Origin of the sequence: Chitinophaga sp. ARDCPP14 (genome assembly GCF_051362515.1) — a bacterium.
Taxonomy (GTDB): Bacteria; Bacteroidota; Bacteroidia; order Chitinophagales; family Chitinophagaceae; genus Chitinophaga.
Genome location: NZ_JBKIXB010000012.1, coordinates 115344 through 230686 on the forward strand (window position 1 = coordinate 115344; position 115343 = coordinate 230686).

A 115343-nucleotide genomic window follows, 5' to 3' on the forward strand; every position below is an offset into this window, starting at 1 on the left:
CCTGCAACGTGAGATTATCATGCAGTAGCCCGATATCAAAGCCCAGGTTGGTTTTGCGGGAGGTTTCCCATTGTACATCCACGGCATATTCACCGATTTCCTTACCGGTAAATTTCTGGTTGATGTTCTTTCCAAAATAATAATCGCTGGTATTAGCTACGGTTGCCAGGTAGGCAAATCTTCTGCCGTCGATGTTGCTATTGCCTACGATACCATGCGAAAAGCGGATCTTAAAAAGTGATACTGTATTTTTAATACCGGAGAAGAAATTCTCTTCAGATACTACCCAGCCCAGGCCTGCGGAAGGAAAAAGGCCATAACGCTGATCGGGGTAAAAGTTTTCCGATCCGTTATAACCAAAATTTACTTCTGCAAAATACCGGTTGCGGAAACCGTAGGTGAAACGCCCTGCCAATCCCTGGAACCGGTAAGGCAATGATGTTTCCAGGTCGGCCGCATAGGTATTGGCTTTGTCGCTGCGGTTGTAGAGCAACATGCCGGATACATCGTGCTTACCAAAACTCCTGTTATAGTTGAGTCCAAATTCAGAATAGAAGGTGCGTTCGCCCTGGTTACTTTTTGTATACTGGAGAAACTCTGTACCAATGGCCACCTGGTCAAACATCAGGTTACCATCGGCATCGCGGCCCGTGGCCAGCCAGGTGTCCGGTATTTTCGTATAGCGGTTGCTGGTATAGTTATAGGCATCAAATGAAAACATACCCGTTACAGATAATCCTTTGGTGAGGAAGGGCAGCTCCTGCGTGAGGCGCAGATTGGAGTATACCTGGCTTCTCCACTGGTTGGCATAACCACCCTGGGTAAGGCTTGCCCAGGGATTCGACAAACCGCCGGAACGCACGTCTGCCACTTTACCATCCGGGTAACGGGTTGGAATCTGCACCGGCGTCATAAAATATGCATCCGTAAAAATATCGGATACGCCGGTAGTGGGCAGGTTTACATTACTCAGGTAACCTTGTATGCCTAGCTTAACAGTAGTAGTGGCGGAAGGCTTCAGGGTGATATTGGAAGTAACGTTATACCGTTTCAGAAAAATAGAGGAATTGTATTTGGTGAGTTCATCTGTTTTATACATTCCCAGCTCATCGTAGTAACCAAGTCCGATATAGTATACCGCTTTTTCTGAACCGCCGCTGATATTGGCGTTCGCATTTCGTACTTTCCCATTGTTGCGGAAAAGTTCTTTAAACCAGTCCACATTAGGATACAGGTAAGGATCACTGCCATCGGCGGTTTTCCGGATAGCCTCGTCAGAATACACCGGCGCGCTGCCACGGGTGGTCAGCGCTTCGTTTGATAATTTCATATAGGTAGGGCCGTCTGCAAACGAAGGCAATTTGGTAAACTGGGTGATGCCTTCTGTATAACGCAGGTTATAGGCGGGCTTACCGGGCTTACCTCCTTTGGTGGTGATCAATATAACGCCGTTGGCGCCGCGCACGCCGTATACTGCGGTAGCGGAAGCATCTTTGAGTACAGAAAAACTTTCAATGTCTTCAGGGTCTACATTGGAAATACTCCTGGGCACACCGTCCACCAATGTGAGCGGTGCGCTGAAGCCCTGCGTAAAAGTGGAAATGCCGCGGATGTAAATATTGGCATCGTTGTAACCTAATTCCCCGCTGCGTTGTACGGATACCATTCCTGCTACGCGGCCTCCGAGCGACTGTGTAAGGTTGGATACCGGCTGTTTCAGTTCCTTGGGGGTGATAGTAGCCTGCGCACCTACCAGGCTGATTTTTTTCTGCTCACCAAAACCCACTACCACTACTTCTTCCAGCGCGGAAGACGCTTCCTCCAACACTACGTCTATTTTATTTTTCCGCTGTACCGGAATTTCCTGTTTACGGAATCCCATCAAACTAAAAACCAGCACTGCGTTATCATCTACCGATAAAATAAATTTTCCGTTGCCGTCGGTACCGGTGCCCAGGCGGGTGCCTTTGATGGCAACGGTTACGCCTACCATCGGCTGACCCGTAGAATCCACCACTACGCCGGTGACTTCCCTTTTGCCTCCGGCAGCAATATTAACAACAGGAGGTACTTCTTTTGTAGCTACTGAAATATTCTGACCGGAAGTTCTGAACTGCAAACCGGTACGGCCTTCCAGGTCCTGTAACAGTTTGGCAACCGCCATATTTTTATAGTTCACGGTTAACTTCTTTCCAAAAGCTTCCAGTGACTTATCGTACAGGAAACGGAAAGTGGTTTGTTTTTCAATGGCGCGAAAGAGGGTGGTCACCGTGGCATCTTTCAGCTGGATGGTGACTGTTTTTGTTTGGGGGTCCTGTTCCTGTGCGTGCAGCGGCGCCATATAAACGGCTGCCGCCAGGAATGAGCACAGAGCGACCCTCGCGGCCTTTTTCAGGCCGCGTGAAGCGGATAATAAAATTAGGATCATACGTTAGGTTTTGTTAGCGTAGTATGTATTAAAACAGGATTAAGCGGTTTATTTTTTATCTATACGGATTATATTTCCCTGGCGATGATATTGCAGATGATAAATAAAACAGATGGATTCCAGCACAGAGTCCAGCGAAGTGTTTGCCTGTTGCCCGGACAATACATGCCGCCCCATTTCCGGTGTGCCCAGCACAATACTAACACTGTACCATCTTTCCAGCACGGTAGTAACTTCCTTCAATGTAAGATTGTCCATCGTGATAATACCCTCCTGCCAGGAGTTCATTTTATGCGGCTCTTCCCTGAACCTCGTAAATCCGTTGCTGGCGCTGTCGTAACTTACTTTGCTGCCTTGTTCCAATATGGCTTGTTGTCCTTCAGCAGCCATTACTTTTACTTTCCCCGTGGCAACGCCCACCACCAGCTTTTCGCCGGGGTAATGCTTCACATTAAAAGAGGTTCCCAATACCTGCGTTTGTACCTGCCCGGTGCGTACTATAAAAGGAGCCAGCCGGTCGGGATGTATCTCAAAAAAAGCTTCGCCGTTCAGCATTACCTCCCTGGATGTGCCGGCATATGCTTCGCTGTAACGGATCACCGACCGGGCGTTTAATATTACCGTAGAACTATCGGGAAGCATTATACGTTTTATTTCTCCGTCGCCTGCAGCAATGGTGGTATATGACGGCTGATGACGGGGCCATAGTAATATCAGGCCCAGCAACACCAGCAGCATGGCGGCATAGGGCAACCAGCGGCGGAATTGACCGCCCCGGATATTTCTTTGCAGCGCCGTGTTCACTACTTTATTTTTCAATCCGGCAGACAGTGGTTGCGGCTCGTTTTGAAACCATTCTTCAGGCGGCATCAGATCGCCGGGGTTGTTTTCTTCGAGCAACTGTAAAAGCAACCGGAGCTCCTCCCGGCTGGCAGTATTATGTTGTACTTTTTCTATCAGCTCCTGTAACAGGCCGGCATCAGGTTTCATCATATACAGTTCACTTCTACCTATATATACACTAAAAAAAAGGAGGCTACTTAGTGGAAGAAAAAAATTATTTCAGGAAGAATAATATCAGCAGCAAAATATAGGAATCTTTCAGCTCAGCTTTTATTACTTTCAGACTGCTGTGGATGTGCGCTTCTACAGTACGTATGGAGATACCCAGTTTATCGGCAATTTCGCGGTGCGATAATCCTTCTTCCCTGCTCATACGGAACACAGCCCGCTGCTTGTCGCCCAGCGAGTCCAGCACGCCCTGGTATTGCTTGTACAGCTCATTATAATCCAGCCGGTGTAAAATACTGTCGGCCGGCTGCAACAAAGCATGCTCCGGATCTGTGGTCATTAGCCGGCGGCTGACTTTATTGCGGATAAAATTCAGGATATGATTTCTTGCGATCGTGAATAGTAATACCTGTATATCAGCAGTCTCATCCAGCTTTGCGCGGAAATGCCAGAGTTTGAGGAAAATGTCCAGCAGTAATTCTTCTGCATCTTCCTCAATACCCACCTTTTTCCTGCAATAGCCTAAAACGCGCGGGCCCAGCAGATCCAGTAAAGAACGCAGTGCTTCTTCGTCGCCTTCACGGAAACGGCGCAACAGGAAAGGTGAAATAAGAATAGTTGTATTGTCCATGCAGGAGACAAAATTAATAAGCCATTGTTAACGTAAGGTTATGATATGATTAACAGCGTGCAGTCTATAATTTTCATTGTTCGTCTGGTGGAATTTTACGTCCATCAATATTAATAAAAATAATCTTGTGGAGAAAGAAATTCCGGTGATCTCTTTTATTAAAATATACCGCTCAGTGGCCGGTTGCTAATTACTACTCCGGGGATTGTTCGGGGTCAACGGTAATCTTTGCAGTATGCCTGCTAAAAACAAAAGGGAAACCAGTAAGCTGGTTTCCCTTTTGCGTTGTTTAGATATTTCCTTTCTTCAGTTCCTTAACGGCATGATCACATGCCCGCGCAGTAAGCGCCATATAAGTAATGGAAGGATTCACACAGGAGGAAGACGTCATACAGGCGCCATCTGTTACATATACATTTTTAGCGGCGTGTACCTGGTTAAAACCATTCAGTACAGATGTTTTGGGATCTTTACCCATGCGGGCGGTTCCCATTTCATGAATGCAATGTCCCGGAGGAGGCGCACCGTCGTAGCCATGCACATTTTTCAATCCTGCTGCTTCCAGCATTTCTATTGCACTGGCCTGCATATCCTTGCGCATGGCCATCTCATTGCCTTTAAATTCGCAGTCGATATCAAGTGTAGGCAATCCGTATTTGTCTTTCTTATTTTTATTCAGCACTACTTTATTTTCAAAATAAGGCAGGTGCTCACCCCAGGAACCTATGCCCATGCTCCATTTGCCAGGTTCACCCTGGGCTTCTTTCAACTGAACGCCGATACCCTCCATGCTGGTGCCACGGCCCCTTCCTGCGCCGCCCTGGTAGCCAAAGCCACGCACATAGTCTTTTTGCATGGTGTTGGCGTTGGTGTTACGGAAACGGGGAATATAAATGCCGTTGGGTCTGCGGCCACTGCTGTAATACTGGTCTTCAAAACCTTCATAATCGCCGCCGGCGCCTACGCCATAATGATGATCCATGAGGTTATGCCCCAGTTGTCCGCTGTCGTTGCCAAATCCATCCGGGAACCGGTCTGACACCGAATTGAGCATGATCCAGCTGGTACCTAATGTGGAACCGTTCAGGAAAATGATATCAGCATAGTATTCTACCGTTTTCAGGGTATGGGAATCCATCACTCTTACACCGGTAGCTTTACTTTTATCTTTATCATATAATACTTCCAGTACAATGGAATCCGGGCGCAGGGTCATATTACCTGTTTTGGCGGCAGCAGGCAGGGTAACGCCGTTGCTGCTGAAGTAACCGGTAAACGGACATCCGCGGGCGCACAGGTTACGGTACTGGCACGGACCACGGTCCTTTAATCCTTTTGTGAGATGCGCCACGCGGCCTATGGTCAGGATACGGTCGTTATACTTTTCTTTGACGCGTGCCGCAACATGCTTCTCCAGGCAGTTCATTTCCATTGGCGGCAGGAAAACGCCGTCGGGCAGCTGTGGCAGGCCTTCCGCCTGGCCGCTTACGCCGATATATTCTTCCACATATTTGTACCAGGGGGCAATATCTTTGTAGCGGATTGGCCAGTCAACACCATGACCATCTTTCGCGTTGGCTTCAAAGTCCAGGTCGCTCCAGCGGTACACCTGCCGGCCCCACATGAGGGATCGGCCGCCTACCTGGTATCCACGCAGCCAGTTGAAGGGCTTTATTTCGTTATAGGGATTCTCTATATCATTTACCCAAAACTGCTGCGTGCCTTCATCAAAAGCATAGCAACGGCTCTGGATGGGATGCTTCTCCCGCATTTCATTGGAGGTATTGAGATGATGAGCAAATTCCCAGGGCGCTTTCATTGCGGTAGTGTAGTCCTTGATGTGCTCTACATTGCGGCCTCTTTCCAATACCAGCGTTTTCAGTCCTTTTTCACTGAGTTCTTTGGCAGCCCATCCGCCGCTGATACCGGAGCCCACTACGATGGCATCATACGTATTTTCCTTCTCTGCCTTTATATTCAGGTTCATATCGTTGTGTTTAAAGCCGCAAGCGGCCAGGAATGAGCTTCTGAAAAGCTATCCCTGACCGCTACGCACCTATTGTATTTTTAAATATTGCCTTTCTTCAGTTCTTTCACGGCATAATCTACTGCGCGGGCAGTTAACGCCATATAGGTGAGAGAAGGATTTACACAGGAGGCGGAGGTCATAGCCGCACCATCTGTTACAAAAACGTTCTTCACCGCATGCATCTGGTTAAAGCCGTTGAGCACAGATGTTTTAGGATCGCGGCCCATACGTGCGGTACCCATTTCGTGAATGGCCATACCCGGATAAGATCCGTTGTCGTATGTTTTCACGTTTTTAATACCTGCTGCTTCCAGCATTTCTGCGGCATCATTCATCATGTCTACGCGCATTTTCTTTTCGTTCTCCTTGAACTCTGCATCGAATTTCAGTACAGGCTGGCCCCATGCATCTTTCACGGAGGTATCCAGGGTTACCTGGTTGGCTTCATAAGGCAAACATTCACCGAAACCACCTAAGCCAATGCTCCACTGACCGGGTTCGGTGATCATTTCCTTGAAGTCTTTACCCACGCCCATTTCGGCAATACCGCGGCTCCATCCTGAGCGGCTGGCGCCACCCTGGTAACCAAATCCGCGGATATAATCACGTTTATCGTCGCCGATGTTGCGGTAACGGGGAACATAAATCCCGTTGGCACGGCGGCCGAAATAGTATTTATCTTCATATCCTTCTGCAGTACCGGAAGCGCCTGTACGGAAATGGTGATCCATCAGGTATTTGCCCAGTACGCCACTGTCGTTACCCAGCCCGTTCGGGAAGCGGGAAGACATGGAGTTCATCATCACAAAGGTAGAACCGAGGGTAGAACCATTGATGAAGATGACCTTCGCATAGTATTCCACCATTTCTTTGGTGTGCTTATCTATCACTTTTACACCTGTTGCCTTGCCTTGCTTTTCATCATAGATGATGGAATTTACAATGGAATCAGGACGAAGTGTGAGGTTACCGGTAGCTCTTGCTGCCGGCAGCGTGGAGGATTGTGTGCTGAAGTAAGCGCCAAACGGGCATCCGCGGCTGCAGAGGTTACGATACTGGCATTTCTCACGACCAGGAAGCGGTTGGGTGATGTTGGCTACGCGACCCATCGTAATGTTACGGCCTTTGAATTTTCCTTCTACGCTGGCCTTCAGATCTTTTTCCACGCAGTTCATTTCCATGGCGGGCATAAACTGGCCATCAGGCAGTTGTGGGAGACCTTCGCGGGTACCGCTGATACCGGCAAATTTCTCTACGTAATCGTACCAGGGGGCAATGTCTTTATAACGGATAGGCCAGTCCACCGCAATGCCATCTTTCAGGTTGGCTTCAAAATCAATATCGCTCAGGCGGTACGACTGACGGCCCCACATAATGGATTTGCCACCCACGATATCCGGGCGGTACCAGTCGAAACGTTTTACTTCATTATATGGACTTTCGGAATCGTTGATCCAGTATTTTTCGTTGTGTTCACTGTAGGGGTAGTCGCGGCTCAGTTTAGGATGTGTTTCGCGCTGATCTACCGTGATACGGCCGCGGTGTTTAAATTCCCACGGATCTTTGGTGGCCGTTTCATAGTCTTTCACATGTTCCAGTGGTTTACCACGATCCAGCATGAGTACTTTCAGGCCTTTTTCTGTCAGTTCTTTGGCTGCCCATCCACCACTCACACCTGAGCCAATTACGATGGCATCATACGTATTTTCAGCCTGTGCTTTTATATTCAGGTTCATTTAATTCAGATTTAAAAAGTAAAGAGAAGATTACACTGCCCAGGCTTTTTCTCCTTTGGTGTAAGGAGTACAACCTTCGTACTTGCCCGGAACGGGAACATAGCGCAACGCTTTGGTGGCACCCGGTTCGGAGGTGAAATAACCCAGCAGGGTTAATTCTTTCAGGTACTGGAAATAATGGGTAGGATCCCCTTCTTTTTTATCTTTACGCTTGTTGTAGTCTACGCGCTCTTTTTCAATCCCTGTGAGGAGCTCGGTGCGCTGTTCCGGTGTAATGTCCATGAAGCCTTTTTTGAATTGCTTCTCACTTGCCTCATTGATTTTTGACAACCCATCGAGGAATGCCTGCTGATCTTCTTTCTTGTAACAATCGTTCATCATTACAATGATAAAGTCTTCTACTTTGGCATCTTTTGCTCCAGGAGTGCTGGTTCTGGGTATGATAGTTTCCGCTATCTCCGCCAGCAAAGCTTTGGTTTCCGGCTTATGAAGATCGTAGTTCTTAGGACCAGAACCTGTGCAGCTTTCTAAAGCTGATAACGTGGAAGCGGAAATGGCAGTACCCAACAAAATCGCCACATTCCTTATTGCGTCTCTTCTGTGCATAAATAGTAAGTTGATTTGACCTTCGAACAAGTTGGAAAAAATTCTTCTAAAAACCAAATAAACAGGGGTGAAATATGCATGAGCGGCTAAAAATAGGAAGAAGTAAAAAAGAAGATGGGTAGATGTAAGTCTGTAATGCGACTTCCATCTACCCATCGGCCTGTACAGTGTGGCAACTGTTACAGGATATATTTTCCTTTGTCGTCTACCAGTACAACCGGCAGGCGGTGGTGTTTTTCGAAATAATCATAAGCCGACCGGAGTTCTGCCCAGAATTGTTTGGAAGAGCTGTCGGTCATGGTAAAAGTGCCCAGGTAGTTCATGGAACCGGGGTTGCCAAACTTCACGGGGAATACATGCACCGGTATGAAATCCTGTCCTGCGTTCTTTGCATTTACCGCTAAAATGTATACCTCATCAATGAATTCATCGGTTAAGGGAATACAACCTACGGTGATGCAGTTGCCGTGGATATAGATTTCACCACCGGGGTTCTTCGGATCGCTCAGGATGCGGTCGGAGAAATTCGGGTAGTTGATACCCAGCGACAGGTGATAGTTGCTGTTCGGGTTAAAATCGTTGATATAATAGAATCCTTCCGGCACCTGGCGGTCCCCTTCCTTACGCTTGGGTCCCATTTTACCGGAAAGTGTACACACCCGGTAAGATTTGAACAAACGGAAAGTGTCCTGGGGGTTATTTTTCACCCAGATCTCCATTTCGCTGTCCAGTTTGAAGGAACGGACAAACATATATCTTGCAGGGTAGGCAAGGCCCTTCTTTTCGAATTCTTTTTTCAGCAACTCCTCTTTTTCACGGTATGCCTCCCCTACTTTGGGAAACATTTTCTGGTTGTCGAGGAAAGATTGCTGGGCAAAAATTTTACCTGCACCCAACAAAATCAGGACGATTACAACAAGTCGCTTCATAATATTATTCAACAAAATTTTAATATTTATACCAGGTTTATATAAGCAAGATAAAACAATAACAGGGCAAAAATAAAATATATCACCATACTCACTTTCCTGTTGGCTATCTTTAAAATATAGTGTTTGTGCCCCTGATAGATCAATATCGCCGTAAAGGCCTGGAAAATCCCACCTAACAAAAACAATACACCGAACAGCGTTTGCATCCTCATAAAAAACGGAACTCTTATTTTAATATTGTAAAGTTACACGTTTATTGCTTTACTGTAGCTTTATCCATTCCAGTTTTATGGTAGTCTCGTCCATGCCGGAGCTGAAAGTGGCGCGCACGGGGTACTTCCCGTTATAGGCGTAGGTATAGGTGTTGGTGATCACCCTGGAAGTGTTGGGACTGCTAATGTTTTCGGTGAGCACGTTGTGGGCCGAGAGGCTTCCGCCACCGCCATCCAGCAGGATACCCAGCTCTGGTTGCAGCTGCTGCGGGTTCCGCATGCGGTCGTAGGTGTAGCTAACAGAAGAGGTATACACAAACTTGCTGTATCCCGGCTGTTTGCCATAGGTATCCATCCGTTCCACGTCTCCTTCCTGGTTCCACGTATACTCCAGGTATCCGCTGTTTTCCCACGCTGCTTTGGCGCCATTATGGCCAAACTGGTAGCGCCGGGCTATTTTGCCACTGGCATCATACGCCAGGGAATCATAGGAATACACGGCGTTGTCGCGGTAATAACTGATCCTGGACACCTTGTCGCTGCTGTACTCAAACGACAGGTAAGGATCGCCGGTAACGGCTTTTTCATCGGCAGCCGACAGGCACTTCACCAGGCGGCCATTTTCATATACCGGCAGCTGGACATCGCTGTAGGTAGCATTTTCCGATTTCCGCAGCTGTATAATCCGGCGAATGGATTTGTCGGGGTTATATTCCACCGTTGTTTGTCCTGCGGGCGATACCACTTTGTGCAGGTAAGTTTGCTGATCGCCGCCATTACGGAAGCTGATATGGTTGCCTTCGCTACGGAAAGCAGTAAGGATGGTGAACGATGTCACCAAAGCGGCATAGATAGCCCCGCGGGCTATGGAAGTTGTGTGCATAGGTTACAAATATTAAATATAAATATACTGTATAAAAATAACTAAAGTGTGGCTAATGTGGGAAAAGACGCAATATATACGCGCATTTTGACAAGTTGGTTTAAAATAACAAGTTATTTACATATCGTTAACATTCGCATGCGTAGGTTGTCTTACTCAGGATTACGCTGATTTTACTGATTACCTGGATTTTACTTTTGGGATTTTTTAAAGGATTCGGGGAGATGTTAGCGGAGGTTGTCTTTCTCAGGATTACGCTGATTTTACTGATTACCTGGATTTTACTTTTGGGATTTTTTAAAGGATTCCGGGAGATATAAGCGTAGCTTGTCTTTCTGCCTGATTGCGATTTTACTTTTTTCTTTGGGAGATGGGTATTTAAAAAAGCTGACGTGAAGATGGAATAGTCCACGCCTTACATCTGCTTTGTACATGCTTTGCACATGCTTTGCACTTGCTTTATATGTGCTTTTGATTTGCTGTTAATGTGGAGGTGACGTGGACTTGATCGGTAACGTATTGTGCATCAATGCGCCAGAGCGGGTTTTAAGATATTCTTTAGACAGGTTCCTCAGAAAAAGAACCTGGATATCAACGCTTTAGGCATATTATAAAGATAAACATAATCAGGCAAAAAACAACGTTTGCATTTTTTTTAGCTTTAAAAGATCAGGGAAGATAAAAGCGCATCTTCCGCTTTTATCTTCCCTGATCTTTAAATCTAAAAAACTCAAAAAAATAAAATCAACTTACGCTTATATCTCCCCAAATCTTTTAAAATCAAAAAGTGATCAAATCAGCGTAATCAGTGTAATAAGTTTAATCCTGAGGAAGACAACCTCCGCTAACATCTCCCCAAATCTTTTAAAATCAAAAAGTGATCAAATCAGCGTAATCAGTGTAATAAGTTTAATCCTGAGGAAGACAACCTACGCGTTTAATCCTGAGTAAGACAACCTACGCGGCGCATTATAAATTGCCGCGCAGTGCCTGTTCTCTTTCTATAGATTCAAACAAAGCCTTGAAGTTGCCTTTACCGAAAGATTGCGCACCCTTGCGCTGGATGATCTCAAAGAAGACGGTTGGCCGGTCCTGGATAGGCTTGGTGAAGATCTGCAACAGGTAGCCTTCATCATCGCGGTCTACCAGGATGCCCAGCTTTTGTAACGGCGCAATGTCCTCATCAATCTTACCGACCCTGTCCAGCAGGGTTTCATAGTAAACCGGTGGCACCGTCAGGAATTCCACGCCCCTGTTTTGCAGCTCAGTCACCGTGTTCACGATGTCGTTGGTGGCAATGGCCACGTGCTGAACACCGGGTCCGCCATAGAAATCGAGGTATTCTTCAATTTGTGATTTCTTCTTTCCTTCGGCGGGTTCGTTGATGGGGAATTTCACACGGCCGTTACCGTTACTCATTACCTTGCTCATCAAGGCAGAATATTCGGTGGAAATATCGCTGTCGTCGAAAGAGATCAGGTTCCTGAAACCCATCACGCGCTCGTAAAATCCAACCCAGGTATTCATCTCATTCCAGCCCACATTACCCACGCAATGATCTACATATAACAGGCCGGTATCTGTTGGATTGTAATTCGTTTTCCATTCCTTGTAACCCGGCATAAACAATCCTTTATAGTTTTTACGTTCTATAAAAAGATGCACGGTGTCGCCGTAGGTATGGATACCACTCCGCACTACTGTGCCAAATTCATCTTTCTCTGTAACCGGCTCCAGGTAAGGCGTGGCGCCCCGTTTAACGGTTTCTTCGTAAGCCGACCGGGCGTCGTCTACCCACAGGGCCAGTACTTTCACACCATCGCCATGTTTGGCAACGTGACGGGCAATTTCGGTATCGGGCAACAGGGAGGTGGTGAGTACAAAGCGCAGTTTGTTTTGCACTAGCACATAGGAAACCCTGTCTTTTACACCGGTTTCAGGACCGGCATAAGCTACCGACTGAAAGCCGAATGCAGTTTTGTAATAATGTGCCGCCTGCTTGGCGTTGCCTACATAAAACTCTACGTAGTCGGTACCATTGAGTGGTAAAAAGTCCTGCTGACCGGTTAAGTTGTCCGCATTCACTAATGCTGTTTCCATAACATTCAATTGTTTTGGTTTTATAAGTTGGTTGGTTTTTGTGAATCATTTATTCTGCCCAGCTCATGACGTAGCTGCCATCTTCAATACCCAATGCTGCTTCGGTGATCTGCAAAGGGTGAAAGGTATCTACCATCACTGCCAGCTCTTTTGTTTCTTTTGCGCCGATACTTTTTTCCACGGCTCCGGGGTGAGGCCCATGCGGGATGCCCGCAGGATGTAAAGTGATCATCCCCCGCACCACATGCTTACGGCTCATAAAATCGCCGTCTACATAATATAATACCTCATCACTGTCGATGTTACTATGATTATACGGCGCAGGGATTGACTGCGGGTGATAATCAAATAACCGCGGACAAAAGGAACATACTACAAAGTTGTTCCCTTCAAAGGTCTGATGCACTGGTGGCGGCTGGTGTACCCGCCCGGTGATTGGTTCAAAGTCGTGGATGGAAAAGGCAAACGGGTATTCACATCCATCCCAGCCAATTACGTCGAAGGGATGATGTTTATAATGAATGGGATAGATCACCCCTTTCTTTTTTATACGAATGAGGAAATCGCCTTCCTCATCAATGGTTTCCAGGTGCTGCGGCTGCCGGATATCCCGCTCGCAGTAAGGGGAATGCTCCAGTAATTGTCCGTATTTGCTCAGGTATCTTTTTGGATAACGGATAGGACTAAACGATTCCACTATAAACAGGCGGTTATCTTCCGTATTAAAAGTGATCTGGTAAATAGTACCGCGGGGAACCACCAGGTAATCGCCATAGCCAAATTCCAGTTGGCCGTATTGTGTTTTCAATACACCGCTTCCTTCATGCACGAAGATCATTTCATCCGCATCCGCATTCTTGTAAAAATATCCTTCCATGCTTTTGCGGGGCGATGCCAGTACAATATGAAGATCACTGTTTACCAATACTGCTTTGCGGCTTTCCAAGAAGTCGTCTTCCGGCTTAATATTAAACCCCATGAAGCTCCGGTGCTTCAGCATCTTTTCTTCCGCCACCTTTGGCGCAACGGAATAGGGTTCATCTACTTTTACAATCTCCGTAGGGGGGTGACAGTGATACAACAGGCTGGAGTGGGAAGAGAATCCTTCTGTAGAAAACAACTGCTCCGAATACAGCTGGCCGTCCGGTTTGCGGAACTGGGTATGGCGCTTATGCGGTATTTGTCCTAGTTTATAATAATGTGGCATGACAAGTGGTTTGAAAAAATTGTTCTGGTGTACAATTAAAGGATTGAATGGGTGTATGATTCATTGTACTGGTGTACGATCCATATTTATATGATACAGTGCAACCTGCTGATGGCAGCAAAAAATTAAGATACACATGCGCAGGAATAGCAACTGAATACTATTACAAAGTTACGGTATATAAATACGAACGATGGCCGGTAGCGGCCGTTGGGAAAGGTTATGCCAAAGTCGAATCCATGGCAAGCGTGGCCATGAGAAAGTAGTAGTTAAGCTGACTATTGCTTGTATATTTCAGTGAAATGGACAAGTGGCAATTGTTTAGGCAACTAAGGTAAGGAAAAACTGTGATTCCAAAATGATTTTTGTCACGGGCAATTATCAGTCACACAATTGTCACAAAACAACCATTTTGCCCAATGTCAGGAATTATGAAATCGCAACTATCTTATTTATATTTTGAATATAATTCTAAAAAATAACCATAATAAGTATCAAAAATCAACAAACGACCCTAAATTTAAAACATTTCTAAAAATCACCACTGCACTTTTATTTACCAGTGTAATTGTAGACTTTTGTTACACAATCGTCATATTCCAATAGTGATACCGTTCTACACATACCAGTTCTCTTCGGTTTCTGCCTCCAGGCGGATAGCGGACACTATGGCGACAACGACCACCATTATTACAACCCCACTGCGGGGTTAGTTTTCACATATTATCCAACGACCACAAGGGTGGTACATAACCGGGAGGCCCCGGACTTATCTACGTATAAATTTTCCATATGCAAGTATTAAAATTTGGCGGCACTTCAGTGGGAAGCGCCAAAGCAATAGAACAGGTTTGCAACATCCTCAAACAATATAAACCGGCCGGTAAATATGCCATCGTCGTATCTGCACTCGGCGGGGTAACGGATAAGCTTATACGCTGCGGACAACTCGCGGAGCAAGGCAATGAAGACTATAAAAGTATATTACAGGAAATTGAAGCCAGGCATCTCAATACCATCCGTGAATTATTCCCTATCACCGCACAAAGCGGGCAAATCAGCCAGCTGAAGAAAAAACTCAACACCCTCGAAAACCTCTGCGACGGCATCTTCCAGGTTGCAGAACTCAGTCCGCGTACCCTGGATAAAATCATGAGCTACGGCGAACTGATGTCCTGTGTTATCGTCGCTGAAAAGCTAAAACAGCAGGGATTCTCCGCTACCTGCAAAGACAGCCGCGAACTCATTGTAACAGATAATCACTTCGGCCACGCCACCGTTAACTTTGTTGCCACCAATCACCATATTACGCAGTTCTTTGCACAGTCGCCCGCCGATTATGTAGTACTGCCAGGCTTTGTAGCCGCTACCCCCGATGGCGAAACCACCACCCTCGGACGCGGCGGCTCCGACTACACCGCCGCCATCGTGGCGGCCGCCGTTAACGCCACCGTACTTGATATCTGGACAGATGTGAGCGGCATGATGACCGCCGACCCGCGCATGGTGTCACAGGCTATTCCCATCTCACACATTTCTTATGTGGAAGCAATGGAGCTGTCGCATTTTGGCGCCAAAGTCATTTATCCCCCTACTATCCAGCCGGTGATGAGTAAACGCATACCCATCTGGATCAAAAATACTTTTGCCCCCGAAGATCATGGCACCCTCATACAGGACAGCGCCGACCGCAGCTTCCCGGTAACAGGCATCTCCGGCATTCCCAACATCGCCCTGCTTACCCTCGAAGGAAGCGGCATGGTGGGCATCCCCGGCTTCTCCAAACGGTTGTTTGAATCCCTCTTACGGGAACGTATCAACGTAATTCTTATTACCCAAAGCTCATCTGAACACTCTATCACCGTTGGCATTCATGAAACAGACATGCTGAAAGCCAAAACTGCGGTGGACAGTGAGTTTGCACAGGAGATAAGCGAAAAACGCATTGAACCCCTCCTGGTGGAAAAAGACCTCTGCATTGTGGCCGTAGTGGGAGATAAAATGAAAAACCATCACGGCACCAGCGGTAAGCTCTTTGGCACCCTGGGCAGGAACGGGGTGAACGTAAGGGCCATCGCACAGGGATCTACCGAGAAAAATATCTCCGCGGTGATCAACAAAGCCGATATCAAAAAAGCGCTGAACGTTATGCACGAAACCTTTTTTGAAACACCCCTCAAACAGGTGAACCTCTTTATCGCCGGCGCAGGAAATGTGGGCAGCAAACTGCTGGAACAACTGGAACAACAGCAATATTACCTCCAGCACGAGCTGGGTTTGCAGATCCGGGTAACCGGTCTGGCCAACAGCCGCCACACCCTCATCAGCGAAACCGGCATCACCTTACGTGAGTGGCGCGAACAACTGGAGCAGGCCAAACATATCAGCACCGCCGATTTCGTGCAGCAGATAAAAAACCTGAACCTCCGCAACAGCGTATTCGTGGATAATACTGCCAGCAGCGACATTGCAGCTGTATACCACGAGTTCCTGCAACACGGTATCTCCGTAGTTACCTGCAATAAAATTGCCTGCTCATCAGACTATGCTTATTATAAACAACTGAAAGACCTCGCCCGTAAATACAACGCCTCCTTCCTGTTTGAAACCAACGTGGGAGCAGGACTACCGGTCATCAATACACTAAATGACCTGATCCGCAGCGGCGACAAAGTACACAGCATCGAAGCCGTGCTGTCCGGCAGCCTCAACTTCGTATTCAACCATTTCTTAAATGGCACCAGTTTCCGTGAAGTAGTAAAAGCCGCGCAGGACGAAGGCTACACCGAACCAGATCCGCGCATCGATCTCAGTGGTAAGGACGTTATGAGAAAGATCCTCATCCTGGCCCGTGAAAGCGGCGCCGCCATTGAAATGGATGAAATCACCAACTACTCATTCCTGCCCGCCGAATGCCTCGACGCCCCTTCCGTACCCGCCTTCTACGAAGAGCTGGATGTACACGCCGCTCACTTCCAGGGACTGCGCGAAGCCGCAGCGGCTGAAGGTAAACGCCTGAAGTTCGTGGCCCGCTATGAAGATGGGAAAGCCTCCGTGGGCCTGCAAAGCGTAGCCCCCGATCATCCGTTCTTTAAACTGGAGGGGAAGGACAATATTGTGCTGTACACTACCAGCAGGTATAAAGACCAGCCACTGATCGTAAAGGGCGCAGGTGCAGGAGCAGATGTTACCGCCTCCGGCATCTTTGCTGACATCATCCGGAGCGCCAGATTGTAAACTTTCCATGAAATGAGTTGCAATCCTGACAATCAATTATTAAATTAAACTAACTTAAAGGTGATATGGACAGTATAAAAGTATTTGCGCCGGGAACAGTGGCCAATGTAGCTTGTGGGTTTGACGTGATCGGCCTGGCGCTGGACGCGCCGGGAGATGAAATGATCCTTCGCAGGAGCAGTGAACCAGGCATCCGCATTACTGCCATCCATGGCGCAGACCTGCCCCTGGAAACATCACGTAATGTGGCCGGCGTAGCCGTTCAGGCATTATTACAGAAATACGACCAGCCGGATATCGGCATTGAAATAGAGATCTTTAAAAAGATCCACCCCGGCAGCGGCATCGGCTCCAGCGCCGCCAGCAGCGCCGGCGCGGTAGTAGGCGTTAATCATTTACTCGGGGAACCCTTCACCAAAAAACAACTGGTAAGGTTTGCCATGGAAGGAGAACGGCTGGCCTGCGGATCAGCGCATGCGGATAACGTAGCCCCGGCCATCCTCGGCGGCTTCACCCTGGTAAGAAGTTACCGTCCATTGGATATTACCACCCTCCATACACCGGAGCATCTGTGGGTGACCGTTATACATCCTCAGATAGAAGTGAAAACGTCTGACGCCCGCGAAATACTGAAACAAAAAGTGCTCATGACAGATGCCATCCGGCAATGGGGCAACGTAGGCGCATTGGTGGCGGGGCTTTACCAAAACGATTATGAACTGATCAGCCGGTCGCTGGAAGATGTGATCGTGGAACCGATCCGTTCCATCCTCATCCCGGCCTTCCACGAGCTGAAACTGAAATGTAAGGAAGCCGGCGCCCTCGGCGGCGGTATCTCCGGCTCCGGCCCCTCTGTATTCATGCTCAGCAAAGGAGAAGAAAATGCCCGCAAAGTAGCGGCTACGATGGATAGCGTTTACGCACCACTTGGCGTGGATTATAAAATCTACGTTTCCCAGATTAACACCGCCGGTGTAAAAGTGATTGACTAACTAATTAACAACGTTTTATTCATGCAGTATTTCAGCTTACAGAACAAGCAGCACCAGGTAAATTTCGAAACAGCAGTAGTACAGGGATTGGCGCCAGACAGGGGACTCTATTTTCCGGAACAGATACCAGCACTGGATAAAGACTTCATCAATAACCTGCATAATTATACGGACCACGAGATCGGACTACAAGTTATCCGCCCGTTTGTTGGCAATGAAATACCCGAAGAGGCTTTAAAAAAGATAGTAACCGATACACTACATTTTCCTTTCCCGGTGCAGAAAGTGACCGGTCATACCTACGCCCTGGAACTGTTCCACGGCCCTACCCTTGCATTTAAAGATGTGGGCGCCCGCTTTATGGCCGGCTGCCTCGGCTACTTCCGCCGCAACAGTACCACCCCTGTAACCGTGCTGGTAGCCACTTCCGGCGATACCGGCGGCGCCGTGGCCAGTGGTTTCTATAATGTACCGGGCGTGGAAGTAGTGATCCTCTACCCTTCCAAAAAGGTGAGTGTATTGCAGGAAAAACAGCTCACCACCCTTGGCAATAATATTCATGCGCTGGAAATAGAAGGTACTTTCGACGACTGCCAGCAGCTGGTAAAAACTGCTTTCCTGGACCAGGAACTGCAGGCACGCCGGCCGCTTACCAGCGCCAACTCCATCAACGTAGCCCGCTGGCTGCCCCAGATGTTCTATTATTTCCTGGCATACAAACAAATGAAGGCAGCACATCCCAGGCTCGTGTTCTCCGTACCCAGCGGCAATTTCGGCAATATCTGCGCAGGCATGATGGCCGCTGCCATGGGATTGCCGGTATCACATTTTGTAGCCGCCACGAATATCAATGACACTGTGCCCCGCTTTATGGACAGTGGTAAATATGAACCAGGCAAAGCATCGCCTACCATGTCTAACGCTATGGATGTGGCAGATCCCAGCAACTTTGTACGTATCCTGGAACTATTCGGCAACAGCCTCCCTTCCCTTGCTGAAAAACTCACCGCCTACAGCTTTAATGATAAAGATACCGCCCGCACCATGGAACAGGTATGGAAAGAAAACCATTATATGCTGGACCCTCATGGGGCAGTAGGCTTTATGGGACTGCAACGTTACCTGGAACATTCCCCGGAGCTGACAGGCGTTTTCCTGGAAACAGCCCACCCGGTGAAATTTGAAGACACCGCTCCTAAATCTATCCGGGAGGAGATATATACCCCCGCGAAGGTGATGTCTTTATATGGTAAAGAAAAACAAGCTACCCTGCTGGCTGCCGATTATCCTGCTTTCAAAAACTGGTTAATGCAATAATGATTCTGTAGTTTTGGCGCCAGTATGAAGTATTTACCTATCCTCCTGTTATTAATGGGTGCGCAGGCATGTAATAATGCCGGCACCCGGCAGCTAAATACAGCCAGCCGCCCGGACTCCGTGCTGTACAGCGATATCATCCGGCCGGTAACGGATTCTATTTCACAGTTTCCTGACCATCCCGATTTGTATTATCGCCGTGCACTGCTGTTGTTTAATACCAACCCTGCACTGGCGCAGGCCGATTTTGAAAAAGCCGCCTCCCTGATGCCGGAAAATACCGACTACTGGGCAGGGGCAGGCGAAGCCGCCCTGATCGTGAATGATTATAAAAAGGCAGCCGCAAATTTTCAGCAGGCGCTGGCTACCGCTCCCGGCTATACGTACCTGGAATACCGCCTGGCCACTGCACTGATAGAAAATAAACAATATGCCCAGGCAGACAGTATCGCTAACGTGCTCGCACAAACGACAGATGCCCGCGATAAAGCATTCTACCTGAAAGCCCGCATGGCAGAAGATAAACTGGACACCACCTCGGCTATCCGTCACCTTACCTCCGCCATTCATGCCGCCGGGAAACAGCCTGAATTTGAGGCCGTCATGGAACTGGGCGACCTGCTCCGCAGCCGCAAAGCCACTGCCGCTCTTAACTATTACCAGCAGGCATGGCAACTGGATACTACCAACGCATATCCTTTATTTGAAGCCGCTCAATTCCAGGAAGAACTGGGCGACCTTCCCGCCGCGCTCGGCGCGTACCGGAAATGCATTGTAACAGATCCCGGCTTTGAACCAGCCTACCTGGCACTGGGGAAAATTTACAGCAATAAAAAGGACTGGAAAACGGCGTACACCTATTACAACCTGGCCGCCAAATCAGCGCCAACAGACGCATGGGCCTATTACTACAGGGCTATGGCACAGGAACAACTGGGCAACAAAGCACTGGCTATAGAAGACTATACCAAAGCTACTTCCTTTAAAAAAGATTTCAGCGAAGCAAAGGAAGCCCTGAGAAGATTGAACCCGTAATTACTTAAATTTACATCATTCAAAAATAGAGCACTTGGAAAAACATCCTGTTTTAGTGGCGCCATCTTTACTGGCAGCAAATTTCCTGGAGCTGGGAAAAGAAGTGGATATGGTGAACCGCAGCGAAGCCGACTGGTTCCATCTCGATGTAATGGACGGTCGGTTTGTACCTAATATCAGCTATGGCTTGCCCGTGATTGCACAGATCAAAAAGAAAGCGCAGAAACCCTGTGATGTTCACCTGATGATCGAAGAACCGGAGAAATACGCAGCCGACTTCAAAAAAGCCGGCGCCGACATACTCACCGTACACTTCGAAGCCTGTATCCACCTGCACCGGAATATCCAGCAGATCAAAGGACTGGGCATGAAAGCTGGCGTGGCACTGAATCCGCACACACCGGTAGGGTTGCTCGAAAATGTGATCCGGGATATTGATGTAGTGCTGATCATGAGCGTGAATCCAGGCTTCGGCGGACAAACATTCATTGAACAAACTTACCAGAAAATAAGACAACTGAGACAACTGATCACCGACAATCACGCACATGCGCTCATTGAAGTAGATGGCGGTATAGGCACAGATAACGCCGGACAACTCATCCAGGCGGGCGCAAATGTATTAGTGGCAGGCAGTGCCATCTTCTCCTCTGCCGATCCTGAAAAAACCATTCACACGCTCAAGACAAGTGTGAAATAATTTCCTTTGATAGTGGCTTGGTGAGATATCCTGTTACAAAATTGTAAGCATTCACACGCTCCCTGTCCTTTTCATCAATGGAGGAAGTCAGTACAAAGATCCTGATTTGCTTCGGCAACTCCGCCTGGAAAACGGCATATTCTTCCAGGAACTCCCAGCCATCCATCACAGGCATATTGAGATCCAGCAGTATAAGATCCGGCAAGGCCTGTGCTTCTCCTGCATTTTCCCGGAGAAGGTCCAATACATCCTGTGCGTCGGAAAATACACGGATATTACTGCTGATAGCCTGACGTTCGATCATGATTTTGGCAATCTGCTGGTGAATCGGGTCATCATCTACAATAAAAATCGTATTGATTAAACTCATAAAGGGGGTTTATTCTGATCTAAAAGTAATAATAAATTTGGTTCCCTCTCCGGGATGACTTTCTGCTCTTATATTACCACCCATCGCTTCTACCTGCGTTTTCGTGATAAATAAGCCAATTCCTTTCGCATCTTTATTTTTATGAAAGGTTTTGCGGAAGCCAAAAAGCTTGTTGCCAAACCGCTCCATATCTATACCCACGCCGTTGTCTTCCACGCTCAGAATGATGTTATCATTTTCTTTCCAGCTCCGCAGATGCAGTGCAGGCGTACGTTCTGAAGAACGGTAGCGGATAGCGTTGGTAATAAAATTCAGCAGGATACTGTCGAGGTACACCCGGGGATATTCAATCACCGGCTCCTCCTCAAAATCGTAGGTGATCTGGATATTGCTGGTTTCTATATCTACCAGCAATATATCTTTTACCTTCTGTAATCTTTCGGCAAACGACAGTTTTTCTTTTTCCACATTCACATCTTTCCGGATCTGCACTACCTCCACCAGGTCGTTCAGTGTTTCATCAATCTTCTTTATCACCTCGTGTACCATACCCAGGTAAAGATCCTTTTCCTGCTGGGCGGCAGCTTCATTGTGCATTTGCATCAGCGCCTTCAGGTTGGCAATAGGCGCCCGGAGGTTATGGGAAGTGATGTGGGCAAAATCTTCCAGCTGCTTGTTCTGGTTCAGCAGGTTCTTGTTCAGGTTAGATAACTGCTCGTTGGCCTTCCGCAGCTCTTTCTGCAATTTCCGGCTGTCGGTGATATCGCGCATAAACACGGAGATCCCGCCGTCCTGCATCGGGGTAAGCAGGAAATCGTACCATTTGTCTGCCCCCGGGAAGTAGATGCCGAACGACTGTGATGCCTGCTGCTGGATGCATTCCTGCAGCCGTGCATAAAACACGGTGCCGCTTAAGCGCGGAAATTCCTTGAAGATATTGCTGCCCATGGCCACCGGGTGACCAATCATTTTCTCGGCCTTCCGGTTCAGAAAGTTGAGGTTCCCTGATTTCTCCATAGCGGCATATCCCATATCGATGGTATCAAAGAAAAGACGCATCAGCTCTGTGTTCCGGGTGAGTGCGTCCCTGATTTCCAGTTGTTCGGTGATATCCTGCACTACCCCGTACATGCGTACCAGCCGGCTGTTTACATAACCGGGTTGTCCAATAGACCGGACCCTTTTTACCTGTTGTTTGGAAGAAATGATGGTGAGCTGGGCATCGAACGGCCTGCCTGTTTCCATACATTGCTCCATCAGCGCTTCGAGGCTTTCACGGGCCTCTGGTGTGTAATAGCCCAATGCTTTTTCAAGATCGACGGGGGTATCTACGGGGCAGTCGTGGATGTGATACGACTGGTCCGTCCACCGCACCTGGCCGCTGTCTACATCCAGTTCCCATCCGCCTATCTTACCGATGGTACCTGTTTGCTGCAGGAATTCCTGGTTCTTCTTAATCTCCAGCTCCTGCAGTTTTTTGTCGGTGATATCATTTACCAGCGCTACCACAATCATTTCCTTGTCCACCGGTTCAATCACCGGGAACACGGTCAGGTCGAGGTATACTTCCCGGCCTACGGTCGTCCATCGCTTGTCCTGGGAGAAGTCGATCCGCTTTTCCACGCGGAGTGATTTATTCTGTTCCAGCGCCTGTACAAACAGTTTGTCCAGTTCAAACATGGTGGCCAGTTCATCGTTCATCACGTTGAAAGGCTGGCGGCTCATGGGATGCGGCGAATTAAAGAAGAAGCGTTGTGTTTGATTGATCCGGCGGATAAAGCCAAAATTATCAAACTGGATATAACCGATGGGCAGGTTTTCGATGATGTTGTCGAGGAGTCGTTCGCTTTTCTGGAGGCTGAGTTCCGATAATTTTTTCTCGGTGATATCATCCAGTATCAGGAAGATATTATCCATATTCCTTTGCTGGTCTGTGAGGGGGAATATGGTCGCTTCGAAATATACGGGATAAAGCCTGGTGATGTTTTCGTGGTGTTTCTCGCGGTAGCTGAGGAGGATTTCCCGTTTGATCGTTTTCCCTGTTTTGCGGGCTTCCTCGAACATAACGGCGAGACCATTAAGCCGGTAGAAAGGGTCTTTCAGCCATTTATAATCCGGTTGGGTAAAGAAGGCGTGGTGTTTGCCCCAGATCTGCCGCTGGCGGGTGTTCATGTCCATACTATCACCATCGGGCGAGAACTGTTGCAGTCCGAGTGGAAGATTTTCCAGCACCTGGCCATAGTACACTTCATTACGGGCGCGTTTTATTTCGGTGAGTTTCCGTTCTGTGATATCGATGCCGATGAGCATACAATGCGTAAGGGCGCCGGCTTCACTGAAAAACGGGGTAATGCCGGCTTCCAGCCACAGTGGTTTATTTTCGGGATTGATAAGAAAGCAGAGCTGTTCCTGTACCGGTTCCCCTTTCATCAGGGTAATCCAGAGATCCTGCCAGTGTTCCGGGTTATCAGGCCGGAAGAGGGCGGTAAAAGGGCGGCCGGTAAGGGGGCCTTCTGATGGCTGCAATGCCGCTATCACCTGCGTATTAACCGCAGTCACCGTACCTGCCGCATCTATGGTGACAGAGAGTGCAAAGGCATTAATAGCGGTTTCAAGATGCTGTAAGTGGCTGTAATGCTGTTGCAGCATAACTACATTCATATGATAGCAGAATCTAAAATCGTTGTGTCAGGAAACGCCTAAAGTAGGCATTATATAATAAAAAACACTATTGGACAGGTAAAAGTAATAAATTGTTAGATATCGGTCAATTCCCTATAAACGCAGAATTAACAAGGGAAAGAGTGGATTGGTTCAATCATTTATCCACCTGTTGTGGATTTTGAGTTTTCCGAAATTGTTAAACGATCAATATCTTTGGGGTATCTTATTACATTATTATTTTTAAAATATTATCAGATGAAAGTTTTGATTATCATGGGTTCCGAGAGTGACAAGCCTGTAATGGAAGAATCACAGAAGCATTTACAGTATTTTGGAATTGAAAATGAGATGATAGTGGCTTCTGCTCACCGCAATCCTGATAAAGTAAGAGAATTGTGTATAACCGCTCAGGAAAAGGGTTTTGGCGTAATTATTGCCGCAGCGGGCATGGCAGCAGCCTTACCGGGAGTTGTATCAGCTTACACTTCGCTGCCTGTTCTTGGAGTTCCTTTAGATGGTGGTTTACCGGGCGGAATCGATGCCTTGTATTCAATTGTACAGATGCCTGCGGGATTACCGGTAGGTACATTGGCGGTTGGAAAAGCGGGTGCGCGTAATGCGGCTATACTGGCTGCACGTATCCTGGCTTTGGGAAATAAAGATATCGCCGCTAAAGTAGAAGGCTTCAAACAGAACGGGTACAGAATTTAGTGATAGCTTAACAATTGCGTTCTCCAGGTTATACTAGATTTAAATATATTCGGATTGAAAAATACCGATCATTTCCTGGACAATTAAACCTTAGAATCATTGACTGAATCCATTATCAATTTAGACAGTATTAATCCCATTGAGTTTTTCGGCATTAACAACGGAAAGCTTGATCTGCTGAAAAAGAAATTCCCATTGCTTAAGATCCTGTCCAGGGGCACCCAGTTAAAATTGAGTGGGGCACCGGAAGAAGTGGCTACAGCGGAGGAAAAAATCGGTCAGATCGTTAAATACCTGGAGCGGAACGGTAACCTGACAGAGAACTATTTTGAACAGATTCTTGGAGATGAGGAAGGCACTAAAATCGACAATTTCAGCGAGCGCAATCCCAACGAAGTACTGGTATTTGGGCCCAACGGCAGAACCGTAAGGGCCCGTACCGCCAACCAGAAAAAGATGGTAGCGCTGGCGGAAAAGAACGACATCATTTTCGCGATAGGTCCTGCCGGTACCGGTAAAACCTATACTGCCGTTGCTTTGGCGGTTCGTGCTCTCAAAAACAAAGCGGTTAAAAAGATCATTCTAACCCGCCCTGCGGTAGAAGCAGGGGAAAGCCTCGGTTTCCTGCCGGGAGATCTGAAAGAAAAGATTGATCCATATCTGCGGCCATTGTACGATGCGTTGGATGATATGATCCCTGCGGAAAAGCTGAGTTACTACATGACCAACCGCGTTATTGAAATTGCACCGTTGGCGTATATGCGTGGACGTACCCTGGATAACTCCTTTATTATCCTGGATGAAGCGCAAAATGCCACCGACCTGCAGATCAAAATGTTTCTAACCCGTATCGGTGCATCTGCACAGGCCATCATCACCGGTGACCTTACACAGATAGATTTACCCAAAAATCAGCAATCCGGTCTGGAAAGGGCTACCCGCATCCTTCGTAACATCGATGGTATCGGTCATGTGGAACTTGATGAGGAAGATGTGGTAAGACACCGGCTTGTTAAAGCCATCATCAAGGCTTACGAAGCCAATAAGGAAAAATAAGACAGTTGATATCCTGTTATCTGATAGCTGGTTATTTGTTTGGATGGCACAACCGCCACCAGACAAGCAATCAGCTATCAAAATAACAATTATCTAAATATTTAACTCTTTATTAACGGCGATTGCCGTAAGTTCACCTGTTTTTATCCAAGGGAGACATTCAGTCCGGAAGCCTGTGAATGTGCTGAGCTATAGCCGATGACTTTGCAGTATTGAAGTTTACCCCTATTTTTGTTGTGATATATTATAATTTATCGACCGCATGACCAATTTTTTTCGAATCATGACACTGGCATTGATTACAACCTTGCTGTTAGGCAGTTGTAAGAAAAGGGCTTCCCCTGAAGAGGTGGCGCTGGCGTTTATGCATGCGATTCAGGATTCGAACTACGACCAGGCAAGGGATTATGCCACAAAAGAATCCCAACAGGTATTACAGATCTATGCCATCTTTGACGGCCGCCGCAGTGGCGCTGAAAGAGAAAAAATTAAAAACGCCCGCATCGAGGTAGTTAATATCGAAGAAAACGGCGATAAAGCGGCTGTTACAATACTGAATTCCTCCGCTCATCAGAAAGAAGTTTTGCAGATGGTGAAAGAAAACGGCCAATGGAAAATTTCCCTGACGTTCGACAGCATCATTCCCAATTACACACCGCAAACCGGTGGTAATGCAGCCTTCGACTCTACCGCGTTACCCGCAGACAGCGCACCTGTTAACGGTTTAACGGCGCCGGGAAACTAAATAATTATCCGCTCTTTTATATTTTACATAAAAGGAAAGGATAATTTTTAGCTATTAACGGCTAGTTCCCTTAATTTTGCCACGCATTAATGATCAGATGTGTGGCTTATTCCTGTTTTTACTTACCGGAAACCTGACCATATCTCCATGAAAAGTGAGGTGAATACTTTATTCACTTTTCAACATTAATCCAATATTGAACAATAAACCTTAAAGTAAAGTAGATTATTATGATGACAAATCCCTGGCACAGTGTGAGTCCCGGCTCTGAAGTGCCTAATGTTGTAAATGCAATTATAGAGATTCCAAAGGGATGCCGAGCTAAATATGAACTGGATAAAGAAAGCGGTTTGCTGAAACTGGACCGGGTTTTATATTCTTCTGTATACTATCCTGCCAACTACGGTTTTATTCCACAGTCTTACTGCGATGACCATGATCCGCTGGATATCCTGGTTATCTCCCAGATCGAATGTGTTCCCATGTGTATCATCGATGCCAAAATAATCGGTGTCATGCAAATGATAGACGGCGGCGAAGCAGATGACAAAATCATCGCGGTAGCAGCCAACGATATGAGCGTAAACTATATCAACGATATTACCGAACTGCCGCCTCACTTCATCGACGAAATGCGCCATTTCTTCGAAGAATATAAAAAGCTGGAAAAGAAAACCGTTGTGGTGGAAGAATTCCAGAATAAAGAGAAAGCAAAACAGATCATTCTCCAAAGCTTTGAAGATTATAAGAAGATCTTCAGACAGAGCTAGCGGATTTTGTCTTGGCTCAGGATTACGCTGATTTTACTGATTAGCTGGATTTATTCTTTTGGATTTTATAAAGGATTAAGGGAGATAGAAGCGGATATTCGCTTTTGTCTCCCTTAATTATTATAAAAAAAATCTAAAAATCAGAAAAAATCCAAAAGTAAAAGTCCAGCTAATCAGTAAAATCAGCGTAATCCTGAGCCAAGACAAAATCCGCGCTCTTAAAAGTATCTCTTTATGATCCGCAGGTGATGCGTACGCAACCCCGTATCTGCGTTTATAATTCCTTCGTTATCTATCGGATCAATCCGTACCTTTCCGGAAGAATGGATAATTTCATGATCGTTCAGCAAAATACCAACATGCGTAATCCTCCCCTCGTTATTGTCAAAAAAGGCGAGATCCCCCAGGCGCGCTTCCTGTAAAAAACCAACAATGTGTCCCTGGGTAGCCTGCTGATAAGCATCCCTCAAAAGTGGAATACCGGACAGCTTGAACACCTGCTGCGTAAAACCGGAGCAGTCCACACCAAAAACACTGGAACCTCCCCAGAGGTAAGCGGTGTTCAAAAACTGCTCTGCGGCGCTTTTTAAGGCAGTAATATCAACGGGGCTGTGATGGGTAAGCGGAAGCGGTTTATCCTCAAATTTTACAGCAATAGTTCCCCACTGCGTGGAAATATCGCTATCGCTCTTTACAAGGCAGCCAAAAGGTACCAGCATGGGCCGGTTATTCATGGTAACCCGGTTTACCCAGGCCGGGAAATAGTATTTCGCCGGAGCCAGGTACAGCGATTCATCTATCGTTTCCAGGTGGGCCGCTGTGGCCCAGCCGGTATAACCGTCGTACTGGTTTATAACTTTCACCCAGCCGTCGGGAGCCGTTTCGGTGATCTCCACCGCTGCTCCCCATAATAGCTGGGAAATCATTTCGCTTTTATGTGAGGTAGCACTCCTTAATGGCGCAACTGGCACAATGACAATGGCGTATGGCATATTAATTGTATAAATCCCTTTTACTATTCAATAATCTTATGCGCTAAATGAACTTTTTCCGCTTTTGTACGTAAATATAAAGTAATAAGTTTATGCAACAACAGTTAACCAATTTATCGGACAAGGAGTTAATATCCCGCGCCAGGAAACAGCTTGACCGGGAGGCGGAAAGCGTATTGATAGACAGGTACAGTCATTTACTGGTGGCTGTTACCATTCCTCATTTGAGTAGCCAACCGAATCTCGACCCCAACATTGTTTTCCCGGCCCTTCTGCAAAGATTAAATGCCAGTCTTAAAACACAAACCATCTATAAAGCCAACGAATGGATCCTGCATATACAAAAAGGATACCTCGGGAAGCCTGAAAAGAACACCCCCTTCTATCCATCCCGCGACGGAAGAGACCTGCTGCATATCGAAAATACGGTAGACAAAGCCGCTACCCATATCATCGACCGACAGGATCTCATTGTGCGGCTGGAACAGGCGCTTCAACGGCTGAGTGCAGATGACAATGCACTGATCACGCAATTCTATCTTGAAAATAAATCCTTTGCCGACCTTACAGCTGCTACCGGACTTCCAAGAGAGAAGTTAAGATCGCAACTCAAAGCCGCCAAAGCGAAACTTGCCAAGTTATTTATGAATCAGGGATATGCTAAGTAACAAACCGAATAATGAGAAAGTACTGAAGATCTTTTCTGCCATCCGGTGCCTCAGCAGGGACCAGCTGCCCCGTTATATGGAAGGCAGGCTGACCGATGTGGAACGGCACCTGGTAGAACAACACCTCACCGATTGCGATCTCTGCTATGATGCATTAACCGCACTGGAGCAGGAAGAGAATACCGAAAGATACCAGGACCTCACCAATAAGCTGCAACGCTATGTACAAAACAGCATACAGCCTGTTTCGCACGTACAAAAAGTAGCGCAATACACCCGTAAGGAAAAGAATAAGGAACACATGCTGGCTTATTTCTGGATCATTGCCTTCATCGGCCTTGGTGTGGGCAGTGTGTATGTGTTACGCGGACATATGCGTAATCAGCCACCGGTGCGTATCATGGCGTCGTCACTGCCGCAGAAAGACTCTGTGCGTGAAGAGGTGGCTACCGGCGTTCCCCTGGTAACAGCTGCAGAAAATAATCCCGGAACAACCACGCCGGCCCCTGCTGCTACGCCTGCCATTCAAACATCAGCAAAACCAGCGGCAGCCCTGGTTGACTCCGCCGCGCTGAAAAAAGCAGCCGCTTTAAAAGCGCTGCAAAAGAAAACCGCGGCAGACAGCATCAAAAAACATACACTATTGCAAAAACAGGCAGACTCCCTTAAAAAGGAAACCGCCGATAAAGTAACCGCCAAAGCAGAAGAAAAGAAACCGGAACAAAGACCGGAACAAAAACCTGCGGCGCCCAAAGAAAAACAGAAAGAACAGGCGCCACCACCGGACCCTCCAAAAAAAGAAACACCCTCCACAGCTGTTAACAGCGATGAATACCTGTACAAAGCAGCCATGGTATACCAGCAACAGGGAAACCTTAATGAAGCCATCAACAGGTACAAAAGAATAGAGTCCGTGAGCTCAGGCAAATACGTGGAAATGGCCCGCTACCAACTCGCTATCTGCTACCGCAGCAAAGGACAGGCTGGCAAGGCCCGCCGCATGTTTAAAGAAGTGATCAGGATGGATGGTTCCATGAAAGCCGCTGCCCAACAGGCATTGGATGGTATGTAAAAAATAAAATATCAAAATAATTATGGATTTTTGCAAATGCTGCATCTTAGATGCAGCATTCCATTTATTAGCCTGTGAATAATCCAGATATACAACAACTAACAGACCAGGAGCTACTGCAACGGTTCAAAGCTGATAATAACAGTGATTGGATAGGTGTGCTGTTTGACCGATATGCCCTGCTTTTATTGGGTATGTGCATGAAATACCTGAAGAACGAAGAAGATGCACGCGACGCCGTGCAGCAAATCTTTCTCAAGATGTTATCCGACATCAACAGGCATGAAATCCAGTATTTCCGGGCCTGGATTTACCAGGTAACCAAAAACTACTGCCTGATGCAACTGCGGCAGAAACATATGAAATACAAGGAAGAAATCTCCGACAAACATATGGGCGGTATTGCCGCTGATCCCGAAGATAAGCAGGTGTACCAGGAAAAGGATATCTTGCTGGAAAATATGGGGCAGGCTATGAGCCAGCTAAACCATGAACAAAAAATCTGTGTTGAATTGTTTTACCTGCAAAAGAAAACCTACCAGGAAATTGCTGATCAAACCGGGTATAGCCTCCTTCAGGTTAAAAGCTATATCCAGAATGGAAAGAGGAACCTGAAACTTTTATTGGAAAAACAACAACGCGCAAACAAAAGTTAATTTGCATCAATAGTGATATGAACGAGCATTTCAACGATATCTTTGTAACTACAAGCTGTCCTACGCAACAGCAGCTGCTTGACTATGTTCAGGGTAAGCTGTCTGCGGAAGAACAACATGAAGTAGAAATGCACCTGTCTGACTGTGAGCTTTGCAGCGATGCATTGGAAGGGCTGGCGGCTATAAAAGATAAGGAGAAGATTCCCGGATGGATTATCCAGATGAGATGGAGTCTTCTTAAAAAAATACACAAACGCTACAGGACCAGGAGAAAATCAGAAAATTATATATCCCTGGCCGTTATTATTCTATGCATCCTTTTTTTACTGCTTGCATTGTTCTGGGCATACCATTTCTCTGTAAAACATTAGCGGGGGGAAGTATTTTTTCCTCCGCCACATTTAGCTGCTAATACAACTTTTTATCCCCCTTTTCTTTCCATCTCCGGAAAACATTCAGCGCCTCCTGATCAGGTAAAGCAATCAGCGGAATTTTTTTATCCGCATGATCCTTCTCTATTTCCCGGTAAATAAATGAATCATCAAAATCAATGGCAGCAGCATCTTCCTTTGTATTGGCGTAGTAAACACGTTGTGGCCTCGCCCAGTAAATAGCGCCCAGGCACATCGGGCAGGGTTCACAGGAAGTATATATTTCACAGTCGTGCAACTGGAAAGTGCCCAGCTTCTTACATGCTTCGCGGATCGCTACCACTTCTGCATGGGCAGTAGGGTCTGTGTTTGCCAGCACCTGGTTCCAGCCCTCTCCTACAATCTCATCTCCCCGCACCACTATCGCACCAAAAGGACCGCCGTCGCCATTGTCCATTCCTTTACGCGACAAGGCAATGGCATGCTGCATAAATCTTCTTTCTCTTTCTCCCGGCATACAGTTACTTTTTGATTTACTCAAATTTAACGAAAGCTGGCCACACATAAAAAAGCCCCGCGAAGAATCGCGGGGCTTATCGTTAACTATGTATCGTCGTATTTAGAATTACTTGTTCCTGATTACTACTACGCCATCAAACACGTCAATCAACACTGGTTTGGATTTATCAATATCTCCTGCCAGTATCTTCTTACTTAACAGGTTAATGATTTCCTTCTGGATGAGGCGTTTCAGCGGTCTTGCTCCAAACTGCGGGTCGTAACCCTGTACAGAAAGATACTCAAGCGCATAGTCTGAAAAGTCCAATATCATGCCATTCTTTGCTACCATATCCTTCAGTTGCTGTAACTGAATGTTAATTATTCCCTTAATTTCACTTCTCAGTAACGGCTGGAACATAATCACCTCATCTACCCTGTTCAGGAACTCCGGACGGATGGTTTGTTTCAGCAATGTCATCACTTCATCTTTCGTTTTATCTACTATTTCTTCGCGGTTGGTATCATCAATATTTTCAAAATTTTCCTGGATAATATGGCTACCCATGTTACTGGTCATGATGATAATGGTATTCTTGAAATTCACCACGCGGCCCTTGTTATCCGTTAACCGGCCATCGTCCAATACCTGTAACAAAATGTTAAAGGTATCCGGGTGTGCTTTCTCAATTTCATCGAGCAGTATCACGGAGTATGGTTTACGGCGTACCGCTTCTGTCAGCTGGCCACCTTCATCATATCCCACATATCCCGGAGGCGCTCCTACCAGGCGGCTTACGGAGTGTTTTTCCTGGTATTCACTCATGTCTATCCGGGTCATCATGTTTTCATCGTCAAACAGGTACTCCGCCAATGCTTTGGCCAGTTCTGTTTTACCAACACCGGTAGTACCAAGGAAGATGAATGAACCAATAGGTCTGCGCGGATCCTGCAATCCTGCGCGGCTGCGGCGGATAGCATCAGACACCGCGATGATAGCTTCGTCCTGTCCTACTACACGCTGATGCAGTTCTTCTTCCAGGTGCAGTAATTTATCCTTTTCACTCTGCATCATTTTTGATACCGGGATACCCGTTGCCTTTGCCACGTTTTCCGCGATATCTTCCGCGTCTACTTCTTCTTTAAGAAGACGTTTATGATTAGCAGATATTTTATTTAGTTCTTCTGTAAGATCTGTTACCAGTTTTTCCTGTTCCTTTATTTTACCATAGCGGATTTCTGCCACCCGGCCGAAATCGCCGTTACGCTCTGCCTGTTCTGCTTCCAGCCGCAGGTTTTCAATCGCTGATTTGGCACTCTGGATCTGGTCAACCACTTCCTTCTCTGCCTGCCATTTTGCTTTGAATGTATTCCTTTCTTCTCCAAGCCGTGCTATTTCTTCACCCAGCTCACGCAATTTATCTTCGTCGTTTTCTCTCTTAATCGCTTCTCTTTCAATTTCCAGCTGACGGATCCTTCTTTCCAGTTCATCCAGTTCTTCCGGCATGGAATTCATTTCCAGCCTCAGTTTAGCCGCGCTTTCATCGATCAGGTCAATAGCCTTGTCCGGTAAAAAGCGGTCTGTTATATAGCGCTGCGATAATTCTACCGCAGCAATAATTGCTTCGTCTTTGATGAGTACGTGGTGGTGACTTTCGTATTTCTCTTTCAGTCCACGCAAAATGGAGATGGCATCTTCCACGGAAGGTTCATCTACCAACACCTTCTGGAAGCGGCGTTCCAGGGCTTTATCTTTCTCAAAATATTTCTGGTATTCGTTCAGGGTGGTAGCACCAATGGCCCGGAGTTCCCCTCTTGCCAGGGCCGGTTTCAGGATGTTGGCCGCATCCATTGCGCCTTCCATAGCGCCTGCGCCTATCAGTGTGTGGATTTCATCTATAAAGAGGATGATTTCCCCGTTACTTTCGGCTACTTCCTTTACCACGCCTTTCAATCTTTCTTCAAACTCACCACGGTATTTAGCGCCTGCCATCAAAGCGCCCATGTCGAGGGCATAGATGATCTTTGATTTCAGGTTTTCGGGCACGTCACCATTAATGATCCGGTGGCCCAATCCTTCTACGATAGCGGTTTTACCGACACCTGGTTCACCTACCAGGATGGGGTTGTTTTTAGACCTGCGGGAGAGGATATGCAGGGTTCTGCGGATCTCCTCATCACGGCCGATCACCGGGTCGAGCTTTCCTTCCCGGGCCATTTCATTCAGGTTCTTGGCGTATTTCTGAAGCGTGTTATACTGGGTTCCACCGCTTTGGGAATTAACGGTATCTCCTTTACGGAGTTCCCGGATAGCGGCTTTGAGACCTTTTTCAGTAAGACCGGCATCTTTCAGTAATTTGGCCGTATCATCGTTACCGCCGAGGATGCCCAGGAGCAGGTGCTCCACGCTTACAAATTCATCTTTAAATTCTTTTATGGCCGCTCCTGCACGGAGGATCACGTTATTGGCGTCGCGACTGAGCGACTGGCCGCCTTCACCTCCTACCATGCGGGGGTATTTATTGATCTGCTCATTTAGCTTATTGTTTACAAATGAGGTGTTTACATCATTCTTTTTCAATAAGTATTCAATCGGGCTATCTTCATCATTTAACAAAGCTTTGAGCAGGTGCCCGGTTTCAATCGACTGATTCTGATTATTAAAGGCCAGTTGCTGGGCCTGTTGCAGTATTTCCTGCGATTTTATAGTGAAATTATTCAAGTTCATATCTGTTGTTTTTTCTCCTTTTTTGATGTTATCAAACGTCTTCTGGTAACAACAAACCATGATCCAATGTTGCAACTCCGGAAATTATGACATATAAGGGAAAGGATTACTGCATTTTTAGCAGAAAATTAGCCTAGTAACTGCTAATTTTTCATTATAACCGCCCGTTTATTCCGGGTATATTTATGGTTTACCTCTGATGTTATGAAAAATATATTTGCCTGTATCGTATGTGCAGTACCGTTATTCCTGTTCTCCCCTGTGCTGCTGGCGCAAAAGAAGCCGGCCATACCACTGCTGGTATCTGCCCATCCCTCTGCAAAGGATGGCAAACCGCCTATGAGTTTAAAGACCGCCATGGGGTTGGCGCATACTTACCAGCAGCAGCAACCCGGAAGAAGTATTGAAATACAATTCCAGCCCGGTACCTATTTCCTGGATAGCACCCTGCTGATAACCGCGGGCTGTTATAATGGTAACATTACGTTCCGGCCGGCCGGAAAACCAGGCACGGTAACTTTCAGTGGAGGAAAGCCATTGCAGTTGCAATGGACACCCTGGAAGAATGGCATATACAAAGCCTCCGTGGACATTCCTTTTGAGTTCAGCCACCTTTATATTAACAATAAACAACAGATCCGGGCACGTTATCCCAACTACGACAGCAGCGCAAAACATTATAACGGTACCGCTGCAGATGCGTTGAGTCCTGCCAGGATAAAGACCTGGCAACATCCCGAAGGCGGCTATGTACACGCCCTCCACCGCTCAGAATGGGGTGGTTATCATTACCGCATCACCGGCGTGAACACAGATGGTACGCTCCAACTGGAAGGCGGCTACCAGAACAATCGCCAGATGGGTATGCATGAACAGCACCGCTTTGTAGAAAATATTTTTGAAGAACTGGACGCGGGAAAAGAGTGGTTCTATGATAAAGCCACTAAAACGCTTTACTATAAACCGGCAGCGGACATTAACCTGAAAACGGCTGACGTAGTGGTTTCCAGGTTCTCTGAAATCGTCGTTCTGAAAGGAGATGCAGCGCATCCGGTTAAAGATATCACGTTTAAGAATATACGTTTTGCGCATACCAATGCCACGTTTATGGATACACGGGAACCGCTGCTGCGGAGCGACTGGGCCATATACAGGGGTGGAGCGGTGTTGTTGGACGGCACGGAAAACTGCGTTATCACCGGCTGTGAATTTGACTATAACGGGGGTAATGCTGTATTTGTCAGCAACTACAACCGCCATGCTGATATCAGTCATTGTAACATCCATGATGCCGGTGGCAGCGGTATCTGTTTTACGGGCAACCCCGATGCCGTAAGAGCGCCCTTATTTGAATACCAGCAATCCCCCGTATTTGCCGGCATGGATACAGCAGCAGGTCCGCAAAGCCTCAACTATCCCGATTCCTGCCTGGCATACGATAATCTTATTTACCGTACCGGCCGCATAGAAAAACAAAGCGCCGGCGTGCAGATCTCTATGGCAATGGACATCACTGTTTCACATAATACCATATACGATGTGCCGCGTGCAGGCATTAACGTTAGTGAAGGTACCTGGGGCGGGCACCTCATCGAATACAATGATGTATTCAATACTGTGCTGGAAACCGGCGACCACGGGGCGTTCAACTCCTGGGGCCGCGACCGCTGGTGGTATCCCGACCGGCAGGTGATGGACAGCATGGCTGCATTGCATCCATGGCTGGTGAAACAGGATGCTGTGAAAACAAATATACTCCGCAACAACCGCTTCCGTTGTGATCACGGCTGGGATATTGACCTGGACGATGGCTCTTCCAATTATCACATTTATAATAATGTTTGCTTAAACGGCGGGCTTAAACTAAGGGAAGGATTTTTCCGTACTGTAGAAAATAATGTGATTCTCAACAACTCTTTTCATCCGCATGTGTGGTTTGAAAACAGCCACGATATTTTCCGCTATAATATTGTAGGCAGCAGTTATAAACCGATTGGCATCAGGTATTGGGGAGATATCATCGACTTTAACGTATTCCCGGATGCAGCGGCCATCAATACTCCTACGGATAAACATTCACAGACAGGTGACCCCTTGTTTGTGTCCCCTGCAACGGGCGACTACCGGGTAAAACCAGGATCACCGGCGTTGAAAGCCGGGTTCAAAAATTTCCCAATGAACCAGTTTGGCGTGGTATCGGCTAACTTAAAAGTGCTGGCTAAAAAAGCACCGCTGCCGGTACTAAAAGCAGCCACTGATGCTTCATCCACCATCAGCAATTGGCTGGGCGCGCAGGTGAAGAACATAGAAACACTGGGCGAACGCTCGGCTGCTGGCTTACCTGATAATAAAGGCGTGTTCCTGGTGGCCGTACCCGGAAGTTTTAAATATGCCGTAAAAACAGGCGATGTGATTTTACAGCTTGGAGAACGAAGTGTGAATAACGTGGATGACCTGCTAAAAGCAAGCACTTTCTATACAGATAAAAAAGTACCGCTGGTAGTATTCAGAAATCAACAGCGGGTTACTGTCAATTGATATAGGGGGTTGTTCCTTTGAGCGCTCAAAGGAACAACCTTTCCTTTATTCCTATCCTTTGGCCAGCTCCTGGCTTTACCTCTTCTGCAGCTTTGTTTAATTATACCTCGCCGGAATTACCGGGAAATATACATCTTGTTATAAATCAACATCTTGCGGACAATCATTTAGATGTTAGAACTTATATCCGGATGTTTATTATTGAGGTAATCAAACAACACGGCGGCCTCCGTTGTTATAAAAGTCCTTGAAACACAAACTGTACATTCCTGCTTACGGCCGGATGATTCAGCCTAAAAAACTGGTCACCACATTCTTCATCACTAAACCCTACAATTATGTCTTTCGATTTACTGGAAAGCGCTAAAAGTATTTTCAACAGCAATGTCGTTAGTCAGGCCTCCTCACAACTCGGAGAAAGTGAAGGCGGCATTCAGAAAGCCATCAGCGGTATCATACCGGTTGTTTTAACCGGCCTTCTCAATAAGGCGGGGTCCTCCGGAAGCGCCGGCGGTTTGCTCGACCTCGTGAAAGGAGCAGCGGGTGATGCCAACCCTTCCGCCATTACGGGTGCGCTGCAGGGTGGTGCCGGGGGCCTGCTCAGCAAAGGCGCCGATTTGTTACGCAGCCTGTTCGGCGATAAAGTGAATTCCATTATCGGTATGTTATCTTCCTATGCCGGTATCAAGGAATCGTCTGCCAGTACCCTGCTGCAATCCGCTACCCCTGCTACGCTTGGTACAGTAGGACAATACGCCGCCCAAAACAATCTATCTCCCAATTCCTTTCTTTCCCTGCTGGACTCACAAAAAGATAAAATACTTGGCGCTATACCCGGAGGACTGAACATTGCCGGCGTACTTGGTTTGGCGAATATCGGCGACCTCGGTAAAAAGCTCGGCAGCCTGCTGCATATGGACACCGCTACTACCACCGGCGGCGCTGTAAATATCAAACCGGATGCAAAACCCGGCAGCAGCCGCTGGATATGGTCACTGCTGCTCATTCTCATTGCCATCATCCTGTTGTGGTACCTGATGCGCGGTTGCGGCGCCAATAAACACGACGGCGTTCCTGTTACGGACAGCGTTACCACCAGCCAGATTGCAGATTCGGCTACCATGGCGGTTACAGAAGGCGGTCCGGTGATTACCCGTGAAAGCATTAAGGTTACCCTTCCCGATGGCGTTGTATTGGATGCCTATAAAGGGGGTATAGAAGATCAGCTGGTGGTGTTCCTGAAGGACAACAGCCGTCCGGCCGGCAAAGATGTATGGTTTGACTTCGATAACCTCAACTTCAAAACCGGCAAGGCTGAACTAACGGAAGAAAGTATGAAACAGGTAGGCAATATTGCCGCTATTATGAAAGCGTTCCCTAAAGCCAAAATAAAGATTGGTGGTTATACTGACCGCACGGGCGACAGCACCAGTAACCTGCGGCTGTCTAAAGAACGTGCGGAATCTGTAGTTGCGGCATTAAAGAAAAGTAACACCAATCCGGCACAGTTACTCGGCGCAGAAGGCTATGGTTCACAGTTTGCAAAGGCAGCAGCTGATGCTTCTGAAGAAGAAAAGAAAAGAGACCGGCACATTTCTGTAAGTGTTCGCGAAAAATAAAATCCTATAAGCAAAAAGGGAAGGCTGAATGGCCTTCCCTTTTTTTATTCTTTTACCAGCACCAGCCGGCTTCTGTCTGATTTTAGCATAGTGGCATAGAACTTCACCAGCTCGGGGTAGTCTGCCGCCGGGAAAATCCCCGCCTTTCTTTCCACTTTTCGTATATAGTTCAGCGTATTCCCTTTGATAGAAACCGCAGCATTATAACTGCCGAATTTAGCGGTTACAGATACCGGCGCCGGGAGCGATTCCGGTTTATATCCCGCGGGTAAAGTGATCGTCACGCTATCCACATCCCGGTAAGCAAAATCAAACTGGATATCCGATTTGCGGGTGGTGTCAGGTTCCAGCTTCACCCCATCGCGTGTGAGGATATTGGGAACCAGGAACATTCGTTTACCCGTTACCGTTGCATAGTTATTTCCTTTGATGCCTAATTTCTCTTCAATGGAAGGAATAGGTGTTTCCAGCTCTGTACAGTGATAATTATTGATATCATAACTGGAAAGATCCAATCCTTTACGCAGTTCCTCCAGTTGTTTTTCCGGGCTCAGTGAATGCAACATGTCACGTAAATCATCCTGCTGAAGACCACTGTAAACGGTTGTTGCTTTAATATCGATGTTACCTGTAGCATCAATAACGGCATCCACATGGCGGATCTGTTCATTGCAATCCATTCCGTAAGCAGGGGTACGTATTAATTTGCTGTCGGTTGCATCTACCAGGAGTACCGGCCGGTTGTCGGTAAAGGAGCCTAGGTATCCGGCGGGGGCGGTGTTACTGGTACATTCCAGCCAGGTAGTATCTTTCTCACCGGGTACACAGAGTATCTCGTGGTTAAACTGGGAAGACGGGAAATCTTCGCGCAGGGTATGCTCATCGTCTCCTGCTTTTACCAGTACACAATTTGATTTAATCCCCGCTTCTTTCAGTAACGCCATCATATAATTAGACAAGGCCTTACAATCGCCATAGCCATTAGCAGCCACAGATGCCGCATCAAAGGTTTGCCATCCGCCTATGCCTAACTGGATACTGATATAACGATTATTTTTCTGAAGAAATTTATACAGTACCCTGATCTTTTCCTGGCGGCTGCTGATACCATCAACCAGTTCATGTACTTTGGCTTTGATATTGTCCGGCAACACATCCCGGCCTGCATTAAGCTGGTATGCAAAGTTTCCGAAATCTTTCCAGGTGGTCATTTTACCCTTATAGCTCCCCAACTCAAAATCCGTTGGAGCCAGAAAAACGCACGGAGTACGCTGGTACAATTCAACCGGGTAAATTTCATATTTCCTGGCAGGCAACTGGTTGACTTCCCATGTGATTGTTTTGTTGCCTTTCTCCGTGGCGACGACTGGTTTACCCTCATAGAGATAACTGCGGTAACGCAATTCATAGTTCTCCGGGTAAATAACCGTCAGCCTGCTTTTTTCAACAGCCGTGTAAATACTCGGCTGCGCCTGCAAACCAGGTATCCCGTATATTGTATTGAGACGCAGCTCAATGGTATATTCCACCGTATAGGGGTATACGTTATAGTAGAACTGGTGAAGCTTCGCACGGGTATCAGACATCAGGCTGCCATCCCCTACCGCACTTATATCGCGGATATCGCTTTGTTTCAAACGTTTCAACTGCTTGCCTTCAGCATCATATAAGGCGCCACTAATAGAGCGGATCTCTGACAGCTTATTATAATACATCCCCATTTTCATATGTTCAGCCCCTGCCTCATCCAGCACAGTAACCACGTAATGAGAAATATAACGGGCATCTGTAAGATCGTTTATTTTCAACGTAGCCTCATCTAACCTTTTTACCAGGTGCGCATTGGCCCTTAATGAATCAGGAATAGCGCTCACCGGATAAAACGGTTCTCCTGCCCGCACTATCTGCGACACGGTAAACAGGAAAAACAGGATGGCAATCGATAATTGCTTGCGCATATTTTACTTTTTCTTTTTTAACACAATTTGTTCTGCTTCTTTCTTTACTACCAGGTCATAAAAATCGCGCAGGGTCGGGTATTCTTCCGGCCCAAAGTTGGCTTTGTTTAATTTTACCCGGCAGCGCAGCTGTATGTGGTTTTCTGTTTGCTGGATAAGGTATTGAAACAGCCCTTCATCTCCATTATAATTCGCTGCAGCAGATTTCGGCATTTCATCTACTACATATCCTTCGGGCACTTCCATATTAAAGGAATATACTTCATCAGACACGCTGTTCATTTCTACGGGGAACTTACGCTCCATCGCTTTAAAAGGATTGCTTTTATAGGCTTCCGACAGCAGCGGGTTGATGTATAGTACTTCGCCGTCGCCTACCTGCATTTTAAAATCGTACTTTACCATCACAGGTGACTCCAGTTCTTTCAGATCCTCTACCGCCTTATTCTCCAGTTCTATTTCACCGGTATAGGATTTTGCTATCCGTTTAAAAAATTCTTCGGGGTCTTCATCTTTTACAGCCGTCCGTATTTTGTAAGACTCAAAGTAGGTGGGCCGTTGCATAAAAGTGCCCGACACCATGCCGTTTTCTATCTTCCCCAAAATTACACTGGTAAACCGCTGTTCCTTCAGGGAATCCGCTCCCAGGATCACAGGGGTGGCAAAGTCATCCAATGAACGGGCGGCGCCATTGTAGCACTCTGCCGGAAGTTTTCCGAAGCCCAGCAACGGTTTTGAGGCATCCAGCTTCAGGTATTCTTCTCCCAGGTTCACGCCGGCAATTACGTAGTTAAAGTGGGTATATAAAGGATAGAACTGGTATACATATCCATTGCTGCGGGTACTCAGCAGCAGCGGGGTAGCAAAAAGGTTTGCTTTCTTCAGCATCGCCACCAGCAACATGTTGATGTCGGATACGTTGCCGTTCTTTGAATTAAAAACGGTTTTGAGCGACTTGCCCATCCACAGGGCGCTGTGATCCGTGCAGGTAAAATTATCGCGGACCCAGGTATAAATTTTCTGTACTTTCTCCTTATCGGTTTTAGCGTCTTTTACCAGCTCTTCTACTTTATCGGAAAGAAAACCGTTGTTTGTGGTCAGTACTTTGCCCAATTCTTCTTCCTTCATCAGGTCTTTCATCAGCTCTTCCCAGGTACTCTGCACCGGCTTACGCGGCTCTCCCGGCCAGTTATAGGCAGATAACTGGAATTCCACCCTGTTAACATAGTTATCGGTAGTAGTGATATAGCTCTCGTTATAAATCGGCGGCACATCTTTCAGCGCCCATTTATAGGTGGTGATAGAAGGCGTTACCGTTACCAGGTTGGAAGGCCCGGTAGACCCCTGTGACTCGTTACGGAAAGTAAAGGTAGAACGGGAATAGGTTTTCGTTTTTACCACATAGGGCTCATATCCCTGTGGAATGAGCATATAGTCGAAGTATTCCGGGATGGCTACGCTGTATTCGCTCCACAGGCAGGGATATTTTCCCTGGAAATCCCAGGCGCGTAAATGCCGGTAAAAGGGAGAGGCGATAGAAAAGGTGTATTCAATAATAGACCCTTCCTTTACAGCGGGCAGGGTGAATTTCTTTACCAGCAGGGATTTATCCTGCTTGTCGTTGAATACGTTTTTGCTTTCCATCCTGGTTTCTACCACTTCCCCGTTTTCGAGGTTGTAGGCAGCCGCTTTCAGGTTCAGTAATTTCTCTTCCGATGTTTCTGATTTATATATCGGTACGTGAACGGTGGCCTCATCATAGCCGTTTTTATCAACGATCTTAATGCGCCGGTGTACTTTGTACACCAGGCGAAGGTCGTTTCCATCCGACTCAAAAATGGAGGAGCCTATCTCAGACAGGATAATGGCGTGGGCGCCGGTATCTTTCTCTGATCTATTAATAGCAAATTCTTCTTTGGACACTTTTCCAAATTTCATTTTACTTCCGTCCTGGGCAAAGGTGGACAGGGCGAACAAACAGCTGGCAATGGGAGCCAGCATAACAAAGGTATAGCGCATCAGTTAACAGGCATATGGGATATATATGCGGGTCGAAGATATAAATAATATGCTAATTTTGCCCGGATGACCCACACTTTATTCATAAAAGAGCTGGCAAAAGAGTTAGGATTTGACCATTGCGGCATTGCGAAGGCAGTGCAGCTGGATGACGATGCCCGCCGGCTGGAAACCTGGCTGAATAAAGGCATGCATGGTAACATGCAGTATATGGAGCATCATTTCGACAAAAGGATAGATCCCCGTAAGCTGGTCGACGGCGCGCAGTCGGTGATCACCCTGTTGTTTAACTACTTCCCTTCCGAACAGCAGCGTGCCGACGCCCCGCGCATCTCCAAATATGCTTACGGCCAGGATTATCATGAGGTGATCCGGGCGCGGCTCAAAACGATGTTGCTGCGGATGCAGGAGCGGATAGGTCCCGTGCAGGGCCGGGGATTTGTGGACTCCGCCCCCGTGCTGGAACGCGCCTGGGCCACCCGCAGCGGATTAGGCTGGATCGGCAAAAACGGGAACCTTATCCATAAACAGGCCGGTTCCTTCTTTTTTATAGCGACCCTGATTACCGACATCGAACTGGAATACGACGGTCCGGTGGCCGATTACTGCGGCTCGTGTACCCGCTGCCTGGATGCCTGTCCTACGGAAGCGCTGGTAGCGCCGGGTGTAGTGGATGGCAGTAAATGTATTTCTTACTTTACCATAGAGCTGAAAGAACAATTGATCCCCGATAAAATGAAGGGACAATTTGATAACTGGATGTTTGGCTGCGATACCTGCCAGGACGTTTGTCCCTGGAACCGCTTCTCCAAAGCCAACCAGGAAGCGGCGTTTACACCCGTGCCGGCGATCCTGAACTTTTCTACCCGCGATTGGGAGGAGCTGACAGAAGAAGCTTTTAAAGACATCTTCCGTCATTCTCCTCTCAAACGCAGTAAGTTTGCCGGTATCAGGAGAAATATCAACTTCCTGAACACCTAGCGACTGGCCGCTTTAATCAGCCATTGGGTCAGGTCTGTTGCTGCTTCATAGTTTTGGAAAGATGCCGGCAGCTTCTTTCCGTCCACATATTCGTTATAAAACCAGGGGTCGCCAACGGCGAAAACCTTGCCTTTTCCCACTTCAGCTACTGCCATAACAACGTATTCACCATCCTTGTAAACCGCTCGTGCAGGGGCTTTCAAGGTCAAAGTGGATAATTCCTTGATGTACACCTGCCGGCCAGCCTGGAATATTTCATGTCCGGCCGGGATCCGGAAAGTACCCTGCTCCCAGTTTTTGCCTTTTACACGGTTGCGGCTGTCGCCATTAAAATGGATCCCAAATTTTTCACTCAGCTTGTTAAAGTGCGAAAATTCCGCGTTGGCAGAATCGTTCTCCAGCAATACCAGCACCCCGCCAGCCTTTACCCAGTTATAAATACTGCTGGCGTCCTTTTCATTCATATAGTTCGGCGTGGGCGATTCCTTGTCCGTGTCCGGATCAATGATCATATAAATATCCGTGTGTTTCAGGTTGGCGGCCGTGGGCGCCTGCAGCAGGCTATCCCTTTTCACCCCGAGGGAGTCGAAAATATGCCCCCAGAGCGACACGCCGCCGTTGTCCGTCTCGCCCCAGATGTAATGCCACCTTACGGGATTGCCGGCATTGTCCTTTTTGAATTCATTATTGTAATAATAATCCAGCGTAACGGTGAGTTCCCTGGCAGGCGGCTGCTGCGCGAAGGCGGCCAACCCCGTTCCTCCCAGCAGCATCATACATAAAATAATACGTTTCATGGTTTTCATATTGGCAAAAAAGTACTCAATAATCTTCAAAGATTATAGCCCCCAAAGCGTGAAATTATCCAGCCAGGGGGAAAAATATCGCCCTGTGGTGTTTTTTACTTTTTTTTAAATAATGTTTGCTAATTTCTTGACAATCGTTTTACCTTAACCTACTTTTGTAGTAAAGTGAACGCAAAACCCCATAACAAACCGCAAAATATCATTTATCATATACCGGCTATGCCGGATTTTAGCTGATTAACTTTTTATGGACCTGAGTGCCATAACGTGGAATTTTAGCAATAAAGGTCGAATTCTTTCGACCTTTCTTTTTTTATATCCGTTTTATGTTATATTGCCGGGCAATTCTATTAATTGTCAGACCAACAATTTTTCAACCAGGTAAGGTGTGTACATGCGGAAGCGGGTCTTAATATTCATCTTGTTATTCCTCCATACTTTGGTAATGCGGGGACAAACACTCCCCTATCAATTCAACCGGATTGATATCAACCAGGGGCTGTCCAACAACCAGGTTAACTGTGTTTTCAGGGATAGTATGGGTTTCATGTGGATTGGTACTGTATCAGGACTGAACCGGTTCGACGGGTATCACTTCACCGTATACCAGCATGATCTGCGCGACACCACTTCTGTTTCCGACAATAACATCAATAAAATCATGGCCGGCCCGGGGCAGCAGCTCTGGATCCGGACCCGCTCGGGGATGAATATCTATGATCCTGTAACGACCCGTTTTAACCGGCGCCCCGAAAACATTCTGCGTCAGTGGGGCTTTTCCGGAAACGTGGTTACCGATATTGTGAAAGACCCGTCCGGCGGATATTGGTTCCTGCATCCGTCAGCAGGCATTTTCCTGGTAAATAACGGGAACAGGGCGCAACAGTTTACACACACCAGTGATGGTGGCAGCATTGGCACCAACAGCGTATCGGCACTGCTACCCGGCCAAGCCGGGCATTACTGGCTGCTGCACAGCAATGGCCTGCTGGAAAAGATGGACGCCCGCAGTCACCGCATCGTTTACCGCAACAACACGCTCGTGAGGCCAGACATTGCCGGCGCCACCTGGTCGATGGTGGCGGATGCCGACGGCGACCTGTGGTTATTCAGTACCAATGAAGACAACGGCGTTTACTTTTTCGATATCCGCTCCCAACAGTTCCGGCATATTGATCAGAATACCCCCGGCCTTGCGCTGAACAACAACATTGTAAGAGGGGTGGTTGCCGACAATAACGGGTTAATATGGATAGGTACCGATCATGGCGGCATTAATATCATTAATAAGAAAGCACAAAGCATCCGTTATATTGAGAATATCAACGAAGATGAACGCAGCCTGAGCCAGAACAGTATCAACGCCCTTTATAAAGATAATACCGGCATTATATGGATCGGGACCTTCAAAAAAGGATTGAACTATTACCATGAAAACATGGTAAAATTCCCGCTGTATCAATACCAGGCGTATAGCCGTAATAGTTTGCCCTATAACGATGTAAACAGGTTTGTGGAAGACGCGGCCGGCAATTTATGGATAGGCACCAATGGCGGGGGCCTGATTTACTATGACCGCAGCCGCAACACGTTTACCCAATACCGGCACGACGCCGGTAACAACAACAGCATCGCCGGCAATGTAATTGTAAGCCTTTGCATAGATCACAACAAACAACTATGGGTAGGCACCTACTTCGGGGGCCTGGACCGGTTCGACGGCAGCCGTTTTATTCATTATAAACATGACCCGGCAGACAGCAACAGCGTAAGCGATAACAGCATCTGGGAAATACTGGAAGACAGTCGCCACCAGCTGTGGATCGGCACCCTCGGTGCGGGACTTAACCGGCTGGACCCTGCCACCGGCCGGTTCCAGCGTTTTCCGCAGGTAAAATCCACGTACATTGCCGCCCTGCTGGAAGACCGGCAGGGGAATCTCTGGATAGGTACTTCCGATGGTATCGATGTGCTACACCTGGCCACCGGCGTTTTCAAACATTACAACAACGTTCCCGGTGTAAACGGCAGCCTGAGTCATAATAACGTAGTATGCATTTTCCAGGACAGCCAGCAACGCGTATGGATAGGCACCCGCGAAGGACTGAACCTGTTCAGTCCAAAAAACAATAACTTCCGCACCCTTCGCAAAGAAGACGGTCTGCCGGACAATTCTGTCCTGAACATCCTTGAAGCCAACGATCACAGCTTGTGGATGAGTACTCCCAATGGTTTGTCTAATATGAAGATCGGGCCGGACGCCTTTACCTTTAAAAATTATGACGAATCCGACGGGCTGCAGGGAAAAGACTTCAACGAAAACGCCGCGTTGAAAACCAGTCGCGGGGAACTGATCTTTGGCGGCGGCAACGGGTTTAACCTGTTTTATCCAAACGCCATTGCCCTGAACAACAATATTCCGCCGGTAGTGCTCACCGATCTGCAGATATTTAACAAAAGTGTGCTGCCGGGCGAAAAGATCAACGGGCGGGTGTTGCTGAAAGCGGCTATCCCGGAAACACAAAGCATCACCCTGAAACCCGGTGAAAACGTGTTTTCCATTGAATTCGCGTCCCTGAATTATTTCCACCCGGAGAAAAACAGGTATGCATATATGCTGGAAGGATTTAATAAAGACTGGCTCTATACCGACGGTATGGAAAGGAAAGCCACCTTTACCAACCTGGATCCCGGGGATTATACCTTCCGGGTAAAGGCCTCCAATAATGATGGTGTATGGAATGAAAAAGGAATTACGCTGAAAATAAAAGTACTTCCCCCCTTCTGGAAAACCTGGCCCGCCTTCCTGGGTTATGTATTGCTGATACTGGGCGCCCTGTTGCTGGCCCGCCGCATCATACTGGAACGGGAAAGACTGAAATTCAGGATGGAGCAGCAAACACAGGAAGCCGCGCGCATGCATGAGCTGGATGCCCTGAAGATCCGTTTCTTCACCAACGTAAGCCACGAGTTCAGAACGCCGCTCAGTTTAATCATCACCCCGCTGGAAAAGATTATCCGGCAAACATCTGAAAGCAGCCTAAAAGTGCAGCTGGAACTGATGCAGCGGAATGCACGGCGTTTACTCAACCTGGTAAACCAGTTACTCGACTTCCGTAAAATGGAAGTCCAGGAAATAAAACTCCATACCGCCGAAGGCGATATTATCGGTTTTGTAAAGGACCTCACCTCGTCATTTTCGGACTTGTCTGATAAAAAGCATATCCAGCTTAACTTTCAGAGCAATGTACAGGAGCTGAAGATGTTGTACGATGCAGATAAAATAGAGAAGATCATCTTTAACCTGCTTTCCAATGCTTTTAAGTTTACGCCTGAAAATGGCAGTATATCCGTTTACGTTAGCTACCAGGAAACAACCTCGCAACTGGAAATTGCTGTCAAAGATAATGGTATTGGTATTCCCCCGGAGAAGCAGGAGTATATCTTTGAAAGGTTCTTTCAACATGAAGTACCGGCATCTATGGTAAACCAGGGAAGCGGGATCGGCTTATCCATTACAAAAGAGTTTGTGAAATTGCATGGTGGCAGCATTACGGTAGACAGCGCCCCTGAAATGGGCAGCTGCTTCACTGTATACCTGCCGGTTAAAACGGCTGCTGTTGCTGTTCCCGGCGCCGTACAGGAAACAATTCGTACTACCACCGCCGTTACACCGGCCGCCACCGTGAACAGTAACTCTAAAAAACCGGTGGTTTTACTGGTAGAGGATAATGAGGATTTCCGTTTTTACCTGAAAGATAATCTTACCCAGTACTTCCAGATCATAGAAGCCGAAAACGGGCTTGCAGCCTGGAAACTGCTGCAGCAAACACTCCCGCACCTGATTGTAAGCGACATTTCCATGCCGGAAATGGATGGATTGGAACTATGTAAAAAGGTGCGCGCACAACAGCGCACGGCACACTTACCCATTGTATTGCTTACGGCCAGGGCCGAAGAAGCCCAGCAACTGGAAGCGCTGGAAACCGGGGCATCTGATTACATCACCAAGCCTTTTAACTTCGAGGTGCTGCTTTCGCGGATCAAAAACATTATCTCCCAGCAATCATCTCTCAGAAAAACATTCCAGCAGTATATAGAAGCCAACCCGGGGGAAATAGCTATTTCATCTGCCGATGAACAATTTATCCAGCAGGCTTTACAAATTGTAGAGAAGAATATCTCCAATCCCGACTTCTCGGTGGAAGAACTGAGCAGGGCGCTTTTCATGAGCCGGGTATCTGTTTATAAAAAGATCCTGGCCCTTACCGGCCGGTCGCCCATTGAATTTATCCGGGGGATCCGCTTAAAGCGGGCCGCCCAGCTGCTCGAAAAAAGCCAGCTTACCGTAGCCGAAGTAGCTTATGAAGTAGGATTCAACAACCCAAAATACTTTACAAAGTATTTCAAGATGGAATACAATGTACTCCCCTCCGTTTATGGGAAGAAGAAATAATACCACTACTACAATCCTACATCATTCGCCTAAACAACAAATTTGCCCTATTAAATAACGAAATGCGCCCCATGCCTACGGGATGCAATGGATAATTTTGTGGACTGACTATTAAACCTGACTATGTTCAAGCAAAACTTTAAACGAAGCAACCGCCTGTATCTGCTGATTGAAATCCTGCTGTACTGCGTGATCACCGGTTTGCTCATTGGCCTCTTCTTCTTATAACAGCCTTAAAACCAGCCTGTTCCTTCTCCATACGTTAACATTTAATGCCCTAACCGGAATCAATTAATTACCTCGCTGCTACAAACGGTTAACATAATCGCCCTACATCTAAAACATACCCATCCCCTCTGATTCCGGAGCTCCCTTTACATTTGTTTTACACGTTTTGAAGTAACACGTTTTGAAAAATAGATCGCGGATACCACATCCGTAATTGTAACAACCACGTTCAACCGACGAAAAAAATCCATTCAAATATGCACATAAAGAGGGCGATACCGATCGTACTTATGACGTTCCTCACTTCCTGGTGTTATGCCGGGCAGGTGGAAAAACTGTCTGATGGCCTGTTGATTCATTTAAAAAATCCTGCCCCGAATGGCGCCCGGCAGGTGAAGCTGCAAGTGGTTTCCGATAAGGTGATCCACGTAACCGCTACCCCCGACGACCATTTCACCGGCTCTCCCAGTCTCATGGCGGTAGATGCACAGGGTAATAGTATTAAATGGGATTCGGAAGAACGAAATGAAACCGTGACTTTAAAAACAGCCAGCATCACCGCCACAGTGGCGCTGAATACAGGAGAAGTAGTATTCCGCGATAAAGCCGGCAACATTATATTACAGGAACAACCCGGTGGCGGTAAAAGCTTTACGCCGATTACCATTGGCAACAAATCATTATACCGGATCCAGCAGGTGTTTGAATCGCCCGCCAATGAAGCGTTCTATGGACTGGGGCAACACCAGACCGGTTTAATGAACTACAAAAACCAGGACGTGGATCTCACACAGTATAACTCCGTAGCAGCCGTACCTTTTGTAGTATCCAACCGTAACTACGGCATTTTATGGGATAATTATTCCATTACCCGTTTTGGCGACAACCGTCCTTATAAACAAATGTCCGAATTACACTTAACGTCGGCTGATGGGAAACCCGGATTCAGTGCAACCTATGGCGACCGGTATAATAATACGGTGTATGTAAAAGCGGTGGAAGATAAAATTGACTATGAGTTCCTGGATCGCCTGTCGTCGCTTCCTGCAGCTTTTCCAATGGTAAAAGGAAAAGTAACCTGGGAAGGCACCGTGAATGCAGATGAAACCGGCGAGTATAAATTCTTCATGACCACCTCCGGTTACACCAAAGTATGGATCAATGGTCAGCTGAAACTGGACCGGTGGCGGGAAAGCTGGAACCCCGGCGCTTCCGTTTTCCGGCATCTGCTTCAGAAGGGACAACCCACTACCGTAAAAGTAGAATGGATCCCGGAAACAACCCAGTCCTTTATCTCTCTTAAATTCCTCCCTCCCACTCCCATTGAAGGAGCGGATAAAATGCAACTGACTTCAGAAGCAGGTGAAAAAATTGACTACTACTTCATGTATGGCCAGCATATGGATGAAGTGATCAGCGGCTACCGGCAGGTAACCGGCAAAGCCACCATGATCCCGCGCTGGGCGCTGGGCTTCTGGCAAAGCCGGGAACGGTATAAAACACAGGACGAGATTGAAAATACCGTAGCAGAGTTCCGCAAAAGGAAAATCCCGCTGGACAATATCGTACTGGACTGGAGCTACTGGAAACAGGATGAATGGGGCAGCCAGCAGTTTGATCCTGCCCGTTTTCCCGATCCTGTGGGCATGATCAGCCGCCTGCACAAACAATACCATACCAATTTCATGATCTCCGTATGGCCGAAGTTTTATGAAGGGATCGACAACTATAAACTTTTCGACAGCAAAGGCTGGTTATACAAACAGAATATTAAAAATAAGCAACGCGACTGGATAGGTAACGGTTATGTATCTACGTTTTATGATGCCTTTAACCCCGAAGCACGTAAACTGTTCTGGAGCCTGTTGCAGAAGAATCTGCTCACCAAGGGGGTGGATGCATGGTGGCTTGATGCCACAGAGCCGGATATCCTGTCCAATGCCTCTATTGAAGAACGCAAAAAGCTGATGGATCCTACCGCGCTGGGATCAGCCACCCAATACTTCAACACCTATGCGCTGGTAAATGCGCAGGGGATTTACGAAGGGCAACGTGCGGCCAAGCCGGGTCAACGTGTATTTATCCTTACCCGCTCCGCCTATGCAGGGTTGCAACGCTATGCTGCTGCCACCTGGAGTGGGGATATCGCCGCCACCTTTGAAGAGTTCAAAAGACAAATCCCCGGCGGACTAAACTTCAGCCTTTCCGGTTTGCCTTACTGGACTACAGATATCGGCGGTTTCTTTGTGGAAGATAAATACGATCAGCCTAACCCACAGGGTCCTGCACTGGAAGAATGGAGAGAACTCAATACCAGGTGGTTCCAATATGGCGCTTTCTGCCCCCTGTTCCGTTCACATGGTCAATATCCTTACCGCGAAATGTTCAACATCGCGCCCGACAGCAGTATAGCGTACCAGTCGATGTTATACTACGACCAGCTGCGTTACCGCCTGCTGCCTTACATCTACTCCGTAGCCGGCAATACTTACCACCACGACTATACGATGATGCGTGGCCTGGTGATGGACTACGGCCAGGATACAGCAGTGCTGAATATCCGCGACCAGTATATGTTCGGTCCTTCGCTGCTGGTAAACCCTGTAACGGAGTACCATGCCCGCAGCCGGGAACTGTACCTGCCTGCAGGCAACGGCTGGTATGATTTCTACACAGGAAAATATGAAACAGGTGGTCAGCATATTACCGCAGCAGCGCCTTTGCAGCGGATGCCTTTGTATGTGAAAGAAGGCGCTATCCTGCCGGTAGGTCCGGCACTGCAATACACCAATGAGCGTAAGGCAGATACGATACACCTGTATGTGTATACCGGGAAAGACGGGGAATTTACTTTGTATGAAGATGAAAATAATAACTATCAATATGAGAAAGGCGTTTTCAGCAACATTTCCTTTAAATGGAATGAAGCCGCGCAAACACTGACGATAGGACAACGGGAAGGCCGTTTTCCGGGTATGCTGCAGCAAAGGCACTTCCTGGTAACGTTTGTAGGTAAACAAACCGCCGCAGGACCGGATATCAGCAATAAGACAGGTAAAATGATAACATATAATGGAATAGCAAAAACGGTCCGGGCCATCTGACCTGGACCACTTCTTCTAAAAACATTTAAACATTATTCAACCTCCTTTGCCTAAATAAAACACGTTAAACATGAAAATCTGGTACACAATCAGCAATTATTTTCCGCGGCAAACCGTTCTAAAGACGCTTGCTGTATGCAGTTTGGCTACAGCAGCGCCTCCGGCACTGCATGCAGCTGCCAATAACGGGAAGGCATATACGCAACCTGTAAAACAAGCAATCACGGGCAAGGTAACCGACACCAAAGATGGTGTCCCCCTGCCCGGCGTTAATATCATTGTAAAAGGAACTAACCGGGGCACCGTAACAAATGTAAACGGCACTTTCACCCTGCAGGCAGATGCGGGAGAAATACTCGTAGTGTCGCTGGTAGGCTATAACAAACTGGAAGTACCCGTTCAAACGGGCAGCCCAATGACGATACGCCTGGAATCGGCGGCTACAGGACTGGATGAACTGGTGGTAGTAGGTTATGGCGTGCAAAAGAAAAAAGTGGTGACCGGCGCTACGGTGCATTTAAATAATGATGACCTGATAAAAAACCACGCCATCAGCGTGGAGCAATCTTTACAGGGACAGGCGCCCGGTGTGCAGGTAACTTCCAACTCCGGTCAACCCGGTGACGCGCTGAAATTCACCATCCGTGGTATCGGCACCAATGGCGATTCCCGCCCGCTTTTCATCATTGACGGTTTTCCGGCGGATGATATCAGCTTCCTCAATCCAAATGACATTGCCAGCGTAGATGTGCTGAAAGATGCCGCTTCCACTGCCATTTATGGAACCCGCGCAGCGAATGGTATCGTAATGATCACCACCAAAAAAGGCCGCGCCGGTAAAATGAATGTCAGCTTCGACGCCTCCTACGGATTGCAGAATCCTGCCCGCAAGCTGGACTTACTCAATGCGCAGCAGTACGCCAACATTATGAATGAGGCATCCATCAACTCCGGCTCTGTGCCTATCTATACACCAGACTCCATTGCGAAACTGGGTACAGGCCCCGACTGGCAGAAAGCAGCTACCAATAAAAATGCACCCATACAAAATTATAGCCTGAGTCTTTCCGGCGGTAATGAAAAGTCCGTTTTCTCTTCGTCCTTTTCCTTCCAGGGACAGCAAGGCGTGATGGGGCTTCCCGGCAGGTCTAATTTTGAAAGAACTTCTTTCAGGATTAATTCAGAACACAAGCTGTACAAAGACCTGATCAAAACAGGAGAAAACCTCACGTTTGCGCATACACGCCAGCGGGGTATCGGTACAGGTAACATCTACAATAACTCTATCCGTGGTTTATTAAACGCCACTCCCATTTACCCGGTGTACAATGCGGATGGCAGCTATGGCAAATCGCCTTATGCAGATGAACCCAACCCGATCGGTTCCATTGATTATACACAAAATAATCAAACCATTACCGACAGGATCATCGGTAACATCTATGCGGAAGCTATCCTGGTTAAAGGATTGACCCTCCGTACAGATTTCGGCGCGGATATTTCGTATAACTACAACAATGCTTTTATTCCCGTATATAACCTGGGAACCAATAACAGCAACGAACATTCCTTTGCCAGTCAGGGTATGTACCGCAACCTCACCTGGAACTGGGATAACACCCTCACCTACCAACTCACTGCCGGCAAACATAACCTGAACGTAATGGTGGGTACTACCGCCAAAAAATACGAAGGCTATAATGTAAGCGGCAGTAAAACAGACCTGATCATCGCCGACTTTGATCACGCTATTATTGATAACGGCAGGAATGATTCCACCCGTAAAGTATTTGGCACAAGAAGCATGAATGCACTGCAATCCTACTTTGGCAGGGTGTTTTACAGCTACGACGATAAGTACCTGCTTACCGCCACGCTTCGCCGGGATGGTTCCACGAAGTTTGGCTCCAACAACCGCTATGGCTACTTCCCCGCCTTCTCTGCAGGATGGATCGTTACCAACGAATCGTTCCTCAAAAACAGCAGCTGGATTAACTTCCTGAAGATCCGCGGCGGATGGGGACAAAATGGTAGTGACAGGATTGATGACTTCAGGTACCTGGCCACCATCAACTCCACTTACCGCGATTATTATTTCAACGGACAAAAAGCGATAGGCGCGTCTCCTGATAAAATACCCAATCCTGATTTGCATTGGGAAGCATCCGAACAAATTGACCTCGGATTTGACGCAACACTGTTCAAAGACGTAACCGTTACATTCGACTGGTATCAGAAAAATACCCGCGACTGGCTGGTAACCGCTCCTATCCCCGATTTGGTGGGTACCGGCGCACCTACCATCAACGGCGGTAATATTCAGAACAAGGGTATTGAACTTGGTATTAATTATAACCACACATTTGGAGAAGTAAACATTGGTATCGGCGGCAACATTGCTTTCAATAAAAATACCGTGATAGATATTCCAAACCAGGAAGGTGTATTACATCCTTCTTACAACGGCGTATTGTCGTCCAACATGGATGAATACTTCCGCGCACAGAACGGAATGCCTATTGGTTATTTCTATGGTCTGAAAACAGCCGGTATCTTCCAGAACCAGGCGGAAATTGATGGTTACACCAGCAAAAGCGGCCAGAAAATACAGCCAGGCGCACAACCCGGCGATGCCCGCTTCGTAGATCTGAACGGCGACGGCGTCATCAATGGTGATGATAAAACAAAGGTGGGTGATCCTAACCCTACACAAACGTATGGTATCTCCCTGTCGGCAGGCTGGAGAGGATTTGACCTGAGTGTATTGCTCAGCGGTGTAGGTGGCAATGACATTGTGGATGGTACCAGGGCTTACGACCGTTTTTATAACAACTATACCACGGCTGTTTTCGACCGCTGGCATGGTGAAGGAACGTCCAACAGCACGCCCCGTGTAACACTGGGTAATGAGGCCAACCAGAACTACACCCGTTTCTCTGATCTGTATGTACACAATGGCGCTTTCATGCGTGTAAAGAGCATCAACTTTGGATACGATCTTAAGAAAACTTTACTGAAACGTTTACCGGTTCAGCAGCTCCGGTTGTATGTATCCGGATTGAATGTATTTACGTTTACCCATTACCGTGGGTTAGATCCTGAAGTAGGTTATGGAATCGACAGCTGGTCGTCTGGTACTGACCTCGGTTATTTTCCGCAGCCAAGAACTGTTTTATTCGGTCTTAATGTTAAATTTTAAACTCCGGCAATCATGAAGAAAATAATAGCAGCTATCATCATAACGGGGTTAATGAGTTCCTGTTCCAAAAGTTTCCTGGAAACATTGCCCATCAATACCATTACAGAGGAAGATTTTTATAAAACACCGGGAGATGCTTACCAGGGACTGGTTTCCGCGTACAGCGTATTAAACTGGGATGGTTACGGCAATATTGCGCTGACATCAGAAATTGCGTCGGACGATTGCTTTGGCGGCGGTGGCGCTTCCGACAACGGATGGAACCAGTGGGACAAGAGCATTAAAATGAATGATCTCAACAGCGCTGCCTGGAAGAAATACTACACTGGTATTTACCGCGCCAATAAACTGATCCAGAAAATTGAAACGGTAGACTTTAAAGGAGATGATGCTACAAAAAACCGTTACATAGGTGAAGCTCATTTTCTGCGGGCTTACTTTTACTTCGACCTGGTGCGGATGTTTGGTCATGTGCCATTGATCACAACGCCACTGGAACCTGGTAATTACAGCATCCCGCAGGCCAATCCGGACAGCGTATACATGCTGATTGCCAATGATCTGAAAGTGGCCGCAGCGAATATTCCGGCTACGCCTTTTGCCAGCATCCCTTCGGGCGAATATGGCAGGGTTACCAAATGGGCTGCTGAAGCCTTGCTGGGCAGGGTATTCCTGTATTATACCGGCTACTACAGCAAACCTGATATTGCCGGTGTATTTTCCCAGGCAGATGCGATTGCCGCTATTGAGGATGTGATCAACAACAGCGGGTACAGTCTTGTTCCAAAATACCGGAACCTATTCCGTGCTTCCGCTGAAAGCACCACTGACTATGCCGGGCAGAATAACGCAGAAGGCGTATTTACCATTCAATATACTTACCTCGGTATGGGCGACCAGAACCAGCAGAACGGAAACCGTATGCAGGTGATGATCGGCATCCGCTCACAGGTGCTGGGACCTTACTACAAAGGATGGGGTGGCGCTACTGTGAATGAAGCGCTCTTTCATTCCTATGCTCCGGGCGACAGCAGGCAAACAGCTTCCATTATTTCTATTGCCGGAGAAGGATTTGCAGATAGTTATAAGCTGGATGACCAGGCGCAATACACCGGCTTCTTCATAAAAAAATATACGCCGCTGAAAGATAAAAATGCAGATGACCTGGGTGGTAGTTTCCAGTGGGACAATTTCGATAACTATATGGTGATCCGTTTTGCAGATGTGTTGCTGATGGGGGCAGAGTTAAATCTCACGGCGAATGCAGGCAAGGCGCAGGGTTATATCGACCGGGTACGCGACCGTGCATTTGGTGATCAAACGCATCGCATTACACTGAGCAGTAAAGCACAGATCATGCAGGAACGCAAGCTGGAACTGGCTTTGGAAGGGCACCGCTACTGGGACCTGCTGAGGCAGGGAATGCCTGCAGCTAAACAGGCAATAGACAATGCTTCTTCCCAGGCGGCTTTCAACGTAAGCTTCCGTCCGGAAACAAATGGTTTGTTCTCTATTCCTGAAACACAGATCAATTTATCAAACGGTACGCTCAAACAAAACACCGGCTGGTGATATTGTCCACTTTAAAAACTACAAAAATGAAACGTCTGCATATATATTTTCTCGGATTAATTACTGCATTGTTTTATGCGTGCAGTCCTTACGAAGACAGGATCACCCCGGCAGATCCTGCTGGTATTAAACTGGATTTTTCTGTCACACAAAACCCGGATTACGATAACCAGGTAACGCTGGAAAGCAAAACGAAAGATGTGATTCCATTCTGGGACTATGGTTTTGGTACTACCAAAGAAGCGAAGGCGGTAGTGATCCTGCCTTTTGCGGGCGACTTCTTTGTTAAATATTCGGCTTATGGCACAGGTGGTCCTAAAACAGATTCTGTAAAAGTTACCGTGAGTGCAAACGATCCGAAGTTCTTCGCCAGCAAGCTGTATAATTTACTCACCAATGGCGCCGATGGTAAAACATGGGTATGGGCCATCGATGTTCCGGGTGGTTATTGTTTTGGTAATGGTCCTGGTGATACCGAAAGGCCGGCATGGTGGACTGTAGGAAAAGCAGGGCTGCAAACCCAGGGCGTACTGGATGATGAGATGACGTTTGATCTCAATAAGAACGCAAATTTTTCCATCACGCATAAAGGTGTTACTACTAAAGGGTCGTTTACCCTGGATACTTTAGCGCAGAAGATCAAGATCAATGGCGCTGATATCAGTTGGGGAAACAACGTGGCCTACAATATTATTAAGCTGAACGCTAATGAAATGACGCTGGTACAGCAAGGTGATGGCTGGCGTAATATCTGGATGTTCAAGCGCAAGGGTTTTGTATTTTAAAAATCCACATTATGGCCCCCGGCGGGAATTTCCCCGCCGGGCTTTTTTAACAATTATTTTATGGAGATGATAAAAGCGTATCACATATATCACAAATAATTAAAATACTCAGTATTAATCAATGCTGTTTTGGTTGTTACCTGTTGCCGGTGCTTTTCAGCCCCGGCTATTTTTTTGGGTATATACTACTTTTCTGCGGATCACTTAATTCGTATTTGGTGATTCTTTTTACTATCTTTCAAGACACAACGCCTCTATGTCATGGAAATAAAAGTTCTGACCGCGCCGGGGCTGGGTAGCTCCGGAAAATTACACTGGCAAACATTATGGGAACAATCTATACCCGGAACAAAGCGGATTGAGCAAACAGATTGGAATGCGCCGGTTTGTGCCAATTGGGTAGCGCAGATAGAGAAAGCCGTAGCAGAGGCCGGACCGCAGGTAGTCATCGCTGCGCACAGCCTGGCTTGTATTGCACTGGCGCACTGGGCGGGGCAAACAAACAGGAAGATCAGGGGCGCATTGCTGGTGGCGCCGGCAGATGCAGAACGACCGGGATTCCCTCCTGAGGCAACCGGCTTCTCTCCTATTCCATTGGTGAAGTTGCCGTTTGAAACTATTATTGTGGCCAGCACCAATGATCCATTCTGTTCCCTGGAAAGAGCTGCATTTTTTGCCCGTCACTGGGGAAGCCGCTTTGTAAACGCAGGCGCCAAAGGCCATATTAACAGCGAATCCGGGCTGGGAGAATGGCCCGAAGGACAGAACCAGCTGAAGGAACTGGTACAGAACTGGCCAACCCTTTAATGTTGTTACCGCCGGTATTACGCTATTCACTGCCGCAACGCTTAACCTGTAATTTCACTTTTCATTCCACTTTTCCACCTTTTTTTTGAAATCTGAATAGGATATGTTGTTGCCGGAAGTCTTAACTAAATCGATTTTTTTAAATAGATAATTAACATAAAGATAAACACGGCAGCGCCGCCGGCTAACAGGATTATACCACCTTTGCCCGCTGAATCTTTAAAACTACCTTTTACTATACAATGAAAAAAGCACTGTTCATTTTATCCGGTGTAATGATGGTTACCGGGGCATCCGCACAAATAAAGCAGTATACAATGGCGCAGGCGCACTCTCATAATGATTATGAGCGGGCCACTCCTTTTTACGCAGCGGCTTCCCTGCAGTTTGGTTCTATTGAAGCAGATATACACCTGAAGGACGGTATTTTATACGTGGCACATGATGCCAGCGCCATAGAACCGTTCCGCACCTTTAAGGAAATGTACCTGCAGCCTGTGCTCCGGCAGTTTTCTCTTTACAACGGTAAACCCTATGCCGGCAACGCCCCCATGCAGCTGCTGATAGATCTGAAAACAGCAGGCACGCGTACCTTACAGGCATTACAGGAACTGCTCCTTCCCTATCGCAAATATTTTGATCGCAACGCAAACCCTGCTGCCGTAAAACTGGTGATATCCGGCAACCTGCCGCCGATGACAGAATGGGACAAATATGATCCTATCTTCTTTTTTGACGGCCGGCCAGATAGCGTATATCCGGCTGCGTTACAGCCACGCATTGCCATGCTGAGCGTGGATTTTCACGCTTACAGTACCTGGAACGGCAAAGGAACACTGATACCGGCCGAAATGCAGAAAGTAACCGCCGTCATCAATAAAGCACATCAGCAGGGATATGCCTTCCGCTTCTGGGGCGCCCCCTCCACCAGGTCCACCTATTACAAACTGATGGACCTCGGCGCCGACTGGATCGGAACAGACCACCCGGAGGAATTGTATGATGTAATGCACAACACTGCTCGTACCACCGCTTCCAATATGCCGGTACATGAAGTGTATATCCCTTCCTTTGCATCTGATGCCACACAGGTGCGGTCTAAAAACGTGATCCTGCTGATTGGCGATGGCACCGGCCTGGCGGAAATGTTTTCCGGCTATACTGCCAATAAAGGCGCACTGAACATATTCCAGATGAGGCAACTCGGCTTATCCAAAACCCAATCGACCGACAACTACCACACCGACTCCGCTGCTGGTGGCTCCGCCATGGGCGCCGGCGCTAAAACACATAACCGCGCTATCGGGCTCGACAATACCTACGTATCTATACCCCTGATCCCTGAAATACTAGCGCCTAAAGGCATTCAGAGTGGTGTTATCGTCACCGAAGAAATTACCGGCGCCACGCCTGCTTCTTTCTATGGTCATACCGCGGACCGGGATAGCACCTATACGCTGGAAAAACAACTGCTCAGCAGCAAACTGCAACTGGCCGTTGGCGGCGGAAGGGAAGAACTGGAAAAAAACTTCGGCCGGCAGCTGGCATCCTCCGGTATACGCATCGACGACAACCTGGATAACTGGGACGCCACTACGAAAAACCGTACGCTCGTGATTCTGAGCAGTAAAGTAGTTACCTCTATGCGCAACGGGCGGGGCAACTACCTGAAAACTGCACTGAAAAAGGCCTTACAGCAACTGAATGCTTCCGGCAAAGGATTTTTCCTGATGGTAGAAGGTTCCCGGATAGATCAAGGCGGGCACCTCAACGACCTGGACTACCTGGTCCGTGAAATGCTCGACTTCGATGAAGCAGTAGGAGAAGCCCTCCGCTTTGCTGACCAGGACAAGCAAACCACCGTAATTGTTACCGCTGACCATGAAACCGGCGGCCTCGCCCTGATGGATGGCGATATCGCCAAAGGCTCCTTACGCGGTCATTTTGCCACCAACGACCACACCGGTATCCCGGTAATGGTATTCGCCTACGGACCCAACTCCAACCTGTTCCGCGGCGTTTACGAAAACAACGAGATCTTTCACAAGATGCTCAGATGCTTCGGTAAATAATGCAGCGGAGGAGCGCCTTTGGCGCTTTTAAATTGTCTTGGAGCAGGATTACGCTGATTAACCGTGATTGCGCTGATTTTGATTCTGTTTTGATTTTATTTTTTTGATTTTATAAAGGATTAGAGAAGATATAAGCGAATATATCCGCTTATATCTTCTCTAATCTTTTATAAAAATCAAATATAAAATCAGATATAAAATCAAAACAGAATCAAAATCAGCGCAATCACGGTTAATCAGCGTAATCCTGCTCCAAGACAATTTAAAAGCGCCGAAGGCGCACCGCGAAAAAACCGCTCCAACTCCGCGTTTCTTTTTTGTACATTTAAAGGCATTTTAAAATTCCCGACATGTTAGCAAGAATCCTATTGCTGCTTACAGGTGTGTTGTGCCTGCATGCAGCGTTTGCCCAGGAAACCCGGTACATCTATCTTTCAGGCACCGATAAAGATCATACTGTTAACTGGGACTTTCATTGTTCCGGCGGACAACGCAGTGGCAAATGGACAACAATTCCCGTTCCATCCAACTGGGAACAGCAGGGGTTTGGCAGCTATAACTATGGCCATGATAAAGAAAAAGCCAGTGAAGAAGGGCTTTACCGCTACCGTTTCTCCGCACCGGACAACTGGCGCGAACGGCAGGTGAATATTGTATTTGATGGCGTGATGACCGATGCCGAAGTAAAAATCAACGGGCGCCTGGCCGGTGAAATTCACCAGGGCGGCTTCTACCGGTTCCGGTATGATATCAGTAAACTGCTGCGTAACGGCAGCAATCTTCTGGAAGTAAAGGTGAGCAAAATGTCGGCGAATGCAGGCGTAAACCGGGCAGAACGGAATGGCGATTTCTGGGTGCTGGGTGGTATTTACCGGCCTGTTTTCCTGGAAGTGAAGCCACTGATCCATATTGATCACGTGGCCATTAATGCTACCGCCAAAGGCTATTTTTCCGTGCAGGCTTTCACTACCCCATTGCCGGAAGGATACTCTCTCAGCGCGCAGGTGACCACCCTGGCTGGCCAGGCCGTTCAGCAGGCAGTGACCATACCTGCCGCAGCCACCCACCCTGCCGCCTATACGTTGCAGCAACAACTCGACCATCCCGCTACCTGGAGCGCAGAGTTTCCCCAACGCTACCTGGCAGTAGTAGCAATTAAAAAAGATAACCGGACCATACACCGTATCACCCAGCCCTTTGGTTTCAGAACCATTGAAATAAGACCACGGGATGGCATATACGTAAATGATACCAAAGTAATACTGAAAGGCGTAAACCGCCACAGCGCCTGGCCGGAAACAGGACGCACGCTCAGTAAAGAGATCAGCATACTGGACGTGAACCTCATGAAAGACATGAACATGAACGCCGTGCGGATGTCGCACTACCCGCCGGATGAACACTTCCTGGATGTATGCGATTCGCTGGGTTTATTTGTACTGGATGAACTTACCGGCTGGCAGGCCGCCTACGACACCGTAGTAGGACACAAACTTGTAAGAGAACTGGTGGAGCGGGATGTTAACCATCCTTCTATTATTGCATGGGACAATGGCAATGAAGGCGGGTTTAACCGCGCGCTGGATGGCGACTATCACCTGTACGATCCACAGCTCCGTCCCGTACTGCATCCGTGGGAAAGATACAATGGCGTGGACACCAAACATTATCCCAACTTCAATTACCTCGTTAACTCCAGCCTGTACGACCAGGACATTTACCTGCCTACCGAATTTATGCATGGCCTTTACGATGGCGGCATGGGTGCGGGCCTGAACGATTTCTGGGATCGTATACTACAACATCCCCGTGGCGCCGGCGGTTTCCTGTGGGCATTCAGCGACGAAGGACTGGTACGCACCGATAAAAACGGCATCATCGACACAGATGGTAACCACGCCCCCGACGGCATAGTAGGCCCCCACCGCGAAAAAGAAGGCAGCTTCTATACCATCCGGCAGTTGTGGTCGCCGGTACATATATCCCTGCCCGTTATTACATCCGCCTTCGATGGCCGTATACCGGTGGAGAACCGTTATGACTATACGCCTTTGTCCAGGTGCCGGTTCAGGTGGCAGCTGCTGCGGTTTCCATCTCCCGGAAAAAATGACCAAACAGACACCATTGCCGCGGGTACAATTGCAGCACCGGATCTGGCGCCCCATACCAAAGGCTTCCTGCAGCTGTCACTTCCAAACGGCTGGCAGGATGCAGACGCATTATATGTCAGCGTAGACGATGGTTACGGCCGCAGTATCCTCACCCGCAGCTGGCCACTACAACCGCCTTCCCGCATTGTACGGCAGTTTCCCGGGGTGAGCGGCCGCCTGAATATTGTAACCGATCATGATACGCTGGCCGTAGATAACGGTACCGGCACTTATTATTTCAGCCGGACAACTGGTCAGCTGCTGCGGATTGTTACCGCCAAAGGCAGGATTTCATTAAGCGGAGGACCTGTACTGGCAGGCGTTTCACAGGAACTGAAGGAGTTCAGGCCGGGTACCGATTCCAGTGGTTATTTTATCATCGCCCGTTATGAAGGCAATGGCTACCTCCAGGTAAAGTGGACTTTCAAACCCGGCATCCCGGTACAACTGGATTACAGCTACAGTATCAAAGGCGCTACGCCTTTCAGCGGTATTACGTTCCGGTACCCGGAGGAAAAAGTAACGGGACTGTCGTGGACAGGTGAAGGGCCATACCGGGTATGGAAAAACAGGCTGCAGGGACAGCTCTTCGGCAACTGGTATAAAGCCTATAACAACACGGTGACGGGGGAAAGCTGGGAGTATCCCGAATTCAAAGGCTACCATGCCAATGTGTACCAGGCCACCTTTCATACGAAGGAGCAGCCATTTACCTTTTATACCGGTAACGAGGGTACGTTTTTACAGGTATTTCATCCGCAGGCGCCAAAGGGAGCCGCTAACAACAATACTACGCCGGCGTTCCCCGACGGGGATATCGGTTTCCTGAGCGCCATTGCGCCCATAGGCACCAAATTCCAGGATGCCGCACAGATGGGACCTGAAAGCCAGGATAATATGATGCTGAACTATACGCCGGTGAAAGGCACTATCTGGATCGGCTTACCGTAAGTTGCCGGGATCTGTTACAAAATTGAGGAAAGCATTGAACTTGGCGTTGTACTTACGTTTATCCAGCTTGAAATAGAAGGCGCCCCGCTTGGAGCTGAGCCGGTCTTTATCTTTTTGTTTGATCAGCAGGCCGGTAGACAAGACCTTACGGCTGAAGTTACGTTTATCGAAAGTAACGTCATACACCGCTTCATACAGCAGCTGTAACTGGGGAATGGTAAACTTCAGTGGCAGCAGTTCAAAAAGGATGGGGTGTATGGCGGCCTTATAGCGGAGTTTCTCCTGGGCCATCTTCACCATTCCGGTATGGTCGAAGATGAGATCGGGCAGCTTATCAAGCGAAATCCATTCTGCATGGTACTCGTCATTGATCTGCAGTTTGTATTGATTGATATCAATGAGGGCAAAGTAGGTGATAGAAACCGTGCGTTCTACCGGGTCACGGGCCGGGTCACCGAAGGCAAACAGCTGTTCCATGTATACCCCTTCCAGGCCGGTGAGCTTCTTCAAAATCCTTGCAGCGGCGGCTTCAAAGCTTTCGTCGGCCTGCACAAATCCGCCCATCAGGCTCCATTTATTCTTTTGCGGTTCAAATCCGCGTTTGATCAGCAGCAGCTTCAGCGCCTCCCCGTCAAAACCGAAAATGATGCAATCGACTGCCACCAGCATCCTTGATTGCCCTGAATAACGTGTCATACCAGCAATTATTTATATAACCCGGCAATTTATGGTTCCCTGCTGACATTAGGAAATTATATTACAATTTTCCTTGTTTATCTAAACAGCTGTTGCAACACAGGATCGGTATAATCCGCCACAAAAGCCCTGATATTATTGTAAGCGGCAAACTCTTCACGTGTATGCATGGTCGTTAACACAATGGCCTCCATACCGGCGTTCAAAGCAGCCTCCACACCTTTGGGCGCATCCTCAAACACAATACAACCGGCCGGTGCGACGTCCAGTAACTGCGCACATTTCAGGAATACTTCCGGGTTGGGCTTGCTGGTAGCCACGTCATCTGCACTGACAATTGCCTTCAGGTAATGCCGGAGATGCAGGTTATCGAGCACATAGTTAATGTTAAAAGTATTGGCAGCAGAACCTATTGCCATCGGGATACCGGCAGCGGCAGCCTTTTCCAGGAAAGCCGGGAGGCCAGCAATCAGCTCAAGGTGAGGCCTGAATGCTTCCTGGTACAATACTTCTTTTTCATGGGCAATTTCCTCCATCTGTTGTGCTGTAAAATGGTCTTTCCCGAAAACACGCACCAACAGTTCCTCATTCTTCCCGTACATGTGGCTTCTTACAATCTCCCGGGGAAGATTGGCGCCCAGCTTATTCAACATGTTGTACCAGCCTTCCAGGTGATACTCCATGTCATTGATCATGGTACCGTTAAGGTCAAACAGAAATGCTTTTTGCTGCTGTGTCATAATGCCTTTTTTTGTAAGGCGCAAAGATACGGGCGAATTTTGTCTTTCTCAGGATTACGCTGATTTTACTGATTAGTTTGATTTTTACTTTTTTGATTTTTTTATGATTTAATAAATTAAGGGAGATAAAAGCGAATATCCGGTTCTATCTCCCCTGATCCTTTATAAAATCAAAAAAGTAAAAATCAAACTAATCAGTAAAATCAGCGTAATCCTGAGAAAGACAAAATCCGCGGAATTACCTATATTTGATACACCAACAGACAAATCCGGCATCTCAAAATAACCTGTCTTTTCAGCAGCTATAGTTATCATTTTCAAATATTATTGTAGTATGGACATTATTCTAAGAAACAACATCCATGTTACCGGTAACCTGGAAAGCCCTCAGACGCTGGTTTTCGCTCACGGATTTGGCATTGATCAAACTTCTTTTTCAAAAGTAATTCCCTCATTTGAACATGATTATAAAATTGTGCTGTTTGATAATGTAGGTGGCGGAAAGGCCGATATAAAAGCGTACAGTCCCAAACGTTATGAGGCTATCAATGGCTACGCTACTGATGTTGCCGATATTATCCAGGCATTGGATTTGCGGCAGGTGACTTTTGTGGGACATTCGGTAAGTGGTATGACAGGTATGCTCACCAGCATCCACTATCCCGGCATGATTGATAAGCTGGTACTGCTGGGTTCCAGTCCACGCTATCTTAATGATCCGAAAGACGGCTATACCGGCGGGTTTGATCATGCAACGCTGACGAGTTTATTTGAGGCAATGGAAGCAAACTATCACGCCTGGGCTGCCGGCTTTTCAAAAGTAGCGATGCGAAATGAAGACAGACCGGAATTAGCGGCCGCCTTTGCCAAAACGCTGAATGACATCCGTCCGGATATTGCGATCCAGGTAGCCAAAGCCATTTTTTACCTGGACTACCGCGGGGAGCTACCCAAAGTAACACTGCCTGTGCTGGTAGTGCAAACCGCCAACGATATTGCCGTACCGGCCGTAGTGAGTGAGTACCTGGAAGCCAATATTCCCAACAGCCGCCGGACCAAAGTGGAAACAGAAGGGCATTTCCCCCAAATATCGGCGCCAATGGAAGTAGTAGCTGCCATACAATCGTTTCTTTAGTTCATCTTTTCAATTTCATATTGTGAGCACCTGGGAGCACAAAGCTTTAAACTTTATTAATCAAACCGGCAGATGGGATAAGGATAAACATATCTCCTCCTTTCTCGCATTCAGCATCTCCCTGGTAAAAAACCTGACGGAAGCAGACATTGCGCTGCAACTGGAATTTGAAGATGAAGAAACAGCCAAGGTGAAATGTGCCTCTCCCCTTCACCTGAACGATATGGTACTGAACCCTGAACCCATCAAAAAACTACTGTATACACAGGGCTTTAAAACCATTTACTGGCGAGAGATACCGCCTCCAAAAGAGAATGTATTTAAAGAAATACTACTGGCCCTGTCATCTGCCATTATCATCCCGGTAAATACCAGTCCCAATAACAGCCTGCTTATTCTTGGATGGAGTGAACCACCTTCCTTTGAACCCGGTTTCCTGGAGTGTATAGAAACAATCCGGTTACGGTTGAAAGAAATACTGGTGCAATCCCAGCAACAGATCTATTTCCAGCGTATAGCCGTGCGGTTTGCCGCTATCCTTCATACTATTCCGCATGCGCTGGTGTTCATCAACAACGACGGATTTTCCGGGTGGGTAAACCAGGAAGGCGCTGCCCTGCTGGGCCTGTCGGGCCCGGGAGAGCAACTGCCCGCGGTACTTTCAGATGCCATGATGCAACTGCGGAACAAAACATTGAACCTGGAAGCTATTGACAGGGAAGCGATGCACCTGTTTTCTTCCCCCGAAAATTCCATCAGCAACTGGCGCTGGCAAATGGAAAATAAGGTACTGCTGGTATCCTGTTTACCGGTTACCACGCAACAGATCAGCGGAAGATTATGGATTTTTGAAAACGGTGATCAATAACGCTGGCGCCAGAGAAAATAAAAAGTGCTGCCTTCACCCGGCTGGGAATCTACCCATACTTTACCCCCCTGCTCTTCTACCAGCAATTTGAAAATATTAAGACCGATACCGGTGCCTTCTTCTTTTCCTTCGTTGTCCAGCCGCTCAAATAGTTTGAAGATACGGTCGGTGTCACGTTTAGCTACCCCCGGACCATTGTCTTTTACATAAAACTCATAGAACTCTCCTTTGTCAGCTCCTCCAATGGTAATGATGCCGTCCTTCTTGTCGTTATACTTGATAGCGTTGGAAACCAGGTTCTGAAATACCTGCTGCAACTTGAGTTTATTGGTTTCCAGTACCGGCAGGGTGCCCACTGTTTCAATATGAATATTGGCAGGTGGAAATAACAACTTTGATAATTGCGTCACCAGTTCGTGGACGTTTACCTCTTCAATGGTTTGTTCCATATCGCTTTGCCGGGTATAATCCAGCATAGACGTAATCATTTCTGTGAGGTGATTGGTAGCGCCCAGCACTATTTTCATATACTCACTCAGGTCGGGCGCATCCTGAATGCGTTCATCTTCGTTGATCAGCGCCAGCAGGCCAATAGCGCCCGACAGCGGGGATTTCAGATCATGCGCCACCACATACATAAACCGCTCCAGCTGTTTATTGATCTTTTCCTTTGCGGCCATGGCTTCTTTCAGCTCATATTGGTAGCGGTATAATTTTTCAAATACACTCACTTTTGCGCGGGTAACATTTACGTCGAGGGGCTTCGACAGGTAATCTACCGCTCCTTCTTCAAAGCCCCGCATTACGTATTGCTCCTCTTTATTGATGGCAGTTACAAAAATGATAGAGATGTCTTTTGTTTTAGGATTTGTTTGTAAGAGACGGGCTACTTCATAACCATCCATATCCGGCATTTGTACGTCGAGCATAATAAGACCTATGTCATCGTGCCGGAGTACTGTTTTCAACGCTTCATTACCCGAATCAGCCTTTAAGATCTCCCTGTTATCGCCTTCCAGCATATGTTCCAGGGATACGAGGTTTTCTGCTTTATCATCTACCAGCAGTATGGTGAATGTTTTTGGTTTACGCTGCTTCATTTATCGACGTTTATTTTCGTGCTAATATTTCTTAAGTAACGGATGATATCATTAACGGACATGGTCTGAATACCGGAGCAAAGATCCAGGGCAGCCTGGGGCATCGTGTTAAACTCGGCGGTCTGAGGATCCTGTACAATCGCCGTGCCACCGGACGCGGCGATATGGCAAAGTCCTGCTGCACCGTCTTTATTGGCGCCACTAAGCAGTATTCCCACGGCGGCATTGCCAAAGGCAAGGGCCGCACTCTCGAAGCTCAGATCTATAGCAGGCCGGCTGAAATTTACCAGTTCGGAATAGTCCAGCGAAATAGTTCCATCGGCTTCTATCAGAAAATGATAATTTTGCGGGGCCAGGTAAATATGCCCTGGCAATAATAGTTCTTTATCATCCGGTTCTGTGATTTTTTGTTTCCCGGATAGTAAGGTACCCAATTCACTTTGTACATTTTTCAAACGGTGGATAACGATCACCACTGGCATAGGAAATGTTGCTGGCAGCTCTTTGATCAATTTGGTAAGCACTGTCATACTGCCGGCAGAACCGCCAATAACAAGGATCCTGTATGAATGGGGCGTTGTCAGCTTTCTTACATTTTACGCCTGAAAATTTTATTAGCCTGGTTTATTGTTTCAAATTTTGTCCTTTCTTCATTATATAATAGTGATTCTTTAATCCCTAATGCCAGGTAACCTAACGAAGTTAAGCTTTCATAAAATAATTTTACTACCCGGTTCTGCAGTGTTCTGTTAAAATAAATAAAAACGTTCCGGCAACAGATAAGTTGAAATTCATTGAACACCTGGTCTGTCACGAGGTTGTGTTGAAAAAAAATAATGTTGCGCCGCAAGGCCGGGTGGATGATCGCATTATCATAACGTGCCGTATAGTAGTTGGAAAAATCGTTGATACCGCCGGACCGCATATAATTAGCGGTATACTCTTTCATGTCTTTCAGGGCAATGATCCCGCTTTCTGCTTTGTCCAGGTTGGCTTCATTGATATCTGTGGCGTATATCCTGCAGCGGTCGAGCAAGCCGGCTTCTTCCAGCAATATCGCCATGGAATACACTTCTTCGCCTGTAGCGCAGCCGGCATGCCATACTTTAATGATCGGATAAGATGCCAGTCGTGGCAGCACCTGCTCCCTCAATACCTTATAAAACGAGGGGTCCCGGAACATTTCGGTTACATTCACCGTGATATACTGCACCATTTCCCTGAAGAAGTTTTCTTCATTCACCAGGCGGTGTTTCAGTTCAAAGACGCTGTCGATTCCCGCCATGCCGGTAAAGCGGCTGAAGCGGCGCTTCAATGAAGCGCTGGCATAGTCTGAAAAGTCATACCCGTAGCGCTGTTGAATGATCTTCACCAGTTCTGTAAAATCTCCATGACTGATTTCCTCTACCATATAATTTTTATGACAACCATACCCGTAACAGGGAAAGCAGCTTTATATTATCTACGGGTTTGGCGATATAGTCGGATGCACCTGCCTCCAGGCATTTCTGCCGGTCGCCAGCCATTGCCTTGGCAGTGAGGGCAATTACCGGCAATTGCTGAAACCGGGCGTCAGCGCGGATATGTCTCATAGCCTCATAACCATCCATTTCCGGCATCATGATATCCATCAGTACCAGGTTGAGTGTTGGATGCTGTTGCAATACTTCCAGTGCTTCCCGGCCATCGGCGGCGGTGAGCACCGAAATACCCTGTTCTTCCATCAGTGCGCTGATGGAAAAAACATTGCGCATGTCATCATCCGCCAGCAGCACGGTTTTGCCGGAAAGATTGCCTTCCGTCCAGGTAGTGGCCGTATCTTCTATGTTTGTTTTCTTCTGCAGTTTGTAAAGGAAAAGCTCGAGTTCATCCATCAGCCGGTCGGTGGCATGCGTGGAGTTGCGCACAATAGCAGAAGCATACTTTTTCAGCTGTTGCTCTTCGCTGCCGGTAATATCCTGGTCGAGGTACACAAGGAGCGGCGTATCACCTGATTCGGGGATCTGCGTCAGCGCTTCCAGTTGTTGTAAACCGGCCTGGAGATCCTTACCAATTTCCACTATTACGGCGTCATACTTTGTTCCGGCGAGCAACGCCTGCGCCTCCGGAACACCTGCGGCGATATCATACCTGCTGCCAAGATTTCTTTCGGCACTCATGGTTTCCAGCGTGGCGCCTGCGCTCAGCGGTCCTACCGACACCAGCAGTACTTTTTTCAGCCGTGCCTGCAGTTGTGCGCTGATGCTGGTGAATACGGCTTCAAGGTCGCTCAGTTCAAGCGGCTTCCTCGTATAGCCATGTATGTTATCTTCCTTAATAGCCTGTATATCTGCGCCGGTTACAACGTGTACAAGGATTTTACTCAATTCCTCACTGCTTTTGAGGATTTTGAGAATGCTGCTGCCGTCAATTACCGGCAGGTTCATATCCAGGATAATGGCTACCGGCAAAAATTTGCGGGCATAGGCCAGTCCGTCCTGCCCGTTATGCGCCACGATGGTTTTAAATCCCTTGTTACGGGCAAAGTCGCGCAGGATATCCGCAAAATGAACGTCGTCTTCAATAATCAGGATCAGTTTATCCTGTTTGGTGAGGTTATCGCGGTCGTCGTTCACAGCAACGGGAGATTGTATCTGCGGGGCAATGTCCTTTACCGGTGTTACTGGCACTGCGCCCGGTATGGTAGCGTTTACCGGTAATACAATGGTGAAAGTGCTGCCGGTAGGGCTGCTGTGATCGAGGCGGAGCGCTCCATGCAGCAGCTGCGTCAGTTCCCGGCTGATGCTCAGGCCAAGGCCGGTGCCACCGTACTTACGGCTGGTACTGCCATCTCCCTGGTGAAAGGCGTTGAATATCAGCTCCTGCTTGTCTGCCGGTATACCCGGACCGGTATCTGTAACGCTGATACAGAGTGTGCCGGGAGTGCTTACATACAGGGAAAGACTGACCACGCCTCCTGCTGGTGTAAATTTAAATGCGTTTGACAGCAGGTTGCGGATTACCTGTAACAGCCGGAGTTTATCGGTATGGATAGCTGCAGGAACATCCGGCGCTAAATTTTTGGCGAAGGAAATCTGCTTCTCGTGCGACACCACATCGAACAGGTCGGAAAGGTCGTCCACAATGCTCTGCACCGGCACATTTTCAAATTCCATCTCTACTTTACCGGCTTCTATTTTAGACAGGTCCAGTACATCGTTGATCAGGTGCAGCAGGTCGGAACCGGATTTATAGATGATACCGGCGTACTCCACTTGTTTTCCTGTGAGGTTTTTATCTTTGTTTTCCTGCAACATTTTCGCCAGGATGAGCACACTGTTCAGTGGGGTTCTCAGTTCGTGGGACATGTTGGCGAGGAACTCTGATTTATAACGGTTGCTAGCTTCCAGTTCAGTAGCCTTGAGGGAAAGCGCTCCCCTGGCCATTTCCAGGTCCTTATTTCTTTCTGTTATTTCTGCGTTTACCTGCCGCAGTTCTTCTTCCTGCACCTTTAATTCTTCTTCAGATGCCTGTAATACTTCCGACTGCCTGCTCAGTTCCTCATTCGACTGCCGCAGTTCTTCCTGCTGGCTGATCAGGATTTCCCTTTGTTCCTGTACCTGTTGAAGCAGATGCAGGATCTTTTCACGGGCATTGGCTGCATTAACGGCGACGGCTATATCTTTTGACAATACTTCCAGCAACCGCAATTGTAAAGGCGTTACTTTCCGGAAAGAGGCGAGTTCAATAACGCCCAGCAATTCATTTTCTATCCAAAGCGGCATCATTACCAGGGAGCCTGGCTGAAGGTGTCCGCTGGAAGAGTTCAGTTGCCAATAGTTAGCCGGCACGTCGCTGATAACGAAGATCTCCTTTCCGGAGACGGCTGTTCCCAGGAAACCGTCGTTCAGTGGCACCGCCTGTGGAATAGCAGCGGGCATGCTAACAGCAGCGTATAAACGAAGATCCTGGTATTTATCGTCGTAGCAATAGAAGGCGCCTGCCGTAAAATCCGCGAATGCAGTAAGGGTATGCAGGCATTTCCGTACCAGCTCATCGCGGTTATTCACGCCCTGGAGGCTGTCGTTCATATTATTGACGCCAGTCAGCATCCAGTTCTTTTCATTGGCAGCGGCGTTGATTTCCACCACTTCATCCAGTTTGCGGTTCAGCGCCTGTTGCACGCGCAGACGGCGTTTAAACTCTGCGTAGGTGACTCTCATGAGGATAGAACCTACCAGCAGGATGAATGCATTGTTGATCAACAGGGTTCTGACAGCTTTGGTAAAAGAACTGCTTTTTACGTTCTCGCGAACAGCCAGCAAACGGCGTTCCTCTCCATTTACCTTGCCTACCTGTGCCCGCACCCTGTCCATCAACAGCGTTTCTTTTTCTGTAATGTCCCCATTCTGTTCGAAGCGTTGCTGTACTAAGGTATGATCCAGTACATTCCAGTAGCTGAGCAGGGCATTGATATTATCTTCCAGGGAGTCTATATTTTTTAGCTGGTTCGGGTTGTCCGCTACCATGGTACGCAGATCGTTTACGGCGGGAGGCACTTTGGGAAGCGCCAGCTCATAGGGTTGCAGGAATTTTTTATTAAAAGTGCCCCGGAAACCCCTGCGGGAAGCTTCCATATCAAATAATAAACGCTGTACCCTTTCGGAACCATTGAGTACGCGATAAGTGTGCTGTACCCATCCCGCCTCTTCAGTTTGCTCGGTAAACGTTTGCCACGTTAAAAATCCGCCGAGTAAAACAAGCAATACAATAACGGCAAATCCGAGGTACAGTCTGTTAACTAATGAAATCTTCATATAATATTAATTCCTTAATATAGCATAAAAATACCTAAATGCACTCACATTCAATACCTTTGGGGGGAGCAATAAATCTGTTTAAACAGTAATGTAACCATTTGTTTTTATCAATGGAAAACTATTCATTTATTTTTAAAGTATATATCCATATAACATCAGCCATTTCAAATACCACGAAGCGCATCTTTAGAAAACACAATAAAAGTATCACCCTGCCGAACAATTAAATATCAGTTTTGTTTAGCGGATTAAATTCAGCCACGATGAGTAAAATTTTGTTAGTAGAAGATGATGAGATAATGCCCAAAATAGTGGCAAGGATTCTCCCTTCTGCAGAGTATGAGCTGGACCACGTATCAAACGGAAAAGAAGCATTTGAAAAACTGGAAGCCACCAATTACGGTTATGACCTGATCATTACGGATATTATGATGCCGTATGCCAACGGGTTTGAAATTCTGAGCCGGGTAAAGAGCCAGCCCAGGCCCATCCCGGTGATTATTGTTTCCAATGCCGGCAACGAGGACATGATCATGGAGGGCTTTAAACTGGGAGCAGATGATTTCCTGAAGAAGCCGATCATACCTGCAGAATTACTGATCAGGGTCAAAAGATTGTTAATGAAGAATAAATAGCTGCATGTTCGATATACCCATTCCTGCTTTCCTGGATCCCGCCCTCAGCACATTCAGGGAAGCGCCATTGGCCATCAGGCTGGCAATGATATTTATTATAGTGGCTGTCCTGGTTACCCTGCTGGCTTATCTTTCTATATTAAGAAGCCGGTTCCTGGGGCATCAGCGGAGAAAAAGACTGGATTACCTGCTCCCGAAGATCGATAACCTGATCATTGATGAGATCATGGCTAACCCCGAAGTAGCCGCAGGCACACCGGCCAGCCAGATACAGCTGAACCTGGATGGATTCCAGGAACTGCCTTTACATAAGAAATGGGCCAGGCAGGCTACCACGGACCGCATTATACATTTCCGCCGCAATGTAAGAGGCAATGCCGGCCACCTGCTGCGCAACCTGTACATCCAGCTGGAATTGAGCAAGGATACCATGAAGCAGATGAAGTCGCCCAAATGGGCCCGGAAAGTACGGGCACTGACAGAGTTCATCGACATGGATATCCCCGTGGCAGATGTAACCATTTTACCATTAACGAATAGCCGTAACCGTGAGTTACGTGCCGCCGCGCGGCATGCGTATATCAAGCTCAGTAAAAATGAGCCCTTTAAATTCTTTGATGTGGTAACCGATCCCCTGCTGATGTGGGACCAGGTGGAATTATTCCGGATCATTACCACTACGGAAGATATCTCCATTCCCAACTTCGCCAGGTGGGTCACCTACTCTTCCAATAAAAGCGTGGTTTCCTTTTGCCTGAAACTGATCGTTCATTATAACCAGCTGCCCGCTGTACCTGCAGTAACCCAGCTGCTGGACACGAAAGATCATTACCTGCGCGCAGACGCCATTAATTGTCTTGGTAAACTAAAGGTCCCCGACGTGGAAGACAGGCTGGTATCCATGTACAGCAGCCAGCCACTGCAATGCCAGATCGAAATACTGAAGGCCATAGGCCGCATCAGCAGCGGACGTCAGATCGACTTCCTGAAGCAGGAATTCCTGCATTCTACCAACTTCGATCTGCGCAAAGCTGCCGCCAAATCCCTGGTACGAAACAACCAGCTAGCCGGCAACGTAATACAGGAACTGCTGGAAACCGCTAATCGCGAAAACCTGCTGATACTGAAGCATTGTATGAACCCTTTAATTAAATACTGATGGAGGGCATTTTATCATGGCTGGGCAGGGCCTACGAAAATACACTTTTCGTATATGGGTTGGTTTTACTACTGGTATACGCCTTACTGGCCCTGCTGTCGATGCTGGCTATCCGCCATTACACCCGGAAAAGCACCCAACATCAGCTCGACATACTGGCCAGCTCGCCGATGGCGCCTGGTCTTACTATCCTTGCACCTGCCTTTAATGAAGGCCTCACCATTATTTCCAACGTGCGGTCGCTCCTTACGCTCAACTATCCACGCTATGAAATCATTATCATCAACGATGGCAGCACCGATAATACCATGGAACAGCTGGTCTCGGAATTCAGGATGGTGGCGGTGGACTTTGCCTATAACCCCAGGATACTGACGCAACCTGTGCGGAAGATCTATAAATCCACTGACCCCGCTTATTCTGCCCTGATGGTGATTGATAAAGTGAATGGTAAAAGTAAAGCTGATGCCGTGAATGCAGGGATCAACATCGCCACGTTTAAGTATTTTGTTTGCACCGATGTTGACTGTATCCTTCATAAAGATACCTTGCTGGAACTGGCACTGCCGGTAATGCAGGAAGAAAAAAGAAAGGTGATTGCCGTTGGCGCCACTTTGCGCATCGCCAATTCATCCGACTTTGACGAAGGAGTGCTGATCCGTATGCGGCCTCCCCGGCAGCTGCTCCCCCGCTTCCAGGAGGTGGAATATATCCGTTCCTTCGTATTGGGGAAAATGGGCTGGAGTTATATTAATTGTGTGCCCAACGTTTCCGGCGGACTGGGTTTATTTGATAAAGAAGTAGCCACCCGCTGCGGAGGCTATGACCACAGCTCTTTCGGGGAAGATATGGAATTGCTTACCAGGATGTGCCGCTATGCACACGACAATCAGATTGACTATGCAGTGAAGTATATTCCAAAAACCCTCTGCTGGACGGAAGGACCGGCTTCTGTAAAGATATTCAGCCGGCAGCGCACCCGCTGGGCGCGCGGACTGGCTCAACTAATGTATGCCCATTTCAGTATGTTCCTGAATCCCCGCTATGGAAAAATGGGACTGATCGTATTTCCTTTTAACTTCTTCTTTGAATTACTGGCGCCTTTGGTAGAGTTCAGTGGTGTGATTATTTATATATACCTCGCCGTAACCGGCCAGGTAAACTGGCCTTATGCATCGTTGCTGCTGCTTTTCGTATATACATACGCCGTTATGATCACCACTATCGCTATCCTATGGGATCAGCTTTCTTTTGGTTATTATAAGAAGTGGTGGGAGGTAGCCTATTTGTGCCTGACACCTTTTATGGAGTTTTTACTATACCATCCGCTCATTGTATTTTTTTCCCTGCGGGGATATTATTATTTCCTGACGGGCAAAAAAAGTACGTGGGGAAATATGCAGCGGCAAGGCTTTGGAAAAAAGAAGAAATAAAGAAAACAGTGTGCTATGCTCAGAACAATTTTTGAAGGAGGCGTATTTATATATGGTTGCGTACTGTTGTGCATGTACGCCTTGCTGGCGTATTTGTCTTACCGTGGTATTATCCGTTTCCGTAAAAAAAGTAGCTTCACCGACTATAATCACCTGCTCGATTCCCCGCTCACACCGGGCATATCCGTGATTGCGCCTGCCTACAATGAAAGCGTTACCATTATCATGAATGTACGTTCGCTCCTGACGCTGAACTATACACGTTATGAAGTGATCATTGTAAACGATGGCAGTACAGACGATACGCTGGAAAAGCTGATTATGGAATTTGAACTGGTGCCGGTAGATTTCGCCTACAACGAAAGGATAGTAACACAACCCGTGCGGCAACTGTTTAAATCCACCAACACCGCCTACGATAAATTGCTGGTGGTTGATAAAGTAAATGGTAAAAGTAAAGCCGATGCTGCCAATGCAGGGATCAATGCGGCCGCCTTCGACTACTTCCTGAACACAGATGTGGACTGTATCATTGAAAAAGATACGCTGCTCCGTATGATCAAACCATTCATGGATGAAGAGCATAAGAAAACCAAAGAGATCGGGGAACCTTGTCCGCAGTGCGGATATGTGCATGTGATGGAAGACAGCCGGCAGGTGATAGCCACCGGCGCTACGTTACGCATAGCTAACTCAACGGAAATTGATGAAGGCGTGATCATACGGGTACGCCCCCCCGAAAAAGTGCTGCCCCGTTTCCAGGAAATGGAATATATACGGTCTTACGTGCTGGGGAAAATGGGATGGAGCGTGATGAACAGTGTACCCAATGTTTCCGGCGGGCTGGGCTTATTTGATAAAGAAGTGGCTATCAAAGCCGGTGGCTATGATCACAGCTCTTTTGCGGAGGATATGGATATTGTAACCCGCATGTGCGCATTTATGATCGATAACAAACTGAAATACGCCATACGTTATATTCCCACCACGCAATGCTGGACCGAAGGCCCTCCGAATATGAAAGTTTTCAGCCGGCAGAGGACCCGCTGGGGTCGCGGATTGGCGGAGATCATCACCCTGCACCGGAAACTCATTTTCAATCCGCGTTACAAGAAACTCGGACTGATTGTGTTGCCTTATAACCTGTTCTTCGAGTTTCTGGCGCCCATCATAGAGTTTACCGGTATCCTTTATTATATCTACCTGATTATTACGCACCAGGTAAACTGGCCCTATGCACTTATATTATTACTCTTTGTATACCTGTTCTCCGTGATGATCAGTACGCTGGCCATCTGTTGGGACCAGCTTACCTACGGCTATTACAAAACCTGGCGGGAAGTGATTTCACTGTCGCTGATGGCCTTTTTTGAACCGCTGATCTACCATCCGCTGATTGTATTTTTTGCACTGCGAGGATACTGGTTCTTCCTGACGGGGAAAAAATCATCGTGGGGAAATATGCAAAGACAGGGATTTGGAAAGAAAAAATAAACTTATAAATGACAAGCAAATGGCTGTATTAAAACATCTGTTAACCGGAATACTGGTGTGTTGGGCGATGCAAACGCAGGCGCAGATTTTAAAACAGAAGGATAATGCAGAAGCACTGTATAACCAGGCCGTCCAGGAAACAAAACTGCAGCACTATGATAAAGCCATCAGCTTATCGCACGAAGCGCTGAAGGCGCAACCTGATTTTATTGATCAGCAGCTGTTACTGGCGCGCCTGTATATGCTCACCAAACAATATGACCTGTCCAGGAAATATACCAAAGCAGTACTTGCCAAAAATCCGCGTTACCGCGATGCCTATTATTATGCGATCAATGTAGAACTTACCACGGGGAAATATGCAGAAGCGGAATGTTATGCAGATGAGGCCCTGGCGTATTTTCCCGGCAGCCGGGAATTTATGCTGAAGAAGCTGGGCATACTGGATTTGCAGCACAAAGTATATCGTGGCAATGAACTGGCCGAAACCATCATGAGCAAATATCCTGAAGACACCACCGTGCGCAATGCCTATATTGAACACTACCTGCAAAGCGGTAAGTACTACCAGCAATTAGGCAACAGCGGCATGGCACGTCAGAGTTACGACCGGGTACTATTGGCTGATCCTCATAACCGCGATGCCCGCGAAGCCAACCTGGGCGTGGCATTAAAGGGCGGAAATTACCAGTCGGCGCTGGAGCAGGTGAATGATGAACTTGCCGCTCATCCCGGCAATTACGACCTCCTCATGCGGAAGCTCAGCATCCTGGAAGACATGCACGCCTACGTAGAAGCGCTGAGTACCTTACAGGAAATACAACGGCGGTACCCGGGAGATGCCAAAGCACGCACTATGGAAACTTCCCTGCGCATGGAAGCCGCTACTTACTATGCTAACATGGACCCCTATACGCTTTATGGCAGTGTGCTGGAAAAAAATCCCGGCAACCGCGAAGCGCTCGATAAACTCATTGGTTACAGTATGGCCCGTGGCGCTTACCAGGAAGCCCTGGCATGGATTAACAGGGGACTGAAAGCCAATCCCAACGACAGCCACCTGCTGGCATTGAAGATGGATGTATTGGAAGGTGACCGTAAGTATGGCAGCGCCGCGGCACTGGCAATGATACTGTATCAGCGCTCACCCAATCCGATGCTCAAAGAAAGACTGGTACAGCTGCAAACCGTCACCGGGCGCGAATACCTTGCACAGCAGCAGTACGACCTGGCACTTGCCTCCTTTGAGTCGGCCCTGAAGGTAAGTCCTGGCGACTCTGCGGTGCTGCACTTGCTCGCCAATACCTACATCTCCCAAAAAAATACCTCCGCTGCATTAAAAGTACTGGACCAGGCACTCACTTATTACCCGGCCAATGAATCTTTTCTCCTGAAAAAATCCGGTGTGCTGGCAGATGCCGGCAGGTATGAAGAAGCTGCCGCCATTGCCGGTGAACTGGCAACCCGCTATCCTTCCGATGAGCGCTTCAGCAACAACTTTGTTGACATGCGTTTAACAGCAGGACGTAATTTAATGAAGGCAGAAGAATATGACCTGGCTAAGCAACAGTTTGAACAGGTACTGGCCATAGTGCCTTCCAACCAGGAGGCGCTCGATTATATGATCAACATGCAAAGCGCCACCGGTAAACCCGACAGCGCCCTGTACTTTGCAGATAAAGCGCTGACCTTGTATCCCGGCAACCGTGATTTCCTGCTGAAAAAAGCATCCGTGCTTCAGGACATGCATGCGTATAACGAATCTGCTGCCATTACCGCCGACCTGGTGAACCGCTATCCCTACACACTCAAATACAAAAATGCATACCTTACCAGCCTGATGTCGGCCGGTACTGATTACCAGCGTAATCAGCAACCCGACAGCGCGCTGGCCGTGTTTAACCAGGTACTGGCCTTGCGCCCGAAAGATTCAATGGCGCTGTTGTACAGTATCAATATCCTCAACGGGCAGCAACGCTACGACAGCGCCCTCGCCTACATCGCGCAGGGAATAAAATATTACCCGGACAATGAAACCTTTTTAATGAAACGGGCCATCACCCTGGAGAATAAAAAAGATCTCACGGCCGCCGCACTGGTAGCTGATTCGATCGTAAAGCTGCAGCCCACTGCCGTGAATACCGACTACCGTGATTACCTGGCAAGTAAAACATTGAAGAACCAGTTCGGATTGTATTACCTCAACTCCAGCTATGATTACATGTCCGACAAATATAACATTGCCACTATTGAATACCGGCGCTACATCAAACGGGGCTCTTACGCGGTGCAGTTGAACTACGCCGGCAGAAAAACCGGCAATGGCTTACAGGGACTGGCAGAAATGTATTACACCCACACGCCTAAACTGTATTCTTATGGTATGCTGGCTTACTCCAACAAAACGGTGTTCCCACAATTACGGGCAGCCTACTCGATATTCAAGACCTTTAAAAAAGATATAGAAGTGGAACTGGGAGGCCGTTACCTGAACCTGGACAGCACCAATAGCATTTCCGGCGTGGTTTCTGTGGCAAAGCCTTTCGGCGATTTCTGGGTAAACCTGCGGGGATATGCCATCAGCGAATCTTCTGATTTTTACACGTCCTTTAATCTCACCACCCGTTATTTTATGAACCGGCGGCAGGACTATCTGCAGGTAGTAGCAGGATTAGGTACCTCTCCGGACGACAGGAGCCGGCTGATTAACTTTCCCAATCTTACCGGTTTGCTGACACATAGCATTGGCGCAGGCTACCAGAAAGTGATCCGGTACCGGACCACACTCGGACTTTTCGGCACCTGGATTAACCAGAAGATCAGTGATACCGGGTACCAGAACCAGTACGATATTTATGTAACGCTTCAGCGTAAATTTTAACGGAATTACAATGTGCAGAATTATGAACAGCCTTTTGTTAATGATCACTACGTTGTTATACAGTGCCTGTCGGCCTCCGGCAGAAGAGATTACACTGGTACAGCAGGGACGCAGCGAATACGTGATTGTGCTGCCGGAACAGGCTACCAAAGCAGAAAGCAAAGCGGCAGGTATTCTCCGGGATTATATCCAACGTATTTCCGGAGCTGCGCTACCCGTGATATCAGAACCTCAATACAAGGACCAGCCGGCGGTGTTTATTGGCAATACCACCCATAGTGCAGGCCCGGCTGAAATTCATGGAGAAGGTTTTTTCACCGGCAGCAAAAGCAGGCAGCTCTTTATCCGTGGTGGCAGTGGCCAGGGAGTGGTGTATGGGGTATATTATGTGTTACAAACGTATATGGGTTGCCGTAAGGATGCTGCGGGTCCGGCAGTAATACCTGCGGTGAAGGATATACGACTAAACGGCGCTATCTCCGATTTGCAGGAGCCTGCATTTATTTACCGGGAAAGCTACTACCCTCCTTCCATGGATGCCGAATACCTTGCCTGGCATGGGTTGCACCGGTTTGAAGACCTTTGGGGCGTATGGGGACATTCCTTTTTCAAGATTCTTCCACCGGATACTTACTTCAGGGATCACCCGGAATACTATTCAATGGTAAATGGTAAAAGGCAGCCGTTGCAGCTTTGTTTAAGTAATGAAAACGTATATACTTTAACGGTAGACTGGTTTAAAAAAGCGATGGCAAACAACCCGGATGCCATGTACTGGTCTGTTGCCCCGCAGGATGGCGGCGGCGGCTGTACCTGCGATCTATGCCGCAAGGCAGATGCAGAAGAGGGCGGTCCACAGGGTTCATTGATCCGTTTTGTAAACCGGGTAGCCAAACAATTCCCGGACCAACGCTTTACTACGCTGGCTTATGGCTACACCGCCAAAGCTCCGTTAAAAACAAAACCGGCCGCCAATGTATATATTATGCTGAGCACTATTGATGCATTCCGGCAGGAACCACTCACCCAGGCATCTTCCGCAGCCGGGTTCCGCAAAAACCTGGAAGACTGGGAAGCCACTACCGGCAACCTCTTCATCTGGGATTATACCACGCAGTTTACCAATTACCTGAATCCGTTCCCCGATTACAGCAACCTGTCATCCAACCTCCAATATTTTGCGGCCCATCATGTAAAAGGCGTATTTTCCCAGGGCAGCGGCGAAACCTATGGTGACATGGCAGAATACAACAGCTACGTACAGGCAGCCTTGTTATGGCAACCGGCTGCTGATATGAAAAAGGTCAACAGTGACTTTTTAAAGGGCTATTACGGTGCTGCCGCGCCTGCGATGGGGCAATACCTCGACGCGCTCACGAATGCTGTTAAAAGCACCCGTGCGGTGCTGGATATCTACGGTAACCCCATCTACTCATCGCGCGATTATTTATCGCCGGTGCAAACAGACCAGTATTCCGGTTTTCTCGATAAGGCCGAAGCGGCAGTAGGTAACAACCCGCTTTATCTCCAGCGTGTATATAATACCCGGTTATTCCTGGAATATGCGGTGTTGCAGCAATCGCGTTTTTATGGCACCGAAAAATACGGCTATCTCCAGCCTGATGGCACGGTAAACCCGCGATGGCCGCAACGTGTACAGAAATTTGTAGCGCAATGTAAAACAGCCGGTGTGCAGGAACTGGCAGAAGGCGGGTTGGCCCCTGATGCCTATGCGCAGGAGTGGCAGGAGTTGTTTTCCCGTAAATGGGTGAAGAGTCTTGCGTTAGGTGCGGCGGTTACCCTTGCAAATCCGTACACGCCGGAGTATACGCCTAAAAAGGAGCGTACGCTTACCGATGGATTAACCGGTGGCAACGACTTCAGTTACAACTGGCTCTTTACTTATGGTAAGGATATGGTAGCGACCATTGATATGGGCAGCAGTAAAACTATCCGCCAGGTCCAAATGAATTTTTTACAGGATGCACGGCATTATATTTTCAATCCTGCACAAGTGTTGGTGGAAACATCTGCAGATGGTACTCACTTTACCTCTGCCGGCGTAAAGGATATTCCTGTTCCGGAGGAAGATTACGCAGTGCGCATTCATCACTATAGTTTCTCTGTCCCGGGCGTTTCGGCCAGGTATATCCGGATCACTGCCAAATGTCCGGCTACACTTCCCGATTGGCGCCTGGTGGAGGGAAAGAAGCCCTCGCTTTGCTGCGACGAGATTACGGTGGAATAACCCTTACGTACAGGCGGACTTGATACGGTGTATCTTAATTATCAGTTAAATGCCTGCCGGAATTCAAGAGGTGACAAACTGGTTTTCTTCTTAAACAGCGTACTAAACGATTGTGCGTGTTCAAAGCCTAATGCATAAGCAATTTCGCTTACCGACAAATTTGTAGTCGAGAGTTTTTCCTTCGCCTTTTCAATCAATCGCTGATGTATATGTTGTTGTGTATTTTGCCCTGTATGCATGCGCAGTAGATCGCTCAGGTAGTTTGGAGACAGGTTCATGAGTTCGGCCATGCGTTGTACCGTTAATAGTTCCGGTTGCGTTGTCGTACTGCTGTCAAAATACTCATCAACAAGGCGTTCAAATTTGGCAAGCAGTTGATGATGGTGGTTTTTCCGGGTGATAAACTGCCGCTCGTAAAATCGATTGGAATAATTGAGCAACAACTCAATTTGCGATAGGATAATTCCCTGCGTATATTTATCAATATGCAGGCATTCCTTGTCGATCTTGTTCAATATTGTAATAAGATCATCTTCTTCTTCAGCAGAAAGATGCAGCGCCTCATTTACAGCGTAAGAGAAGAAGTTATAACCGTTGATGTTGCTTGCCAGAGGATGGGCCAGCAAAAAGTCAGGATGAAAAACAAGCAGGTAACCGGATCCGCATTCTACGTTTTTCAGATCCAGGTATTGAACCTGATTAGGTGCGGTAAAGCTCAGAACACCCTTATTGTAATCATAATGTTGCTGGCCATATCGTATTTTTCCCTTGACTTCCCTTTTGAGGGCAACACAATAAAATCTATTCACAAAACCTTTCCATACATCATCTTCCAGGAAAGTACTTTCGGCGAGGTTAATCACACTTACCAATGGATGACGTGGCTCGGGCAAAGAGAGCAACCGGTGAAATTCTGAGACTGATCTGATGGCATTCATCATACTAATTTAAACATTTTAAGGTGTAGAATAGCGGTTGCATTCTTAAAAATGCAACCGTACAATACGCTAGTCAATAAGCCCCATACTAAACTCATCGTATGGATTACCGGTATCAGTACCCAACGGCACAATGCTTTCGAGTTTCAACAGATCAGCTTCGTTTAATTCAATTCCGGTGGCCGCTATGTTTTGCTCTAAATATTTTCTTCGTTTGGTACCCGGAATAGGTAAGATGCCCTTATTTATAATCCAGGCCAGTGCCAACTGTGATGTGGTTATTTTTTTCTCTCCGGCCATTGCCTCAATGGCTTTAACCAACTCAATATTCTTGTAAAAATGAGCTTCCTGAAAACGGGGAATTGCCCGGCGAAAATCATTTTCCGGTAAGTCATCTATGGTCCGGATCTGCCCGGATAAAAAACCACGTCCTAATGGGGAATAAGCAACAAAACCTATCCCAAGTTCATTCAAAGTATTCAGTATGCCACGTTCTTCTGTTGTACGCTCAAATAAAGAATATTCACTTTGTACCGCCGTAATCGGGTGAACCAAGTGAGCTCTTCTTATAGTTTCTGAAGATACTTCTGATAGTCCGAGATAACCCACTTTTCCTTCCTTCACCAGCTCACTCATCGCCTCAATGGTTTCTTCGATGGGCGTGTTTTTATCGAGTCGGTGCATATAGTACAAATCAATGTACTCCGTGTTAAGATTTTTAAGAGAACGTTCCACCGCTTTTTTCACATATTCTTTTTTGCCATTAATAGCCCAGGTCACTTTGTTGTTATCATCTATTTCCCAACCGAATTTTGTCGCGATAATATACTTATTCCTATTACCAGCTATTGCTTTAGCAATCAACTGCTCATTTTTGAAAGGACCGTACAAATCGGCAGTATCTAAAAAGTTGCCACCTAATTCGAGCGATCGGTGAATGGTAGCAATAGCTTCCTGCTCATCTGCCTCTCCATATATATTTCCTTCTTCAAAACCCGTCATACCCATACAGCCCAAACCTATAATTGGTACAGCCAAACCTTCGCTTCCCAAATTTATTTTCTTCATTACCATACTATTAATTTTAATAGGTCAAAGTTCGCTAAGAACACTTTAATAGCTGTATGCAAAGCCCTGAAAGTTGTATGCAAATCAAGGACCTGACACCTGATCTCCCCCCCTTTCCGGGGCCCAGAAATCTCTCTCCCTAAAAATAAATTTGGAAAATAAACACTGTTCAGTATATTTGCACTGTAAACAATTCAACGTGGGCATAATAGAAAGAAAAGAACGTGAAAAGGCGGAAATGCGCAGGCGTATTGTAGACGTAGCTATTCAAATGTTTGTGGAAGACGGATATGAAAAAGTATCGATCCGCAATATTGCTGATAAAATAGAATACAGTCCTGCAACCATTTATCTTTATTACAAGGATAAAGATCAGCTGTTATATGATGTGCAAACAGAAGCATTTGCAACCCTGGCAACAGAGTTCCTGCAAAAAGTAAATAGTAACGAACCATTCAAAAGGCTGGAGCAACTGGCACGTGCATATGTGGAGTTTTCGAGAAATCATCCGGAGTTATATGACCTGATGTTTATCATAAAAGCGCCGATGAATGCCGTGATGAAAGAAGAAAAGTGGATGAACGGAGATCCTGCCTATGATGCTTTATATAACCTCATGCAGGAATGTATCGACAAAAAATTGGTGAAGTTTAAAGATGCTACAATAGGCACCCTTTCTGTATGGGGCTTTGCGCATGGCCTTGTGAGCCTGCACCTGCGGGGAAGATGTTCCAAAGTGTCCAGGGTTTCAGATGAAGATATGCCGGGAGTGGTAGATGAAGCGATTAAGGAATACCTGCGAATGATTAAAGCATAAGCACTGCTTTGTGAAGATGAAGTGAAACCAAAATTTACTTAAAAGCCTTGACGGCTTTTTTTTAAGAACATCATTAAACACTGTTCATTATATCAACAACGATTAACAGAAAGCCAGCCGGCTTTATTTTTTTCGGCATCAATAAACACCGTTCATTATGTACACATCAATCACAAAAGGAGCATTGTTAATAGGCCTGATCACAGCGGGCTTCAGCTCCTTTGCACAAAGTTCTGTGCTGGATCAATACATACAATCCGCTTTCAGCAACAATAAAGGATTAAAAGATCAAAACTTCCAGCTGACCAAATCAATGCTCGCCTTACAGGAAGCAAAAAGCCTTTTTGGGCCGAATGTATCGGTACTGGGCAGCTACACCAAATCAGCAGGCGGCCGTACCATCGATTTTCCCATCGGGGATATTATGAACCCGGTGTACAATAGCCTGAATCAGCTGACCAACAGCCATGATTTCAAAAACATCGACAACGTATCGGTGCAGCTAAACCCCGATAACTTTTATGATGCCAAAGTAAGGGCGAGTTTGCCGCTGATCAATGCAGAGATTTATTACAACCAGAAAATCCGGAGAGAACAGATTACACAACAACAGGCCGCCCTGAACGTATACAAACGGGAACTGGTACGCGATATTAAAACGGCCTACTATCAATACTACCAGGCCGCACAGGCGGTAGCTATTTACAACAATGCCTTGTCGCTTATCAATGAAAACATCCGGATCAATGAGAGCATGGTGCGTAATGGCATACGTAACAACACCGCCCTCTATCGCGCACAAACGGAAAAACAAAAAACAGATGCCGATATCAACAAAGCCATTAACGCCCGGCAGAATTCCAAAGCTTATTTTAATTTCCTGCTGAACCGCGGACTGGATGAAAATATTACGCTCGACAGCACCCTTCTTCAGATGCCGGCACAGCTGCCTGGCAAAGATATCAACGGCCGTGAAGAACTGGCCCAATATAAAAGCGCTGCTAACGTATACCGCTTAAACGAACAACTTCAACGCTCCTACCTGGTACCCAAGCTCAGCACCTTCATCGATCTCGGCTCACAAGGCACCGGCGCGCGTTTCGATAAAGATACCCGCTACTATATGTTTGGCGTAAACCTGGAATGGAACCTGTTTGCCTCTCACAAATACAAATACAAAATCAAACAGGCCGCCAACGAAGTTGCTACCATCACCAATGCCGCCGATCAAACAACCGACCAGCTACGGTTACAACTATACGAAGCAGTAAACAATTACCAGACGGCCATTCTAAATTTTAAAACAGCGCAAAGCCAGCTGTCTTTTGCCGAAAGGTACTACCGCGACCAGATGAAAGTGTATAAAGAAGGGCAACTGCTGTATATAGAACTGCTCGATGCCCAAAACCAGCTTACCCAGGCCCAGCTGCAAACGGCCGTAGCACAGGCTTCCGTGCAAACGGCCTACGCGTCGGTAGAACGCGCACAGGCATCTTACGATATTAACAACAATTACAACAACCAATAAACTCACACTCATGAAAAATACATTGCTCCTGCTGCCCTTTTCCCTGTTGCTGTTTTCCTGCGGCAGCAAACCGGCAGCAACCACCACTGTTTCCGATACCATCCCGGTAAAAATCATGCCGCTGGAAAAACAGGGAACCGCCGTTACGATCAATGCTTCCGGTCAGTTTACCACCGACGATGAAGTATATCTTTCCTTCAAAACCAACGGTATCATCAGCAGCATCCTCGTAAAGGAAGGTGATAAAGTACATAAGGGACAACTACTGGCGACGCTCAATCTTACAGAAATAAATGCACAGGTGCAAAAAGACCAGCTGGCATTTGAGAAAGCCCAGCGCGATTATCAGCGCATTGTGCGGTTACATAACGACAGCGTGGCTACACAGGAACAGCTGGAAAACAGCAAAACCACGATGGACCAGGCACGGCAGCAACTGAGCACCACCCAGTTTAACCGCAGCTTCTCCGCTATCCACGCCACCCAGGATGGTTATGTACTGCATAAACTGGTCAGCAGCGGCCAAATGGTAAATGCAGGTACGCCGGTATTAGAAACCAACGGCGCCAGCAGCTCCCACTGGTTACTTCGTGTAGGCGTGAGCGACAGGGAATGGGCGCAGGTGAAAAACGGTGATAAAGCCAGTATCGAAATATCCGGTATCCCCGGCGACAGCCTCACTGGCATGGTTACACGTAAATCTGAAGGCATTGATGCACAAAGCGGCACCTTCCTCATTGATGTACAACTCACCGGCAGCAAGCCCGCCGCTATCGCGGCCGGCATGTTTGGCCGCTGTCATATTCAGGCCGGTGCAGCTTCCGGCAGCACCGCATGGAGCATTCCATACGCCTCCCTCCTGGATGGAAACGGCAGCAGCGGTTTTGTATTTGTAACCAACGACAATAAAACCGCACAGAAGATACCCGTTACCATTGCAGGGATGGAAAAAGAAAATGTACTCATCAGCACCGGCATGGAACAGGCAAAGGCACTCATCATTTCCGGCAGCGCCTACCTGAAGGATCAATCACCTATCCGTATCATCCAATAACTATTACGATCATGAAAATAGCCAGATATGCCGTCAAAAATTACCAGTTCACGCTGGTAATATTCATAATGATCATTGTGCTGGGCATCACCACCATCCTCAATATGCCCCGCTCGGAAGATCCGGAACTGAGATCCCCGCAATTTAATATCGTTGTAGTGTATCCGGGTACAAGTCCTAAAGATATGGAAGACCTGGTGGTAGATCCAATGGAAAAAGAAATCTACGGACTGGATGATATGAAACGTGTTCGTACCTCCATCAGCGACGGTGTGGCCGTTATGCACGTGGAATATAAATACAGCTCCAACGTAGACCAGAAATACCAGGAGCTGGTGAGAGAGGTAAACAACAAACGGCAGGAACTGCCGGCAGATATTTACAGCATTGAAGTGCAGAAACAGGAACCCTCTGATGTAAATATCCTGCAAATAGCGTTAATCTCTGAAAATACCTCCAGGGACAAACTCCGCTACTACGCTGATAAGCTGCAGGACGAACTGGAAAAAGTACCTTCCCTGAAAAACGTAAAGCTGCATGGCTTGCCGGAACAACAGGTAAGGGTAGAACTGCAATTAGATAAAATGGCGCAGCTCCACCTGCCGGTGAATACCGTAATGGCAGCTATGCAAAGTGAAATGGCCAATATACCCGGCGGCAGTATCGATGCAGGTGATAAAAGCTTCAATATCAAAACCAGCGGTAATTATCAGCACCTCGATGAAATCAGCAACACGATTGTATCTGCCGGTAATGGGAAAAATGTTTTCCTGAAAGATATCGCACGTGTATACTATGGTTTTGAAGATGAGAAGTACTTTGTACGGCTGAACGGGCACCGGTGCGTGGTAGTATCTGCTGCTCAGAAATCCGGTGAAAATATTACCAAAACACAGATCGCCTACAAACCGGTGATCGAAAAGTTCAAGAAAACCTTACCTGCCAATATCGATATGGTGCAATACTTCGACCAGGCCGACGCCGTAAACAGCCGTTTAAGTGGCCTGGGAAAAGATTTTATCATTGCTATCCTGCTGGTAGCCTTTACCCTGCTCCCGCTGGGTCAGCGGCCTGCACTCATTGTGATGATCTCTATTCCACTGTCTTTGTCGATCGGTATTGTATTGCTGCAGCTGTTTGGCTATAGCCTGAACCAGCTGAGTATCGTAGGACTGGTAGTAGCATTGGGATTGCTGGTAGATGATAGCATTGTGGTAGTGGAGAATATAGAAAGATGGATGCTGGAAGGGCATAGCCGTATGGACGCCACACTGAAGGCCACCTCACAGATAGGGCTGGCGGTAATAGGCTGTACCGCGGCATTGGTGATTTCGTTTATGCCGCTGGTATTTATGCCGGAAGGCAGCGGTGACTTTATCCGCAGTCTGCCGCTGGCGGTGATCTTCAGTGTACTGGCATCTATGGCCGTGTCACTGACTATTATTCCATTCCTTTCCAGCCGTTTGCTGAAGGAGCATACCGGTAATCCTGAAGGCAACCTGTTTATGCGTTTGCTCAAAAAGCTGATCCATGGCAGTTATGCAAAGCTGCTCGACAAAGCACTGCATCGCCCGGTGATCACGATTGTGGTATCACTGGTAATTTTTGGCGCCTCTATCGGGTTGTTTAAGGTGATTGGTTTCAGCCTGTTCCCGGCCTCAGAAAAGCCACAGTTTCTGATCAATATTTTTGCACCGCCACAGTCGAACCTGCACTATACCAACAGTATTGTACAGCAGATAGAAAAAGAGCTGAAGCAGGAAAAGATGGTAAGCTCTTATGCCAGTAATATCGGCAAGGGAAATCCCCGCATCTATTACAACGAATTACAGGAAAATGAAAAAAGTGACTATGCACAGCTCTTTGTGCAACTGGCCCCCCATACCAGTCCGGCTGACAAAAACAAGCTGATTGAATCGCTCCGTAAAAAGTGGACGCCCTATCCCGGCGCCAAAGTAGAAGTAAAAAACTTTGAACAGGGTCCGCCGATGGTGGCGCCAGTAGAAGTACGGCTATTCGGAGATAATCTGGACACCTTACGATCTTTAGCCGGTAATGTGGAAAAGATGCTGGAGAAAACCCAGGGCACCATCTATATCAACAACCCGGTAAGTAACCTGAAATCGGATATCCGGGTGCGGATAGACCGTGAAAAGGCGCAGCAGTTGGGTATTCCCACCGCCAATATTGACAGGGTAGTACGTTTAGCCGTGGCCGGTATTAACCTGGGCCAATATAATGACCAGAATGATAATGACTACGACATCCTGCTTACCAAGCAGAAAACGGCCCAACCCACACTGGATGTATTCAGGGATCTGTACGTGAACAACAGCCAGGGAACCGCGATTCCGCTTTCACAGGTGGCACAGCTGCAGCTGGAAACATCTCCCTTAACTATTAAACACCAGGAGAAGAACCGGGTAGTAGCAGTAAGCGCCTTTATAAAGAAGGGCTTCCTGACCGACCGGGTGATAGAAGATGTGGTAAAACAAATGGATGCGCTGAAACTGCCTGCGGGATATACTTACGAGATGGGAGGAGAAGTAGAAAGCCGGAAAAATTCCTTTGGCGGATTTATGAGTGTGATCATTGTGACGATCTTCCTTTTTGTGGCGGTGCTGATCCTGCAGTTCAAAACGTTTAAGAGTATGCTCATTGTTTTATCAGTAATACCTTTGGGTATTGTGGGTGCTGCCATGGGGTTATGGCTCACCGGCAACTCGCTGTCGTTTGTAGCGATCATCGGGCTGATAGCACTGGCGGGTATTGAAGTGAAGAACACCATTTTGCTGGTAGACTTCACCAACCAGTTGCGGATGCAGGGCAAGCCCCTGGAAGCCGCTATCAGGGAAGCCGGCGAGGTACGGTTCCTTCCTATTGTGCTCACTTCCCTCACGGCTATTGGTGGATTAATTCCCGTGGCGATATCCACCAATCCACTGATTGCGCCGCTGGCCATTGTATTGATCGGTGGTTTGATCAGCTCTACTTTGTTGTCGCGTATCGTTACACCGGTGGTGTATAAACTGATTCCGCCGAGGATTGAAGCTATTAACAACAACGGACATAGTTCACAAAAACGGCAGGACCTGGAAGAGGAGGAAGTGATATTAGCGCCGCATGCTATAATTCACAATTCGTAATTAGCAATTAGTTCCTTACTTTTATGGCTAATTTGCAGTCACCAATCCTCTGAAAATTAGTTCTTATGAAAAAAATCTTCCTGGCATTTGCAACCATGCTCCTGATGATCTGTATCAGTTCACAGTCGTCACAGGCACAATTGAAACGATTCAGTATCGGTCCTTTTGTTGAAGCAGGCTTCCCGGTAGGCGACTTCGGTGATACCCACAATACCGGTTATGGTGTTGGTTTGGGCGCTGATGTAAAGCTGATAGCAGGTTTAACTGCTGTGGGTTCCGTAAGCTACTTTCATTTTGGCGGTAAGAGCTTTAACACAGGCACTGTAACCGGCGACTATCCGGACTACAACGTAGTACCTATCCGTTTGGGATTGCGGTACAACCTGATCTCTATTCTTTATGTGAAGTTAGAAGGCGGTACTGTTCAGTATACCGGTAAAAACTACAGCGGCGTAGGCGGACTGGTAGCTCCCGGTGTTGGTATCCGCGTACTGGGTTTGGATGTGGAAGCCAAGTATGAAGCATGGTTTAAAGATGGCACCAGAAGTTTCTTTGGCCTGAAAGCCGGATATAATTTTTAAAGATAAAAAAAGCTGGTAGTTACAACTGCCAGCTTTTTTTTATCTCTTTAGAATATCGTTGCTGTCCATGTTCTTTCAAACAGTCCATCCGGCGCCAGCCGGTTGATCCCCTCTTTCTCTTCCAGTTCCCCGGTCGCATTTACGCTGTCGGCAATGCCGCACCAGGGTTCAATACAAACAAAGTCCGCATCTTTAGCCGCCCATATGCCCATGTACGGAAAACCTTCAAAGGCCAGTGTTAAGCCGTGCGGTGTACGGTTGCTTTTAATGCTGATGGCCGTGGAGGCCAGGTTTTTAAATACCAGGGCATCATTATAAAACAGGGATTTCTTAAGCGGCAGTTCATGCGTATGCTGAAGATATGGAACAGGTGCGGTTTCTACCTGTCCGCCAGCCGACAATGGCCAGATCCCTGCTTCTTCTTCTTTATTAAAATACAGGTAATAATCTTCATACGTTGTATCCGGCACCAGTGGCAATTTAAAGGCCGGGTGGGCGCCTACCGAGAAGAACAGGGTTTTATCATCGCGGTTGAGCACCTGGTAGGTTACCTGTAACTGATCGTCCTGCAGGAGGTACTGGATGGTAAAGTCGAAACGGAAAGGATATACTTTACGGGTAGTTTCATTATCCGAAAGACGGAGACTGACGTATTCCGCTCCCTGTTCTGACACCGTAAACAATTGTTCCCTGGCAAAACCATGGCGGCCGAGCGTGTAGAGCTCTCCGCGGTATTGATAGGTATTCTCTTTCAGGCCGCCGACGATGGGGAATAACACGGGGCTTTTTTTACCCCAGAAGGCGGGGTCGCCACTCCATAAATATTCGAGGCCGGTATCTTTCCTCACAATGCTCTGTAGTTCTGCTCCCTGGGGGTTCACCAGTACGGTGAGTTTTTCGTTGGAAATCTGTATCATAGTCTGAAGCTGTTATAATGGATCCATGCGAAGATAGGCTGTAAATGGAACAAAGCTTTGTACCTTTGCCAGGTATTTTTTAACCTTACAAAGCGAAGGCATTATGGAATCATTAAAAGGAAAAAAAGCCCTGATCACCGGTGGGGGCAAAGGTATAGGCCGGGCGCTGGCAGTGGCGCTGGCACAGGAAGGCGTGGATATAGCCCTGTTGGGGCGTAGTGCCGGTTCACTGGAGGCCGTGGCAAAAGAAATCAGTAGTATAGGCGTAAAAGCAGCTTACGCAACTGCAGATGTGAGCGATCTGCTGGCGGTAAATGAGGCAGTGGCCCAGCTGACAAAAGAGCTGGGGGAACCTGATATCCTGATCAACAATGCCGGCATTGCTGCTTTTGGCAATTTCATGGAACTGGAACCTGCTCAATGGGAGCAGATCATCCGGGTAAACCTGCTGGGCGTGTATTATGTAACCCGGGCGGTATTACCGGGTATGATAGAAAGAAAAACCGGCGACATTATCAATATATCTTCTACTGCGGGACAACGGGGCGCACCACTTACCAGCGCTTACAGCGCCTCCAAGTTCGGCCTGCTGGGCTTAACAGAATCGCTGATGCTGGAAGTAAGGAAACATAATATCCGGGTAAGCGCCTTAACGCCGAGCACTATTGCGACGGATATGGCAAAAGACCTGAACTTAACGGATGGGAACCCGGACAAAGTATTGCAGCCGGAAGACCTGGCGGAATTTGTAGTGGCGCAGCTGACGCTGAACAGAAGGGTGCTGGTGAAATCAGCGGGGTTATGGTCTACCAATCCATAAACGCGGGGATCCTTGTTTCAGCAGGCGCTGTTCTGCTGAAACAAGATAATCCGCTTATTTATTACAAATACGATAGGCGTATCCGATAGAGGCAGTAGCGGCGCCGGTATTATTTTTACCATTAGCACTGCCTTCCTGGATATTGAGGAAGCCATAGTTTCCACCCCCTTCCACAAATACCTGGTGACGGCCAAAAATATAGGCCAGTCCTACGTTTCCACTTACTCCTAGATTGAAAGTATGTAACTGGTCTTTGATGTCTGTTGTTCTGTCGAAAGACTGAGGCTGCTGCGTAATCGGCTGTTTCCCTTCTTCATCGAGGTAAAGGATGCTGCTGCCGCTGGTAACCTGTTTAGCGCTCAGGAGGAAGCCGAAAAACGGGCCGGCATCCACGTAGAGGCGTAACGGTGAGGTAGGTCCCAGGTTCCAGCCAAATTTAGCCAGGATGGGGACCATCAGGTAGTTCAGTTTTGCCTGGCTTTCGAAATTGGCATACAGGTAGGTTGGCGCAGGCATACCGGGAGGCAATGCGGCTGCCATTTCAGGCGGGAACGGGAATGCCTGAAGCCCTTCTTTTTTACCACCCTGCGAAGAGTAGGAAATCATGGCTTCAATAGAAAACAGTTTGCTGACGTGGTATTCACCGAGGATACCGAAATCCGGCCCCTGGCGGGAGCTGTAACCGGTGTTGAGTGGGTTGCTCTCACTACCGCCGGCAGTAAGATTCGGAATACTGATGCCTCCGCGGACACCGAGATCGACCTGCGCCTTTGCCTGTAAACCGAAAAATAGCAAGAGGGCAGGCAGGAGCCATTTGTAAGAGCGATAGTGTTTCATAGTAAATAGATTGTATATCGAATTTAACACTTATCTCACATTACTCAGCCAACCTGCTACAAACAATAATACCTCACGGCTGGTGGGTTCGTTATGCATTTCATGGTACATGCCCTCCCACTCGCGGTAGGTAAGCAAGGCCGATGGCGCCCTTTCAGCAAATAAGCGGGAGCCTTCCACAGCGGTAAATTCGTCGGCATTACCGTGGATAAGCAGGGAAGGCACGCATAGTTCAGCCGCATGCAACAGGCACCAGGCGCCGTTTTGGATCATATCATTGGCCAGTCGCAGGCTCAGTTTATCATGCCGCAGGGGATCTGCCCTGAATTTTTCTACTTCCGCCTTATCATGTGAAATTTTGTTGATGTCCAGCCCCTGTTTGATCCGGATATTGGGGGCGATGGCACTGGCCACTTTCAGTACTCCTTTCAGGAAACCGCCGGGGCGCATGCCAATAATCAAAGCCGGCGCGGAGATCACCGCCGCCAGTATATCGGGCTGCCGCCGGAGTAAAAAGCCAGTGAGCACGCCGCCGCCCATACTATGGCCGTACATCACCACCGGTTTGTGATAGGTATCCGCCACATAACGCACGAAGCTCTGCAAATAATCGAACATAAAATCAAAGCCTTTGGAAGCGCCTTTGGCGCCATCACTTTTACCGTGGCCATAATGGTCGATGCCGATCACTGTATATCCTTCCTTCATGAAAAAAGAGGCTACCTGGTCGTAGCGGCCAATATGCTCCCCGATGCCATGTACAATGATCATAACCCGCCCGGAGTTTTCGGGGCTCCAGATGATACCGTGAAACCTGGTACGCTGATAAAACCAGTGAAATTCATTCATAGCCGGAGATGCTGGTGCAGAAACGAAGATAAAGAATATCTTTACGCCCTATTTCAACCAGATAAAATTAACTGAATAACACACATGAGCAAACAAGCCACCACTTCGCCGGTATACAGCATTCCTTTAAGTTACCGTAAGATGGAAAACCTGCATATTGTTTTCTGGCTATTGAAAGATATCAGCTGGTGCATGATATGGAAGCCCCTGGGCGTAGCGATGATCTTTCCCACCCTGATCATTTCTATCGTGATCGCCTGGCGTACCCGCCAGTTCATGTCGGAGCTGTGTCATAATGTGGCGATCTCTGTGTGGATTGCGGCCAACTCCTACTGGATGATCAGTGAATTTTTTCATTTCGATACACAGGTAATTACGGGCGATATTACCTTTAAACACCTGGCGCTGATTCCTTTTGTAACCGGGATTCTTATACTGGCCTATTTCTACCTGTATTATCAACCCAGGCATAAAGAAGAAGCAGAAGTAATCACTGAATAAGGCGTGTATGCAACAAGGTTTGTATTTCCGGTTCCAATAATGATTTCTTTTCCACCGTAATATTTACCAGGTAATAACTATTCCCGCTGCAGAGTGCATCCCATCTCCATTCAAGCTGGCTGTTGCTGTGGCGGGTACGGCTTTCGTACCACCAGGCAGTGTATAACGTAGTGTTCTCTTTTTGTAATTCAGCAGTATATACTTTCGTGTCCGCTATCGTTACTTCCGCTATTTTATAAAACCCAAAGCCACTTCCTTTCCAGCAAATCATCGGCTGGTGATCTGTAAAATAAAAGCCCGGAATTCCTTTTACATACAATAATGCGTTGGCCCTGGTTTGTTTGATAACATGATCGTCCAATACAGCGTAGCTGTAGCCGGGCAAATGTTTTACCTGCTGGTCCATTTCGCCGGAAGCGGCCTGTTTTTCCTGCATAAAAAAGTGCCCACCGATAATGCCTATGGCCAGCACGCCGTGTAACAACCAGCCATATAACGGTGGCGGTTGCACGCCGGTATGCACGGGCTTTGCCTTTCCATAGCGTTGCAGCATCCATTTAACACCCGGCAGTAAGGGAAGGATTACATAGATCAGCAGTGTGGCAATCCCCATAGCATCATGCGCCATTGCTTCCGGCGGTAAGGCAAACTGCACCAGCAGTATAATGCGGAACAGGTTAGCAGTTATATTTAACCCGGTAATAGCCAGTAACACCACCAGGATTGCGGTAAACGACAATACTTTCTGATAACGGCGTTGATAAAGGGCTATCAGCATCACGCCGCAGAGCAGCGAGGTGAGCATCATCTGTAAACCCATACAGGCGGGGTCTACACTGAACACATTACTTCCCAGCAGGATCATATTACCTGCGGTGGTAACGGCCGGGTTTATGCCCGCCAGTATATTACCAGCCACACCCGTGAGCCATAGCCTGATCGGGAAAGTGAATACATTGACCATAAAATCAATTGCCGGCGCAATGAGCGCAGCCGTGATGAAAGTGAGCGTTTGTAATCTCCCCAAGAAATATTCTGTTACAAAAAATAAGGCGGTGATAAGCGTGGCATACCGGATAGTTAATACAGGGATCTGCCACGACAGTAACAAAAAGAATAATGCTATCCAACCGCAACGGGTACTTCCGGGGCGTGACCGGTCGGGCTGAAACACCACTCCCATCGCTATTACACACAACATAAAGAAAGTACTCTTCCAGGAAAAATAATGTTGCAACTGCAATACACCAGTTATCGTATAAACCACCGGCAGTATCAATACCGGCAGTTTTGTTCTTCCCGTTAATAACCGTATATGCGGTAACGTTAGCATACGCTTCTTTTCCGATTAAATAATTTTTCGAACCGCACATAGGCGAGTATACCTATCGCTATTATGAAGAGTGCCCATTCATGCGGTTCGGGTACGGCCCCATGCCCTTTAAGAGAGGCGTTCTTCAGGCTGTTTACATCATCGCTGATCTCAAATTTATCATAGTCGGCCTGCGTTTCGAGTACAATCAAACTCGACAATGGTGTTACCACGTAAGCAGCTTTTGCAGTATTGATCAGCGCTGTTTCTGAAGACAGATCCTCTCCTGTAACTTTTGGTCCCAGATCCTTCAGAATGGAATTATAGGCAAAGAGGCGCGCCAGATGGTCGGGTCCCTGTGTTTGCATACTGCCCGTGCTGCGGGCAATGCGGATACGCGCATCTTCCATGATCAGCTGCTGGCTATCCTCCTCTTGCCGCAGGAAGCTGTTGTTGCGTAATTGTGACAGCAACTGATTCGTGGATCCATTTTCGTATACCAGTGACCGTGATTCTTTCAACGTAGCCAGGTAAGGGCTCAGGATGTTACCTATATGATATAATCTTATTTTCCCGTGAGATAAAAAACTGCGCAGATTACTCCTGAAAACGGAACTTTCCAGGTCGCTGAGCTGAGGCGAAATATTGTCTGAACTGCTGATCACCAGTGCTGTTGGAGGATTTATTATTTTATAAAACGGAAAGAGGGAGAAACGCTGGTCGTGCAATTCGTTAAAAAGATCCTTCCTGTTTTCTTCGTTCACTGCTATCATTCCGTTCCGGGGATGAAACATCCATACTTTCTTACCTTTCAGTTGGGTAAGGATCTCTCGGTAATTATCATAATTCCAGCTATGATTTACATCCAGGTAATAGTTCTCCGGTGCAAAAAATTCATAAGATGGCTTGTAAGGTAACAACGTATATCGCTCACCGTTAAAGCTGAAGGCAGCATTGTTTATTGCCTCATCAGGCATTGTTAACTCCCAGTCCGCATTATACTTCCCGATTTTGCCAACCGTCTTCTCTTTATCCCTATAAAACCCGGCCGGATAATTCAGTCCTCCGGGCCATTTATCCATATTCAGTTTTACTTCATAACGCGCCCCCTCATATGCCGGCCCTTCAAACCATACCGGTTGATACACCAGTTTACCCTGTTGTACTTTCAGCGGAGAGGTAATCCCGATCTTAAATTTCCGTTCTTCATTTTGCGGCACCGGAAATACACGCACTACTACGCGGTTGCCTTCCTGCCAGTGTACCACCGACGGATCACGACGTTGCCTGCCAACGATTTCCGAATAGGCTTCTGCAGCTTTTGCCTGGGTAGTGAGGATGGCTTTTTCTTCATGGTTATTGATCCACAACGAGAGGGAGGTAACCACTGCGCCTTCCGGCAAATGCAATGTATAGATCGCCTCCTGGCTGTTACTCCATCGCTGTTTCGGAATATTTTTAACCGTGTAGGTATTTTCCGTGTATGCCAGGTGATACTGTGGCCAGATGTCGGCGGTTGTGCCCACACTGGTAGTTACCAGGTCTTTCCCGCTCCAGTAGCGGTCTACTGCATAATGTCTTTTATCAAACATTACATTCAGCATCTTCAGCCGGTCTTCTTCAGGGATAGCAATAGTGCCAAACAGGGCGCCCGCGGTCATAAACAGGGGATCATGCGTCAGCTTTTCACCGAACTCCCTGGTAGGCGTACTCCAAAGATTGAAACCCGACCGGATACCCGGGCTGGTATAAACAATACCTGTTTTCAGCAGCTGTGCTGTTATAAAATCAATCCGTGCTTCCTGCGCGGCCCGGATCCAGGGCGGCAACTCATCCCTTACTGCAACATGGCTGTTGTTGTAGGCGTGTTCCATTTTACTTTTGTCTGCTATATATATTACGGAATACAGCACCAACGTTGCGAATGCCAGTGCACCTGACCATAAGTAAATGAGCCGGTAACGGTACACCGGCCATATGAGATTTCTCACCATCCGGAAGTTAAACCAGAGCACAAAAATGGGCGAAAACGTAACGATAGAAAGCCCGATGGCAATCAGGGCAATCATGCTGACAAGATACACCGGTACCAGGTAAACAGCGAGGTAGAAAGGCAACAGCATTGTAAATCCAAGCACCGCGCATTGCAGGTATTTCATCCATTCCGGCCATCTTTCAAAAAATGCAAATGCCAGTATATTGACACAAATAAAAATCAGCATGACCACTAGCCAGGTGGCTGAAGACTCAAACAGACGGATACTGTCATTTACTGTATAGGCATCAGTGAGCAACAGCACCACGAATACAGACATCACTTTCCTTCTCCCCTCCCATGGTTTAAGAAAGCCGCCGATCCAGCAGCTGAAGAAATAAAGTAACGTTAGCAGGTGTGTAATGATGAATGAAGCTTCTGTGCCTTCCGGTAAAAAGCAGGAATAGCACTTCGCGAAAAGGGCAAAACATAACAGTGTCAGGCCGAACACATAAGGCGCCGGCAAGGTTCTGGAGGTAGTGACTTCCATTATAGATGATTTGAATACGCCTCAAATGTATGAAACAAAAAGTACTTTGCGTTACAAAGTATAAATAAAAGATTCACTAGATCAGAAGACGCAGGGAGAATTAATCCGTTATACCGTATGCTTTACGGATATCCAGTTGCAGGGTGTTGGCAGCAGGAAGTGCATGTATGCCGGCCTTATTCATCGTTAATCCAGCGTAAGACAGGTATTGCTGATAGTTAACAGGAGCGGGCGTTTCCACATATATGAAGAAGTCGGCCAGGGATTGGCCGGCAATGGTTTCACATGTCTCCCGGAACTCTTCCGGTGTAAATCCACGTTGCAGTTGCAAATAATATTGACGGTATAAAGTCCGCATCACATCATCCAGCGATTGCTGATTGTGGGTAGCATGGCGGATCCGCAGATCCAGCAGGAAGGCAAGCACCGGTCCTTTTTCATAGCAGGAAATAGTTTTGGCCGGATCACCGCCAAAAGGACCATCATCCCAGGTTTCATAGCTGGCAGCGGTAACAGATTGTACTCTATTGCCCGGACGTTGCTCACACGACTGTATATGCCCGTGCAACGCCTGCAGCAGGTTGGCGCCTGACATTAATCCAGCCCTTTGCAGCACCAGGTACTCATAGTAGACAGTGAACCCTTCCGACACCCACAACAGTTTGGTACGATTAGCAGCATCATAATTAAAAGGTCCCAGTTCCACCGGGCGGATCCGCTTCACATTATAATGATGAAAATATTCATGTGCCAGGAAACTATAGGTACGCTGACGCGCTGCTTTATCATTTAATTCGTCGCCGGTAAAAGATACGGCTGTTGAATTCAAATGCTCTATCCCACCCTGGCCTGGTCCGATTCCCAGAAACGTGTAGTGGTTGTAGGGAATATCCCCGATGATTCCGGCTGCCGTGTTGACTATCTTTTCCAGGTCGTCCATGAACCGGGCGCGGTTGAAGTTACCTGGCTGAAAGGCCGTAAAATAATGAGGAATCCCTTTTACTTTAAAGGCGGGAAAAGATTCCAGCTCCCCCATCAGCAGGGGGCTGTCGTACAGCACATCATAGCTGGCGGCTGTATAAGTATGCTTACTGAGTGTATCCATTCCCGTAGCCACCTGCCAGTTGCCATATGGCTGCACGGTGAGCACAACGGGACTTCCTGTTTTCCCTTCCGGGTGCATAAAAACACCCGCCGGTGTAATATAGCCGTGATCTCTATCGAGGTAGCTGGTCGCTACAAAATTGCGGTGGGCGCTTATCTTATAAGTGATCTTTATCTCAGCGCCGGGTGTATGAACGATCTCCCAGCTGTTGGCGTTTGTTTTATGCCACCGCAATGTATCATTAGCGGTGTTATATACATGAAAATCTTTTACCTGTCCGGCATAGTCCATCAGTTGATAGTAACCGGGTGTCCACACCGGGAGCTTCACCGTGGTGTGGGTGGTGCTGTCTGTTTTATAGTTCATTTCCACTTCATATACACCGGCAGCCGGATCAGGCATGCGCACATTGAACGCTATGCGCGGTGATTTCAGGCGGATAATATTCACCGACAATGCGGGTACGCTCCAGTTGAACTGTGCCGCTGCATTTCGAATAGTAGAAGTATGCGGTGTATAGGCTTCCGGCGATGCAAATGAATTCTCTGCATCCGGTTTATCTGCCGTTAATGTAATCACTTGTGCAACGGGACTCACAGAAGCTCCCTCCAGCCGGATATCTGCATCTACGACACTTTCACCGGCATTCACGATCTTGAGGATGATATCGCCGTTCTTTTCATCCCGGCCTGCAATGGAAAATAATTTTTGCGGCTCGCGGTAGGTCATGAGCAGTGAATTATCTACAAAACATTTCACTTCATCATTGCTTACCTCGAGGCGGATATCATACCAGCGGCCGGATTCTAACGGGGCTTTCAGGCGCACCGGATTACTGATACCGGCCACGTCGTATCCGTTGGTAAGACTTTCGAACATGGCATTGGAATTCAGCCAGGAGCCTATATGTGCGCGTAAGCAGGTATTGGTATCCTTTACTGCGAAAGGAATAATAAAGGCATTGACCCCGCCGGTTTTACGGGCTTTGAGCGACAACGTATAGGCGTTAAAGTGGCGACCTTTCAAGATAGCCAGTTGTTGCGCACCGGCAGCTGTTTGCGCCAGCAGGCCGGATTGTTTTTCCCAGTTGCCCCTTACCGGGAGCCAGCCGGTTAGCTGCGGATCAAGGCGACTGTTATACACCGTATCTCCCTGTTGTACGACGGTGATATCTTTATATTCTGCTTCTGTATCCCAGGTAGCGAGACCAATACTTCCTGAAAATTTCGGTGTTACATTCTTTTCCGGCAGCAGGGTGGTTGTTACCGGGTAGTTGAAAGTGGCTTTATGATCATTGAGCATGTTGAGCGTGTAATAGGAGATCCTTGCGAAGCTGGCGCCTGCGTTGAAGTGAATGAGGTTCACCGGCCAGTCCACATCATGTTCATTGACCAGTAAAGGTGCATAGCTACTCATCTTTACCAGGTCGGCATTTTTCTCCATGCTCATTACATACACGGCATCGCTGAGGGCCGCCTGCATGTTACCGTTGCCCACACCGGCGTTGGTGGCATACTCCCCTACATACATCTGCCAGCTGCCACGTTTGTATTTATCGAAGTGATCAAAGTTGCGCAGGCTCCAGCCGGCATCTTTATAGGCATGTTCGTCCACGATATCTGTATGCTGCATACTATCGAGGGTATGGCGGTTTACATCACCGATGCCCATGCTGGCAATAATTTCTATTTGCGGGTATTTCTTGTGGATGGCGTCATAAAAAAGGTTATACCGCTTTGCATAATCAGGGCCATGTTGCTCATTCCCCACCTCTACGTACCTGAGCGGAAACGGCGCCGGGTGGCCATTGGCGGCACGTTGTTTTCCCCAGCGGGAAGTAACCGGACCAACCGCATATTCAATTGCATCCAATGCACTTTGAATATAGGGCGCTACGCTATCATCTGGCACAAAGGTGCCGCTGCGGTATTCACAGGAAATGCCCACATTAAAAACATACAATGCGGCGGCGTTGATATCTTCACAGAATTGCAGGTATTCATGATATCCGAAGCCATTACTGCTCCAATAACCCCATGGGCTATACGAAGCCGTGCGCTGCTCCACCGGGCCAATCGTAGTTTTCCAATTGGGGGCACTTTCCACGGTGATCCCTTCCACGTAACAACCGCCCGGCCACCGTACAAAGGCAGGCTTCATTTTTTGGATGAGCGTGGCGATATCCGCCCGCATGCCGTTGGGGCGGTCACGGAAGGTATGCACCGGGAACAGGGATACCATATCCAGCAGCAGGGTGCCGTTTTGATGAAAAGTGAGTACCAGCCGGCCGGCAGGATCACTTCCCTTCGCCGTAAGAGTAGCGTTATATTTTTTCCAGGAAGCGGAACTGCTGATCTGCAACACGGTATCTGCCAGGACTTGTCCTGATGCGGATTGCAGCGAAGCAGTTACTTTTCCCGTATAGCCTTTAACGGTATTTGCGAAGAAGGACAACCGGTAGGCGGCTCCCTTTTCCACGTTCATGCCCCAGAATCCTTCATTCACCAGGGCTGCACCTCTCCCGGTTATCTTCACCTGCATCGCATGCGGCGTTGCGGCATTTAGCGGATGATCCGTTACCAGCGACAGCTGTGCATTGCTTTCCGCATGCCAGGCCGGCCACCGGCTTTGCAGCGGCCATTCCATTTTCCAGTCCGATACCTGGCCATGCAGCATAAAATGCGGCTTTTGCGGGAAAGGCACCAGCCAGCCATTTTCCAGCTTTGTGCCGGCGGGAATGCGGTGATCTTCAAAGCCGCGGTTTTGCACCATTTCAGCATATAGTCCTCCTTCCCCGGCATGACTGATCTCTTCAAAGAAAACGCCGTGCAGGGTAGCCGGGATAGCGGCGCCCTTTTCCGTGGCATTTACAGTGATTGCAGCCCTGTTCTGGGCAATGGCGGAGCTACTTCCTGCAAGCAGGCAGATAACGGCCAGAAAGCCTTGTTTCATGCGATTCATATATTACTCAACGATCCATTCGTGTATTCCGGTGGCATTATCTGCCGGTAATTGTATTTCCAGTTTTAACGCGGTAGTAGTTACCGGCTCAAAAGTGATCACATTATACTTATCCTTTTCCACCGTGTAGGGCGTTTTGGCATTTACCGGTTTCCATTCGGCTCCCTGCTTGTAATACAGCTTCCAGGCAGCAGGTACCCTGCATCCACCAAAAGGACCGTCGTCGTACCAATACACTTTGGAACTGCTTACGGTATGAGTGCTGTCGAACGTATACTGCACCCATTCCGTAGTGCCTTTGGCGGGCCACCAATGCAGGTAAAGAGCGCTGTTATCCTTGGAATCTTTTGGCTCGTACTGATCGTTCAGGGCCATATACATGCGCTGATTTTTTACAGACGCTGTTACCTTACTTTTGGAAGCAATGGTGGGTGCAGGTTTTGGACGGGCAGCCGAAGCTTCAAACGGAATCCATACGGTCATTTCAGCAGGACCGCGGTTAGCCCAGGAAAAATAGGGTATAGCCGTTACCGTTTGACTGCTGTTAATCAGCGAATCCGAATGCAGTTGCCGGCTGGCGGAATTGCCAGGCATTTGGAGGGTCATTACCCCACTGAGCAGATCCGGGCGATACACGGGAGAAACCAATGTCTGTTTATCCACTACAATATTCTGTACGGTAGCATCTTTATTATCCGGTCCTTCCAGGCAATACATAATAGGGCCGCGTTCCAGTGCAAAGCGGGAGTGGTCGTCCTTTACTGCATCGGCAGCCAGGATCTTTCTTACTTCCATCGGGAACTCTAGTGTCACCTTATCTCCTTTCTTCCAGGAGCGGCTGATCACCGCATAACCTTTTTCTGTCTTGTAGTCGATAGGGCTGCCATTGAGCAGGATGGGGATTTTTACGGCTGAACTGTCGTCTTCAAAATACAGGTTGCCTGGTACCGGCCTGTTTTCCGCCCAGCCCGGAATACGCACCCGGAGCGAGAATGTGGTAGGTTTGGCAGTATTGATAGTGATGTCATCTTTTCCATTCCAGGGATAATCCGTTTGCTGTACGATATTTACTTTACCGGCTTTCAATTGAATAGTAGCGGAGTCGCCCACAAAAAGATTTACGTACAGGTCATTGTCTTTCTGCGCATACACATACCCCGGCATAGAAGGCAGGAAGCGGGTCATATTGGAAATGCAGCAGGCGCATCCAAACCAGGCGCTTCGCTGATGCTGTCCCATAGAGGCCAGCGGGTTGGGATAAAAGAAACGGTCGCCGCTGATGGATACCCCGGAGAGCAAACCGTTGTACAGTGTACGTTCCAGCACATCAATATATTTTGCATCGCCGTGCAGGAGGAACATACGGCTGTTCCAGTATACGTTGGCAATGGCGGCACAGGTTTCCGCGTAAGCCGACATGTTCGGCAATTCATATGCAGCACCAAAGGCCTCTCCTGCGCCGGTGGCGCCAATACCGCCGGTGATATACAGTTTCCGGTCCACCACATCATCCCAGATATCATCAATGGCTTCCAGGTATTTGCGATCACCTGTTAAGGCGGCTACATCGGCCATACCGGTGTACATATAGGTAGCACGTACGGCATGTCCTACTGCTTCGTGCTGATCTGTTACTTTCTTGTTCGATTGACTGTATTCCTGGCTGTATTTGCTACCTGGTCCGCGAACGTCCAGGAAAAATTTTGCCAGGTCGAGATACGACTTATTGCCGGTTACCCGGTACAGGCGGGTGAGCCCTGTTTCCACGATCTGGTGGCCTGGGAATTTTTCCTCCTTCCCCCAGCCGAAGTCACGTACCAGCAGGTCGGCATTGCGGATCGCAATATTAAGCAGCGTTTTTTTACCGGTAGCCTGGTAATGTGCTACCGCCGCCTCAAACAGGTGACCTGAATTATATAATTCATGGCTCAGGTCCTCTTCCTTCTCCCATCTCCTGCTGCCAATCCATTCATGTGGTTTTGCCGCTTTCACCGTGCGGAAGGTATAGAGATATCCATCTTTCTCCTGGGCGGCGCCGATAATACTGATCAGTGTATCCAGGTACTTTTCCAGACCGGGATTAGGCTGCATCTGCAACCCGTAGGAAGCGCCTTCTATTACTTTATACAGATCGGTATCATCAAAGGTGTATTCGGTGAGCTTATCCCCAGGGATTTTACCTGCCGCGCGTAAAAAGTTATCGATGCGACCTGTCTTTTTACATTGCTCCAGCGTATACGGAATCGTTACACTGGCGTTGGTTCTTATTTTCGGCGCCCAGAAATTGTCATTCACCCTTACCTGCGTAAAGGCCACCGGTTTAATCGGATAATCTTTCTGCAACTGCGCCTGCACGATAGTGTTGGCCATCAGCATACCGGCGCCGGCCAGCGCCGCCTTTCCCCAAAATGATCTCATACCTTTTGTCTTTATAGTCTTCGAATATAATGTTTTATAACTGTCTAAATAACAATTATTTGTCATACCGCAGATGCTGATCCAGCACGGGATTTTACTGATTTTTCTCCTGGCAATAAGAAAATAGATAGTTATTCATAACATGAATGGATTCACGGTCGGCAAAATATATCCACCAAATATAATTGTCATAATGACATTTAAAAGTATTGATAAAAAAAGAGGAATACTGCGTAGATATTAACGAGTATTCCCAACATTTTGTCAATCCCTGAAATCCTGTCTGTCACGAAGTTTCCTGCAATCGATTACTACCTCCGCCAGGATAACTATGCTATCAATTTACCGATTATTAGTCGCTGCAGCGAAGCAGCACTACCCCATGCGGGGGTATATCTGCGGTGTAGGCAACGGGAATAGCTCCCAGGTTCCGCTGGGTCCATACATTCCTTACCTGTGGCCGTGCAGGCATACCGATATCTTTCCACGGCACGGTGACGCGGCGGTATTGCCGGTCTTTATTAAAAATACCTATCGCCTTACTCCCATCAGCCAGCGGTTTCACCCATACTTCATAGTGCGCAGTGGCTATACGTCGCCCCGCAGCCATACCCAGCGTGTCCTGGTCGATAGCCAGCACTTCATCATTGGTAAGCAGGTTAAGCGTAAAAGTATCTATCCTGCTGATATCGCACCCGATAAGCAACGGTGCGGCCAGCAAGCTCCATAAACTAACATGCGTATATTGCTCGTCCGGTGTAAGCCGGGTGGGATGCAGGTTTTCACCCCAGCCCACCTGCCCTACGATCATCATGTCCGGATCGTTCCAGTTACCAGGACGGGCATACTTTTCAAGTGGATACTGTCCGAAGCCGATGCCAGCCATGCTTTCCCAGGTATCATCAATATCTTCTGTCGTGCGCCAGGTTTGTGCATCCACCTGGGAACCCCATTTCCACACTTCCCTCAGTCCGTACTGGCACAGGTTATACACAATATCACGCGGATACTTCCGGATGGCCCGCCGCATCACACGGAACGGGTGAATGAACGTTTCCAGGCTGGTATCGGCGGGCATCACCTGGTCGTAACTGCACCAGTCGTATTTAAGGTAGTCAATTCCCCAGCCGGCATAGGTGGCGGCGTCCTTCTCCTCATTCCGGTAAGAGCCCAGGAATCCGCCACAGGTAAGCGGACCAGGAGAAGAATACATTCCAAATTTCAATCCCCTGTTATGCAGCCAATCGCCCAGCCCTTTCATATCGGGAAACTTTCCGTTAGGAAGGATGCTGCTGTCGGCAGCACGCCGGGGTTGCTGCCAGCCGTCATCAACATTGATATAATTCCAGCCGTGATCGGCCAGGCCCTTGTCCAGCAGCGCCTGGGCAGAGCTTTTTACTTTTTCCTCACTCACGCTGAGTCCCCAGCAATTCCAGCTGTTCCATCCCATTGGAGGCGTTAATGCAATAACACCGCCTGCCTTGAGCAGCAGCGATTGTGTAGCAACTCCCAATGCATTACTCACAGTAACAACTATACGATAATTGCCAGCCTCTTTTACCACGCCGGTAATCACGCCATGGACGCTGTCGATCATTAACCCTTCCGGCAGCCCCGATGCACGGAAATGAAGCGGTGCTGTTCCGGTGGCCGCCACTTTGAAAATGACGGGCGCACCCGGACTAACACCGTACACCGGGGCACTGTTAATCCGCGGTTCAGGCGCAGGCGCCGGGGTCTGGAGATAAGGCACGTCCAGTTCTCCTTTTAGCTGATGCCCGGTAGCCGTTTCTGTGAAGCAATAACGTAAACGGATACCCGCTCTGTGAGGCGCCTCCATGATAAACGCGCTTTTTGAGCCGGGTGTAAGTGTCATGGCCTCCACATGGCTCGCAATCTTTTTTCCGGCCGCTATATCAAATATATCGCTGCGGAGTGTACCCTTTACCGTAGTATTGAACACATTCGTCAATTTCACTGGCAGCGATGTTTTCTTATCACGGAACACAATCTGGTCTTCCGGCAGCGTTAGCCGGATACCATCAATTTTCCGGAGCAGATCCACGTAAGGTATGCCCATAAAGATCCCTCCTGTACCACCGCCATCAAACACTCTTACAGCTATCACGTTTTCCGCGTCCCAGCGGATAGCGCTGTCTGAAGCCGGAATATGATACTCCCGGATGTATGGCCACTTGCTGACATAACCACCCACGTCGTGCGGGAAGCTACCGGTTTGCCCTACCCGCACGCCATTCAGCCAGGTTTCATCTACATCATTTACATGCGCAAGATAAATCCTCAATGAATCTTTCCAGGCAGCCTGCTGCTTCAGGCTGCGGGGAATCATCACCTTCATACGGTACCAGCCATATCCGTGATAGTCCGGGAATCCCTGCGACTGCCACACTTCACCGGTTTTTATCCGCTTCCAGTGCCGGTCGTTGTAGCCTGGTGCAGCCCACTGCAGGGAGTCGCCTGTTGCAAACGCCGCTCCTTTCAACATCAGGGCATCAGGATGCTGGGCTATAGCTGGCAAAGCAAAACAGATCATTAATACTATAAACCATCCATGTTTCTTACACCCGGTCATTGTGTCTTTCTTTAGTTACTTATAACTTCGTCACGTTAGGCATTCTTATCGTCACTTCATAGCTGCCTTCAAATAGTATCTGGAAACCAAACCGTGGATTGGCTGCCCAGGCTTTGGCAGCGGCGCCATCCATCTTAATAAACCACGCCGGGATGCGGTAATAGATCAGGTAATTTACATAACCCGGGATCAGCTTGGACGGATAAGGAGCGATGGCATAGTCTGTGATCAGTGCAGTATCTGTTACAATCACCGGGTTAAACCTCGCATAGGAAGCAAAAGAGGGACGATCACCACGGGTAATCACTTCTCCGTTCTTCGGATTAAACAGTTTGCCGTTCTTATCCATGATCTTCAACATCACTTTGGTACCGGTAGCGGATACACGTTTTAATTCCATCGTTCCTTTCATCTCACCCGGGAAAGTATTGGTAACAGAGTCGAAACCGGGGATCACCGGTACTTCCGTCATACGGATATACTCCGGATCTTCAATATGCAGCCGGGCCAGATTCTGGTATACCCTGCTCCCGTTTACATTCGTTGCCTTCACATCAAACTCATACACCCCATTGGGAATAAAGGCGGAAGGCGATTTAAACAGGAATCCGCCGTTTACCGGGTTAAACTCAAAAGGCAACTCCTGCAAACTGTCCTGTTTTGCGCGTAAAAGAGCAATGGTGGTATCGGTATCCGGGTCAAAAGACATTTTATCTTTAAATACCCATACCGGGTACCTGGTGTTAAATGCCGCCGGCAATTTGCCACCGCCCACCGGCCGTATATCCAGCATTTCAAATTTTACCGGTGGTGTAGATCCATCAAATAAAATACCGGGATAGCGGGCGGTAATCCCTTTCGGAATAAATATCTCCGGACTTTTGTAACGGATACCATCGCTCAGAAAACCTTCTTCCACTTTGCTACATGCCGTATTCATCAATACAAATGCGATGATGGCGAATAAGATATATTTCATAGTCATCTTATTTTAGTTTTCCCTGTAAATATAAAATCCCATGTTGGCGTTGGCCTCTAACACATGCACCATACCCGTAGCAGTACGCACTTCAGAAGTTTGCACATACGCGTAAAAATCAGGTTCCGTGTTCTCGGTACCATCCGGTACGTCTTCATCTGCCAGTCCGAATACCCGCCGTATCTGTATCCTGTTGGTGGTTGACCGGATACCGCTTACATCGATATAATACTTCTCCAGCAGCAGGAAATAATTACCTTCACTATTGATGTTGGTAAAGCTCTTCTTTGTATAGCTCATGGCTTTTTTATCAAGTACGCCTTTGAATATATGCCGCCGCAGGAAGAACTTAATACTGTCTGTCGTCAAACTATCCAATGTGAATTTGATGTTCTCATTATTATACTTCCTTTGGATAGCGCGTGTTTGCTGCGCCAGGAAACTGGTCACACCCAAATTAGTGGGCGAAAAGAAGGTGATGTCGCCGTTGATCTCGTCTTTCATACCTGCGCGGTCAATCAGCATTACCACGGTATCCAGCACTTTACTTTCCTTCAGGAAATCGTAGGTCGACATCTTCCTGATCCTCTCCACGTCAGTATTACCTTCATTAACGAGGTAGTTATCTTTTTTACATGCTGCCAGGATCAGCAGTGATCCGAGTAACAGATGAATGATCTTCATGATGAATAATTTGGATAAAAATTAAATTTTACCTGCCCAGTATTTATTCTGTACCAGCAACCTGTTGTTATTGAACAACGCGGGATCCAGCGGCAGCAGGAAGCCTTCCTGGTTGTACCTGGAGGGCGTAAGCCAGGGAACCATCGACCGCTTCATTCTCACATCATCAAAATACAGCTGGCCTTCCATAAACAACTCGCGTGAGCGCTCCGTTATGATTTCATCCAGCAGGCTGTTGTAACTCAGCGGCGACTCGCTCACATACATCGCAGAGTCCATCTGCGGCAGGTTGCGCGAGCGGCGGAAACTCCGCAGCTGCGAATAGGCTTCTCCCAGTTGTCCTTTATACACGGCAATTTCCATGCGGTTCAGTAGCACATCTGCATAACGGATCAGGGAAACATTGTTATCCAGGTAAGGTTCCGCCTGTTGATTAGGATTGTTATAGATAATGTTACTGTATTTTGTAAAGATGGGTTGGGCGCCGTCTGCATCATATAGAAACAAGCTTCTGCGTATATCCGTATTAGGTAGTGTATCCTCCGGATTAGGTCCCGTTTGAATAATGCGGGGATACAGGTTACCAACGAAGCTGTTGCCCAGCAGCAGGTCGCTCCAGTCTGCTTTTGCCAGGACGGGAATCCTTAAAAACTTCATGGGCATCAGGTTGTTGGAACCTTCGTTATAAGCATACCGTGTATATAATTCAAAGATACTTTCGCGGGTGTTACCGGTAAATGCCTTTGCATACTGGATGCTGTCTATCTTCCCGTTGGGAGCCGGTAAGCCGTATAACCCACTGCCAATAATAGTTTCCACCAGTGCGGAAGCTTTGGCTACATCGGCCATATCGGGAGTGGCCTCAAACACCGGCTTTTTGATCACGCAGGCGCGCCACAGGTATACCTGGGATTGCAGCGCCATCACCGCAGCTTTATTAGGCACTGTGCCCCTGTTGGACTCCACTTCATATGCCATATCCAGGCAGTTGGCGGCCGAATCCAGGTCATTCAGTATTTGCTGCACCACCAGGTTCTTGTCTGTACGTGCCAGTGGTTTGTTGGCAATAGGATCAGGATCCGGTGTTAACACCAGTGGTACATCGCCAAAGGTGCGGAGCAGTTGAAAATAAACATAGGAGCGGATAAAAAGGGTTTGTCCGGCGATGTTTTTCCGGCCTTTTTCCGGATCATCGAGGAAGGTATCGTCCGGTATCAGTGGCAGTTTTTCCAGTATCAGGTTTGTTTGAAGAATAGTGCTGTAAAACCTCGACCAGTTCCGGAAAACATCCAGGTAGTTCATTTCAAATTTACCCACCTGTATGTTCCAGTCGGAGTTGGAAAAATAGGGTCCGCTCCTGATGATGATAAACTGATCACCCAGCGTCATGTCGCCCAGGTTATGAAAGTAATCCTGCTCAAGCATATTGGCGCGCAGCGAAGCGTATGCACCTGCCAATGCCTTCTTCATATCATTTTCCGACTTCCAGAATTTCTCCTCGTAAGTAGTATCCTTGGGCTCCTGGTTCAGCATTTTCTTACACCCCGATAAAAATGCTGCCACTATAATGATGATAATAAAAGTCCGTTTCATAAAAAGTGTTTAGCTGTTTTTAAAATCCTACATCAATGCCCAGTGTATATTTATGCGGGCTCGGATAGCCGACACCGTTATACTCGCCGTAAGGGTTCACATTTTCTGCATCCGGTAATCTTTTGGAAGCCTGGAACATATACACATTGTCCATCAGGCCGTAAAACCGCAGGCGGTTCAAATGCAGCGGCTTCAGGGCTTTTTCTTTGAGGGTATAGCCAAATGATACATTTTTGATCCTGAAATAATCACCTTTCTCCAGGAAGAAAGTTTGATCGGCACGATAGTAATAGCGGTAAGTACCGATATCCATTCTTGCATACTGGGCCTTATCACCGGGCTTACGCCAGATATTCATGGAAGAAAGATCTGACACCGCATATTTGGAGAACTCGTTACCGGAACCATCCCAGCCGTAGCGGCCATAGGTATCCGACTCATACAGGTTCAGCACATCTCTCTTAAACGTGAAAGTGCAAAGGAACCCGAAGGTGAAATTCTTCCAGTAAAAATTTTGCGTAATACCACCAGTGAGAAAAGGATTGGGATTGCCATACGGAATTTTATCTCCTGTGATACCTCCGTTAAAGGCATCGATAATACCATCGCCATCCAGGTCCGCAAAAATAAATTCTCCGGCTCTGAAAGGATTATTGGCAGCAGGATCATTCACGGCTCCCACCTGGAATTTCTTACCGGTATATTTGTCTGTGGGCACATCATCATCGGTAGCGTATACGCCCAGTGTTTTCAGCAGGTAGAAAGTATTCACTGCTTTTCCGCGGGTGAGAATATGCGTGGTATTAAACAAATTGCCAAAGGTAAGATCACGGTTATTGTTAGGCATACTTACCACCAGGTTTTGATTCATACTTACATTCCACATGATTTCCCAACGCAATGCACTCTTCTCCGGCATCACATTCCTGAACTGGAAATTGATATCAATACCGGAATTGCGTAATTGTGCACCGTTGGTTTTGGCGGTGGCAATACCGGTAGTACTTTGCAGGTTCATATCAATGAGTCCCGCTTTGCTATTCTTCACATATACATCGGCACTGAAATAATATTTGCCATTCATCAGTTCTGCCTCTATCCCACCGTTCCAGCTGGCGGTTTTTTCCCAGCTGATATCTTTCTGCGCTACACCACCAGAACCGAATTGCGGGGTAATAGTTACCGCGCCGTTGTATGTATTGGGGCTCAATCCGCTGCCATTATACCCGGCGGCGCCTACGTTATAAAGACTATACTGCAAATAATAATCGCCAGGCAGGTTACCCAGCACACCATAACTACCGCGCAGTTTCAGCATGGACAACCAGCTGGAATAGCGCCGCATAAAAGGTTCATTACTAATCATCCAGCCTGCTGAGATAGCGGGAAAATACCCCCATTTATTATCCGGTCCGAAGCTGGAAGCAGCATCCCCACGCAGGGATGCGGAAAAGAGATAGGTACTTTTATAATCATAGTTCACCCTTGAAAACAGGGAGAGAATACCAAAGGCCGCGTAGGACGAACTGCCGTACAGATAAGGTCCCTGCGGGAAACCATTCACTACCTGGATTTGGTCACTGGCGCCGCGATCGCCGCGCGCATAGGTATTTTGATAAGTGCTGTACTGTACTTCCTGCCCTACAATGGCGTTAATGGTGTGTTCTTTTCCTTTTCCAAATACAGCGTTCCAGTTCAGGTCATTGGAGGTGGTATAACTTTGCTGCAACCCGCTGCTAGAGGAAGCAGAGTTGCCAAGGTCTGAATTCAATTCACCCGGCACCGACACATCGCGGCGGCTCATTACCATCGACACTGAGTTACGCGAGCGGAACGACAACTGGCTGGATAACCGTAACTGCACAGAGATATCGCCATTTACCTGGTTATCCGTGTTGATATCCATATTACTGGAATAGCGTCCTAATACGCGCTGCAAGCTGTTTTCATCCGGTGCAAACAGGGAGGAGGGCATGCTTTGTCCTACTGCTCCAAAAAGATCTGCACTGCCGGAACCGCGTCCTCTTTCCATGCGGGCCAGCCGGATATTGGGTACTACTTCCAGCGCACCGTTTTTGGTACGTATAGAAGAGGAGTAGTTAAGCGTATAGCGTTTAAATCCCGAGGCTTTCACAATGCCATCTTCCATGTACATACCAGCCGACAGGCGATAAGTATTGTACTCCGTTCCCCCGTATACGTTAAAGTCCACGTTCCGCACAAATCCGTTGCGGTAAAACAAGCGTTGCCAGTCGGTCGACTTATTCAGATCCGGGTTCAGGCTGTCTGTCATGATGAGATTTTTATGCGTCAGCCTGTCGTAGTTATTTTCAAACGCATCATCATACAGGCGGATCTTTTCGCGGCGTTCTGCCGCGCCCACCAATATCTGGCGGAGTTTAGGGATCTGCGTTAAACCGCCATAGGCCGACACGCTGAAGCGCGGCGCACCGGTACGGGCACGTTTTGTTTTGATAATGATTACGCCGTTGGCGCCACGGGAGCCATACACAGCCGCGGCAGCCGCATCTTTCAGCACATCAACCGATTCTATTTCGTTGGGGTTCAAACCGGCGATATTGTTGGTACCGGTACCAATGTCCGGTCCCACCATATCATCGTTGAACTGCGGTACGTCATCAATTACATACAGTGGCTTGTTTAATATTTTATACTGATTGCTTTGGTAAGAAGTACCGATAGCGGTATTACCCCTCACGGAGATGGTGGGTGCCGCGCCGGGTTCCCCGGTGAAGTTCTGCACATTTACGCCGGCCATGCGTCCCTGCAGCAGTTGTTCAAAACTACCGGCAGGAATGTTTTCAATGTCTTTTCCTTTGATGCTGGAAACGGCAGCAGTAGCTTTACGCCGGTTCACCGTCTGGTAGCCGATCACCACTACATCTCCCAGTGCGCCGCTCTGAGCGGTGAGCACTACGCTGAGATGTGTGCGGCCTTTTAATTTCTGTTCCTGTTTAAGATAGCCGATAAAACTGAACTCTAAAGTAGCATCAGGTGGCGCTGCCAGGGAAAATTCCCCCTTGTCGTCCGTAACTACCCCCTGGGAGTTCCCCTTAATTTTGACCGAGGCGCCGGGCAGTGGCCCACTTCTTTCATCTGTAATTTTGCCGCTGACTTTTACGTTCTGGGCAACAGATGGTAAGACCGCCAATAAGGCGATAAAGGCCATGACAATTTTTTGCATGGGATTAGGTTTAAGCAGTGTTGAAAAATTCTGGTTGATATACGATGTTACAGGTCCGCACACAGTGCGTAGACTAGATATAAGATTTTATTCCGGTTGATTTATTTTAATTGTATTGTTGA

General features: G+C 47.7%; 77 protein-coding genes (1 of these 77 only partly in view). 39 read left to right on the forward strand and 38 right to left on the reverse strand.

Going from position 1 to position 115343, the window contains the following annotated elements:
* The 10 genes from ACLHR0_RS26695 to ACLHR0_RS26740 all read right to left on the reverse strand — a co-directional run.
* Positions 1 to 2428, reverse strand: the 5' portion of a protein-coding gene (locus tag ACLHR0_RS26695) for a SusC/RagA family TonB-linked outer membrane protein (RefSeq protein WP_436490766.1). Its footprint begins 920 nt before the window's first position; the window shows 2428 of its 3348 coding nt (coding positions 1–2428); the start codon lies at positions 2426 to 2428; its stop codon lies beyond the left edge, outside the window.
* Positions 2429 to 2476: 48 nt separating this feature from the next.
* The gene (locus tag ACLHR0_RS26700; RefSeq protein WP_436490767.1) at positions 2477 to 3421 is read right to left on the reverse strand and encodes a FecR family protein; all 945 of its coding nucleotides are present in this window, start codon (positions 3419 to 3421) and stop codon (positions 2477 to 2479) included.
* Between the two features lie 64 nt (positions 3422 to 3485).
* Complete coding sequence (locus tag ACLHR0_RS26705; RefSeq protein WP_436490768.1) at positions 3486 to 4070, reverse strand: RNA polymerase sigma factor; 585 nt, start codon at positions 4068 to 4070, stop codon at positions 3486 to 3488.
* A 289-nt stretch (positions 4071 to 4359) separates the two neighbouring features.
* Positions 4360 to 6057 (reverse strand): GMC oxidoreductase, encoded by a 1698-nt coding sequence (locus ACLHR0_RS26710; protein WP_429046652.1) that lies wholly within the window; start codon positions 6055 to 6057, stop codon positions 4360 to 4362.
* A gap of 80 nt (positions 6058 to 6137) precedes the next feature.
* Entirely contained in the window at positions 6138 to 7835 is a 1698-nt protein-coding gene (locus tag ACLHR0_RS26715; RefSeq protein WP_436490771.1) for a GMC oxidoreductase, read from the reverse strand.
* Positions 7836 to 7865: 30 nt separating this feature from the next.
* Positions 7866 to 8441 carry a gluconate 2-dehydrogenase subunit 3 family protein gene (locus ACLHR0_RS26720; RefSeq protein WP_429046648.1) on the reverse strand — a complete coding sequence of 192 codons (576 nt, stop codon included), beginning with the start codon at positions 8439 to 8441 and terminating at the stop codon, positions 7866 to 7868.
* Between the two features lie 179 nt (positions 8442 to 8620).
* Entirely contained in the window at positions 8621 to 9370 is a 750-nt protein-coding gene (locus ACLHR0_RS26725) for a L,D-transpeptidase family protein (protein ID WP_429046646.1), read from the reverse strand.
* Positions 9371 to 9634: 264 nt separating this feature from the next.
* Positions 9635 to 10468, reverse strand: coding sequence for a hypothetical protein (locus ACLHR0_RS26730; RefSeq protein ID WP_436490773.1), 834 nt, complete (start codon positions 10466 to 10468; stop codon positions 9635 to 9637).
* Positions 10469 to 11437: 969 nt separating this feature from the next.
* Complete coding sequence (hppD, locus tag ACLHR0_RS26735; RefSeq protein ID WP_429046642.1) at positions 11438 to 12568, reverse strand: 4-hydroxyphenylpyruvate dioxygenase; 1131 nt, start codon at positions 12566 to 12568, stop codon at positions 11438 to 11440.
* A gap of 49 nt (positions 12569 to 12617) precedes the next feature.
* A complete protein-coding gene (locus ACLHR0_RS26740; RefSeq protein WP_429046640.1) occupies positions 12618 to 13775 on the reverse strand; it encodes a homogentisate 1,2-dioxygenase in 1158 nt (385 codons plus the stop codon).
* 792 nt (positions 13776 to 14567) lie between these two features.
* On the opposite strand from ACLHR0_RS26740, the gene thrA reads away from it, so the two are divergent.
* From thrA to rpe, 5 genes are all read left to right on the forward strand, one after another.
* Positions 14568 to 17012: a bifunctional aspartate kinase/homoserine dehydrogenase I gene (gene thrA / locus ACLHR0_RS26745; protein ID WP_436490775.1), complete on the forward strand. Its 2445-nt coding sequence runs from the start codon at positions 14568 to 14570 to the stop codon at positions 17010 to 17012.
* Positions 17013 to 17077: 65 nt separating this feature from the next.
* Positions 17078 to 18004: a homoserine kinase gene (locus ACLHR0_RS26750; RefSeq protein WP_370911326.1), complete on the forward strand. Its 927-nt coding sequence runs from the start codon at positions 17078 to 17080 to the stop codon at positions 18002 to 18004.
* A gap of 21 nt (positions 18005 to 18025) precedes the next feature.
* Complete coding sequence (gene thrC / locus ACLHR0_RS26755) at positions 18026 to 19321, forward strand: threonine synthase (RefSeq protein ID WP_370911325.1); 1296 nt, start codon at positions 18026 to 18028, stop codon at positions 19319 to 19321.
* 24 nt (positions 19322 to 19345) lie between these two features.
* Positions 19346 to 20356, forward strand: coding sequence for a tetratricopeptide repeat protein (locus tag ACLHR0_RS26760; RefSeq protein WP_436490778.1), 1011 nt, complete (start codon positions 19346 to 19348; stop codon positions 20354 to 20356).
* A 34-nt stretch (positions 20357 to 20390) separates the two neighbouring features.
* Complete coding sequence (gene rpe, locus ACLHR0_RS26765) at positions 20391 to 21056, forward strand: ribulose-phosphate 3-epimerase (protein WP_370911323.1); 666 nt, start codon at positions 20391 to 20393, stop codon at positions 21054 to 21056.
* On the opposite strand, the gene ACLHR0_RS26770 is transcribed toward rpe, so the two are convergent.
* Positions 21037 to 21426, reverse strand: a complete 390-nt coding sequence (locus tag ACLHR0_RS26770; RefSeq protein ID WP_370911322.1) for a response regulator — start codon at positions 21424 to 21426, stop codon at positions 21037 to 21039. The two genes, rpe and ACLHR0_RS26770, sit on opposite strands and share 20 nt — an antisense overlap.
* Before the next feature lie 9 nt (positions 21427 to 21435).
* Complete coding sequence (locus ACLHR0_RS26775) at positions 21436 to 24087, reverse strand: PAS domain-containing sensor histidine kinase (RefSeq protein ID WP_436490780.1); 2652 nt, start codon at positions 24085 to 24087, stop codon at positions 21436 to 21438.
* 174 nt (positions 24088 to 24261) lie between these two features.
* Here ACLHR0_RS26775 and purE point away from each other — a divergent pair, with 174 nt between their 5' ends.
* From purE to ACLHR0_RS26795, 4 genes are all read left to right on the forward strand, one after another.
* The gene (gene purE / locus ACLHR0_RS26780) at positions 24262 to 24801 is read left to right on the forward strand and encodes a 5-(carboxyamino)imidazole ribonucleotide mutase (protein WP_370911320.1); all 540 of its coding nucleotides are present in this window, start codon (positions 24262 to 24264) and stop codon (positions 24799 to 24801) included.
* A gap of 99 nt (positions 24802 to 24900) precedes the next feature.
* A complete protein-coding gene (locus ACLHR0_RS26785; protein ID WP_436490782.1) occupies positions 24901 to 25857 on the forward strand; it encodes a PhoH family protein in 957 nt (318 codons plus the stop codon).
* Positions 25858 to 26119: 262 nt separating this feature from the next.
* Complete coding sequence (locus tag ACLHR0_RS26790) at positions 26120 to 26602, forward strand: hypothetical protein (protein ID WP_429046630.1); 483 nt, start codon at positions 26120 to 26122, stop codon at positions 26600 to 26602.
* A gap of 230 nt (positions 26603 to 26832) precedes the next feature.
* Positions 26833 to 27372 (forward strand): inorganic diphosphatase, encoded by a 540-nt coding sequence (locus ACLHR0_RS26795; protein ID WP_370911317.1) that lies wholly within the window; start codon positions 26833 to 26835, stop codon positions 27370 to 27372.
* A gap of 218 nt (positions 27373 to 27590) precedes the next feature.
* Here ACLHR0_RS26795 and ACLHR0_RS26800 read toward each other — a convergent pair whose 3' ends face one another.
* Positions 27591 to 28364: a C40 family peptidase gene (locus ACLHR0_RS26800; RefSeq protein WP_436490785.1), complete on the reverse strand. Its 774-nt coding sequence runs from the start codon at positions 28362 to 28364 to the stop codon at positions 27591 to 27593.
* A gap of 92 nt (positions 28365 to 28456) precedes the next feature.
* On the opposite strand from ACLHR0_RS26800, the gene ACLHR0_RS26805 reads away from it, so the two are divergent.
* The 4 genes from ACLHR0_RS26805 (at position 28457) to ACLHR0_RS26820 (ending at position 31131) form a co-directional block, all read left to right on the forward strand.
* Entirely contained in the window at positions 28457 to 29032 is a 576-nt protein-coding gene (locus tag ACLHR0_RS26805) for a hypothetical protein (RefSeq protein WP_429046627.1), read from the forward strand.
* On the forward strand, positions 29022 to 30104 hold the full coding sequence (locus ACLHR0_RS26810) for a tetratricopeptide repeat protein (protein ID WP_436490787.1): 1083 nt from the start codon (positions 29022 to 29024) through the stop codon (positions 30102 to 30104). The genes ACLHR0_RS26805 and ACLHR0_RS26810 overlap by 11 nt, the downstream gene beginning before the upstream one ends.
* A 74-nt stretch (positions 30105 to 30178) precedes the next feature.
* A complete protein-coding gene (locus tag ACLHR0_RS26815; protein WP_436490789.1) occupies positions 30179 to 30760 on the forward strand; it encodes an RNA polymerase sigma factor in 582 nt (193 codons plus the stop codon).
* A 17-nt stretch (positions 30761 to 30777) separates the two neighbouring features.
* Positions 30778 to 31131 carry an anti-sigma factor family protein gene (locus ACLHR0_RS26820; RefSeq protein ID WP_370911312.1) on the forward strand — a complete coding sequence of 118 codons (354 nt, stop codon included), beginning with the start codon at positions 30778 to 30780 and terminating at the stop codon, positions 31129 to 31131.
* 37 nt (positions 31132 to 31168) lie between these two features.
* Here ACLHR0_RS26820 and ACLHR0_RS26825 read toward each other — a convergent pair whose 3' ends face one another.
* Both ACLHR0_RS26825 and clpB read right to left on the reverse strand, forming a co-directional pair.
* On the reverse strand, positions 31169 to 31648 hold the full coding sequence (locus tag ACLHR0_RS26825; RefSeq protein ID WP_370911311.1) for a nucleoside deaminase: 480 nt from the start codon (positions 31646 to 31648) through the stop codon (positions 31169 to 31171).
* Positions 31649 to 31756: 108 nt separating this feature from the next.
* On the reverse strand, positions 31757 to 34357 hold the full coding sequence (clpB, locus tag ACLHR0_RS26830) for an ATP-dependent chaperone ClpB (protein WP_436490791.1): 2601 nt from the start codon (positions 34355 to 34357) through the stop codon (positions 31757 to 31759).
* Positions 34358 to 34561: 204 nt separating this feature from the next.
* Here clpB and ACLHR0_RS26835 point away from each other — a divergent pair, with 204 nt between their 5' ends.
* Positions 34562 to 36895 carry a right-handed parallel beta-helix repeat-containing protein gene (locus ACLHR0_RS26835; protein WP_436490793.1) on the forward strand — a complete coding sequence of 778 codons (2334 nt, stop codon included), beginning with the start codon at positions 34562 to 34564 and terminating at the stop codon, positions 36893 to 36895.
* Between the two features lie 338 nt (positions 36896 to 37233).
* A complete protein-coding gene (locus tag ACLHR0_RS26840; RefSeq protein WP_436490795.1) occupies positions 37234 to 38514 on the forward strand; it encodes a DUF937 domain-containing protein in 1281 nt (426 codons plus the stop codon).
* A 44-nt stretch (positions 38515 to 38558) separates the two neighbouring features.
* Here ACLHR0_RS26840 and ACLHR0_RS26845 read toward each other — a convergent pair whose 3' ends face one another.
* Together ACLHR0_RS26845 and ACLHR0_RS26850 are read right to left on the reverse strand one after the other, a co-directional pair.
* Positions 38559 to 40472: a DUF3857 domain-containing protein gene (locus tag ACLHR0_RS26845; protein ID WP_436490797.1), complete on the reverse strand. Its 1914-nt coding sequence runs from the start codon at positions 40470 to 40472 to the stop codon at positions 38559 to 38561.
* Between the two features lie 3 nt (positions 40473 to 40475).
* The gene (locus tag ACLHR0_RS26850; RefSeq protein WP_436490799.1) at positions 40476 to 42491 is read right to left on the reverse strand and encodes a transglutaminase domain-containing protein; all 2016 of its coding nucleotides are present in this window, start codon (positions 42489 to 42491) and stop codon (positions 40476 to 40478) included.
* 66 nt (positions 42492 to 42557) lie between these two features.
* On the opposite strand from ACLHR0_RS26850, the gene queG reads away from it, so the two are divergent.
* On the forward strand, positions 42558 to 43472 hold the full coding sequence (gene queG / locus ACLHR0_RS26855) for a tRNA epoxyqueuosine(34) reductase QueG (protein WP_429046615.1): 915 nt from the start codon (positions 42558 to 42560) through the stop codon (positions 43470 to 43472).
* Here the strand turns inward: queG and ACLHR0_RS26860 are convergent.
* The gene (locus tag ACLHR0_RS26860) at positions 43469 to 44269 is read right to left on the reverse strand and encodes a hypothetical protein (RefSeq protein ID WP_436490802.1); all 801 of its coding nucleotides are present in this window, start codon (positions 44267 to 44269) and stop codon (positions 43469 to 43471) included. The genes queG and ACLHR0_RS26860 overlap by 4 nt on opposite strands.
* A 454-nt stretch (positions 44270 to 44723) precedes the next feature.
* Here ACLHR0_RS26860 and ACLHR0_RS26865 point away from each other — a divergent pair, with 454 nt between their 5' ends.
* The 8 genes from ACLHR0_RS26865 to ACLHR0_RS26900 all read left to right on the forward strand — a co-directional run bounded on the left by ACLHR0_RS26865 (position 44724) and on the right by ACLHR0_RS26900 (position 63602).
* Complete coding sequence (locus ACLHR0_RS26865) at positions 44724 to 48734, forward strand: two-component regulator propeller domain-containing protein (protein WP_436490803.1); 4011 nt, start codon at positions 44724 to 44726, stop codon at positions 48732 to 48734.
* Between the two features lie 485 nt (positions 48735 to 49219).
* On the forward strand, positions 49220 to 52066 hold the full coding sequence (locus tag ACLHR0_RS26870) for a TIM-barrel domain-containing protein (protein ID WP_436490805.1): 2847 nt from the start codon (positions 49220 to 49222) through the stop codon (positions 52064 to 52066).
* Between the two features lie 70 nt (positions 52067 to 52136).
* Positions 52137 to 55265 carry a SusC/RagA family TonB-linked outer membrane protein gene (locus ACLHR0_RS26875; RefSeq protein ID WP_436490807.1) on the forward strand — a complete coding sequence of 1043 codons (3129 nt, stop codon included), beginning with the start codon at positions 52137 to 52139 and terminating at the stop codon, positions 55263 to 55265.
* A 12-nt stretch (positions 55266 to 55277) separates the two neighbouring features.
* Positions 55278 to 56837: a RagB/SusD family nutrient uptake outer membrane protein gene (locus ACLHR0_RS26880; protein WP_429046605.1), complete on the forward strand. Its 1560-nt coding sequence runs from the start codon at positions 55278 to 55280 to the stop codon at positions 56835 to 56837.
* A gap of 26 nt (positions 56838 to 56863) precedes the next feature.
* Positions 56864 to 57622: a hypothetical protein gene (locus ACLHR0_RS26885; RefSeq protein WP_436490809.1), complete on the forward strand. Its 759-nt coding sequence runs from the start codon at positions 56864 to 56866 to the stop codon at positions 57620 to 57622.
* A 261-nt stretch (positions 57623 to 57883) separates the two neighbouring features.
* Positions 57884 to 58429: an RBBP9/YdeN family alpha/beta hydrolase gene (locus tag ACLHR0_RS26890; protein WP_436490811.1), complete on the forward strand. Its 546-nt coding sequence runs from the start codon at positions 57884 to 57886 to the stop codon at positions 58427 to 58429.
* Positions 58430 to 58671: 242 nt separating this feature from the next.
* A complete protein-coding gene (locus tag ACLHR0_RS26895) occupies positions 58672 to 60501 on the forward strand; it encodes an alkaline phosphatase (RefSeq protein WP_436490813.1) in 1830 nt (609 codons plus the stop codon).
* Positions 60502 to 60851: 350 nt separating this feature from the next.
* Complete coding sequence (locus ACLHR0_RS26900) at positions 60852 to 63602, forward strand: glycoside hydrolase family 2 TIM barrel-domain containing protein (RefSeq protein ID WP_436490814.1); 2751 nt, start codon at positions 60852 to 60854, stop codon at positions 63600 to 63602.
* Here ACLHR0_RS26900 and ACLHR0_RS26905 read toward each other — a convergent pair.
* Together ACLHR0_RS26905 and ACLHR0_RS26910 are read right to left on the reverse strand one after the other, a co-directional pair.
* Entirely contained in the window at positions 63594 to 64298 is a 705-nt protein-coding gene (locus ACLHR0_RS26905; protein ID WP_370911295.1) for an NUDIX hydrolase, read from the reverse strand. The two genes, ACLHR0_RS26900 and ACLHR0_RS26905, sit on opposite strands and share 9 nt — an antisense overlap.
* Before the next feature lie 77 nt (positions 64299 to 64375).
* Positions 64376 to 65038: an HAD family hydrolase gene (locus ACLHR0_RS26910; RefSeq protein ID WP_436490817.1), complete on the reverse strand. Its 663-nt coding sequence runs from the start codon at positions 65036 to 65038 to the stop codon at positions 64376 to 64378.
* Between the two features lie 334 nt (positions 65039 to 65372).
* Between ACLHR0_RS26910 and ACLHR0_RS26915 the strand changes: the two genes are divergently transcribed.
* A complete protein-coding gene (locus tag ACLHR0_RS26915) occupies positions 65373 to 66173 on the forward strand; it encodes an alpha/beta fold hydrolase (protein ID WP_436490819.1) in 801 nt (266 codons plus the stop codon).
* Positions 66174 to 66195: 22 nt separating this feature from the next.
* Positions 66196 to 67041, forward strand: coding sequence for a hypothetical protein (locus ACLHR0_RS26920; RefSeq protein ID WP_370911293.1), 846 nt, complete (start codon positions 66196 to 66198; stop codon positions 67039 to 67041).
* Here ACLHR0_RS26920 and ACLHR0_RS26925 read toward each other — a convergent pair.
* From ACLHR0_RS26925 to ACLHR0_RS26940, 4 genes are read right to left on the reverse strand one after another with little or no spacing between them, the layout of a single operon-like run.
* Complete coding sequence (locus ACLHR0_RS26925; RefSeq protein WP_436490821.1) at positions 67035 to 68141, reverse strand: sensor histidine kinase; 1107 nt, start codon at positions 68139 to 68141, stop codon at positions 67035 to 67037. The genes ACLHR0_RS26920 and ACLHR0_RS26925 overlap by 7 nt on opposite strands.
* Positions 68138 to 68725, reverse strand: coding sequence for a chemotaxis protein CheB (locus ACLHR0_RS26930; protein WP_436490893.1), 588 nt, complete (start codon positions 68723 to 68725; stop codon positions 68138 to 68140). The genes ACLHR0_RS26925 and ACLHR0_RS26930 overlap by 4 nt, the downstream gene beginning before the upstream one ends.
* A gap of 5 nt (positions 68726 to 68730) precedes the next feature.
* Complete coding sequence (locus ACLHR0_RS26935; protein ID WP_436490822.1) at positions 68731 to 69552, reverse strand: CheR family methyltransferase; 822 nt, start codon at positions 69550 to 69552, stop codon at positions 68731 to 68733.
* A 7-nt stretch (positions 69553 to 69559) separates the two neighbouring features.
* Positions 69560 to 72937, reverse strand: a complete 3378-nt coding sequence (locus tag ACLHR0_RS26940) for a response regulator (RefSeq protein WP_436490824.1) — start codon at positions 72935 to 72937, stop codon at positions 69560 to 69562.
* A gap of 266 nt (positions 72938 to 73203) precedes the next feature.
* On the opposite strand from ACLHR0_RS26940, the gene ACLHR0_RS26945 reads away from it, so the two are divergent.
* Genes ACLHR0_RS26945 through ACLHR0_RS26970 form a run of 6 tightly spaced genes read left to right on the forward strand, consistent with a single transcriptional unit; the run spans position 73204 to position 82790 of the window.
* Positions 73204 to 73575 carry a response regulator transcription factor gene (locus tag ACLHR0_RS26945; RefSeq protein ID WP_370911289.1) on the forward strand — a complete coding sequence of 124 codons (372 nt, stop codon included), beginning with the start codon at positions 73204 to 73206 and terminating at the stop codon, positions 73573 to 73575.
* A gap of 4 nt (positions 73576 to 73579) precedes the next feature.
* Entirely contained in the window at positions 73580 to 74734 is a 1155-nt protein-coding gene (locus tag ACLHR0_RS26950; protein ID WP_429060578.1) for a HEAT repeat domain-containing protein, read from the forward strand.
* Positions 74734 to 76167: a glycosyltransferase gene (locus ACLHR0_RS26955; protein ID WP_429046593.1), complete on the forward strand. Its 1434-nt coding sequence runs from the start codon at positions 74734 to 74736 to the stop codon at positions 76165 to 76167. The genes ACLHR0_RS26950 and ACLHR0_RS26955 overlap by 1 nt, the downstream gene beginning before the upstream one ends.
* Positions 76168 to 76182: 15 nt before the next feature.
* Positions 76183 to 77661, forward strand: coding sequence for a glycosyltransferase family 2 protein (locus tag ACLHR0_RS26960; protein WP_436490827.1), 1479 nt, complete (start codon positions 76183 to 76185; stop codon positions 77659 to 77661).
* Between the two features lie 19 nt (positions 77662 to 77680).
* A complete protein-coding gene (locus ACLHR0_RS26965) occupies positions 77681 to 80542 on the forward strand; it encodes a tetratricopeptide repeat protein (RefSeq protein ID WP_436490829.1) in 2862 nt (953 codons plus the stop codon).
* A gap of 22 nt (positions 80543 to 80564) precedes the next feature.
* Positions 80565 to 82790, forward strand: a complete 2226-nt coding sequence (locus tag ACLHR0_RS26970; RefSeq protein WP_436490831.1) for a DUF4838 domain-containing protein — start codon at positions 80565 to 80567, stop codon at positions 82788 to 82790.
* Positions 82791 to 82831: 41 nt separating this feature from the next.
* Here the strand turns inward: ACLHR0_RS26970 and ACLHR0_RS26975 are convergent, their stop codons facing one another.
* Entirely contained in the window at positions 82832 to 83731 is a 900-nt protein-coding gene (locus tag ACLHR0_RS26975; protein WP_436490833.1) for a helix-turn-helix domain-containing protein, read from the reverse strand.
* 66 nt (positions 83732 to 83797) lie between these two features.
* Positions 83798 to 84802 carry an aldo/keto reductase gene (locus tag ACLHR0_RS26980; RefSeq protein ID WP_436490835.1) on the reverse strand — a complete coding sequence of 335 codons (1005 nt, stop codon included), beginning with the start codon at positions 84800 to 84802 and terminating at the stop codon, positions 83798 to 83800.
* A gap of 193 nt (positions 84803 to 84995) precedes the next feature.
* Between ACLHR0_RS26980 and ACLHR0_RS26985 the strand changes: the two genes are divergently transcribed.
* The 5 genes from ACLHR0_RS26985 to ACLHR0_RS27005 all read left to right on the forward strand — a co-directional run bounded on the left by ACLHR0_RS26985 (position 84996) and on the right by ACLHR0_RS27005 (position 91922).
* Positions 84996 to 85613, forward strand: a complete 618-nt coding sequence (locus ACLHR0_RS26985) for a TetR/AcrR family transcriptional regulator (RefSeq protein WP_370911281.1) — start codon at positions 84996 to 84998, stop codon at positions 85611 to 85613.
* Between the two features lie 157 nt (positions 85614 to 85770).
* Positions 85771 to 87141, forward strand: a complete 1371-nt coding sequence (locus ACLHR0_RS26990) for a TolC family protein (RefSeq protein WP_436490837.1) — start codon at positions 85771 to 85773, stop codon at positions 87139 to 87141.
* 10 nt (positions 87142 to 87151) lie between these two features.
* Positions 87152 to 88195: an efflux RND transporter periplasmic adaptor subunit gene (locus ACLHR0_RS26995; protein ID WP_429060586.1), complete on the forward strand. Its 1044-nt coding sequence runs from the start codon at positions 87152 to 87154 to the stop codon at positions 88193 to 88195.
* A gap of 11 nt (positions 88196 to 88206) precedes the next feature.
* Positions 88207 to 91341, forward strand: a complete 3135-nt coding sequence (locus ACLHR0_RS27000) for an efflux RND transporter permease subunit (RefSeq protein WP_436490839.1) — start codon at positions 88207 to 88209, stop codon at positions 91339 to 91341.
* A 65-nt stretch (positions 91342 to 91406) separates the two neighbouring features.
* Complete coding sequence (locus tag ACLHR0_RS27005; protein ID WP_370911277.1) at positions 91407 to 91922, forward strand: hypothetical protein; 516 nt, start codon at positions 91407 to 91409, stop codon at positions 91920 to 91922.
* Positions 91923 to 91969: 47 nt separating this feature from the next.
* On the opposite strand, the gene ACLHR0_RS27010 is transcribed toward ACLHR0_RS27005, so the two are convergent.
* Positions 91970 to 92839: an aldose 1-epimerase family protein gene (locus ACLHR0_RS27010; RefSeq protein WP_436490841.1), complete on the reverse strand. Its 870-nt coding sequence runs from the start codon at positions 92837 to 92839 to the stop codon at positions 91970 to 91972.
* A 103-nt stretch (positions 92840 to 92942) separates the two neighbouring features.
* On the opposite strand from ACLHR0_RS27010, the gene ACLHR0_RS27015 reads away from it, so the two are divergent.
* A complete protein-coding gene (locus tag ACLHR0_RS27015; protein WP_436490842.1) occupies positions 92943 to 93659 on the forward strand; it encodes a 3-ketoacyl-ACP reductase in 717 nt (238 codons plus the stop codon).
* A 54-nt stretch (positions 93660 to 93713) separates the two neighbouring features.
* On the opposite strand, the gene ACLHR0_RS27020 is transcribed toward ACLHR0_RS27015, so the two are convergent.
* Complete coding sequence (locus tag ACLHR0_RS27020; RefSeq protein WP_429046581.1) at positions 93714 to 94496, reverse strand: porin family protein; 783 nt, start codon at positions 94494 to 94496, stop codon at positions 93714 to 93716.
* A 30-nt stretch (positions 94497 to 94526) separates the two neighbouring features.
* Entirely contained in the window at positions 94527 to 95345 is an 819-nt protein-coding gene (locus tag ACLHR0_RS27025) for a lysophospholipase (RefSeq protein WP_429060592.1), read from the reverse strand.
* Positions 95346 to 95429: 84 nt separating this feature from the next.
* Here ACLHR0_RS27025 and ACLHR0_RS27030 point away from each other — a divergent pair, with 84 nt between their 5' ends.
* The gene (locus tag ACLHR0_RS27030) at positions 95430 to 95846 is read left to right on the forward strand and encodes a hypothetical protein (protein WP_370911272.1); all 417 of its coding nucleotides are present in this window, start codon (positions 95430 to 95432) and stop codon (positions 95844 to 95846) included.
* Here ACLHR0_RS27030 and xrtN read toward each other — a convergent pair.
* The 9 genes from xrtN to ACLHR0_RS27075 all read right to left on the reverse strand — a co-directional run bounded on the left by xrtN (position 95836) and on the right by ACLHR0_RS27075 (position 115221).
* Positions 95836 to 97179: an exosortase N gene (xrtN, locus tag ACLHR0_RS27035; protein ID WP_436490845.1), complete on the reverse strand. Its 1344-nt coding sequence runs from the start codon at positions 97177 to 97179 to the stop codon at positions 95836 to 95838. The genes ACLHR0_RS27030 and xrtN overlap by 11 nt on opposite strands.
* Entirely contained in the window at positions 97173 to 99683 is a 2511-nt protein-coding gene (locus tag ACLHR0_RS27040; protein WP_436490847.1) for an XrtN system VIT domain-containing protein, read from the reverse strand. Before ACLHR0_RS27040 ends, xrtN begins: the two co-directional genes overlap by 7 nt.
* Before the next feature lie 100 nt (positions 99684 to 99783).
* The gene (locus tag ACLHR0_RS27045; RefSeq protein WP_436490848.1) at positions 99784 to 103740 is read right to left on the reverse strand and encodes an alpha-L-arabinofuranosidase C-terminal domain-containing protein; all 3957 of its coding nucleotides are present in this window, start codon (positions 103738 to 103740) and stop codon (positions 99784 to 99786) included.
* 12 nt (positions 103741 to 103752) lie between these two features.
* Positions 103753 to 106167: a glycoside hydrolase family 127 protein gene (locus ACLHR0_RS27050; RefSeq protein WP_436490850.1), complete on the reverse strand. Its 2415-nt coding sequence runs from the start codon at positions 106165 to 106167 to the stop codon at positions 103753 to 103755.
* A gap of 352 nt (positions 106168 to 106519) precedes the next feature.
* Positions 106520 to 108706, reverse strand: coding sequence for a putative Ig domain-containing protein (locus tag ACLHR0_RS27055; RefSeq protein ID WP_436490852.1), 2187 nt, complete (start codon positions 108704 to 108706; stop codon positions 106520 to 106522).
* A gap of 73 nt (positions 108707 to 108779) precedes the next feature.
* Positions 108780 to 109739 carry a hypothetical protein gene (locus ACLHR0_RS27060; RefSeq protein WP_429046574.1) on the reverse strand — a complete coding sequence of 320 codons (960 nt, stop codon included), beginning with the start codon at positions 109737 to 109739 and terminating at the stop codon, positions 108780 to 108782.
* Between the two features lie 12 nt (positions 109740 to 109751).
* Positions 109752 to 110423 (reverse strand): fasciclin domain-containing protein, encoded by a 672-nt coding sequence (locus ACLHR0_RS27065; protein WP_370911265.1) that lies wholly within the window; start codon positions 110421 to 110423, stop codon positions 109752 to 109754.
* A gap of 21 nt (positions 110424 to 110444) precedes the next feature.
* Positions 110445 to 112016, reverse strand: coding sequence for a RagB/SusD family nutrient uptake outer membrane protein (locus ACLHR0_RS27070; RefSeq protein WP_436490854.1), 1572 nt, complete (start codon positions 112014 to 112016; stop codon positions 110445 to 110447).
* Positions 112017 to 112035: 19 nt separating this feature from the next.
* Positions 112036 to 115221 (reverse strand): SusC/RagA family TonB-linked outer membrane protein, encoded by a 3186-nt coding sequence (locus ACLHR0_RS27075; RefSeq protein ID WP_429046572.1) that lies wholly within the window; start codon positions 115219 to 115221, stop codon positions 112036 to 112038.
* Positions 115222 to 115343 lie beyond the last annotated feature (122 nt).

Excerpts from the sequence above, each read along its gene's own strand:
- ACLHR0_RS26720 (WP_429046648.1), bottom strand. The coding sequence starts at position 8,441 with ATGCACAGAAGAGACGCAATAAGGAATGTGGCGATTTTGTTGGGTACT.
- thrC (WP_370911325.1), top strand. The coding sequence starts at position 18,026 with ATGCAGTATTTCAGCTTACAGAACAAGCAGCACCAGGTAAATTTCGAA.
- thrA (WP_436490775.1), top strand. The coding sequence starts at position 14,568 with ATGCAAGTATTAAAATTTGGCGGCACTTCAGTGGGAAGCGCCAAAGCA.
- ACLHR0_RS27005 (WP_370911277.1), top strand. The coding sequence starts at position 91,407 with ATGAAAAAAATCTTCCTGGCATTTGCAACCATGCTCCTGATGATCTGT.
- ACLHR0_RS26820 (WP_370911312.1), top strand. The coding sequence starts at position 30,778 with ATGAACGAGCATTTCAACGATATCTTTGTAACTACAAGCTGTCCTACG.
- ACLHR0_RS26790 (WP_429046630.1), top strand. The coding sequence starts at position 26,120 with ATGACCAATTTTTTTCGAATCATGACACTGGCATTGATTACAACCTTG.
- ACLHR0_RS27015 (WP_436490842.1), top strand. The coding sequence starts at position 92,943 with ATGGAATCATTAAAAGGAAAAAAAGCCCTGATCACCGGTGGGGGCAAA.
- ACLHR0_RS27000 (WP_436490839.1), top strand. The coding sequence starts at position 88,207 with ATGAAAATAGCCAGATATGCCGTCAAAAATTACCAGTTCACGCTGGTA.
- ACLHR0_RS26725 (WP_429046646.1), bottom strand. The coding sequence starts at position 9,370 with ATGAAGCGACTTGTTGTAATCGTCCTGATTTTGTTGGGTGCAGGTAAA.
- ACLHR0_RS27075 (WP_429046572.1), bottom strand. The coding sequence starts at position 115,221 with ATGCAAAAAATTGTCATGGCCTTTATCGCCTTATTGGCGGTCTTACCA.
- ACLHR0_RS26845 (WP_436490797.1), bottom strand. The coding sequence starts at position 40,472 with ATGCGCAAGCAATTATCGATTGCCATCCTGTTTTTCCTGTTTACCGTG.
- hppD (WP_429046642.1), bottom strand. The coding sequence starts at position 12,568 with ATGGAAACAGCATTAGTGAATGCGGACAACTTAACCGGTCAGCAGGAC.
- ACLHR0_RS26975 (WP_436490833.1), bottom strand. The coding sequence starts at position 83,731 with ATGATGAATGCCATCAGATCAGTCTCAGAATTTCACCGGTTGCTCTCT.
- ACLHR0_RS27030 (WP_370911272.1), top strand. The coding sequence starts at position 95,430 with ATGAGCAAACAAGCCACCACTTCGCCGGTATACAGCATTCCTTTAAGT.
- ACLHR0_RS26715 (WP_436490771.1), bottom strand. The coding sequence starts at position 7,835 with ATGAACCTGAATATAAAAGCACAGGCTGAAAATACGTATGATGCCATC.
- ACLHR0_RS26700 (WP_436490767.1), bottom strand. The coding sequence starts at position 3,421 with ATGATGAAACCTGATGCCGGCCTGTTACAGGAGCTGATAGAAAAAGTA.
- ACLHR0_RS26770 (WP_370911322.1), bottom strand. The coding sequence starts at position 21,426 with ATGAGTTTAATCAATACGATTTTTATTGTAGATGATGACCCGATTCAC.
- ACLHR0_RS26995 (WP_429060586.1), top strand. The coding sequence starts at position 87,152 with ATGAAAAATACATTGCTCCTGCTGCCCTTTTCCCTGTTGCTGTTTTCC.
- ACLHR0_RS26900 (WP_436490814.1), top strand. The coding sequence starts at position 60,852 with ATGTTAGCAAGAATCCTATTGCTGCTTACAGGTGTGTTGTGCCTGCAT.
- ACLHR0_RS26980 (WP_436490835.1), bottom strand. The coding sequence starts at position 84,802 with ATGGTAATGAAGAAAATAAATTTGGGAAGCGAAGGTTTGGCTGTACCA.
- ACLHR0_RS27045 (WP_436490848.1), bottom strand. The coding sequence starts at position 103,740 with ATGAAACAAGGCTTTCTGGCCGTTATCTGCCTGCTTGCAGGAAGTAGC.
- ACLHR0_RS26730 (WP_436490773.1), bottom strand. The coding sequence starts at position 10,468 with ATGCACACAACTTCCATAGCCCGCGGGGCTATCTATGCCGCTTTGGTG.
- clpB (WP_436490791.1), bottom strand. The coding sequence starts at position 34,357 with ATGAACTTGAATAATTTCACTATAAAATCGCAGGAAATACTGCAACAG.
- ACLHR0_RS26895 (WP_436490813.1), top strand. The coding sequence starts at position 58,672 with ATGAAAAAAGCACTGTTCATTTTATCCGGTGTAATGATGGTTACCGGG.
- ACLHR0_RS26740 (WP_429046640.1), bottom strand. The coding sequence starts at position 13,775 with ATGCCACATTATTATAAACTAGGACAAATACCGCATAAGCGCCATACC.
- ACLHR0_RS26905 (WP_370911295.1), bottom strand. The coding sequence starts at position 64,298 with ATGACACGTTATTCAGGGCAATCAAGGATGCTGGTGGCAGTCGATTGC.
- ACLHR0_RS26825 (WP_370911311.1), bottom strand. The coding sequence starts at position 31,648 with ATGCCGGGAGAAAGAGAAAGAAGATTTATGCAGCATGCCATTGCCTTG.
- ACLHR0_RS26950 (WP_429060578.1), top strand. The coding sequence starts at position 73,580 with ATGTTCGATATACCCATTCCTGCTTTCCTGGATCCCGCCCTCAGCACA.
- ACLHR0_RS26955 (WP_429046593.1), top strand. The coding sequence starts at position 74,734 with ATGGAGGGCATTTTATCATGGCTGGGCAGGGCCTACGAAAATACACTT.
- ACLHR0_RS26870 (WP_436490805.1), top strand. The coding sequence starts at position 49,220 with ATGCACATAAAGAGGGCGATACCGATCGTACTTATGACGTTCCTCACT.
- ACLHR0_RS26940 (WP_436490824.1), bottom strand. The coding sequence starts at position 72,937 with ATGAAGATTTCATTAGTTAACAGACTGTACCTCGGATTTGCCGTTATT.
- ACLHR0_RS26750 (WP_370911326.1), top strand. The coding sequence starts at position 17,078 with ATGGACAGTATAAAAGTATTTGCGCCGGGAACAGTGGCCAATGTAGCT.
- ACLHR0_RS26865 (WP_436490803.1), top strand. The coding sequence starts at position 44,724 with ATGCGGGGACAAACACTCCCCTATCAATTCAACCGGATTGATATCAAC.
- ACLHR0_RS26860 (WP_436490802.1), bottom strand. The coding sequence starts at position 44,269 with ATGAAACGTATTATTTTATGTATGATGCTGCTGGGAGGAACGGGGTTG.
- ACLHR0_RS27040 (WP_436490847.1), bottom strand. The coding sequence starts at position 99,683 with ATGGAAGTCACTACCTCCAGAACCTTGCCGGCGCCTTATGTGTTCGGC.
- ACLHR0_RS27025 (WP_429060592.1), bottom strand. The coding sequence starts at position 95,345 with ATGAATGAATTTCACTGGTTTTATCAGCGTACCAGGTTTCACGGTATC.
- ACLHR0_RS26760 (WP_436490778.1), top strand. The coding sequence starts at position 19,346 with ATGAAGTATTTACCTATCCTCCTGTTATTAATGGGTGCGCAGGCATGT.
- ACLHR0_RS26705 (WP_436490768.1), bottom strand. The coding sequence starts at position 4,070 with ATGGACAATACAACTATTCTTATTTCACCTTTCCTGTTGCGCCGTTTC.
- queG (WP_429046615.1), top strand. The coding sequence starts at position 42,558 with ATGACCCACACTTTATTCATAAAAGAGCTGGCAAAAGAGTTAGGATTT.
- ACLHR0_RS26800 (WP_436490785.1), bottom strand. The coding sequence starts at position 28,364 with ATGCCATACGCCATTGTCATTGTGCCAGTTGCGCCATTAAGGAGTGCT.
- ACLHR0_RS26885 (WP_436490809.1), top strand. The coding sequence starts at position 56,864 with ATGAAACGTCTGCATATATATTTTCTCGGATTAATTACTGCATTGTTT.
- ACLHR0_RS27070 (WP_436490854.1), bottom strand. The coding sequence starts at position 112,016 with ATGAAACGGACTTTTATTATCATCATTATAGTGGCAGCATTTTTATCG.
- ACLHR0_RS26775 (WP_436490780.1), bottom strand. The coding sequence starts at position 24,087 with ATGAATGTAGTTATGCTGCAACAGCATTACAGCCACTTACAGCATCTT.
- ACLHR0_RS26840 (WP_436490795.1), top strand. The coding sequence starts at position 37,234 with ATGTCTTTCGATTTACTGGAAAGCGCTAAAAGTATTTTCAACAGCAAT.
- ACLHR0_RS26935 (WP_436490822.1), bottom strand. The coding sequence starts at position 69,552 with ATGGTAGAGGAAATCAGTCATGGAGATTTTACAGAACTGGTGAAGATC.
- xrtN (WP_436490845.1), bottom strand. The coding sequence starts at position 97,179 with ATGCTAACGTTACCGCATATACGGTTATTAACGGGAAGAACAAAACTG.
- ACLHR0_RS26990 (WP_436490837.1), top strand. The coding sequence starts at position 85,771 with ATGTACACATCAATCACAAAAGGAGCATTGTTAATAGGCCTGATCACA.
- ACLHR0_RS27065 (WP_370911265.1), bottom strand. The coding sequence starts at position 110,423 with ATGAAGATCATTCATCTGTTACTCGGATCACTGCTGATCCTGGCAGCA.
- ACLHR0_RS26890 (WP_436490811.1), top strand. The coding sequence starts at position 57,884 with ATGGAAATAAAAGTTCTGACCGCGCCGGGGCTGGGTAGCTCCGGAAAA.
- ACLHR0_RS26880 (WP_429046605.1), top strand. The coding sequence starts at position 55,278 with ATGAAGAAAATAATAGCAGCTATCATCATAACGGGGTTAATGAGTTCC.
- ACLHR0_RS26810 (WP_436490787.1), top strand. The coding sequence starts at position 29,022 with ATGCTAAGTAACAAACCGAATAATGAGAAAGTACTGAAGATCTTTTCT.
- ACLHR0_RS26965 (WP_436490829.1), top strand. The coding sequence starts at position 77,681 with ATGGCTGTATTAAAACATCTGTTAACCGGAATACTGGTGTGTTGGGCG.
- ACLHR0_RS26805 (WP_429046627.1), top strand. The coding sequence starts at position 28,457 with ATGCAACAACAGTTAACCAATTTATCGGACAAGGAGTTAATATCCCGC.
- ACLHR0_RS26910 (WP_436490817.1), bottom strand. The coding sequence starts at position 65,038 with ATGACACAGCAGCAAAAAGCATTTCTGTTTGACCTTAACGGTACCATG.
- ACLHR0_RS26960 (WP_436490827.1), top strand. The coding sequence starts at position 76,183 with ATGCTCAGAACAATTTTTGAAGGAGGCGTATTTATATATGGTTGCGTA.
- ACLHR0_RS26850 (WP_436490799.1), bottom strand. The coding sequence starts at position 42,491 with ATGCGCTATACCTTTGTTATGCTGGCTCCCATTGCCAGCTGTTTGTTC.
- ACLHR0_RS26710 (WP_429046652.1), bottom strand. The coding sequence starts at position 6,057 with ATGAACCTGAATATAAAGGCAGAGAAGGAAAATACGTATGATGCCATC.
- ACLHR0_RS27020 (WP_429046581.1), bottom strand. The coding sequence starts at position 94,496 with ATGAAACACTATCGCTCTTACAAATGGCTCCTGCCTGCCCTCTTGCTA.
- ACLHR0_RS26875 (WP_436490807.1), top strand. The coding sequence starts at position 52,137 with ATGAAAATCTGGTACACAATCAGCAATTATTTTCCGCGGCAAACCGTT.
- ACLHR0_RS26835 (WP_436490793.1), top strand. The coding sequence starts at position 34,562 with ATGAAAAATATATTTGCCTGTATCGTATGTGCAGTACCGTTATTCCTG.
- ACLHR0_RS27010 (WP_436490841.1), bottom strand. The coding sequence starts at position 92,839 with ATGATACAGATTTCCAACGAAAAACTCACCGTACTGGTGAACCCCCAG.
- ACLHR0_RS26925 (WP_436490821.1), bottom strand. The coding sequence starts at position 68,141 with ATGAAGCAGCGTAAACCAAAAACATTCACCATACTGCTGGTAGATGAT.
- ACLHR0_RS26915 (WP_436490819.1), top strand. The coding sequence starts at position 65,373 with ATGGACATTATTCTAAGAAACAACATCCATGTTACCGGTAACCTGGAA.
- ACLHR0_RS27060 (WP_429046574.1), bottom strand. The coding sequence starts at position 109,739 with ATGAAATATATCTTATTCGCCATCATCGCATTTGTATTGATGAATACG.
- ACLHR0_RS26970 (WP_436490831.1), top strand. The coding sequence starts at position 80,565 with ATGAACAGCCTTTTGTTAATGATCACTACGTTGTTATACAGTGCCTGT.
- ACLHR0_RS27050 (WP_436490850.1), bottom strand. The coding sequence starts at position 106,167 with ATGAGATCATTTTGGGGAAAGGCGGCGCTGGCCGGCGCCGGTATGCTG.
- ACLHR0_RS26945 (WP_370911289.1), top strand. The coding sequence starts at position 73,204 with ATGAGTAAAATTTTGTTAGTAGAAGATGATGAGATAATGCCCAAAATA.
- ACLHR0_RS26795 (WP_370911317.1), top strand. The coding sequence starts at position 26,833 with ATGATGACAAATCCCTGGCACAGTGTGAGTCCCGGCTCTGAAGTGCCT.